The 115,343-nt window shown below is 40.8% G+C and carries 98 protein-coding genes; 20 read left to right on the top strand and 78 right to left on the bottom strand.

What is annotated here, in order from left to right; translation table 11 throughout:
• Positions 1 to 172: 172 nt before the first annotated feature.
• The 7 genes from V7266_RS13185 to V7266_RS13155 form a co-directional block, all read right to left on the bottom strand.
• A complete protein-coding gene (locus tag V7266_RS13185; RefSeq protein ID WP_335468344.1) occupies positions 173 to 1,153 on the bottom strand; it encodes a 2-hydroxyacid dehydrogenase in 981 nt (326 codons plus the stop codon).
• A gap of 146 nt (positions 1,154 to 1,299) precedes the next feature.
• A complete protein-coding gene (locus V7266_RS13180; RefSeq protein ID WP_335468343.1) occupies positions 1,300 to 2,631 on the bottom strand; it encodes an MFS transporter in 1,332 nt (443 codons plus the stop codon).
• Positions 2,632 to 2,717: 86 nt separating this feature from the next.
• Positions 2,718 to 4,253, bottom strand: coding sequence for a xylulokinase (locus V7266_RS13175; RefSeq protein WP_335468342.1), 1,536 nt, complete (start codon positions 4,251 to 4,253; stop codon positions 2,718 to 2,720).
• Positions 4,254 to 4,266: 13 nt separating this feature from the next.
• A complete protein-coding gene (locus V7266_RS13170; protein WP_335468341.1) occupies positions 4,267 to 5,091 on the bottom strand; it encodes a class I fructose-bisphosphate aldolase in 825 nt (274 codons plus the stop codon).
• Between the two features lie 35 nt (positions 5,092 to 5,126).
• The gene (locus V7266_RS13165) at positions 5,127 to 6,164 is read right to left on the bottom strand and encodes a zinc-dependent dehydrogenase (protein ID WP_335468340.1); all 1,038 of its coding nucleotides are present in this window, start codon (positions 6,162 to 6,164) and stop codon (positions 5,127 to 5,129) included.
• Between the two features lie 312 nt (positions 6,165 to 6,476).
• Positions 6,477 to 7,343, bottom strand: coding sequence for a MurR/RpiR family transcriptional regulator (locus V7266_RS13160; RefSeq protein WP_335468339.1), 867 nt, complete (start codon positions 7,341 to 7,343; stop codon positions 6,477 to 6,479).
• 213 nt (positions 7,344 to 7,556) lie between these two features.
• On the bottom strand, positions 7,557 to 8,321 hold the full coding sequence (locus V7266_RS13155; protein WP_335468338.1) for an NRDE family protein: 765 nt from the start codon (positions 8,319 to 8,321) through the stop codon (positions 7,557 to 7,559).
• Between the two features lie 231 nt (positions 8,322 to 8,552).
• Here V7266_RS13155 and V7266_RS13150 point away from each other — a divergent pair, with 231 nt between their 5' ends.
• Positions 8,553 to 8,783: a hypothetical protein gene (locus V7266_RS13150; protein WP_335468337.1), complete on the top strand. Its 231-nt coding sequence runs from the start codon at positions 8,553 to 8,555 to the stop codon at positions 8,781 to 8,783.
• Between the two features lie 66 nt (positions 8,784 to 8,849).
• Here V7266_RS13150 and V7266_RS13145 read toward each other — a convergent pair whose 3' ends face one another.
• Positions 8,850 to 9,695 (bottom strand): VOC family protein, encoded by an 846-nt coding sequence (locus V7266_RS13145; protein WP_335468336.1) that lies wholly within the window; start codon positions 9,693 to 9,695, stop codon positions 8,850 to 8,852.
• A 257-nt stretch (positions 9,696 to 9,952) separates the two neighbouring features.
• Here V7266_RS13145 and V7266_RS13140 point away from each other — a divergent pair, with 257 nt between their 5' ends.
• Genes V7266_RS13140 through V7266_RS13130 form a run of 3 tightly spaced genes read left to right on the top strand, consistent with a single transcriptional unit; the run spans position 9,953 to position 12,978 of the window.
• Entirely contained in the window at positions 9,953 to 11,260 is a 1,308-nt protein-coding gene (locus tag V7266_RS13140; RefSeq protein WP_335468335.1) for a UDP-glucose dehydrogenase family protein, read from the top strand.
• 20 nt (positions 11,261 to 11,280) lie between these two features.
• Entirely contained in the window at positions 11,281 to 11,811 is a 531-nt protein-coding gene (locus V7266_RS13135) for a phosphatase PAP2 family protein (protein ID WP_420491395.1), read from the top strand.
• A 24-nt stretch (positions 11,812 to 11,835) separates the two neighbouring features.
• Positions 11,836 to 12,978 (top strand): glycosyltransferase family 4 protein, encoded by a 1,143-nt coding sequence (locus V7266_RS13130; RefSeq protein WP_335468334.1) that lies wholly within the window; start codon positions 11,836 to 11,838, stop codon positions 12,976 to 12,978.
• Positions 12,979 to 13,030: 52 nt separating this feature from the next.
• Here the strand turns inward: V7266_RS13130 and V7266_RS13125 are convergent, their stop codons facing one another.
• From V7266_RS13125 to V7266_RS13010, 24 genes are all read right to left on the bottom strand, one after another.
• Positions 13,031 to 14,656, bottom strand: a complete 1,626-nt coding sequence (locus V7266_RS13125; protein ID WP_335468333.1) for an ATP-binding protein — start codon at positions 14,654 to 14,656, stop codon at positions 13,031 to 13,033.
• Between the two features lie 137 nt (positions 14,657 to 14,793).
• Positions 14,794 to 16,215: a sigma-54 interaction domain-containing protein gene (locus V7266_RS13120; protein ID WP_335468332.1), complete on the bottom strand. Its 1,422-nt coding sequence runs from the start codon at positions 16,213 to 16,215 to the stop codon at positions 14,794 to 14,796.
• Between the two features lie 125 nt (positions 16,216 to 16,340).
• Positions 16,341 to 17,126, bottom strand: a complete 786-nt coding sequence (locus V7266_RS13115; RefSeq protein ID WP_335468331.1) for a 3-hydroxybutyrate dehydrogenase — start codon at positions 17,124 to 17,126, stop codon at positions 16,341 to 16,343.
• A gap of 37 nt (positions 17,127 to 17,163) precedes the next feature.
• Positions 17,164 to 18,597, bottom strand: a complete 1,434-nt coding sequence (locus V7266_RS13110) for a GntP family permease (RefSeq protein WP_335468330.1) — start codon at positions 18,595 to 18,597, stop codon at positions 17,164 to 17,166.
• 259 nt (positions 18,598 to 18,856) lie between these two features.
• On the bottom strand, positions 18,857 to 19,507 hold the full coding sequence (locus V7266_RS13105; protein WP_335468329.1) for a 3-oxoacid CoA-transferase subunit B: 651 nt from the start codon (positions 19,505 to 19,507) through the stop codon (positions 18,857 to 18,859).
• 2 nt (positions 19,508 to 19,509) lie between these two features.
• Positions 19,510 to 20,157 (bottom strand): acetate CoA-transferase subunit alpha, encoded by a 648-nt coding sequence (gene atoD, locus V7266_RS13100; RefSeq protein WP_335468348.1) that lies wholly within the window; start codon positions 20,155 to 20,157, stop codon positions 19,510 to 19,512.
• A gap of 153 nt (positions 20,158 to 20,310) precedes the next feature.
• Complete coding sequence (locus tag V7266_RS13095; RefSeq protein WP_335468328.1) at positions 20,311 to 21,489, bottom strand: ABC transporter substrate-binding protein; 1,179 nt, start codon at positions 21,487 to 21,489, stop codon at positions 20,311 to 20,313.
• A gap of 373 nt (positions 21,490 to 21,862) precedes the next feature.
• Positions 21,863 to 22,915, bottom strand: coding sequence for a galactose/methyl galactoside ABC transporter permease MglC (mglC, locus tag V7266_RS13090; protein WP_335468327.1), 1,053 nt, complete (start codon positions 22,913 to 22,915; stop codon positions 21,863 to 21,865).
• An 11-nt stretch (positions 22,916 to 22,926) separates the two neighbouring features.
• Positions 22,927 to 24,432: a galactose/methyl galactoside ABC transporter ATP-binding protein MglA gene (mglA, locus tag V7266_RS13085; RefSeq protein ID WP_335468326.1), complete on the bottom strand. Its 1,506-nt coding sequence runs from the start codon at positions 24,430 to 24,432 to the stop codon at positions 22,927 to 22,929.
• 221 nt (positions 24,433 to 24,653) lie between these two features.
• Positions 24,654 to 25,712, bottom strand: coding sequence for a galactose/glucose ABC transporter substrate-binding protein MglB (mglB, locus tag V7266_RS13080; RefSeq protein ID WP_335468325.1), 1,059 nt, complete (start codon positions 25,710 to 25,712; stop codon positions 24,654 to 24,656).
• A gap of 327 nt (positions 25,713 to 26,039) precedes the next feature.
• A complete protein-coding gene (locus V7266_RS13075; protein ID WP_335468324.1) occupies positions 26,040 to 27,626 on the bottom strand; it encodes a response regulator transcription factor in 1,587 nt (528 codons plus the stop codon).
• Complete coding sequence (locus V7266_RS13070; RefSeq protein WP_335468323.1) at positions 27,601 to 29,082, bottom strand: sensor histidine kinase; 1,482 nt, start codon at positions 29,080 to 29,082, stop codon at positions 27,601 to 27,603. Before V7266_RS13070 ends, V7266_RS13075 begins: the two co-directional genes overlap by 26 nt.
• Before the next feature lie 2 nt (positions 29,083 to 29,084).
• Positions 29,085 to 30,083, bottom strand: a complete 999-nt coding sequence (locus V7266_RS13065; protein WP_335468322.1) for a sugar-binding protein — start codon at positions 30,081 to 30,083, stop codon at positions 29,085 to 29,087.
• Between the two features lie 168 nt (positions 30,084 to 30,251).
• Positions 30,252 to 32,558 carry a beta-glucosidase gene (locus V7266_RS13060; protein ID WP_335468321.1) on the bottom strand — a complete coding sequence of 769 codons (2,307 nt, stop codon included), beginning with the start codon at positions 32,556 to 32,558 and terminating at the stop codon, positions 30,252 to 30,254.
• A gap of 177 nt (positions 32,559 to 32,735) precedes the next feature.
• On the bottom strand, positions 32,736 to 33,728 hold the full coding sequence (locus V7266_RS13055; RefSeq protein WP_335468320.1) for a LacI family DNA-binding transcriptional regulator: 993 nt from the start codon (positions 33,726 to 33,728) through the stop codon (positions 32,736 to 32,738).
• 3 nt (positions 33,729 to 33,731) lie between these two features.
• On the bottom strand, positions 33,732 to 34,790 hold the full coding sequence (locus V7266_RS13050) for an aldose epimerase family protein (RefSeq protein WP_335468319.1): 1,059 nt from the start codon (positions 34,788 to 34,790) through the stop codon (positions 33,732 to 33,734).
• Positions 34,791 to 34,824: 34 nt separating this feature from the next.
• Positions 34,825 to 36,306, bottom strand: coding sequence for a UDP-glucose--hexose-1-phosphate uridylyltransferase (galT, locus tag V7266_RS13045; protein WP_335468318.1), 1,482 nt, complete (start codon positions 36,304 to 36,306; stop codon positions 34,825 to 34,827).
• A 64-nt stretch (positions 36,307 to 36,370) separates the two neighbouring features.
• Entirely contained in the window at positions 36,371 to 37,534 is a 1,164-nt protein-coding gene (locus V7266_RS13040; RefSeq protein ID WP_335468317.1) for a galactokinase, read from the bottom strand.
• A 161-nt stretch (positions 37,535 to 37,695) separates the two neighbouring features.
• A complete protein-coding gene (locus V7266_RS13035; protein ID WP_335468316.1) occupies positions 37,696 to 39,756 on the bottom strand; it encodes a beta-galactosidase in 2,061 nt (686 codons plus the stop codon).
• A 52-nt stretch (positions 39,757 to 39,808) separates the two neighbouring features.
• The gene (locus tag V7266_RS13030; RefSeq protein WP_335468315.1) at positions 39,809 to 41,683 is read right to left on the bottom strand and encodes a DUF2264 domain-containing protein; all 1,875 of its coding nucleotides are present in this window, start codon (positions 41,681 to 41,683) and stop codon (positions 39,809 to 39,811) included.
• A 48-nt stretch (positions 41,684 to 41,731) separates the two neighbouring features.
• Positions 41,732 to 42,856 (bottom strand): glycoside hydrolase family 88 protein, encoded by a 1,125-nt coding sequence (locus V7266_RS13025; protein ID WP_335468314.1) that lies wholly within the window; start codon positions 42,854 to 42,856, stop codon positions 41,732 to 41,734.
• 14 nt (positions 42,857 to 42,870) lie between these two features.
• Positions 42,871 to 44,697: a heparinase II/III family protein gene (locus V7266_RS13020; protein WP_335468313.1), complete on the bottom strand. Its 1,827-nt coding sequence runs from the start codon at positions 44,695 to 44,697 to the stop codon at positions 42,871 to 42,873.
• Between the two features lie 98 nt (positions 44,698 to 44,795).
• Entirely contained in the window at positions 44,796 to 46,577 is a 1,782-nt protein-coding gene (locus V7266_RS13015) for an ABC transporter ATP-binding protein (protein WP_335468312.1), read from the bottom strand.
• On the bottom strand, positions 46,564 to 48,333 hold the full coding sequence (locus V7266_RS13010) for an ABC transporter ATP-binding protein (RefSeq protein ID WP_335468311.1): 1,770 nt from the start codon (positions 48,331 to 48,333) through the stop codon (positions 46,564 to 46,566). Before V7266_RS13010 ends, V7266_RS13015 begins: the two co-directional genes overlap by 14 nt.
• 146 nt (positions 48,334 to 48,479) lie before the next feature.
• On the opposite strand from V7266_RS13010, the gene V7266_RS13005 reads away from it, so the two are divergent.
• Positions 48,480 to 49,367 carry a helix-turn-helix domain-containing protein gene (locus V7266_RS13005; RefSeq protein WP_335468310.1) on the top strand — a complete coding sequence of 296 codons (888 nt, stop codon included), beginning with the start codon at positions 48,480 to 48,482 and terminating at the stop codon, positions 49,365 to 49,367.
• A gap of 93 nt (positions 49,368 to 49,460) precedes the next feature.
• Here V7266_RS13005 and V7266_RS13000 read toward each other — a convergent pair whose 3' ends face one another.
• Together V7266_RS13000 and V7266_RS12995 are read right to left on the bottom strand one after the other, a co-directional pair.
• On the bottom strand, positions 49,461 to 52,619 hold the full coding sequence (locus V7266_RS13000; protein WP_335468347.1) for a family 43 glycosylhydrolase: 3,159 nt from the start codon (positions 52,617 to 52,619) through the stop codon (positions 49,461 to 49,463).
• Positions 52,620 to 52,715: 96 nt separating this feature from the next.
• On the bottom strand, positions 52,716 to 54,761 hold the full coding sequence (locus V7266_RS12995; protein ID WP_335468309.1) for a glycoside hydrolase family 2 protein: 2,046 nt from the start codon (positions 54,759 to 54,761) through the stop codon (positions 52,716 to 52,718).
• A 498-nt stretch (positions 54,762 to 55,259) separates the two neighbouring features.
• On the opposite strand from V7266_RS12995, the gene V7266_RS12990 reads away from it, so the two are divergent.
• On the top strand, positions 55,260 to 56,117 hold the full coding sequence (locus tag V7266_RS12990; RefSeq protein ID WP_335468308.1) for a hypothetical protein: 858 nt from the start codon (positions 55,260 to 55,262) through the stop codon (positions 56,115 to 56,117).
• Between the two features lie 64 nt (positions 56,118 to 56,181).
• Here the strand turns inward: V7266_RS12990 and V7266_RS12985 are convergent, their stop codons facing one another.
• Positions 56,182 to 56,775: a biotin transporter BioY gene (locus V7266_RS12985; RefSeq protein ID WP_335468307.1), complete on the bottom strand. Its 594-nt coding sequence runs from the start codon at positions 56,773 to 56,775 to the stop codon at positions 56,182 to 56,184.
• 583 nt (positions 56,776 to 57,358) lie between these two features.
• Here V7266_RS12985 and V7266_RS12980 point away from each other — a divergent pair.
• On the top strand, positions 57,359 to 57,895 hold the full coding sequence (locus tag V7266_RS12980) for a ribonuclease H-like YkuK family protein (RefSeq protein ID WP_335468306.1): 537 nt from the start codon (positions 57,359 to 57,361) through the stop codon (positions 57,893 to 57,895).
• A 57-nt stretch (positions 57,896 to 57,952) separates the two neighbouring features.
• Here V7266_RS12980 and V7266_RS12975 read toward each other — a convergent pair whose 3' ends face one another.
• The 4 genes from V7266_RS12975 to V7266_RS12960 form a co-directional block, all read right to left on the bottom strand.
• Entirely contained in the window at positions 57,953 to 58,900 is a 948-nt protein-coding gene (locus V7266_RS12975) for a siderophore ABC transporter substrate-binding protein (RefSeq protein WP_335468305.1), read from the bottom strand.
• A 212-nt stretch (positions 58,901 to 59,112) separates the two neighbouring features.
• Positions 59,113 to 59,874, bottom strand: coding sequence for an iron ABC transporter ATP-binding protein (locus V7266_RS12970; protein WP_335468304.1), 762 nt, complete (start codon positions 59,872 to 59,874; stop codon positions 59,113 to 59,115).
• Complete coding sequence (locus tag V7266_RS12965) at positions 59,871 to 60,824, bottom strand: iron chelate uptake ABC transporter family permease subunit (protein ID WP_335468303.1); 954 nt, start codon at positions 60,822 to 60,824, stop codon at positions 59,871 to 59,873. Before V7266_RS12965 ends, V7266_RS12970 begins: the two co-directional genes overlap by 4 nt.
• On the bottom strand, positions 60,817 to 61,767 hold the full coding sequence (locus V7266_RS12960; protein WP_335468302.1) for an ABC transporter permease: 951 nt from the start codon (positions 61,765 to 61,767) through the stop codon (positions 60,817 to 60,819). Before V7266_RS12960 ends, V7266_RS12965 begins: the two co-directional genes overlap by 8 nt.
• 238 nt (positions 61,768 to 62,005) lie before the next feature.
• Between V7266_RS12960 and V7266_RS12955 the strand changes: the two genes are divergently transcribed.
• Positions 62,006 to 62,491, top strand: a complete 486-nt coding sequence (locus tag V7266_RS12955) for a hypothetical protein (protein WP_335468301.1) — start codon at positions 62,006 to 62,008, stop codon at positions 62,489 to 62,491.
• A gap of 122 nt (positions 62,492 to 62,613) precedes the next feature.
• On the opposite strand, the gene V7266_RS12950 is transcribed toward V7266_RS12955, so the two are convergent.
• The 6 genes from V7266_RS12950 to V7266_RS12925 form a co-directional block, all read right to left on the bottom strand.
• On the bottom strand, positions 62,614 to 63,630 hold the full coding sequence (locus tag V7266_RS12950; protein ID WP_335468300.1) for a DUF418 domain-containing protein: 1,017 nt from the start codon (positions 63,628 to 63,630) through the stop codon (positions 62,614 to 62,616).
• Between the two features lie 356 nt (positions 63,631 to 63,986).
• Complete coding sequence (locus V7266_RS12945) at positions 63,987 to 65,348, bottom strand: arsenic transporter (protein ID WP_335468299.1); 1,362 nt, start codon at positions 65,346 to 65,348, stop codon at positions 63,987 to 63,989.
• Between the two features lie 272 nt (positions 65,349 to 65,620).
• Positions 65,621 to 67,135 carry an acetyl-CoA hydrolase/transferase family protein gene (locus V7266_RS12940; protein WP_335468298.1) on the bottom strand — a complete coding sequence of 505 codons (1,515 nt, stop codon included), beginning with the start codon at positions 67,133 to 67,135 and terminating at the stop codon, positions 65,621 to 65,623.
• A 131-nt stretch (positions 67,136 to 67,266) separates the two neighbouring features.
• Complete coding sequence (locus V7266_RS12935; protein ID WP_335468297.1) at positions 67,267 to 67,911, bottom strand: LytTR family DNA-binding domain-containing protein; 645 nt, start codon at positions 67,909 to 67,911, stop codon at positions 67,267 to 67,269.
• Between the two features lie 97 nt (positions 67,912 to 68,008).
• The gene (locus V7266_RS12930) at positions 68,009 to 68,668 is read right to left on the bottom strand and encodes a response regulator transcription factor (protein WP_335468296.1); all 660 of its coding nucleotides are present in this window, start codon (positions 68,666 to 68,668) and stop codon (positions 68,009 to 68,011) included.
• Positions 68,646 to 70,832 carry a histidine kinase gene (locus V7266_RS12925; protein ID WP_335468295.1) on the bottom strand — a complete coding sequence of 729 codons (2,187 nt, stop codon included), beginning with the start codon at positions 70,830 to 70,832 and terminating at the stop codon, positions 68,646 to 68,648. The genes V7266_RS12930 and V7266_RS12925 overlap by 23 nt, the downstream gene beginning before the upstream one ends.
• Positions 70,833 to 71,031: 199 nt before the next feature.
• On the opposite strand from V7266_RS12925, the gene V7266_RS12920 reads away from it, so the two are divergent.
• Entirely contained in the window at positions 71,032 to 71,610 is a 579-nt protein-coding gene (locus tag V7266_RS12920) for a hypothetical protein (protein ID WP_335468294.1), read from the top strand.
• 146 nt (positions 71,611 to 71,756) lie between these two features.
• On the opposite strand, the gene V7266_RS12915 is transcribed toward V7266_RS12920, so the two are convergent.
• Both V7266_RS12915 and nagE read right to left on the bottom strand, forming a co-directional pair.
• Positions 71,757 to 72,359, bottom strand: a complete 603-nt coding sequence (locus V7266_RS12915) for an SAM-dependent methyltransferase (RefSeq protein WP_335468293.1) — start codon at positions 72,357 to 72,359, stop codon at positions 71,757 to 71,759.
• A 93-nt stretch (positions 72,360 to 72,452) separates the two neighbouring features.
• The gene (gene nagE / locus V7266_RS12910; RefSeq protein ID WP_335468292.1) at positions 72,453 to 73,898 is read right to left on the bottom strand and encodes an N-acetylglucosamine-specific PTS transporter subunit IIBC; all 1,446 of its coding nucleotides are present in this window, start codon (positions 73,896 to 73,898) and stop codon (positions 72,453 to 72,455) included.
• Positions 73,899 to 74,210: 312 nt separating this feature from the next.
• On the opposite strand from nagE, the gene V7266_RS12905 reads away from it, so the two are divergent.
• Positions 74,211 to 76,394 (top strand): glycosyltransferase family 39 protein, encoded by a 2,184-nt coding sequence (locus V7266_RS12905; protein WP_335468291.1) that lies wholly within the window; start codon positions 74,211 to 74,213, stop codon positions 76,392 to 76,394.
• 58 nt (positions 76,395 to 76,452) lie between these two features.
• Here V7266_RS12905 and V7266_RS12900 read toward each other — a convergent pair whose 3' ends face one another.
• The 4 genes from V7266_RS12900 to V7266_RS12885 all read right to left on the bottom strand — a co-directional run bounded on the left by V7266_RS12900 (position 76,453) and on the right by V7266_RS12885 (position 80,753).
• Positions 76,453 to 77,202, bottom strand: a complete 750-nt coding sequence (locus V7266_RS12900) for a sulfite exporter TauE/SafE family protein (protein ID WP_335468290.1) — start codon at positions 77,200 to 77,202, stop codon at positions 76,453 to 76,455.
• A 138-nt stretch (positions 77,203 to 77,340) separates the two neighbouring features.
• Positions 77,341 to 78,102 carry a TerC family protein gene (locus V7266_RS12895; protein ID WP_335468289.1) on the bottom strand — a complete coding sequence of 254 codons (762 nt, stop codon included), beginning with the start codon at positions 78,100 to 78,102 and terminating at the stop codon, positions 77,341 to 77,343.
• Positions 78,103 to 78,300: 198 nt separating this feature from the next.
• Positions 78,301 to 79,413 carry a cell division protein FtsZ gene (locus tag V7266_RS12890; RefSeq protein ID WP_335468288.1) on the bottom strand — a complete coding sequence of 371 codons (1,113 nt, stop codon included), beginning with the start codon at positions 79,411 to 79,413 and terminating at the stop codon, positions 78,301 to 78,303.
• Between the two features lie 137 nt (positions 79,414 to 79,550).
• The gene (locus V7266_RS12885; protein WP_335468346.1) at positions 79,551 to 80,753 is read right to left on the bottom strand and encodes an MFS transporter; all 1,203 of its coding nucleotides are present in this window, start codon (positions 80,751 to 80,753) and stop codon (positions 79,551 to 79,553) included.
• 316 nt (positions 80,754 to 81,069) lie between these two features.
• Here V7266_RS12885 and dltX point away from each other — a divergent pair, with 316 nt between their 5' ends.
• Genes dltX through dltD form a run of 5 tightly spaced genes read left to right on the top strand, consistent with a single transcriptional unit; the run spans position 81,070 to position 85,317 of the window.
• Positions 81,070 to 81,195, top strand: coding sequence for a teichoic acid D-Ala incorporation-associated protein DltX (dltX, locus tag V7266_RS12880; RefSeq protein ID WP_420491396.1), 126 nt, complete (start codon positions 81,070 to 81,072; stop codon positions 81,193 to 81,195).
• 18 nt (positions 81,196 to 81,213) lie between these two features.
• Complete coding sequence (gene dltA / locus V7266_RS12875; RefSeq protein WP_335468286.1) at positions 81,214 to 82,716, top strand: D-alanine--poly(phosphoribitol) ligase subunit DltA; 1,503 nt, start codon at positions 81,214 to 81,216, stop codon at positions 82,714 to 82,716.
• Positions 82,713 to 83,879: a D-alanyl-lipoteichoic acid biosynthesis protein DltB gene (dltB, locus tag V7266_RS12870; RefSeq protein WP_335468285.1), complete on the top strand. Its 1,167-nt coding sequence runs from the start codon at positions 82,713 to 82,715 to the stop codon at positions 83,877 to 83,879. The genes dltA and dltB overlap by 4 nt, the downstream gene beginning before the upstream one ends.
• A 5-nt stretch (positions 83,880 to 83,884) precedes the next feature.
• Positions 83,885 to 84,121, top strand: a complete 237-nt coding sequence (gene dltC, locus V7266_RS12865) for a D-alanine--poly(phosphoribitol) ligase subunit 2 (protein ID WP_144567131.1) — start codon at positions 83,885 to 83,887, stop codon at positions 84,119 to 84,121.
• Entirely contained in the window at positions 84,118 to 85,317 is a 1,200-nt protein-coding gene (dltD, locus tag V7266_RS12860; protein ID WP_335468284.1) for a D-alanyl-lipoteichoic acid biosynthesis protein DltD, read from the top strand. The genes dltC and dltD overlap by 4 nt, the downstream gene beginning before the upstream one ends.
• Positions 85,318 to 85,557: 240 nt before the next feature.
• Here dltD and V7266_RS12855 read toward each other — a convergent pair whose 3' ends face one another.
• The 4 genes from V7266_RS12855 to garR all read right to left on the bottom strand — a co-directional run bounded on the left by V7266_RS12855 (position 85,558) and on the right by garR (position 90,027).
• Positions 85,558 to 86,001: a zinc-ribbon domain-containing protein gene (locus tag V7266_RS12855; protein WP_335468283.1), complete on the bottom strand. Its 444-nt coding sequence runs from the start codon at positions 85,999 to 86,001 to the stop codon at positions 85,558 to 85,560.
• A 307-nt stretch (positions 86,002 to 86,308) separates the two neighbouring features.
• A complete protein-coding gene (locus V7266_RS12850) occupies positions 86,309 to 87,628 on the bottom strand; it encodes a gluconate:H+ symporter (RefSeq protein WP_335468282.1) in 1,320 nt (439 codons plus the stop codon).
• A gap of 65 nt (positions 87,629 to 87,693) precedes the next feature.
• Positions 87,694 to 89,130 (bottom strand): four-carbon acid sugar kinase family protein, encoded by a 1,437-nt coding sequence (locus V7266_RS12845; RefSeq protein WP_335468281.1) that lies wholly within the window; start codon positions 89,128 to 89,130, stop codon positions 87,694 to 87,696.
• Between the two features lie 3 nt (positions 89,131 to 89,133).
• A complete protein-coding gene (garR, locus tag V7266_RS12840; RefSeq protein WP_335468280.1) occupies positions 89,134 to 90,027 on the bottom strand; it encodes a 2-hydroxy-3-oxopropionate reductase in 894 nt (297 codons plus the stop codon).
• A 262-nt stretch (positions 90,028 to 90,289) separates the two neighbouring features.
• Here garR and V7266_RS12835 point away from each other — a divergent pair, with 262 nt between their 5' ends.
• On the top strand, positions 90,290 to 90,910 hold the full coding sequence (locus V7266_RS12835) for a GntR family transcriptional regulator (protein WP_335468279.1): 621 nt from the start codon (positions 90,290 to 90,292) through the stop codon (positions 90,908 to 90,910).
• Positions 90,911 to 91,035: 125 nt separating this feature from the next.
• On the opposite strand, the gene V7266_RS12830 is transcribed toward V7266_RS12835, so the two are convergent.
• The 13 genes from V7266_RS12830 to V7266_RS12770 form a co-directional block, all read right to left on the bottom strand.
• Entirely contained in the window at positions 91,036 to 91,743 is a 708-nt protein-coding gene (locus V7266_RS12830; RefSeq protein WP_335468278.1) for a M48 family metallopeptidase, read from the bottom strand.
• 18 nt (positions 91,744 to 91,761) lie between these two features.
• Entirely contained in the window at positions 91,762 to 92,268 is a 507-nt protein-coding gene (locus V7266_RS12825; RefSeq protein ID WP_335468277.1) for a DUF1456 family protein, read from the bottom strand.
• 105 nt (positions 92,269 to 92,373) lie between these two features.
• Positions 92,374 to 93,582: a macrolide family glycosyltransferase gene (locus tag V7266_RS12820; protein WP_335468276.1), complete on the bottom strand. Its 1,209-nt coding sequence runs from the start codon at positions 93,580 to 93,582 to the stop codon at positions 92,374 to 92,376.
• 180 nt (positions 93,583 to 93,762) lie between these two features.
• On the bottom strand, positions 93,763 to 94,329 hold the full coding sequence (locus V7266_RS12815; protein WP_335468275.1) for a DUF4256 domain-containing protein: 567 nt from the start codon (positions 94,327 to 94,329) through the stop codon (positions 93,763 to 93,765).
• 116 nt (positions 94,330 to 94,445) lie between these two features.
• Positions 94,446 to 95,816 carry a 23S rRNA (uracil(1939)-C(5))-methyltransferase RlmD gene (rlmD, locus tag V7266_RS12810; RefSeq protein WP_335468274.1) on the bottom strand — a complete coding sequence of 457 codons (1,371 nt, stop codon included), beginning with the start codon at positions 95,814 to 95,816 and terminating at the stop codon, positions 94,446 to 94,448.
• 256 nt (positions 95,817 to 96,072) lie between these two features.
• Positions 96,073 to 97,542, bottom strand: coding sequence for a nicotinate phosphoribosyltransferase (locus V7266_RS12805; protein ID WP_335468273.1), 1,470 nt, complete (start codon positions 97,540 to 97,542; stop codon positions 96,073 to 96,075).
• Between the two features lie 63 nt (positions 97,543 to 97,605).
• Positions 97,606 to 98,151, bottom strand: a complete 546-nt coding sequence (locus tag V7266_RS12800) for a cysteine hydrolase family protein (RefSeq protein ID WP_335468272.1) — start codon at positions 98,149 to 98,151, stop codon at positions 97,606 to 97,608.
• Positions 98,152 to 98,424: 273 nt separating this feature from the next.
• Positions 98,425 to 99,366: a diacylglycerol kinase gene (locus tag V7266_RS12795; RefSeq protein ID WP_335468271.1), complete on the bottom strand. Its 942-nt coding sequence runs from the start codon at positions 99,364 to 99,366 to the stop codon at positions 98,425 to 98,427.
• 94 nt (positions 99,367 to 99,460) lie between these two features.
• Positions 99,461 to 100,378 carry a hypothetical protein gene (locus V7266_RS12790; protein WP_335468270.1) on the bottom strand — a complete coding sequence of 306 codons (918 nt, stop codon included), beginning with the start codon at positions 100,376 to 100,378 and terminating at the stop codon, positions 99,461 to 99,463.
• An 84-nt stretch (positions 100,379 to 100,462) separates the two neighbouring features.
• Positions 100,463 to 101,548 carry a DUF6677 family protein gene (locus V7266_RS12785; protein WP_335468269.1) on the bottom strand — a complete coding sequence of 362 codons (1,086 nt, stop codon included), beginning with the start codon at positions 101,546 to 101,548 and terminating at the stop codon, positions 100,463 to 100,465.
• Positions 101,545 to 102,093: an anti-sigma factor family protein gene (locus tag V7266_RS12780; protein WP_335468268.1), complete on the bottom strand. Its 549-nt coding sequence runs from the start codon at positions 102,091 to 102,093 to the stop codon at positions 101,545 to 101,547. The genes V7266_RS12785 and V7266_RS12780 overlap by 4 nt, the downstream gene beginning before the upstream one ends.
• Positions 102,090 to 102,665 (bottom strand): RNA polymerase sigma factor, encoded by a 576-nt coding sequence (locus V7266_RS12775; protein WP_335468267.1) that lies wholly within the window; start codon positions 102,663 to 102,665, stop codon positions 102,090 to 102,092. Before V7266_RS12775 ends, V7266_RS12780 begins: the two co-directional genes overlap by 4 nt.
• 160 nt (positions 102,666 to 102,825) lie before the next feature.
• Complete coding sequence (locus tag V7266_RS12770) at positions 102,826 to 103,608, bottom strand: class I SAM-dependent methyltransferase (protein ID WP_335468266.1); 783 nt, start codon at positions 103,606 to 103,608, stop codon at positions 102,826 to 102,828.
• 103 nt (positions 103,609 to 103,711) lie between these two features.
• Here V7266_RS12770 and plsY point away from each other — a divergent pair, with 103 nt between their 5' ends.
• Positions 103,712 to 104,341, top strand: coding sequence for a glycerol-3-phosphate 1-O-acyltransferase PlsY (gene plsY, locus V7266_RS12765; RefSeq protein WP_335468265.1), 630 nt, complete (start codon positions 103,712 to 103,714; stop codon positions 104,339 to 104,341).
• A 39-nt stretch (positions 104,342 to 104,380) separates the two neighbouring features.
• On the opposite strand, the gene V7266_RS12760 is transcribed toward plsY, so the two are convergent.
• Together V7266_RS12760 and V7266_RS12755 are read right to left on the bottom strand one after the other, a co-directional pair.
• The gene (locus V7266_RS12760; RefSeq protein ID WP_335468264.1) at positions 104,381 to 104,932 is read right to left on the bottom strand and encodes a thioredoxin family protein; all 552 of its coding nucleotides are present in this window, start codon (positions 104,930 to 104,932) and stop codon (positions 104,381 to 104,383) included.
• Positions 104,933 to 104,950: 18 nt separating this feature from the next.
• A complete protein-coding gene (locus tag V7266_RS12755; protein WP_335468263.1) occupies positions 104,951 to 105,487 on the bottom strand; it encodes a DUF1697 domain-containing protein in 537 nt (178 codons plus the stop codon).
• 210 nt (positions 105,488 to 105,697) lie between these two features.
• Between V7266_RS12755 and V7266_RS12750 the strand changes: the two genes are divergently transcribed.
• Complete coding sequence (locus tag V7266_RS12750; RefSeq protein ID WP_335468262.1) at positions 105,698 to 106,129, top strand: VOC family protein; 432 nt, start codon at positions 105,698 to 105,700, stop codon at positions 106,127 to 106,129.
• A gap of 415 nt (positions 106,130 to 106,544) precedes the next feature.
• Here V7266_RS12750 and V7266_RS12745 read toward each other — a convergent pair whose 3' ends face one another.
• From V7266_RS12745 to gatC, 4 genes are all read right to left on the bottom strand, one after another.
• Positions 106,545 to 107,243 carry a VIT1/CCC1 transporter family protein gene (locus V7266_RS12745; protein ID WP_335468261.1) on the bottom strand — a complete coding sequence of 233 codons (699 nt, stop codon included), beginning with the start codon at positions 107,241 to 107,243 and terminating at the stop codon, positions 106,545 to 106,547.
• Positions 107,244 to 107,536: 293 nt separating this feature from the next.
• The gene (gatB, locus tag V7266_RS12740; protein ID WP_335468260.1) at positions 107,537 to 108,964 is read right to left on the bottom strand and encodes an Asp-tRNA(Asn)/Glu-tRNA(Gln) amidotransferase subunit GatB; all 1,428 of its coding nucleotides are present in this window, start codon (positions 108,962 to 108,964) and stop codon (positions 107,537 to 107,539) included.
• Positions 108,965 to 108,976: 12 nt separating this feature from the next.
• Complete coding sequence (gene gatA, locus V7266_RS12735) at positions 108,977 to 110,434, bottom strand: Asp-tRNA(Asn)/Glu-tRNA(Gln) amidotransferase subunit GatA (RefSeq protein ID WP_335468345.1); 1,458 nt, start codon at positions 110,432 to 110,434, stop codon at positions 108,977 to 108,979.
• A 12-nt stretch (positions 110,435 to 110,446) separates the two neighbouring features.
• The gene (gene gatC / locus V7266_RS12730) at positions 110,447 to 110,740 is read right to left on the bottom strand and encodes an Asp-tRNA(Asn)/Glu-tRNA(Gln) amidotransferase subunit GatC (protein WP_335468259.1); all 294 of its coding nucleotides are present in this window, start codon (positions 110,738 to 110,740) and stop codon (positions 110,447 to 110,449) included.
• A 206-nt stretch (positions 110,741 to 110,946) separates the two neighbouring features.
• On the opposite strand from gatC, the gene V7266_RS12725 reads away from it, so the two are divergent.
• On the top strand, positions 110,947 to 111,606 hold the full coding sequence (locus V7266_RS12725; RefSeq protein ID WP_335468258.1) for a lysozyme family protein: 660 nt from the start codon (positions 110,947 to 110,949) through the stop codon (positions 111,604 to 111,606).
• Between the two features lie 7 nt (positions 111,607 to 111,613).
• On the opposite strand, the gene V7266_RS12720 is transcribed toward V7266_RS12725, so the two are convergent.
• Entirely contained in the window at positions 111,614 to 112,099 is a 486-nt protein-coding gene (locus tag V7266_RS12720; RefSeq protein WP_335468257.1) for a VanZ family protein, read from the bottom strand.
• A 90-nt stretch (positions 112,100 to 112,189) separates the two neighbouring features.
• On the opposite strand from V7266_RS12720, the gene V7266_RS12715 reads away from it, so the two are divergent.
• A complete protein-coding gene (locus tag V7266_RS12715; protein ID WP_335468256.1) occupies positions 112,190 to 112,642 on the top strand; it encodes an OsmC family protein in 453 nt (150 codons plus the stop codon).
• Positions 112,643 to 112,669: 27 nt separating this feature from the next.
• Here the strand turns inward: V7266_RS12715 and fosM are convergent, their stop codons facing one another.
• From fosM to aceA, 3 genes are all read right to left on the bottom strand, one after another.
• On the bottom strand, positions 112,670 to 113,089 hold the full coding sequence (gene fosM, locus V7266_RS12710; protein WP_335468255.1) for a FosM family fosfomycin resistance protein: 420 nt from the start codon (positions 113,087 to 113,089) through the stop codon (positions 112,670 to 112,672).
• An 84-nt stretch (positions 113,090 to 113,173) separates the two neighbouring features.
• The gene (locus tag V7266_RS12705; protein WP_335468254.1) at positions 113,174 to 113,605 is read right to left on the bottom strand and encodes a YueI family protein; all 432 of its coding nucleotides are present in this window, start codon (positions 113,603 to 113,605) and stop codon (positions 113,174 to 113,176) included.
• Positions 113,606 to 113,915: 310 nt separating this feature from the next.
• Positions 113,916 to 115,199, bottom strand: a complete 1,284-nt coding sequence (aceA, locus tag V7266_RS12700; RefSeq protein WP_335468253.1) for an isocitrate lyase — start codon at positions 115,197 to 115,199, stop codon at positions 113,916 to 113,918.
• Between the last annotated feature and the right edge of the window lie 144 nt (positions 115,200 to 115,343).

The following is a 115,343-nucleotide window of genomic DNA, read 5'->3' as shown; positions in this document are numbered from 1 at the left end:
GCTTTTTCAATAAAATGATTAAAATTTACTATTTTTCGTGTTTTACGCACCATATGATTTCATTATTTTTCATTTACTTTTATTTGTACCCATTTAACCATTAGCACTCTGTTTAAAGCACCTTAAAAAAGGGATACCGTCTTCGGCATCCCTTTATTTATTAATTTTCTACTTACACTTTAACACACTGATAGACTGGGGTAATTGGGGCATCACCACCATAAAGTACCTTCACCACATTATCTGCTGCAAGATGGGCCATCCTCATTCTTGTTTTGACACTTGCACTACCAATGTGAGGCAAGGTAACAACATTGGATAACGATAACAATGGATGATCCATCGGGATCGGTTCTTGTTCAAAGACATCTAACCCCGCAGCCCAAATATCACCATTCCTTAACGCTTCATATAATGCTTCCTCATCTACAATCCCACCTCTTGCAGTGTTGATAAGGATGGCACTCTGTTTCATCAGAGATAATTCCTCTTTACCAATAAGATGATGTACATCAGGACTATAAGGAAGCATGAGGCAAACGTAATCAGATTGCTGTAATAAATCCTTTAACTCACTATAGTGGATACCCAGTTCTTGTTCTTTTTCCAGCTTCCTTGTGCGATTATAATAAAGAACATTCATATCAAAGCCATTTGCCCGCTTCACGAGGGCCTCCCCTATTCTCCCCAACCCGATAATTCCTAGTGTGGCACCAAATATATCCTGTCCAGTATGCTGCATCAATGACCATGCTCCCCACTCGCCATTACGTACGGAGTCGGAAGCATTTACTAATCTTCGGGCAGCTGCCATTAAAAGCGCAAACGTTAAATCGGCCGTGGTTTCGGTTAGGACACCAGGAGTGTTGGTTACAATAATCTCCTTTTTTGCAGCTGCCTGCACATCGATATTGTTATAGCCCACTGCTAGGTTACTAATGATTTTTAATTGCTTTGCCTTCCTTATAACCTCTTCATCTATCTTATCCGTTAATAAGCAGATAAGACCTTCAATATTTTCAATTTCTTTAAGTAAAATTTCCCTTGGAACAGGGATATTTTCTTCTTTCCACATTCTCACATGAAAATACTGTGAAAGTTTATTAATTATTTCATCGGGCAGCTTCCTTGTAATATACACGGTACTTTTCAACTAAATCTCCACCTTTTTATCAAAAATATGTTTTAACACACTAATAAAATCAAAAAAAAAGGGGCACTGGAAAACTCCCATGCCCTATGTGATTGCTGTTTAATTTTTAAACCTATTAGTTAAACTATTAATAAAATACGTTGCTATTAATCTTGAGCGGGTTCTTTTAAAGTCGTTATAATTATGAAACCAAGTACTAGTAATACGGCAAAGAATCCAAAGGCAAGATTATAATTACCAGTTGCATCAAGAATCGCTCCAACAATCATTGGAGAAAAGAATCCACCCAGGTTTCCACCGCTGTTGACAGTTGCAATGGCAATAGGGAAAGTATTTCTATTCGTTAATCCCATAGGATATGCAGAAAATGCAGGCCAGCCAATATTGAGGCAGAAACCTGCCAGCCCTAAACTGAGGGAGACAAGTGTGGCATTGTCTGGGATATTAACAACAACAAGCATCATGATCGCAGTTGAGATGGCTGTAATTAACATTGTTGGCTTACGTCTTTTTAAGAACACTTTATCCGAGATCACTCCGCCTAAAAGTGCACCAATCAATCCTCCAATAGCAGGTGTTGATGCAACAAACCCCATCTTCATAAATGAATATCCTTTTGCATTAACAAGATACATCGGAACCCATGTCAACATACCATATAAAACGCTATTCATTAAGAAATAAGTTAGCGTGTTACCCCAAATATTCCAAGAAGTAAAAACACCTTTAGAAGTACTTATTTTCTCAATTTTCTGATAACGAATTGCCTTATCAAGCCATCCAAGAGATTTTTGTTCCACTGCTACTTCAGTAGTAACCTCTTCTTGACGAATGTATTCCAGCTCAAGAGGTGATACCTTCGAGCTGTCTTCTGGCTTTGTTCGAACTACTAAATACCAGACTAGCGCAACAATAAATCCTGGAATAGCAAACCAATAAAATACATACCGCCAGCCAAATGACATGGCAATCGCAGCCGCGATAATCGGGACAAAGATTGGAGCAAGCTGTGTGGAAGCAATATAAATTCCGGTTGCAGTTGCCTTTTCTTTCGCCGGGAACCAGTGGTTAATCGTTGTTGTCATACTAACAGGAACAGGACCTTCAGCTAAACCTAGTAATAAACGAAGTAAAATTAAAAGAGCAGCACCTGAAACTGTTCCGAGAAAGAAAGTGACGATGGAAAAAGCGATAACAGCTAGAGCAACAACTCCACGAGTTCCTTTTTTACCAAGTAAAAAACCTGCTGGAATCTGAGAACAGGCATATCCTAAGAAGAAGAAACTTGAAATTGCCCCTGCCTGGAAATTGTTAAGAGCAAAATCCTCTTTAATAAACGGGAGAACTACACCAATATTTGTACGGTCTGCGTAACAAACAATGTATACCAAAAAAACAAGTGAAAGAACTAACCAACGATATCCTGTCTTCTTCTTTAGTGCCAGACCTGCACTGATCTTAGATTCTGGTAAAGACATCCCATTTCCCCCGTTCGATTTAAAATATTTTTTTAAAATCACTCAGAAAAAGTTTAATCTTTCATTGTAAGGGTTTTCATTTTTTGTTAAGAAATAACCGCATGATCCTCTTCCGTTCTTTTACTGGTTTCAGAGCTTTGCCTAGCACTCAAGGCAAAGAATGATTTTAAAGATGGATATAAATCATTAAATACTTTATATAATTCATCATATATTCTTAGTTGACTCCGATCTGGCTCTAGTGTGTAAATTGTGTTATTACGAATTTCTTTTGCAGCATTATCCAAAGAAGAAAAATAACCCATCACCGTACCAGCAAGTAAACAAGTCCCTAATACACCGGTCTCAGAAACATCTTTAATATGAACGCTTTTGTTCAATACATTGGCTTTGATTTGGGCCCACTCACGATTTTTTGCCCCTCCGCCAATAGATTGATAGCTTTCCACTCGAAGCTGATACTTTGTTTCAATAATTTCGTTCATTTGTTTTAGTCCAAAAGAGCATCCTTCTAAAACAGCTCGAAACATGTCTGCTTTCGTTGTGTTTAAATGAATTCCAGCAAATACGCCTCTTGCATTCGAATCCCAAATTGGCGCACGTTCCCCTTGCATATACGGCAGAAAAAATACACCGCCCGCACCTGGAAGCGACTGTTTGCACAAAACCTCCAATATAGTTTTCGAATGTCCTTCCGGCTTCAAAAATTGCTCATAGAACCATTGAATAGCTGCACCAGGGAACGACATTGCTCCATGTGATAACCAGCGATTTTTTATAACATGGCATCTATTTAAGAAACGCTTATCCAAAAGCTCAGTTTGGTCTGTACAAACAGTAAATACATTTGAGGTTCCTACTGATTCAAACATTTCATTGATACCAATACCGAGCGCTGCAGCAGAGCATGCTGTGTCTGCTGCACCGGCAATGACTGGAATCCGATTAGATGAAATAAACGGATGCATATATTCTCCAACAATGGAACAAGGCTCAACAACATCAGGAAGCTTATCAAAATCGATGCCTACCCGTTTATAAATTTCTGCAGACCATTGATAGTTTTCTACATCATAAATGCCCGTGAAGGAGCTTTGCGTCCAATCCATCACAAAGTTTCCTGTTAATTTGTGTAATATGAAAGTAGAAAGGTTCCCCCATTTATATGTTTGGGCATAGAGCTCTGGGTGATGATTTTTGAACCACAAATGAGTCGTTACCGTATACATTCCAGGCTCTAAACGGTTTTTCGTCACTTTGAACAATAGTTCTTCGCTGACTTGATTTTTGATCCAGTCCGCTTCCTCTTTACTTCTTTGGTCTAAATACAAAATTCCAGGATAAAGAGGCTCGCCCTTTTCATCTAAAAAGACCGAACTATTACAAAAAGTAGAAAGAGATATCGCATCTACCTTCCCCTCAGCCTCTACCTGCTGCCATACATTTAAAAGTAATGTTTTAATTTTATTCCAAATGTCCTCTAGATCAATTTCTACCCATCCCATTTTAGGGTAGAGAAGAGAATAGGGCTGATATTCAAGAAACCCTAATTCTCCTACTCTATTCATTGCTCCAACTTTAATTCCGCTTGTCCCAATATCTATTCCAATAATGTGAGACATGGCTCATCACCCTCTATACAGTTACTGGTGAATTCATTAATTCGTTATAAAGCTCCAATGTTTCTTTTACTGTTCCTTTATTATGAATAATGTTTTTAAATGCTGTAACGACAGCTGTTGGATTGGGATTATTCCATACAATTCTTCCAAAGGTGATTCCCACACCCCCAGCATCAATAACATCGTATACCATTTGGAAATAGTCTTCAATATTATTTCCGTTATCACCACCTGCCACAACGACCTTTCCTGGTGTAGAAGCGACGACCTTAGCGAAGGTTTCTGGATTACCAGTATACTTTGTTTTGACGATATCTACTCCAAGCTCTGCGCCTGCACGAACGGCGTAAGCTATATGCTTCCAATTATTCTTGTCATCCTCTGGGATTTGATTCCCTCTTGGATAAATGTGGGCAATCATCGGCAAACCATGAGCTGCAGCTTGGCCGGCAATTATTCCAAGATTTCTTAGCTGTTCCGGCTGGTCCTCTCCACCAACAATACAGCCCATTGAAACAGCATCAGCTCCCAAACGAACTGCCTCATCTACTTCAGTAACCCATGCATCATAATTTGGCTGCCAAGGAGAGAACGTAGAGCATTTCAAAATAAAGCCTGTTTTTCCTGCATGTGGACGGTAACACATATCGGCAATTCCTTTATGCATGGTAATTGCATCAGGCCCACCTGCAACGATTTCATCCAACTTACGCTGGATTGGCATAAGTTCTTCAAAAATCCCTCGTGCCATCGCTTGGTCAACTGCAACTGCTAATAGTTTCCCAGACTTTTGGTTTAATAGACGATTCATACGAATTTCTTTACCTAAAAATGCCATAATAAAACACTCCTATTCTCATATTCATAGTTTTTTTATTGAGTAATAACAGTCTTCATACCATTTCCATTTTTAACATCCATAATCGCTCTCTCAATATCATCAAGAGTGTAACCAGTTGTGGTAATTACCTCAGTATTAATCTGACCGGAAGAAATCAGAGATAGTGACTTATGATAGTCAGCCCTTGTTAGAGCAGATGTTCCGTTGATCGTAATTTCATTGTAATGAATGACGTTTGGATCGATTTCTGACATAACATTTTTCGTAAATCCAGCGAAAAGATTTAATGTACCGCCTTTTTTCAATAGATTCGCACTAGAGTTAACTAAGAACGAAACGCCTATTGCCATGATGACAACATCGGCACCCAGCCCTTCTGTTTCACTTAACACGATATCTTCTAATGATTCACTATCAGGGTTTACAGCAAAGTCGGCTCCAGCTAGGAGAGCTTTTTCACGGCGATGACCTATTGGCTCACTCAAAATAACGGTACTTGCTCCTGCTATTTTCGCTAATTGAACATGCATCAGTCCGATGGGTCCGCCGCCAATAACCACTACAACGTCGCCCATTTTGACATTTGCCTTTCTTTGACCATTGATGCAGCAAGCAAGCGGCTCGGTAATAACGGCTTGTTCGAAGGTTAGATGATCCGGGATTTTCACTAAATTCCCTGCTTCAAGAGCTGAGCTGGGAATCCTTACATATTCCGCAAAACCACCATCATACTCATATCCAATTGCTGTACGGTTTGCGCAGACATTTTCCCTTCCATTTAAACAGTAGTAACACTTCCTGCAGGGAATAACAGGCATTACTCCCACTCGGTCTCCTGCAAAAAAACCTTTCACTTTACTGCCAGCTTCTTCAATTGTGCCAACAAGTTCGTGACCAATGACGGAAGGGGTTCTGACACCCTTTGTCTTTTTCCCTTCAAAAATACGGACATCTGTACCGCATACAGCGCTTGCATTAACCCTTACAAGAACTTCATCTTCATTAATTTCCGGCTTTTTAACCTCTTCAAGCTTCAGTTCATTTGGTCCATGAAATACAGCTGCTCTCATAACTCCTTTGCTCCTTTTAAGGTTAGTGTGGTTTTGTGAAGGAAATTTCCTTCATTATTTTCTTAAAAAAATAGAAGATAAATTCCTCTATTCTTTTATATAAACCAGTTTATTCATGCTTGATGACACCCTTAGTGAATTTTTGAACCAAATTCACCTTTTTTTGGGCACTTGACTATGCCTGCATAATAAATTGTAAAGATTGGATATTGAATTTTCTAAAAACTTTATTTACAAACTCATCATAGCACGTGATGGTAATTTCCTTCAATATTTATTTTTGAAAAAGTGAAACTTTTTTTCTGAAATCCCTTACAGTTTTTTGTCTATGGTGGATTTCCGTGTTTTCTGGAGGTTGCTGTAATACAGTTCATACTGCTGGTTGGCTACCGCAGCAACTAAAATATCTATGATTGTTAATTGAGCTATTCTTGAAGAAATCGCATCAGTTCGAAACAACGTCTCATTTGAAGCTGTTTGTAACACAATATCCGATATTTTTGTTATCGGTGATTTCGATGAATTTGTAATACAAATGATCGTTGCCCCCGCTTCTTTCGCTAACTTCAGAGCTGCTAAAACATCTGTATTGGAGCCTGTATGTGAAATTCCAATCACAACATCTTGATTTGTGAGCACACTCGCTGACATTGCTTGCAAAATAGTATCGTTATAAGCAAATGATTTAATCCCTAATTTTAATAGCTTGTGGTGAGCATCTAATGCTACCGTTCCTGAACCGCCTGTTCCATAAAACTCAATGAAACGTGCATTTGAAACAGCATTCACAGCCTTCCTTAGTTCTTCATCATTACAAACCTCAATTGAATCGTATAGTGCTTGTATGTTTGATTGAAATACCTTCTTTTTGATCATGACGACGTCGTCACCTTTTTCAATAGCTTCATGAATCTGCTTTTCAGGGGCGATAACTTCCTTTGCCAAATTGATCTTCAAATCTTGGAAACCTTTATAACCAAGCCTTTTACATAATCGGACAACAGAAGATTCACTTGTTTCACTTCTTTCGGCTACTTCCGTAATGGAGAGATGGATAATTTCGTCCTGATTTTGCTCGATAAATTCAATAATTTTTTTCTCTGAATCCCGAAGCTTTGACATGGCGGCATTTATTCTAGTAAAAAAGCCTGGATTTGTATTTACGTTCAATTCGCTCATTGACGTTCCTCTACTTTCCCTTTCATTATTGTCTAGTTTCTATTCTATAATAATTATTTAATAATTTTCTACTTGATTTTATATTTTTAGAAAGTAAGGAAGCGCCTGTATCCAACATTCCATGGGATTTTTTTCTTCTTTTATATAAATAGGCATTTAAATTCCAAACCTTTAAAATAAACTTTAGTCTTTACTAATTAATCGTTTAATTAGTTATCCGTTATAGTTCAATGTATATTGTTGGTTATTTACGCCCTTCTTCGTAAAAACTCTTTCTAGATAGTGAAGTTTTGTCCCTGACATCAGCATCACCGTCGAACTCCTCGTTCCATAATGCTCACTTTCAATAAACAATGGCGAGAGCAGCCGCTCCCATTCTAATGAAACCCCTGTACGTGGAAGATTCTTATCCGGGGCAGGTTCTGCATTTTGCAGCAGGGCAAATAGTTTTTCAGTCATCCCGTTCCTTTCACTTATAATTCGTGCCAGACCCTCCTTCCCTTTTTCCACCTTTGGCCAGCTGCTATTTAATAAGTGATTACTCACCCCATAGATACCGGGTTTTAATTTCTCCAATTTTTGGCCGACATTAGAGTAATAATATAAATCGTCCCCATCCCCTGCCAATAAGTTATAGCCGGGATACAAGTGATTATGAGCTGCAAGATGCTGCATATATTCTTCCATTTTTCCTTTATATTTCAAAGCATCAGCCACTAATTCTCCACGTGAATGCTTTCCCTCTGTTATTTCCTTTGGATCGCGGTAATTAGTTAATGCCGAAAAGCGCCCGCTGCTGGTCACTCCCATCCACGTTCCCATTTTTTCCAGGTCCCGTCCGGCCAGGATTTCCGGATGATCCTCCCAAAAGTGTGCCGGGGCAGTCGGCCGTTGATAAAATTCATCACGATTCGCCGCGACAATTAGTGGATATTCCTCATGAACACGATAGGCAAACAGAATTAAACAAATGACCATCACAACCTTTACATAAATACTCTAATAAATAGCCTTCCCATTTCATAATTCGACAAATTCTCAACAAAAACCTTTAACAAGTCCTATGGCGTAATAATAGTGCCTGTCACCGTTATTAAGCTTGATGACGTAGTAATGTGACATTCACTGATTGAATGGTGAAAGCACCGAATTTTTTTTGTGGTTTTGAGGAAAATAATCTTGTTTGAAGGATGAATAGGAGGTTTTTTTATGTCTGAGCTAGAACCAATTAAGTATGAGACGGGCACTGCGATTCGTGATTATGACATTATCCAAATTACTCAAACCGAGAATGGCTACGAGGTCCTATTAGATGTTAATCTTGACAGCGGCTACTCTTTAGCGAGAACAAAATTGGATATCACTCATGAAGATTTACAAGGCTATGAAACCAATGAAATAGAAGAAGGCATTAAATATGCGTTGGGATTTTTCTCATAGGGAAAATTCTAAGCTCAAACGGAAAATCCCCGGCCTTTTTTATAAGAGCGGGGATTATGCTGTTCATTATATTACCAAAAGAATTTGGTTTCCTGCAGGATCACTTGTGACGTAAGTGTTCCCTTCATTCCTAAGAGGAGCACCAATCTGCTCTAGCTGTTTCACCACTTTCTCTCTTGCCTCTTTAGTAGGGAAGACAAGGGAATACCAATTTAAACCTACACTATTTTGAGGTGGTGTTGGGGCTCCTGCTCCCTGCCAAGTATTGATGGCCACATGATGGTGATACCTGCCTGACGAAAGAAATACTGCTTGCGGATAGTAACTCACAACCTCAAAGCCAATACCTTTTGTATAAAATTCTTTTGCTTTTTCTAAATCGCCTACATGGAGATGAATATGCCCCATAATCGTTCCGGATGGAAGACCTCTCCACTCACCTTCACTCTCCGCTAAGATCCCTTGTGCATCCAACTGTTCAGTGGCCATTTCGACTAAACCGTCTTTCCAGACCCATTCAGAAGAAGGGCGGTCTCGATAAACTTCGATTCCATTCCCATCAGGATCATTTAGATACAAGGCTTCACTTACATAGTGATCGGCTGCTCCCAGCGGGTATCCTGTCAGAATTAAGTGGCGTAAAAAGTCTCCTAAGTCAGCACGCTTTGGCAGTAATATCGCAAAATGGTACAAACCTGACATGTGCTCTTGTTTCGGAATAACCGCCACTGGTTCTTCCAGCGTTAACAGCGGAGTTTGTCCGTCAGCGGTTAGAACCGCTTTCCGCTCACTTTGCTCCAAGAGTTGAAGACCGATGATATTTTGATAAAACGTAACAGAATAATCTAGATTTTTTACTTTTATATTAACTTCACCAACATAGATATTTGGCTCTTGATGAAACTGCTCCATGTTCATCCCATCCTTTTTCTTTTAATAACAAAACAATGAATATAATAATAGGGTTTAATTCGATCTCATTAATTATTCAATTTGAATCATCTTAAGTTTAGTTTACCCTGCGTTTATCTCGAATTCAAGTATTATAATTTAAATGTATTTTCCCATTAACTAAAACTAACACAGTCTTAACATTCTCTTTACACTAGGTTTAGAAAAAATCCATCATCCGCTAATACAATAGAGTAAACAAGTATTGGAGGGATTGGATGAAGGTTACGGTTGCTGGAGCAGGGTATGTAGGATTGGTTACTAGTGCTTGTTTAGCCGAGATGGGCCACGAGGTGACATGTATTGATATTCAAAAAGAGAAAATCGATATGCTGCAGAGCGGGCGTTCCCCCATCTATGAACCAGGGTTAGAGTCCCTTTTAGAAAAAAATTTACATAACAAACAGCTGAATTTCACCATCAATCCAAATGAAGCTTACTCAAATGCTGAACTTATTTTCATTGCAGTCGGTACACCAGAACAACACGATGGTTCAGCAGACCTAAAATACATTCATGTGGCCGCCCATACAATTGCTCACTATATGGAGCAAGATGTGATTGTTTGCACGAAAAGCACGGTTCCAGTCGGTACAAACGAGCTCATTCAGCAAATCATTGACAGCAGAAAACCTCCTAACCTTCGAGCAGAAGTAGTTGCTAATCCCGAATTTCTTCGCGAGGGTACAGCGATTATTGACTTTTTTCATGGAGACCGTATCGTGGTTGGCACCAGTGACCCTAAAGTGGCAGCGATAATGGAACAGTTTTACCAGCCCTTGCAAATTCCAATTTACAAAACGGATATCCGAAGTGCCGAAATCATTAAATATGCTTCAAATGCTTTTTTAGCAATGAAAATAAGCTTTATTAATGAAATGGCAGGCATTTGTGATAATGTCGGGGCTAATATAGAGGAAGTAGCATTTGGAATCGGCCTGGACAAACGGATTGGCCCTCATTTCCTTAAAGCTGGAATTGGCTATGGAGGCTCCTGTTTTCCTAAGGATACAAAAGCGCTCGCACAGTTTGGCGGGCATTTGAACCAGCCACTCCCCCTGCTTGATGCGGTCATTCAAGTAAATAAACGGCAGCATTCACTTCCAATTGTAAAAGCAAAAGAGCTGGTTGGATCATTAAAAGGAAAAAAAGTCGCTATCCTTGGATTAGCGTTTAAAGCAGATACAGATGATGTCCGTGAATCAGCAGCATTAACCCTGATAAACGAATTGTCTGTGGAGGGTGCCGACATTTGTGCCTATGACCCTATTGCTATTCCTAATGCAAAGAGAATTTTAGGTGATTCCATTACTTATAGAGAAGATATTCGAGAAGCACTCACAGACGCTGAACTTGCCATTATTGCAACAGAATGGGAGCAAATAAGACATCTTCCCTTGGATGTCTATTTAACACATATGAAAAAACCAATAGTTATTGATGGTCGTAATTGTTATCCACTTCAGGCTATTCAACAGTATCCGATTACGTATCGATCTGTGGGGAGACCTGACAAAACTATGTAAGCCAATGGAGGGAATGGGACATGATGAAAATAATCCATGCAGTGTATGGATTTGAATGCCGCTTATTACAACGTGTGAATAGACATTACGATAAAAAGCTGTTAAATCTATTCTTTCGAATCATTACCCAGTTTGGAGGGGCAGACATCACCATCGCCACTGCCTTCCTCCTTATCATAATTTCTTCAGGTGAACCCAGGTTAACGGCTATTAGCAGCGCACTGGCATTATCGGCAAGTCATATCCCAGTCCATATCATAAAACAGCTGTTTCCACGAAAAAGGCCTTACTTGATGATAGAAAGTACGAAGTTTCCAGCTAATCCTTTACAAGATCATTCCTTCCCATCGGGGCATACAACGGCCATTTTTTCCGTTGTAACCCCCTATATCTTAGCTATTCCACAACTTGCATTTGTGCTAATTCCTCTAGGAATGTTTGTGGGAATATCTAGAATTTATTTAGGGCTTCATTATCCTTCTGATATTCTTGCTGGCGGCATGCTTGGCACTATAACCGGAATCATTTGTTTTTGTTTGTTATGTTTGTAAGATATGGTTGTTAGGAGGGATGATATGAGAATCGCCATTTTCACTGATACTTTTTATCCTGACATAAACGGTGTTGCCCGAACACTAAAAAGGTTGACTAACTTCTTAGAGAATCAAAGCATTACATTTAAACTATTTGCACCCGCTTCTCCTATAGAGGAATTTGCCTCTAGTCATATTCACCGCTCTAAGAGCCTTTCCTTTTTCATGTATCCTGAATGCCGGTTAGCTTTTCCTAACCTTTCTCAAATGAAAACGGAACTGCAAAACTTCTCACCGGATTTAATCCATGTAGCTACCCCGTTTAACATCGGCCTTTGTGGAGTTTATTTTTCAAAAAAGCTAAATATTCCACTTGTGGGGTCGTATCATACCAATTTTGATCATTATTTGCAGTGTTATAGCCTTCCATTTCTATCGAAACTACATTGGAACTATATGGAGTGGTTCTATCAAACATGTAAAAAAATCTTCGTCCCCTCTCCAGCTACACTCCTGCAATTAAAACAGCAAGGTTTTACCAATCTAGAGATTTGGCCGAGAGGTGTGGATTGCCAGTTGTTTCATCCTTATTATGATAAGAAATCCGTTAAACATCGTTACTGCCGGCAAGATTCCTATTTACTGACGTATGTTGGCCGATTAGCGCCCGAGAAGGATTTATACACTCTTTTGGCTGCAGCAAGGTCTCTTCCATCAGACATTAATCAAAACATCCACTGGCTAATCATTGGCGATGGTCCGTTGAGAGAAGAGCTAGAGTCCCAAGCACCCGAGAATATGACGTTTACTGGATATTTAGAAGGGGAGCCACTGGCAGAGGTCTATGCGGCATCTGACTTGTTTGTTTTCCCTTCAGCCTCTGAGACCTTTGGAAACGTAGTGCTGGAATCACTTGCTTGTGGAACACCAGTGATAGGCGCAAAGGCGGGTGGTGTGCAGAATATCGTTAAGCCGGGTTTAACCGGACTCTTATGTGAACCCGGTAATGTGCAAGAGTTTTCCGAAGCCATTCTGCAACTATTAACAAATGAATCCTTACGGCAAAAAATGGGGACATCAGGAAGACACTATGCATTGACCCAGAGCTGGGATCGTATATTGCATAACCTCATCTCCCAATATACGGATGTTATACAAGAACGCGAACACCAAAAATACGCTTAAATAAGTGCAAACATTAAAAATGGTGACAGGCACCGCGTGCCTGTCACCATTTTTAACTTACTAGTGGGAGTTTGATTTCTACTCTGGTGCCTTGGTTTAGTTTGCTTTTGTAGGTGATACTACCGTGGTGTTGTTTCAGGATTTTGTGGCAGATCATGACGCCAAGACCTGTACCTTTTTCTTTTAAGCTGTAGAACGGCTCTCCTAAACGAGGGAGCAGCTCTTCCGGGATGCCTAGCCCGTGGTCTTGAATTGTAATCATGCAATCCTTTGATGCGTTTTTGCCCATTCGAATTTGAATATCACCGCCAGCGGGCATCGCTTCAATCGCATTCTTAATAACGTTTAGAAAAACCTGTTTTAGTTGATTCTTTTCCCCTTTAATGATAAAAGGTCCCTCATCAAAATTTACGTCAAACTGAATATTGTTCATATTCGCCTGAGGAGAAAGTAACTCAACTGTATTTACAAGTAACTCCCCTAAATTCACTTGGTCCAACCGCACGGCTTGCGGTTTTCCCAGAGAGAGGAGCTCACTTGTAATGGATTCAATTCGCTCCAGTTCACTTAGAAGTAAGTCATTATATACGACCGAACTATTTTCAGCTTTATATAACTGGACAAAGCCTTTAATGGTTGTCAATGGATTCCGGATCTCATGAGCTACGCCTGCAGCCAGCTCTCCGACAATCGACAGCTTTTCCGACTGCAGCAGAATTTCCTCAGATTTTTTCCGTTCTGATATATCCCGGCTGATGATGACTATATTTTGAACTGTATCTTTTTCTCCCTTAACAGGCATACACTTAGACTCAAATTCAATCCAATTTCCATCTTTATGTCTTATTCGAATTTCCATTGATTGGGACTCATTAAATTCAAACATTCTTTTAATCGAATCTAGAAACATTGGTTTATCATCAGGATGAAGTAGCATGAAACATTTATGTTTCTCTAATTCAGAACATGGAAAGCCTAATACATGCTCATGAGAAGGAGAAAGGTAACTAATAGCGTGTTCTTTATCCATCAACATAATTAAGTCCGACGTGTTTTCGGCAATCAATCGGTATTTTGACTCACTTGCTTCAACCAGCTTGTACATGTCTGACAAGCCGCGATTTAACCGAAGCAGCTTCTCATGGGATTCTATCAGTAATACGCCAATAATCACACCCAGCAGCACAAACAATAAATACTGAAAATGAAATAACGGTTTATCTCTAAAGACGTGAAATATGAACGGTACGATAATAAGATAGATGGCGACATAAGCGGCGTATAATAAAACGCTTCTTTTCACACTGGAAAGTCGTTTCGTTACGAAGTGAATAATAGAGAAGGCAATAATAATGGCCGTCCAGCCCATAATGGCCGGTGTCCATTGGCCGCTTTCTACTAATCTCGTCACTAATCCGAATATACCTGTAATGATTCCTGGCAAAGGGCCGAAATAGACAAATGTCAAGATGACCGGTGCATAGCGTATATCATAAGAATAACCCTGCTGCTGAAAGGATAGCTTGATCAAGACAACAGATACGATTCCGGCATAAATCCCAACCCAATAGCGCCAATTTTTAATCGGCTTGTGATTAATAAATGGACCAATGACTAGTGGTGTACTGACCAATAGAGAAAAAATGGAGAGATTAATAATGTAGTCTAAAAGAACCAACGGACTCCCACCCAAACTTTGTCAAATTTACACTATCTCTCTTATCATAAACCAGAGTTCCTACTATTTCTATATAGAAAATTAACTTATGGCAGTACGATCACCTACTGTGTATCTGCCGTATAGGATAGAGAAATTTATTTTATATCATATAACTTACATTTCTCGTAAAATCTTGTTTTGCCAATCTCCAACAATCTTGCTGCTTCCTGCTTATTCCCATTTGCTGCCGTCAGTGCATTTAAAATTGCTTCCTTTTCCACTTGAGCCAGCGTTTCCTTTAACGGGGTAATTGACGGAGACAAATTTCCAACAGGTTTTGTTTTAGTAACAGGACTATCAAATTGGCTAGAATTCTGCAATTCTAGCTCGCGTAAATATAATGGAAGATGGAACACTTCAATCGTTTGTCCATCAAGGACATTTATGGCCCTCTCCAACACATTTTCAAGTTCACGAACGTTTCCAGGCCAAGAATGCTCCATTAATCTTTGTTCAACTTCTTTTGAAATTTCAATTCCTGTTCGAAAAAATTTTCGTTCCAGCTTTTTTAACAGACCCATGGATATTAACTTAATATCCTCTTTCCTTTTATTCAAAGGGGGGATTTCAATTTTTATCACATTTAACCGATAATATAAATCCTGACGGAACTTTCCTTCGTCCACCATTTTCTCTAGGTCTCGATGTGTAGCGGCAATGATACGGACATCAACAGGAATTGATTTTTGTCCGCCGACTCGCTGGATTTCTTTTTCTTGTAAAACTCTGAGCAGTTTAGATTGCATCGAAAGCGGCATATCGCCAATTTCATCTAGGAAAAGGGTACCATTATGAGCCATTTCAAACTGCCCTCTTTTCCCTCCCTTTTTCGCACCTGTAAAAGCACCATCATCATAACCGAATAGTTCTGATTCTAGAAGATGTTCAGGTATGGAAGCACAGTTAATCGCCACAAATGGCAAGGAGGAACGGAGGCTGTGGTTGTGGATAGCATGGGCAAACAATTCCTTGCCTGTACCCGATTCCCCTATTAAAAGAACAGAGGAGTTGCTGGCAGAAATTCGCTCCGCCAATTTTTTCGCGGCGAGAAAAGGGGGGCTGCTGCCAATTAAATCCTCAAAATAATATTTACTCTTTAACTCTTTTTCTAGTTTTGTTTTATAATATTTTAATTCTTCGACTAAATGTTGAATCTTTGTTTTATACATCCGCCATTCTTCTGGACTTCGAAACATAACGGTCCCAAGGGCTCCTACAATTTTCCCATCGACGATCAGAGGGTACCTGTTTGCAATCATTTCACTTCCATTAATGGGATGCAGAGCTGCAAGCTCTTTTTTGCCAGTTTTAGCGACAATATGCATCCTTGAATTTTCAATCACATCCTGAACAGGCCGGTTGATAGCCTCCTCCACAGTTGTCCCCAAAAACTCACAATAAGCTTCATTAATATAGATAATAATTCCTTCACGGTCGATTACAACAATTCTTTCCGCTAATAGGTTAATAATCTGTTCATGCCAGTTAGCTGGAATCGCTTCCATTCCTCTGTTCATAGATTCACACCCTTGCTGTATGGATACATTTATTATAACAAAGGTTGATTGGTAATAAATAGATTGGAAGATTTTTTATCAAAACAGAAAATCCTATCCGATAACGAATAGGATTTTGAAAGATATTATTGTGCTGTGTAACCGCCATCCAAAATAACGGCCTGACCGGTAATTCCTCTTCCTTTATCACTTGCTAAAAATACAGCATAATCGGCAATTTCTGATACAGATAATAGTCTTTTTTGTGGAACAAGCGGTAAAAGCACTTCATCAATGACACTTTCCAAACTGACATTTCTTGTTGTGGCGAGGTCTGCTAACTGATTTCTAACGAGCGGTGTATCGACATATCCCGGGCAGAGCGCATTAACAGTAATCCCGTTGGTCGCCCCTTCTAATGCCGCAACTTTTGTTAATCCGATGACGCCATGCTTGGCGCTGTTATAGGCAGCCTTGCCGGCAAAACCAATCACCCCATTGATTGACGCCATATTAATCACCCGGCCAAAGCCCTGTTCCTTCATAATTGGGAAGACGTTTTTAATACCGATGAATGGAGCTGTTAACATAATTTTTACTAACAGTTCAAATTTTTCAGTTGGAAACTCTTCAATGGGTGAAACATATTGCATCCCGGCATTGTTGACTAAAATATCAAGCCGGCCAAAATTTTTATAGGCTTTAAGAATACTATTTTTAAAGGCTTCCTCGTTTGTTACATCACATGGAGCTGAAAAAGTTTCAAAGCCCTGGTCCCTTAATTCTGCTGCCACCTGTTCACTCTTTTCAGCATTTAAATCGGAAATGACCACCTTTGCTCCCTCTTGTGCGAAGGTTTTGGCTATTTCTAACCCAATTCCGCTCGCCGACCCAGTAATGAATGCTGTCTTTCCTTCTAGTAACGTGCTCATTTATATGTGCCTCCTAATTGCTAGTAATCTCTTTTTCTTAAATGATTCCAAAGACTGTATAAAGTGCGATAACAAAGAATACAGCTGCCGTTTTAATCAATGTTACAGCAAAAATATCTTTATAGGATTGTTTGTGCGTTAATCCCGTAACGGCAAGCAAGGTAATAACGGCTCCGTTGTGCGGAAGTGTATCCATACCGCCTGATGCCATGGCAACCACACGGTGCATGACTTCTGGCGGAATATTGGCCGCGGTAATTGCCTGGTTATACTTTTCAGCCATAGCTCCTAACGCAATCCCCATACCACCTGAGGCTGAACCAGTCATACCCGCAAGTGTACTTGTTGTAACTGCCCCGTTTACAAGCGGATTCGTGAATGTACCAGAAATACCGTCACTAATTTTTGCAAAGCCAGGAAGTGCGGCGATGATGCCGCCGAATCCATATTCGGCACCTGTATTCATCGTTGCCAGCAAGGATCCGCCAATTGCGGTGTTTAAACCTTCTTTAAAGTTTTTCGTAACCCGTTTCCAATCATAGAGAAGCGATGAAACAATCCCGACCACTAATGCCATAATAATGGCCCAAATCGCAGCCATTGCTGTTACGTCGACTGTATATGCCTTCAAGCCAATTGCTGAAAAATCAAACCCATTTGGATACCATTTTGGAATATATGTTATAAATAATTTATTTGTCACTCCCACAAGAATGAGGGGAACAAACGCTAAAATTTGTTTTAGAACGGATTGTTGTGAGGTCAAATCTGGAGCCGCCGCTTCCTTTTCTTCCAGTTTTTCAGCTGCAGCCGCGTTTTCCGTTCCAAAGCCGTAATAGCCCTCACCAGCTTTTTCTGCCTTTCTTCTTCTTGATTCAAGATATAAGAGTCCTAAGACTAGAACAAAAATAGCTCCGATAATTCCAAGTGTTGGTGCCGCATAAATATCTGTTTTAAAGAAGTTAATTGGGATTACGTTTTGAATTTGCGGTGTTCCTGGTAAAGCGTCCATTGTAAAAGTAAAGGCACCAAGTGCAATGGTTCCTGGAATAAGCCTTTTAGGAATATTCGCTTGTCTAAACATTTGTGCTGCAAATGGATAAATCGCAAAAACGGCTACGAATAAACTTACGCCGCTATAGGTTAAAATGGCTCCTAATAAAACAATCGTCAGCATCGCACGTTTAGCTCCAAGTAAACGAACGATCGTTTTAGCGATGGATTCTGCAATCCCTGACATTTCAACCACTTTTCCAAAAATCGCTCCTAGTAAGAAAACAGCAAAATAGGATTTAATGAATCCAACCATTTTTTCCATAAATACACCTGAAAAGAATGGCAAGACATGGCTTGGGTCAATCAGTAATACGGCAAGGAGTGCACATAACGGCGCGAATAAAATAACTGAAAATCCACGATAGGCTACAAACATCAGCAGCCCAAGCGCCAATAAAATAACAAATAATTCCATGTAAATCCCCCTAAATTGTTTTTGTAAGCTACCTCGTCCCCTTTTGGTAGGTAAGCGTTTCCATTAATAAGCTTACGTCTTTTTATTTGCAAGAAATATGCCAAAGTCATTTTATTAATATAAACTCAAATCTAGCTGAAACAATTCCGTTATTCCGGAAAAAAGCAATGTAAATGTTTCCTGAAAGACGGAATTTTCCGTTTTTTCGGAATTACCGCTATTTATCTGCTTTTTTAAGGATTTGCCTTCATACCTTCTATCACCTTAATGCCGGGCATACAGTAAAAGAAGCCTCCGTCCTTTCCGTTACCATTTCTAAATCAACGCCCTCTTGAAGTTCCTCCAGAATCAATCCATCATCTGTTACCCGGAAAACAGCTAATTCCGTTACAATTAGGTCAACTACACCCTTACCGGTCAAGGGCAAGCGGCACTGCTCAAGAATTTTAGACGAACCATTCTTAGCTGTATGCTCCATCGCAACAATCACCCTTTTTGCACCTGTAACAAGGTCCATTGCTCCTCCCATGCCAGGGACCATTTTTCCTGGAACCATCCAGTTGGCGAGATTTCCCTTCGCATCTACTTCAAGTCCGCCAAGAACGGTAACATCGACATGCCCGCCGCGGATTAATTCAAAAGAAAACAGACTGTCAAAAAAAGCACCGCCGCGGATAATACCAGCAGGCTGTCCGCCGGCATTAACTAAATCCGGATCAATATCACCTTCTAAAGGACCAAGACCGACATAGCCATTCTCCGATTGAAGAATCACATTAACACCCTCAGGCAGGTAGTTTGGCACCATGGTTGGGAGCCCAATACCAAGATTTACAACATCTCCATCTTTCATTTCTTTTGCCACGCGCGCTGCAATGATTTGTTTTGGACTTACGAGTGTAGTAGTCATTACTAACAGTCTCCTTGAACATAAATTTTATCGACGAGGATTCCAGGTGTCATAACTTCATCTGGATCAATTTCTCCCACCTCTACAAGCTGCTCAACTTGGACAATAACAGTGTCAGCGGCCAATGCCATCAAAGGGTTAAAGTTCCTGGCAGAACGGTGATAAATTAAATTCCCAGCTTTATCGGCCTTATAAGCCTTCAGCAATGCCACCTCGGCACGAAGAGGTTTTTCGAGCAAATATTCACGACCATCGACGGTAATTTTTTCTTTTCCTTCTTCGACAATAGTTCCCACCCCAGTAGGTGTTAACACTCCGCCTAGACCTGCTCCCCCGGCACGTACTCGCTCAGCCAAAGTTCCTTGTGGGACTAGTTCAACTTCCATTTCACCTGCAATCATTTGCCGGCCGGTTTCTGGATTTGTTCCAATATGTGAAGCGATTACCTTTTTTACACGTTTATTTACAATTAAAGGTCCAATCCCCGTCTCTACGAAAGCGGTGTCATTTGCGATCAGGGTAATATCCTTTACATTAGCTTCAAGCATGGCCGTAACAAGCTCCTGGGGTGTACCGACCCCCATAAAACCTCCAGCCATAATCGTCATGCCATCTGTAAAGATGGATGAAACTTCTTCCATTGAAATCATCTTATTCACTTCAAAGCACCTCCTGAAAATTAAAACCGAAGTAAATATCGTTACGCCAGTTAATATGCAAGAACCGTGCCAAAAAAAAAAGACATTTTCGCCATATCAGCGAAAATGTCTTTTTCAAAATCATAGTTTGAGAGAAACCTCGATTTATTTAGGATCTACTTTTGTATTAAATACTTGCTTACCGTCTTTATATTCTAAAACAGTTGCGGATTTAATTGGGTTGTGGTTTTTATCGATTGTCACAACACCTGTAACAAGAGAAAGATCTTTAGTCTTTTCTAAAGCTGCTTTAATCTTTGTTGAATCTGTGCTGCCTGCACTCTTGATCGCATCTGCTAATAGATAGACAGAATCATAGCCAAGGGCGTTGAAAGCATTCGGTGATTCTCCATTGTTCTTCTCTTTATACGCAGTTACAAATGTTTGAATCTTTTTGTCTGGGTCTTCAGAAGAATAGTGGTTCGTGATATATGTGTTGTTTAACGCATCAGCACCAGCTAATTCTACTAATTTTGGTGAATCCCAGCCATCTGCACCCATTAGCGGAGCAGTGATTCCTAATTCACGGGCTTGTTTTACAATTAAACCGACTTCTTCGTAGTATCCAGGAATAAAGATGAATTCAGGATTTTCCGCCTTAATACGTGTTAACGTTGCACGGAAGTCTGTATCCTTCCCAACATATGCCTCTTCAGAAACTACCTTACCGCCTGCTTTTTCAAACGTTTCTTTAAATGAAGCTGCTAAACCTTTTGCATAGTCACTCGCACTGTCAGCAAAAATAGCTACTTTCTTAACCTTTAATTCGTTAGCTGCAAAGTTGGCTGCAACTGTTCCTTGGAATGGGTCAATAAAAGAAGTACGGAATACGTATTCGTTTAATTTTCCTTTATCTGTAACCGTTACGTTTGGAGCTGTTCCTGATGGAGTTAATAAAATGGTTTTATTGCTATCTGCGATTTCAGCTTGGGCAACAGTATCACCACTCGTAGCAGCACCGATAATAGCTGTTACTTGATCTTGGCTGGTTAACTTGATAGCACCGTTTGTAGCTTCAGCGGCATCTGATTTATTATCCACTTTAACAAGCTCAATCTTCTTGCCATCAACTCCGCCTTTTTTGTTTATTTCATCAACAGCAAGATTGATTCCTGAAGCCAGCGACTCCCCGTAAGAAGCAACTCCTCCTGAAAGCTCTAAGTTCACGCCGATCTTAATGGTATCTCCTCCGCCGTTAGAACTATCTTTTGCTCCAGAACATCCAGCTAATACGCCAGCCAATAATGTTGAAGCCATAAACATCTTTGCAAAATTCTTCTTCATTATGATGATCCCCCTTATATATATATTTTCTGATTTTTCTGACATAAACATCCGTTAATTAGTAGTTTCGTAGTAAAGGTATGTTTAGTCGTTGAATTAATTGATATTTAGTATTGTAATACAATTAATTTCATTCGTCTAGTATATTATTTATTAATTTTAATATTTCTGAAATATACCATTTTTCAAACTCATTTAAGCTGCATAACTCTAGTTATCTTGCATTTATCATCATCCTTCACTTTTTTTTCAATTTTCAAAGATATTCTATAATATCGAACGATCTATTTTATACATAACAACTATAGCTGTGTTTCCATCGATCATATAGTAAAAGACAGCTCTCCAAGTTGGAGGCTGCCTTTGGTTTTGTTTATTTTTTCTTTGCGTGTTTGCGCATATCGAAGGCTACTGCGACGATGATAATTAACCCTTTTACGATAAATTGGATGTATGGGCTTACCCCTAGGAAAGCTAATCCATAGTTAATAACTTGGAAAATAAGAACGCCTGTTACGATTCCCGGTACTGTTCCAATGCCACCTGTTAAGGACACCCCGCCCACTACACAGGCTGCAATTGCGTCCATCTCATACATGTTACCCGTATTGTTGGTAGCACTGCCAACACGACCTGCTTCAAGAACACCAGTGAAGCCGTAAAGTAGACCCGCGATCATATAGATGATGATGATATTTTTTGCTACATTAACCCCTGAAACCTTTGCCGCTTCAGGATTTCCGCCGATTGCGTACATATTTTTACCAAGCTGTGTTTTATTCCAAATGACCCAAATAATCAGTGAAACAATAATGGCATAGAAGATCAGATATGGAAATTCATATTGACCAAGTTTGATCCCGCGTTGAGCAAATGTGGTAAACTTCTCACTCAAACCGCCAATTGGCTGTGCTCCATATGGAGGACGGTCAAAGTAGATAGAAGAAGTACCGTACACGACAATCATCATTCCTAGAGTGGCAATGAATGGCGGTACATGGAACTTAGCGACAATCACACCACTAATAGCAGAAATTAAACCAGTTGCTAACATTGCAATGATAATAGGAACAAATAACGGTAATTCTTGTAAGTGTGGATACATTTTATAAGCATAATCACTTGCCTGAAGCATGGAAGCTGAAACTACCGCTGCTAATCCGACCATCCGGCCTGCTGAAAGGTCAGTACCGGCTAGAATCAGGATACCGGCTACCCCTAGAGCGATAATAACACGTGATGACGCCTGACTTAGAATATTAATTAAGTTTGTCATCGATAAGAAATCTGGGGATGCTACCACAATCCCTACAACTAGCAGTATTAAAACTAAATATATCACATTATCAACAATCCATTTGGAGAAACCTGATTTTGAATTCTTTACATCCTTAGATGCTGATTTTTTTAAAGCTTCTGTACTCATTTTGTCGCCTCCTAATACAATGCGGCTAATCGCATGATTTCTTCTTGAGAAGTGGTCTTCGTATCAACGATCCCGGCTGCTTTTCCATTACTCATCACCAGAATTCGGTCTGTTGTTCCCAGCAGCTCCGGCATTTCAGAAGAGATCATAATAATTCCCTTTCCTTCTGCTGCTAATTGGTTGATTAATTGGTAAATCTCGAATTTTGCCCCTACATCAATACCCCGAGTCGGTTCATCCAGCAATAATATATCAGGCTTCGTTAAGAGCCAGCGCCCGATAATAACCTTTTGCTGGTTACCTCCGGATAGGCTGCCAATTGCTGTTTTTTGTGATGGAGTTTTTACCTTCATCGAATCAATAACCCACTGAGTATCATCCGCTACCTTCCTATTCGATAAAAATCCGCTCTTTGTTTTATATTGCTTCATGTTTGAGATAATCGAGTTAAAGCTGATGCTTAAATCTGAGAAGATTCCCGTAGATCGTCTTTCCTCGGTTACAAGTGCAAACCCATTTTTGATGGCATGCTGTGGAGAATGGTTTTTAACCTCCTTGCCGTTCAGCTCCATTTTTCCGGATTTTAATGCCCTGATTCCAAAGATTGCTTCGACTACTTCTGTTCGCTTAGAACCAACCAGACCTGCAATACCAAGTATCTCCCCCTTTTTCAGCTCAAAGCTTACATTTGAAAAAGATGGCTGTGTTTCTGCGGTTAAATCAGTAACCTTCAAGATCACATCACCTGGCTTGTTTTCCTTGGCCGGGAAGCGCTGTGACAAGTCGCGTCCTACCATTAACTTAATAATCTCATCTGTGGTTAAGTCGTGTGCACTCCTGGTCGCAATGTACTGACCATCACGCATGATCGTTACTTCATCTGAAATCTTTAAGATTTCTTCCATTTTGTGCGAGATATAAATGATCGCCACATTTTCACTTTGTAGTCTTTTTATGATTCTAAATAAATGATTGACTTCCGTCTCAGTAAGGGATGATGTTGGCTCATCCATTACGATAATCTTAGAATGATAGGAAACCGCTTTGGCGATTTCGACCATTTGCATCTCTGAAACAGATAAAGAACTAACCTTACTGCGAGGATCGATATGAATGTCTAAACTTTTAAAAATGGCTGCAGTATCTTCGTACATTTTCTTTTCATCTACGAATATACCTTTTTTCGGATAACGGCCCAGCCAAATATTATCCATAACGTTTTGCTGGCGGACCTGGTTCAATTCCTGGTGCACCATAGAAACGCCGTTTTCTAGTGCCTGCTTAGAGTTGGCAAATGCAACCTCACTTCCATTAAAGGTGATTTTGCCTTCGTCCATTGAGTAAATTCCAAATAAGCATTTCATTAAGGTCGATTTTCCCGCGCCGTTTTCACCCATTAGGGCATGGACCGAACCCGGCTTTACTTTCAAGGTAACATTGTCTAAAGCAAGTACCCCTGGAAATCGTTTTGTAATATTTTGCATTTCAAGTAGATTGGCAGTACTAGATCCTGTCATAAATGAACCTCCTAACTTAACCATTTAAAAATATGAGCGGCTCTTCCTGGTCTGGCTCCTATTTAGTTAATAAAAAATATTGAATATAATAGTTTCACGGTGTCCAGCTTTCCTAATCTGTTAGCTTGGTTCCCCGAACGAAGGAAAAGCATGATCTTTTCCTTCGTTCGAAGAGCGCCAAGGGGTTATTCCCCCGTACAGGCGCTTTCGAACATTACCCCTTACTTGTATGCATCCTTACCAACTTGGATGTTGTCTTTTGTGATTTCAACGTACGGTACACGAACCGCTTTCTTGTCATCTAGCTTCCACTCAGTTCCGTCTAATACGTCTTTACCTTTTGCTGCATTTGCTGCAAGTTCAATCGTTGCTTTACCTTGGTTTTTCGCGTCATTCAAGACTGTACCAACCATTTTTCCTTTTTCAATCATTTCAAGTGCTTCTGGAATCGCGTCAACACCTACAACTGGAATAAACTTGTCACCAGTGAAGTAGCCTGCTTTTTCTAGTGATGAAATAGCACCTAAAGCCATTCCATCGTTGTTAGCGATTACAAATTCAATCTTATCGTTATATTTAGAAACCCAAGCATCCATTTTTTCAGTTGCTTTGGTTGCATCCCACATCGCTGTATCCATTGCTAATTGTTCCACCTGAATACCTTTAGACTTTACAGTGTCAACCACATATTTTGTACGAGCTTCCGCATCAGGGTGCCCTGGCTCACCTTTTAATAATACATATTGAATCTTGCCATCATGGTTTTTGTCCCATTTATCTTTATTCGCTTCCCAAGCCTTAGCAATTAATTCACCTTGGAGAACGCCTGATTCTGATGAAGTGGTTCCAACATAATATGCTTTATCGTAGCCTTGTAATACACTTTCATCCGGCTCTTTATTAAAGAAGATGACAGGAATATCTTTAGCTTTTGCTTTGTCTACAATGGTTTGTGCCGCTTTTGGATCTACTAAGTTGATTGCCAGCGATTTTGCGCCTTTTGCAATTAACGTATCCACCTGTTCGATTTGTTTGGCTTGGTCATTTTGTGAGTCGTTCAGCATTAGGTTAACTTTTCCTTTTGCTGAAGTTTCCATCGCACGGCGCACATATGACATAAAGTTATCATCAAACTTGTAGATTGTAGCCCCTACAGCTGGCAGTTTGCTATCCTTTCCGGAATCTCCAGAACCGCTCGTTGAACTGCTGCAGCCTGTTGCTAATAGAATACTAGATGCAACTGCTAATGATAGAACCAATCCTTTTTTCTTCACACTCATCATTCTCCCTTTTCTATTTTATTAAGACTCTGCTAAGCTTTTTTAGGAAGCTTAATTAAGTACTTGTAAGCCCTTACACATATGGTAGCATGTTGATAACGGTTCCAATAGGGGCGACCTATAGCACTTATTTGCGATTGTCTAGATTATTTTGCAATCTTTGAAACACTAATGTAATAAAACTGTATTTTTATATAAAGGCTCTCTTAAATTGGCTGTTGATTTCCGCTCCAATCAACAGAGTATAAAATACAACAATGTCTTTTAATCGAACCTATATAAAAAAGGATCAATCTCATACGAAATTGATCCTTCCACGATTTCATCCTATTTGACTGATGTCTTACGAAATTCACTTGGTGACAGTCCTGTTAACTTTTTAAACACTCTGCTAAAATAATTCGGGTCCTTGTAGCCAACAGAATAACAGATTTCCTTCATGCTCTTTCCGTGATCGATCATTTCAGCCTTTGCCTGCTTAATTCGTATCTCCGTCAAATAATCAATAAAAGTCATTCCAAACCGGTCCTTAAATAATTTGCTGAAATAAAAAGGACTTAGCTCCACATATTCGGCAGCGGATTCCAATGTAATCGCATCAGCATAATGCTTTTCAATGTAATCTTTTGCTTTTTGCAGCATTCCCTTCGCATGGTTATTCCTCCATACCTGTACATGTTGAACAACGGCTAGTATATGTGACTTTCCTGTTTCAAGAAGCATTTGAATATGATCCGACTCATCCATTTTTGGTGACCGCTCATAATTGATTCCCAGATCGTGCAGCATGCGGGAAATTAGGATAAACAGTTCATCAAAAGATTTTTTTACCATAGATGGTGCGATTTGATTAGTACCCAGCTTGGTTACAAAGGAATCAAAGATCAACATCACCTGATTAACATCGCCCTGTCTGATACTATCGAGGAGCTTTTTCTCCACCTCCATAATCTCAGAGTCAGTTGGTAATTCAAACGCAGTTCCCTGTTTGTTACAAAATAAAAACTTGCGATTAGGAGTTTTCACTAGCTCTTCGAGTGCCCATATTGCTTCATGATAGGACCGGTTCAACTCATGTGCATGGTTATAGGGACTCCCAACTCCAATCCTTAACTCACCCTTACCATATTCCTGTTTAAAAAGCCGAAAAATGTTCTCGATTATGGATTCAGCGGTTGTTCTAAATTGACTTTTCTCCGCTGAACTTTTACACAGAAATAGGACTGGAACTTGACTCTCCACCATCGCTCCCACCATAATTTCATGCTTAACCACAATGGATTTTAATGAGGCTTTAAGCCATCTATACCATTTTTCTTTTTCTAGCGGATTTAGTTCTGTCTTAGAGACTGTCTTTAATGTAAATAACATCGCATAGCCGGATATAATCTCCACACCCAGAAGCTGACTCCACTCATCAAAGGTCATATCTTGCACTTGGTTCATTACTAGAGAAGACACCCACTCTTTTTGCGCAATCGAAACGGCCCGGTTAAGATTTTCTCTTAAGTTCTCCTGTTCTTCCTTTGCCTTTCGTTCTGCAAGAATCTCGTCTGCAACCCGCTCCAAACTATCAAGTAGATCCTTCTTACTGCTGGGCTTAAGAATGTATTCCTTGACCCCTTGCCGCATCACTTCTTTAGCGTACTCAAACGTATTAAAAGCAGAAACCATGATAAATCGAATGCCTGGTTCTAACTTTTTAATCTCTTTTACAGCTTGGACACCGTCAATACCCGGCATTTTGATATCCATAAAAATGATATCCGGCCGGTGTTCCTGGGCCATCTCAATAGCAATTCTTCCGTTTTGAGCTTCCCCAATAACAACCGCGTCCACTTTTGAACTCTTTAAGATTTTAGCTACAGCTTTTCGTTCAAGAATCTCATCATCTGCTATAAGAATTTTCAACAAGTTTGTTACCCCCTCTAAATGTGACTGGTATCTTGAGGCGGAAAATAGTTCCTTGGTTTAATTCCGATTCAATTTCCACCACATTCTTTTGCTGGTAAAAAAGCTGCAGCCTTTTAATCACATTTTTCACTGCAATTCCATTGGATTGTTCTTTCGTTCTCTCAAGTTCAACATGTTCTTCATTGTCCAACCCGTTTACATAATGACGCAGCTTTCTCTTCGTAAGTTCGTCCATTCCCGCTCCGTTATCGATAACTTCAACGTTGATATAGTCATTCAGCCGATAAACATGAAGCTCAATAACGCCATTTTCTTCATATTCTTCAACCCCATGGATGAATGCGTTTTCAATTAACGGTTGTAAAATAAGACTAGGAATCTCAATATCTAGGTACTCTTCCTGGATCTCCGTGTTAAATTGAATCCGGTCTCCGAACCTGGTTTGTTGAATATAGAAGTACTCTTTCACAATACTGACTTCGTCTCTTAAGGTTGAAACCTTATCAAAATCGCTGAGATTGTAGCGTAATAATGCCGCAACGGCTTCAATTAATCTCGACGTCTCCTCCGCTTCTTCAAGATAAGCCATCTTAGAAACAGTGTTAAGCGTATTAAATAAAAAGTGAGGATTCATTTGATTTTGCAGGCTTCTTAACTCTAATTCTTTTAACAGTTTATCGAGTTCTCCCTGTTGTTTGATTTCGGTCACAAGTACCTTTAGATTCGTCCGCATTTGATTAAAAGTTTCTGTTAAAAGTTTAAGCTCATCTTTTGTGGTTATTTTAATATCATCACCAGATAAGTTGCCTTTTGAAATCTCTTTGGCCGCACTCGATAGCATACTAATCGGTTTAGTAATCCCGCCGGATATCCATAATGCCAATAAAGTGCTAAGGAAAAAGGCCGCCGCGAATAATGACATCGACAGGAGCTTATAAAAATGGTTTTGCTGCTCCATTTGATCATAGAATTTTTGATAGTCTGTTAATTTATTATTTAACAAGGCAAGTGTACTTTCCTGGATAAAGGAGTTCACTTTCAAAACTTCGTTAAAGTGATTGGAGTATTGGTTAATCTGATCCTGCTGGAATGCCCCAATCGTAGCATCTCCCTCATCTAGAAAGCTATCAATCATATTTTTGTAATTCGTGAGCGTCACATCATTCGTATTCATCACTTTAACTAGTCTTTTTTGATCCTTAATCAGCTTCAACTTTTCATTGCGATAGTCATAAAGATACGACTTTTCCTTATCTAGAATGTACCCATGAAGCCTTTCTGTGAGGAAATTACTTCTTTGAGAGATATCATTAAGCAAAAGAAATCGTTCAAAGCTTTCATCATATTCTGAAACCAGCTTTTCACTCCGGTCATAAAAAAACATTCCGACTGAGGTGAGTAAGACAACAAGGACAATAAAATATAGTAACAGTTTGGATCTTATCCGAAATAGCATGACTAATCGACCGCCTTTTGGTACTGGTTACTCAAAGGTAAGTCCGTTTTTCTTAATATTCGGGTATCAGTATGGACAACGGGCGAGACTTTGTTTCCTTGGATAAGGTCAATCATCATTTTAACGGCTCCATACCCCATTTGATAAGGTTCCTGAACCACCGTGGCATTAATCGTGCCCTCTCGAATAAAGTCTAGTGTTTCTGGGAGTGTATCAAAGCCAATAATATAAATCTGATGTTGTTTATGATATTTTTTAACCACATGGGCAATTTCAATTCCGTCTAAAGCGCTTGTCCCAAAAAACGCAGTAACCTCCGGGTGCTCCTGTAATATTTGATTGGCTCTTTCGGCCGCTTTTACTCTGCTAATCTCGGATTCTTCTACTGTAATAATGTTGATTCTTGCTTCACGTTTAACGGCATCCTCAAATCCCTTGACACGCTGCTGCATATGATTCGCATAAAAACTGCCCGTAATGATGGCGACATTCACTCTCCCAAATGTATCCGCTATCAATGCTTTGCCTGCTAAATAACCCGCATAATAATTGTCGGTTCCGATATAGGCGAGTCTTCTGCTATTTGCGGCATCTGTATCAACTGTAACAACAGGAATCCCGCTGGCAACCACCCGGTCAATGAGTGGAGTAAATTGTTCGTCACTCAACCCTTGAGTCATGATCCCATCTACTTTAGAGGCAGCCGCCATTTCGATTGTCTTTACATGGTCATCAATGTTCGCCTGCTTTGGTCCAGCATATTCTAGGAGCACACCATATTTTTTGGCGGCATCCTTTGCCCCTTTTTCTACGAGTTTCCAATATTCGTTGTCTAACTCTTCTGGAACAAGTACAAAATGGTAGTTATACTTTTCCACTGTTTTTTGCTCTTTGGGTAAATCATGGGTAATCACCTTGTAACCATAAAATATAGAAAATGAGCAACTGATTAAAAAAAACAAGCCTCCAACTGTATACGCTATGATGGAAAATCTGCTCATATAACAACTCCAATCCCAAAGCATAAGATAAATCCATTATACGTAACATCCCAAAAATCGACAATCTGAATTATGTGAGCTTATCTCTTGATATTAATCGAGTTTCTCGTTTGAAACCTACAAAAAACCAGCCTGCATTTTCTTTTAATGCAAGCTGGTTTTTTCGATTTATTGTTTAGTAAGCCGCTTAAAGTCAACTTTAGGTTTTAGGACATCACTGACTTTTTGTACAATCATTTCATGGTCGACTGTAAAAGTTGCAGACCCTTTTATATTTTCGGAGGAAGCGCCTACCTTTACTGTATAGGTGCCTTTTTCAAGAATCCAAGCGGATTTCTCTTCGTCAAATGAAGCCAGGTCTTTAGCATTAAGATTGAAATGAAGCAGTTGACGCTGATAAGGTTTTAACTCCTTTGTTTTACTAAAGGCCTTTAATTCGACCGCAGGTTTTTCAAGATTTCCATCAGGCGCAGAAACATAGACCTGGACAACTTCTCTTCCTGGAACACTTCCAGTATTTTCAACCATAGCGCTCAAAGACAGATTGTCCTTGAATTTTTTTCCTTCGCTGATCTTCACATCGCTAATGTTAAAGTTAGTGTAGGATAAACCATAGCCAAATTCATAGGCAGTCTTCACTCTAAAGGTTGTATAATATCGGTACCCGACATAAATATCTTCCTGATAAATTACTTTAACTGGGTTTGAAGCAGGTGTACCTGGGAAGTTAACTGCTGATGGAACATCACTGTACTTTAATGGGAAAGTAGTTGTTAATTTTCCAGCCGGATTCACTTTACCAGAAACTATATCGGCAACCGCATTCCCTGCTTCTTGACCTGGCTGCCACGCTAAGAGAATGGAATCCACCTTATCCCTCCAGCTTGCTACTTCAATCGGCCCTCCAATATTCAAAATTACGGCCACTTTTTTCCCTTGCTTTCGGAACTCTGATGATACTCTTGAGATCATATCCTTTTCAGCATCACTTAAGAGGTAATCCCCTTTTACCACTTTTCGGTCCTCAGCTTCTCCAGAATTTCGCCCGATAACGATCATCCCAAAATCATTTCCTTTTGCAGCAGAAGCAATTTCATTCTCCTCTAAAGGTCTCTCCGGGATTACTGGGACCACTTTCCCAAAATCTTCACCCCATGGATTTGGTTTAATTTTATATGGTTCTTGCTGGCGCAATGAATTTATATAGACTTTATACTTACTTAATAACTCTTGATTTAATTCATAGCCTGCATCCGTTAACCCATCTGCAATAGAAACCGTATAAGCAGCATTTACGTCCCCGCTGCCAGTCCCTCCCTTAATGGTTTCGATCTGTGTATTTCCAAATAGGGCTATCTTTTTATTTTTACTGATAGGTAAGGCATGATCTTTATTCCTTAATAGGACCATTCCTTCTGCAGCGGCTGTTCTGGCAACCATTGCATGGGCCTTTAAATCAGGCCGGTCAGAATTTTGATATTTCTTAAATTCTGGCGTTTGAATAATGATTTGCAGGATGTTCTTAATATTACGATCAAGGACTTTTTCGTCTAATCTTCCGCTTATTACAGCTAACTTAATAAGATTAGATTTTTTTGATGCCCCTGGCATAATGAGATCATTACCAGCCTTCATTTGTTCCACTGGGTCTTTACCAGCAAACCAGTCAGTCATAACAAAACCTTTAAAACCCCAATCTTTTCTTAATACTGCTGTTAGTAAATCCGTGTTTTCGGACGCATATGTTCCATTGATTTTATTATAGGAGCTCATAACTGCCCATGGGCGGGACTCTTTGACGGCGATTTCAAATCCTTTTAAATAAATTTCCCTTAACGCACGCTGGGATACAATCGTATCAATAATCATTCGGTTCGTTTCCTGGTTGTTTGCTGCAAAATGTTTAATGGTTGCCCCAACACCATTGGATTGAATCCCATTCACAACGGAAGCGGCTATTTTCCCAGAGATTAAGGGATCCTCTGAATAATACTCAAAGTTCCTGCCGTTTAACGGATTCCTATGAATATTTAAAGCTGGTGCCAAAAACATATCAATTCCATATTCTTTTACTTCATTTCCCTGAGCTTCGCCAACCACCTTTGCCACAGCTGTATCCCAAGTAGAGGCCAATGATGTAGCGATTGGGAAAGCGGTTGCGTAATAGGTTTGAGTCTGCCCAGGCCTTGTAGGACGGATCCTCAGTCCTGCTGGCCCATCTGCCATCCGCAGTTCAGGAATACCAAGTCGTGGAATTCCATATGTACCACCCACAGCACCTGTTATTTCAAATGGTCCTCTTGTGAAACCAGGCATTCCTACCCCTACAACAAATTTTGCTTTTTCCTCTAAGGTCATAGCTCGAATGACTCTGTCGATGGAGGCTGCATCAGTCAGATAAGGAGCATTGGTCTGTACGGTAGAAGTTTGACTTTTTTGTGCGCTGGGTAAATATTGGAGCTCGGCGGATGCCATGTTAAAGGTGCATCCTGAAAAAAGTAATGAAAATGAAAATGCTATAGCATATAATTTTGATTTTCCCTTTAGCCTTTTTAGCATTTTTTACTGTCCCCTTTAGGTTAGGATTTCCGGAACAAAACAAAAAGCCGCTTTATCCACCAATAGTGTGGACAAAGCGGCTTTTTTTATGTTCTAAAAGCTGCTATTTCGAATAATGAGTTTCGTAGCGATGAGAATCTTTTTGGCTGTCTTTCTGCCTTCAATACGCTCTAGCAGTGTATCTACTGCAGTCTCGCCCATCAACTCCGTGTAAACTTTGACGGTACTTAAAGTTGGAAAAACATATTTTGAAATGCTAATATCATTTACCCCAATAAGGTTAACCCGCTCAGGCACAGCGATGCCTTCCTCCAGCAATGCCCTTAAGGCACCCACTGCAATGGAGTCATTACCCGCAAAGAAGGCAGTCGGTAAGTTGTCACCATGCTCTTGAATCGCCTGTTTCATCAAGGCATGGCCATCATCCGCTGAAAATTTGCCATTATACATGAAACTCTTATTAAAAATTCCCTTTTCCGTTAGATATCGTTTAAAGGTTTCTTCTCTTGCATCTTCAATGGCAGAAGTCTTATCTTTAAATTCCTCTTGGCCTCCAATATAGCCAATTTGCTTATGACCCTTCTCGATAAAATGATCAAGCACCTTTTTTGCCGCCTTCTCAAAATCGATTACAATCGAATCAAAAGTCTCTTCATCTGGAGAGGTATCAACAAACACAATGTTCTCGGTAACCGACCGGAGCTCACCCACTTGCTTGCGGCTAAACTTACCAATTGCAATTAACCCTTGGAGCTCAGTATCTTCTCTTAATTCTTCATAGTTATCCTGAAAATACTTAACAAGTTGAAGCCCCTGATGACGACAGCGGTTTTCAACACCAAGCCGGATCGACATATAGTATAGATCTTCAAGTTCTTCCTTTTCAGTATACCATTGGAGGACGGCAATCCTGCCGGAATCCTGTTTTTTGGCTGGTTTCTTTTTATAAGAAAGCTCCTCTGCCGCCTCAAAAATCTTCTTCTTTGTTTCATCGCTGACAGAAAGCGTTGTATCATAATTCAGTACGCGCGAAACCGTTGCAATCGATACACCTGCTAACTGAGCAATATCTTTTATTGTTGCCATAAATTAATCACCTAGTGTATTGGTTAAGAAACGATACGTAGTATTAGCACGATATACATCCCCTGGATTTAATGTGACGGATGGAAAGTTTGGATGATGGATGGCATCCGGCAGCCCTTGCGTCTCTAAGCAGACACCTAGATAATTTCTAGCTTTTACACCCGAAATTTCAAACTCTCCAGCTAACATATTGGAAGTATAGAGAACAACGCAAGGCTGGTCGGTCGTCATCTCAAGGACCCGTCCACTCTCTTCCTCACTTAGCACAATCCGGTTATTCCCCTCTTTTGAAAAAATAAGCGGGTGGTCGTAACCTTTTCCAACCAAAACATTTTGGGGATAGGAAGACTCCATGCCATCTTTCAATTTTCCTCCCGCAGTAAAATCAAATGGAGTATTGGCCGTCTTCAGCATTTCCCCAGTTGGCATAAGATCAGGAGCCAATTCTAAAAAGCGGTCACTATCCAATTGAAGGCGGTGTTCCGAACAATCGCGTTTGATATTTCCGCTTAAATTAAAGTAGGAGTGATTGGTTAAATTCACTAATGTTTTTTTGTCTGTTCTAGCTTCATAAGTTATTTTCAACTCATTATCATTTGTTAATAGATATGTTACTGTGATATCCAGATTTCCAGGGTAGCCTTCCTCACCATCTGGACTACGATAATGGAACTTCAATCCAACAGCATTATCTTCCACGACCTTTTCTGTTACCCAAATCACGGAATCAAACCCTTTTACACCGCCATGAAGATGGTTCGGTGCCTCATTTTGAGCAAGTACATGTTCTTTTCCATCCAGCTCAAAACTCGCGCCCTTAATTCTTCCCGCTACTCGGCCGCAAACTGCTCCAAAATACGGCGAATATTTCGGATAGTCTTCAAAGTTGTCAAAGCCAAGGACCACATTTTCTAGCGTTCCGTTACGGTCAGGGACAATGATTTTCGTAATTACACAGCCGAAATTCAAACAAGATATAGACATACCTGAATCATTGCTGAATGTATATTCGATCACATCTGCTCCATTATAATGGCCAAAAAGCTTATTTTTCAATTTCATTGCTATTCCACTTCCTTTTTTCAATTAGGGACGTTTATAATGTGTCGATAAAGCGGCGGAATCCTGCTTCGCCCTCTTCATTTCGTTTAAAGACACCAGCATCTTCTAACACTCTTAAAAACTTCTTGCCTACTTCTTCTCTTACCATCGCTTGCACATTAGATTCATTTGCAATCATCCCATAGCGGGCTTTTAATTCATTTGCCCAGTCTTCATGATAGTCTGCGACCGTATCTATTTTACCTAGCAGGAAGTTCTCTACCTCTTCCAGCTCTCCTTTAAGGCGGGCAGGCAGCACGGCCAATCCCATTACCTCAATCAGGCCGATATTTTCTTTCTTTATATGATGGACATCGGCGTGTGGATGAAAAATTCCTAGTGGATGCTCGTCACTTGTCAAGTTATTACGTAGAACCAGATCTAGTTCGTACAGGTCACCATTTTTACGGGCGATCGGAGTAACCGTGTTGTGAAGTGACTCACCTGTCCGAGCCATAATACCAAGAGATTCATCACTGTAAGCTTTCCACTTTTCAAAGATGTGGGCTCCTGCATTCACCAGCTCCTCTGTTTCAGATGAGCGTAGACGAATCACCGACATCGGCCATTTAACGACAGAGCATTCTACATTTGAAAATCCATTAATGGTAAAGCTCCAATCATCCCCGGCCTTTGCCATAGCAAATTGATAGTTTCCGCCTTGATAATGCTCATGCGATAAAATCGAGCCGCCGACTATCGGAATATCGGCATTGGACCCTAAAAAGTAATGGGGGAATTGCTCCACAAATGCCAACAGTCTTTCAAACGTCACTGGACTGATTTTCATATCGGAATGCGATTCCGACAACACTATGCAATGCTCGTTATAGTAAACATAAGGAGAATATTGTAAATACCAATTCTCATCTGTTAAATCCACTCTAACCATTCGGTGATTTGAACGCGCCGGGTGGCCGATTCGACCGGCATATCCCTCATTTTCGATGCAAAGTAAACATTTCGGATAACTGGATTTATTTGCCAGCTTCTCTAGTTCGATACTCTTTGGATCTTTTTCCGGTTTCGATAGATTAATCGTAATATCTAACTCCCCGTACTCGGTCGCGGACTTGTACTCGATATTTTGGCGGATCCGTTTCATCTGGATATAATTACTGTTTTCGCTTAGCTGATAAAAGTATTCCGTCGCCAGCTCTGGACTTTGTTGATATTTTTCATAAAACTGCTGATTCACAGTCGAAGGACGTGCGATAAAGCAATTCATGATTTTACTAGAAAATATATCCTTTATATCAAAAATATCCTCGATGATGCCTTGCTCGACTGCATACTCAGCGATTTGTTCAAGGAGATCAGGAATTTCTGGAATACTTTCCCCCATTTTAACTTCCTTATACTCCTCCAATTGCAGCAATGCAAGCACTTGATTCCTTGCGTATACTTCGTCTTCCCGCTCTATTAACTGAGTAGCAAGAGCTTGTTGAACTAATTGTTGGACTAGTTGAAAATTCATTTTGATCGCCACCTAAATTTGATAACTTTTCAATGATGCTAATGTTAATTTCAAGCTTCAAATCTTATAATGCTTTTGCGCCGTCACCGATGCTGGCTACGTAAAAATCAGCTTCATATCCAATCTTGTCTGCATATGCCGCTCCTACATTTTCGATAAAGCTTTCTACCAGGTCATTTTCAACAATCGCAATGGCACAGCCGCCAAAACCTGCTCCTGTCATACGAGCTCCAAGTACGCCCGGCTGGTTCCATGCAGCTTCTACTAAACTGTCAAGCTCCATTCCGGTGACTTCATAATCGTCTCTTAAGGAAATGTGTGATTGGTTGATTAACTGCCCGAATGCCTCTAGATTACCCGCTTTAAGCTCTTCAAGCGCACGCAATGTTCTACTATTTTCATACACCGCATGCTTTGCCCGTTTACAAACTGTTTCGTTAGTAATCAAGTACTGATTCTCATCAAACTCCCTGTCTGAAAGCTGACCCAGCGCTTCGATTGGAAGCTTCTGCTGCAGCTGCGATAGTGCCTCTTCACATTCGCCTCTGCGCTCATTGTATTTGGAGTCTGCTAACTCACGGCGCTTGTTCGTATTCATAATGATAATTTTGTGATTCTCCAATTGAATCGGTGCGTACTTGTATTTCAAAGACTGGCAATCTAGTAAAATGCCTGCATCCTTTTTGCCCATTCCAATCGCAAATTGATCCATAATTCCACTGTTAACGCCAATAAACCGATTTTCGACCTGCTTACCGATTTTTATCAAATCAATACGTGGAATTTCTAAGCCAAACAACCCCTCGACCAAAACGCCTGTTAATAGCTCTATTGATGCTGAAGAAGACAGACCTGCACCGTTCGGGATATTCCCTTCGATTACACAATCAAAACCGGTTGGAATCTGGTGCCCTGCCTCTGAAATATAGCGAATCATCCCTTTTGGATAGTTAGCCCAATTGTGGTCTTTATTATAGTCAAGCTGGTCTAATGTAAACTCAATAATTCCTTTGTCCGGGAAGTTAGTTGAATACAAACGGACTTTTCTGTCTTCACGGCTTTTGGCAGCTGCATAAGTCCCATAAGTAATGGCACATGGAAAAACATGACCGCCATTATAGTCTGTATGTTCACCAATTAAATTAATTCTCCCTGGAGCAAAGAAGGACTTCTCAGGAACCGCTTCAAAAATTTCATTAAATATCGAGTTAAGTGCTGGACTGTTCATTTTATCGTCCTCCTATAATGTAATCCTTTTCATTTTCCTTATCATCATTTTACTTCCTTAAGTAAAATTTATCAATGTTTTTACTAAAATATTACTAAATACACAAACCTAAAAAAGGCTCATGAACTAAATGTTCAAGAGCCTCTTCCCTTCATCTATTCTTATCTATTTTTTACGAGAATACGAACCTCATATTTTTCCAATATCAGCTCACCTGAGACATCTTCCCCAGTAACTAAATCTTTAACCTGTTCCTCCATCACAATCGGCTGCTTTTCTTCCGTAAAATTCATCGCAAAAATGTAGACATGTTCAGGAGCTTGTCTAACCTGCACTGATACGCCCTTTTCATGTTTTACAGAAACTACTGGCTGCAGTGCTAACTCATTAATTAGTTCCTGATAAAATTCACGATGAAACTCATCTTCTAAGCGGCCGCCAAGATAATAGGTTTTACCATGGTCATACTGATGGCTCGTAACCGCTGGGGTATTGGCATAAAAGTCTGCCTTATATTGACCTTCAGACTTGGCGGTATCAAGCTCAATGACAGTTGCATACTCCTTCAATTCGTATTCCTGGCCACGAAAACTTACATAGTTTTTATCACTTGGATATAAACTATCCGTTTCCAGCGGCTTCATCCCAAACATCTCTTGCAAGTCCTTATGCCAGCCGCCAAGATAAGTTAAATCATGCTCATTGACAAGTCCGCTGAGATAAGTCATGACCAATCTGCCGCCGTTTGCAACGAAGGTCTTTAAACGGGCAATGGTTTGTTCACTTACTAAATAAAGCATTGGAACAATCAATAGTTTATATGAAGAAAAATCTTGTTCTTTTGTAATCACATCAACAGGAATATCCTGTTCCCAGAAGGTACGGTAATGGCCGACTAATGTTTGTGGATAGCGCTTGGTATCCACTCCAAACCCTTGAGCGTCATTTAGTGCCCAATTGCTCTCCCAATCATACAAGATCGCCACATCCGCTGGACGAGTTGTCCCAACAACATCAGAGAGCTTTTCTAATGTTTGACCCACTTTAGCAACGTCTTTGAAAACACGATTTTCTGGACTATTATCATGATCCACAACGGCGCCATGGAATTTTTCCGATGATCCACGTGATTTCCGCCATTGGAAATACATGACACTGTCAGATCCATGAGCAACCATTTGCATCGATGAAAGCAGGTGCATACCTGGACGTTTTGCTTTATTAACCTTATGCCAATTTACTCCGCTTGGGGTAGATTCCATTAATAAAAATGGCTTTTGCTTTAGACTGCGGTATAAGTCATCGATAAAGCCAACTCGCATCGCTAAATCCGCCGTGCTTTCCCAATCATTATGCCACGCCGGGTACGCATCCCAGCTGATGACATCAAGGTGTTTAGCAAACTTGCTATAGTCCAGTGCTTGGAATGGAATGAGTTCATGCGTGTCTGCCATAAAGTTGGTTGTAACCGGAATATTCGGTGTCAACTCTCTTATTGGAACCATTTCGCTTTTAAAGAATGAAATGGTTTGGTCAGTGACAAACCGGCGCCATTCTAAGTTTAATGCGTGAACCATGCTCTCTCCGATTGGAGAGGGAGACTCAATCTGATGCCAGTCACTGTAGGTATGACTCCAGAACGGGCCCCACCAGGCATCATTCAAGGCTTTTAGATCGTTCTTATATTTTTCTTTAAGCCAATCCCTAAAAGCTGCCTGACATTTGTCACAATGGCATTCACCGCCATACTCATTTGAGATATGCCACATTAATAACGCTGGATGGCTGCCATATCGTTCTGCCAGCAAACGATTCATCTTTTGTGTCTTTTCACGGTATACTTCTGAAGTAAAACAGTGATTATGTCTTCCACCATGCAATTGTTTTACTCTAGCCGCATTCACACGTAACACTTCTGGATATTTCTGTGACATCCAAGCAGGACGTGCCCCGCTTGGTGTTGCTAAAATAACGCGTCCGCCAATATCATGGATGTTGTTAAAAATTTCATCAAGCCATTCAAACTTGTAAACTCCCTCTTCCGGCTCCAATGCAGCCCAAGCAAAGATCCCGATAGAAAACGTATTCGTATGAGCCAGCTTCATCAATTTGAGATCATCTGCTAGTATATCTGGCCGGTCTAACCATTGGTCTGGGTTATAATCTCCCCCGTGCAGCATGAAGTTTGCCTTCGATGTATAGGTCTTTTCATTTTTTGACATAAGAGTCTCCTTCCAGCATAGTTAATAATCTATTAGTCAGCTAAATTTATTTTTATCGATCCTTGTTATAAAGAACGCTCTTTGATATGGCTGTCCTCTCTAGACCTTGGCAAATAATAATCTCATCATCGCCGATCTCAATATCAGGAACTTCTTCCCAATGATTTATTTTATTTTTAATACTCGGTTCCCCATAAACTGCATTCACCAGCCAATGTGTTCCTGGTCTAAAGCTTGCTTTGACTGTAGGAATAACAGTGCGGACATTTATCAAATTCGTGTTTGCATTCGGATAGACCAAATCCGCCTGACCATTTCCATATATATTTTTGATGCCGCTTGCTCCCCAAGGGAATACGGCCAAGCTTTCTTGCTTATTCGCCAACACTTCCATTTTCCCTTCAATAAATGCGTTGTTTTCTAGTCCTAGGGCGAATCCGCCATCCGCAACATCTAGGATTCTACCTGTCTCAATACAATGGATTCGGATATGCCATGGTGTCCCCGCCACAATCCAGGTTCGAATCACGACATCCGACCAAGGACTCCATTTTGTATAAATCACGTTATCATCAATGGTATATTCCTCGCTTTTTCTTTTCCCCCTAAAAATATTGTCACCCTCGCTCACAGCCAGCATGGAATCAAATGCACTCTGCCCAAGCCCCCACTCTGCTTTTGATACACTAAAACCAAATACATTGGAGTAAACAAACTTTTCGTATTTGGCCGCTGTATGAGAATGGTCATTCGTGTGCTGATATCCCGCGTTAAACGCAACAATATGATCTTTGTCATCCTGCCTGCACAATATAAAGCGTGGTGCCGGCTGAACTACCTTCGTTTTTAAAACTGGAAGCGGCATTTCTTCTGCCTGCCAGAAGGGATGATTCTCCGGCAGTGCTATAGGTAAAAAGGTCTTCAGGGCCCAATAGGGTGAACCGGGTGAATTATAATTTTCTGCCATAATCAAATTGGGATACCGATAGCCGATTGTCAGTAGACCATTCGAATCAAAAATTGGCTGGCTAAACCACCAGCGAAGGTTCCTTAAGACAAGTCCTTTCATTACCCCCAAGGGAAACGGCTCCGCCCCAGCATAGACGAGCGCACTCCAAAAAGCGGATTGGGCAAATCGATAGGTTAAGCTTCTTCCATATGGAAGGGCAGAACCATCACCTGCAAACCAATAGATAAAATCTTTTGCAAAGGCCTCTGCTCTGCTTTTATAGTGCTGTGCCCTTATTGGATCCTCGTCACGCATCAGTGCCGCATATAGAAGACTGTAAAAATGGATAGCAAATGGCCCATAATAGTCACAATGAGCATCTTTTCCATCCGCATACCATCCTTCTCCTATATGAAATTGATCAATGCGGTCAAGGTTTTCTTTCACTTTTTCCTGGTCATAAGGTAATCCCACTCTCTTAAAACCAAGATTCACAAGCACAGGAAAAAACAGCCAATTACAATCATATACTTTGATTTGATTAATTTGATGGAGCCAATTAGATAAATTCTCTTTTTCCTGATTATTTAGTGGCTCCCAGACCTTTTCGGGTGCTAAGGCTAAGCAATAGCCAAATGCCGCCATCTCAACAGCATTTTGATGGAAGTCGGTAATTTCTCCCCAGTATTCCTCATGGGAAGGGTTTGTACCATTCTTGATTCCTTGCAGACAATCATCCCAAATTTCCGATTCTTCTCCTCCAGCCAATAGTGGAACAAGACCCCAAAGCACCCTTGAGAACCCCTCCATTCCAGCAATAGAATCAGAGTAACCAGCACCTGTACTTCCGATTTCCAAAAGTGCTCCTCCCTTGCTGTAATAGGGTTTCAATGGATTTATCATTTGATTGACGGCATTAATAAAATCTCGTCGTGTTCGAAGAGGGTTCTTTTGAATAGGTAAATCGAGTTTTAACATATACCAAAGCTCCTTTAAACATCGAGTCGTCCCAGCCGGTCTACGATTCTACCAAAATAATTCCTTAAAACCTTTTAATCTAGCAAGGCCTTCAACAAAATAGTAATCCCCGTAAATCAGTGGGTTATCTGTATATTTCCCCTCAGGAAAATGGCTTGTACCATGAAGGATCAACCCTTCCTCCGAGCCATCCCAATCTCCATAATTTTTGTAAAGTGATTCCAGGATCATCTCACCAGCTCGTTGATATGCAGGCGATTCCACTGAGTTCACTTTATCTGCCAATAACAGGATGCCGCATGCTGCAATGGCACCAGCAGAAGAATCTTTTGGAGACTCGATGTTAACAGGAAGGCGGAAATCCCAGGCTGGAACGAAATCCTCCGGAAGATGGGAAATAAAGAAATGAGCAACCCTTTTTGCTGCTTCTAAGTATTTTGCTTCCCCTGTATAGTGATAGCTTAACGTCGAACCATATATCGCCCAAGCGGTACCTCTTGACCATGCTGAATCCGGTCCGTGTCCTTGTCCTCCGATTGCTTCAATCCTCTGCCCACTTTCAGGATCAAAGCGGACGATATGGTGAACACTGCCATCATTCCGGATGAAATGCTCAAGCACCGTGTCAGCATGCCTTTTCGCAACACTTTTAAACCTTGGATCACCTGTTTCTTCACTTGCCCAATACAACAGCGGCAAATTCATCATGCAATCAATAATCGCTATCCCGCTATTGTCTTCTCCCTCTGTCCATGGATTCCAAGCTCTGATAAAATTTCCATTTACATTAAATCTTCCCATGAGGAGATTGGCAGCGAGGAGTGCACGACGTTTGGAATCCTCATTTCCTAAGAGTTTATAGTGGGCAACACTGGTTAGGGTCCACATAAACCCCATATCATGATCGAGCCGGTAATATTCATTTTGGACAGCGTCCAACTTGGCCTCACATTCCTCTGCCAGCTGCTTTAAGGCATCATCTTTCATATCCTGATACACCAGCCACAGCAATCCAGGCCAAAAACCTGCTGTCCACCAGTGCGGTTCCGCAAGAATATAGGTCCCGTTTTCACTTGCATGCGGAAAATTGGCCCCGATTGTTTTGCTGGTTCTGTTTATTTTTTGCGTAACTTGCTGCCATGCTTCATTAACCCAGTTTAATTGGTCTGGCATTTTCTTCACCCTTTCTATTCAAATTGGAAAACCAGTTTAACACTACAATTCATTTCTGGATCATTTACAATAAAATCGAGCGCCATATTATTTTCTGTTTTTCCAAAATGGTTCTCAAATTCTAGTATTCTTACAGCCAGCATTAATTTTGATTTATCATATAAGATTCTGAGCCTATGCTGTCCCTCAAGGATCACTCCTTTACCATCCTTCGTTATGGAAAGTGATGGTATGATAAACCGTTCAATAATAGAATCTGGTTGTTCTGTAAAAGTGTAGATGTCTTCCAAAATGAGCTGAGGCTGGTTACGTTTTACCCAAGTAAACTTTCGGGATAATTTTTGAAGACTGTCTACTTCATACGCATTTGCAATATCCAATTCAAAAGTATCAACCTCTTCTTCAAGTGAAGCATTATAAATCCTAGAAAAATGATTTGGACCTTCTTTTTGAAATTGATTATTAATAATCGGAACAGAATGCCCCTGCGAACCGTTACCTAAATACGTATAGCGTTTATCATTAAAGTAATCTTTCGTGTATAAACCAGCGCCCAAATCTTTTAAGAACACTTCTTTATGTCCTTGCAGGATAAAATGACCGAGATCATTATGATTATGAGGCTCGTCGTTATGACCGCCTTTTGCTGAGAAGGAAAAATAGCCGGATTCTGATTGATGCCTTGAAATAAACCATGCAGATTCTTCCGAGTAAAAGGTTTCGCTCTTCCATGGCGTCGGTAATTCCGTTTCATCAAACCATAGTAAATTACGGATTGCCGGAGCCCATCTGCTGCAATGATCCTCCGTATACTTCGCGCGAAGATCCTGTTCCGGGACCTCAAAATCCTTGTAAATTTTACTTAAATAATGACTCAAGCCTAAAAAAACGCTGGCTGTCGGCTGAGCATCGGAAAAGTTTACAACCAAGTTCCGATTCAGAAAAGATCTTTGTTGAAAGAGGGCAATCTGATGCACCTTTTCAGAATCAAATAGATTCACCCTGCCTTCTGTCCGCTTTTTTAATAAATCAGCAAAGTAGACATAATAGCCGAAGCCATATTGCCAATACCCATACCCCTCAAGGCAAACGCCATCCTCATTGAAACCTTTTAGATAAGAATCCATGGATGGAAGTACCCGCTCTAATATTATGGCGAGTTCCCCGGCATCCTCTATTAAATACATGGCTGCTGAACCAATCGATCCGGCACAAACTGCCGCCCAGTTATGGGTTTGTTTCTCCCATCCAAATTGATTTTCCTTGAATGGATAAAGAATCCGTTTAAATACTTCCTCACGGATGCGCTTACAAATGAGTGGATTCAAGTAATCCTCTGTCAGTTTTAAAATTTCTGCCAACGAAAATGCGGTTTCAGCTGCAAACAAGTCAATCGAATATTCTGGAAAAAATGCTTCCTTTAAAGAGTAACTTGCCTGGGTCGATGTTTCGGGACTATTTTGCAAATGAGCAGGCAGGCACCAGCTATATTCATTGCAAATGGACCAAATAGAATTTTCCAACGCCGTTAAGTAATCAAGGTTTTTGGAGTCTGCCAATACCATGATCGCAAAGGTATTCAACCGTCTCCTCTTTTCAAAATAAACCCTTTCGTATTCAAGCCTGAAACCCGTTTCAGAAAAAATTTTAAAAAGTGAGTAGGGCAGCTCTGGGTCTTGTTCTGTCAAAAGCCTCACCCCTTCGTTCCTAATTTCATTGAGGAGCGGCTGAAAAGCGGCCTTGCGGCTGATAGATCTCCACCATTTGTTCTTTTCTTCCTTGCTAGAAAATAACAAAGAAGTATTAGCGTCTAGCAATCTTTTAAAATCAACACTGATCAAGCTATTCACCTCCTAATTACCTTACTTATTAAAAAGGCCCTGTAAAAAGAGGAATCTGGCTTTTACCAGATTCCCTATACCCTTCCCTTTGTTCCTTATCATCCCACTTCTAAGGATTGATGCTGTGATTGATGCAGGTTCCAATAGTAACTCTTTCGGCTTAATAACTCGTTATGTGATCCTTCTTCGATGATTCTGCCTTTATCAATGACAAGGATACGGTTTGCATTTTGAATGGTAGAAAGGCGGTGAGCGATAATAAAGGATGTTCTTCCCGCAAGCAGGGTCTCAAGGCCTTTTTGCAGCGCCTGTTCGGTCTCCGTATCAATCGAAGAGGTAGCCTCATCCAGAATTAAGATTTTAGGATCGGCCAAAAGTGCACGGGCAAAGGAAATCAACTGTCTTTGTCCGGTAGAAAGCCTTGTGCCACGTTCGTTAACCTCTGTTTGATAACCATCGGCTAGACCGCTGATAAACTGATGGGCCTGGACCGCCTTCGCCGCGGCGATTACTTCCTCGTCTGTGGCATCCAGCCGGCCATATCGAATATTATCCATAATCGTTCCCGAAAAAATAAATGGATCCTGAAGCATAACGCCCATTTGCTTCCTTAAAGAAGGAATTGTTACTGTACTGATATCAACACCATCCATTTCTATTTTTCCAGTACTTACATCATAAAAACGGCTGAGTAAGCTGACAATTGTGGTCTTCCCCGATCCAGTAGCTCCGACAAGTGCAATGGTTTCACCAGGATTGACAGAGAAACTTACATTTTTAAGGATTCTTTCGCCTTCTTCATATTCAAAGACCACATCCTTGAATTCCACTTTTCCTCTGATAAGAGGAAGCTCCGCAGCATTGGGGCGATCTTCTACCGTCGGCCGTTCATCGATCATTTCAAAAATCCGTTCCAAATAGGCCGTTGCATTAATAATGGCATTGTAGAAGTTTCCGATATTAGCGATTGGAGCCCAAAACATACTTATATACCCAACAAAGGCAACCAAAGCACCGACGGTTACTCCTTCTCCAATCTGGGATATACCGAAAACATAAATGACTGAAGTAGTGAGAATCGAAATGTTTTCAATCGAAGGCCATAGCAGGAACTGAATTCTAACCGCTTTCATCCATGAGCTTCGATAACTTTCCGATACGTCTCTAAAGATGCGTTTATTTTCTTCTTCCCTTGTAAAGGCCTGAGTTACTTTGATTCCATTGATACTTTCATGTATATATGCATTCATGTTGGACTGTTTATTACTTAATGTTTGCCATGCTTTCCGCTGTGCATTTTTAATAAGAAGAATGACAGCAGCAAGTACAGGAAATCCAAGCATAGCCATTAGCGTTAACTTTACATCAATCGCTAACATAAAACCGACAATTACGAAAAGACTAAACAGGTCCGTTATCAAATTAATTAATCCATTTGATAATAAATCACTTAAGGAGTTAACATAGTTAACCACCCTCACTAAAATCTTTCCGTGCGGCCTGCTGTCATAAAAGGAAAAAGACAATTTTTGCAAATGGGTAAACAAGTCTTTTCGAATGTTGAGGATGACGCTCTGCCCTATCTCTGACATCATTCTAATTCTGAATTTCATACATATCCCAGTAATCACAAGGGCACCAAGGTAAATGCAGGAAAGGATCACTAAACTTCCTGCATCCTTGTTCGGTATACTTTCATCGATTGCTCTTTTAATTAAATAGGGTCCAATTAAATTGGCTCCGCTGGCAATTAGCATAATTAAAACGGTAATAAGTATCTTTTTTTTGTACGGTTTTAAATAAGTAAACAATCGTTTCAGATGAACAAAGCTGAAGGGTGCTTCCAACTCTTCATCCACATCAAATTTATTGCGCGCCATTGAGATAGATCACATCCTCACCATTTTGCTGGCCATCAAAATTGCCATTTTGATTCATAAACACTTTGTAGTAATACCCTTTTTTCGCAAGCAGCTCTTTATGTTTCCCTCTTTCGATGATTTCACCATTTTCCATGACTAAAATTAAATCGGCCTCTTTCACAGAAGAAATCCGATGTGCAATGATAAAACAGGTCTTGCCTTTTAGTAATGACTTTAATGTCCGCTGGATACGCAGCTCTGTTTCCATATCGACAGCTGATGTTGTGTCATCAAGGACTAGGACGGATGGGTTCTTTAAAATGGCCCGTGCCAAGGCAATCCGTTGCCTTTGGCCACCTGAAAGACCTACTCCCCGTTCCCCAATAATGGTATCGTAGCCTTCTGGAAGATCGATAATAAAATCATGTGCCTCCGCCATTTTTGCAGCAGATTGAACCAATTCTAAGTCAGCATCTGGATTCCCATACGCAATATTGCCCTCAATCGTATCGGAAAAAAGGAATATATCCTGCATGACCATGGCCATACTATCTCTCAATTTAGAAATATCCCAATCTCTAACTTTAAGCCCATCCACGATTACTTCCCCGCCGGTTGTGTCATAAAAACGGCTTAACAGGTTTACCAATGTAGATTTACCAGATCCGGTTGGACCAATGATTCCGACTGTTTGACCAGGGAGCACTTTAAAGCTGATCTCTTTTAAAACCTGTTCATCCCCATAACTAAAGGACACATGGTTGAACTCAACCCCCCCGCTAATCTGTCTAACAGCTGCTCGTTTTGCTACATTGGTGATTTCTGGCTCGGTCTTTAACAAGTCCTCCACTTTTTCTGCTGAAGCAATAAACCGCTGCACATCATTGATTAACCATCCAGCCATTCGCATTGGATTATTTAACGCCCAAATCAAAGAATTAAAAGTTACTAATTCTCCAAATGTAAGCGACCCATTAATGACCATAATTCCTCCAACCAGGATCATCACAACCGTTAAAACTCCTGCAAGTGAATCAAGCACTGGCAAATACTTTTCCCAAACTTTTGCAGAATCAAGACTTTTCTTCTTAAAAGCCTCATTTTCAACTGAAAACTTTTCAATTTCGTAGTCTTCCTTCGCGAATGCCTTTACAACTCGATTTCCGCTAATGTTTTCCTGTACCACTGAGTTTAACCGTGCAAACTGTCCCCTGATCTCTGTAAAGGTCGGTTTAACCGTAAAGGATAGGCGAGTTGCAAAGAAACCAATAATCGGCGTTACCGCTATCATTGCCAAGGCCAACATTGGGTTAATATAGAACATAAACCCAATCGCAATAAGTAAGATGGTTAGATTTTCAAAAATCATATAAATAGCCCAAGCTGTAAAATGCCTTACTGCTTCTAAATCCCCGGTCATACGGGCCATTATATCTCCCGTTTTGGTTCGATCAAAAAAACTAAAATCTAATTTTTGAAGCCGGTCATACAATTGTTCTCTAATTTTAAAGATGACGTTTTGTGAGACAGCCTCAAACATTAATTGGTAATTATATCGAATGACCGTTTTGATAACGGTAACCCCTATCATAGTCCCTAAAAAGGGCCATAATAAAGTTTGTTGGTGGCCATATATCACTTTATCAACAATTTTTCCTGCAAAATATGGATTCAGCATATTTAGTATGGAAACAGCTAATGCCAGAAAAAGTCCACTGAATAATCGAATGCGAAAGTTCTTAATATACCCCCAGACCCAACGTATGCTTTGCATAATTCAACTCCCCCTCCCTACAGCTCCTTACTATAAATACATTAAAATAAAAACATTTATGAACCTATTATAGTGTTATTATTAAAGAATAAAATATCAAATCATAACATAAAATTGCACAATCCTAACATTAGAGGAGGGATGAAATGCTTCAATTGTTTGCCCCGCCCTTACCTACTCTTCTTGCGGCAGGCAGGAATACTTTTGATATCGGTCAATCACATTTAAATCGAAACAATATTGGTGTTTTTGATTTATTGGTTGTCACAAAAGGACAATTGTTCATGGGTGAAGATTATCGTAAATATAAGGTTGGCAGAGGAAATGCCTTGATACTCTATCCAGATCGGCACCATTATTCTATTTCACCCTGTGATGAAGTTACCGACTTTTTTTGGTTTCATTTTGTTTCCTCGAAGGGCTGGCAGGATCTTACCATTTCTAAACCTTTTCCTAACGAAGAAAGAGCTGCTGAAGATTGTGGAAACTTTTTATCAGAGAGTCCGTTCGGAATCACACTACCCAAATATTGCAAAGTATCAAATCCTGAAGCGGCTGAGCTCCTTTGTTCAAAAATAATTTCATCGGAAAATGAATCTATCTACTCTAGAGAATGGCAGCGGCAGATTCTTTTCCAACAATTACTCCAGGAACTTTCAAATCATATGCACCTAGCCAATTCTCTGCCTGCATTCGCGGTTGCAGAAAAGGCAGCCGTTTATTTGCGAAAAAATTATGCCAAAAAAGTGACCTATGAAAGTCTTGGACGGGCTCTCAAATTCCATCCCAATCATATCGCAAGATGTATGATCCAATCCTTTGGCTGTACACCGATTGAATATGTAAATAAAATTCGTATTGATCAAGCAAAAATATTATTAGTTTCAACGGATTGGAACATTGATAGGATTTCAGAAAGCAGCGGTTTCACACAATCCGCTTATTTCAGTAGAATCTTTAAAAGACTGGAGCACTTAACTCCCAATCAGTTTCGAAAACAATATGTTGGGAAAGTGCCAATGAACAAATCATAACGTCAAAAAAGGAGGACACACCCTAGTATTTGTTCTGTTACACAACTAGGATGTGTCCGTTTTACTATTCCTTACTTTTTAGAACGGGTGTCATTATTTTAGTAAGAGATTATTTGACAACGATATTAATAGATTTGCTTGTTTTTCCGTAATAGATTTACCGCTTTGAGCCGAGAGCTCATTCACATATGCTTTAAGTTTGCCGGACACTGCCTCTTTATTTCCTCCAGCAGATGCCTCTTTTGCGGATGCAAGTTTGGCTGTAAGTGAATTCGCTATTCCATCGTCTGTAATAAACGACTCAGTCAAACGGATTAGACTGTCGAAGTCAACAGTCACTGTAAATTGGATGTCAGCTTCCGATGTATTACCGGCATGATCTGAAGCTTTTGCTGTAAATTTATTTACACCAATACTATATTCATATGCAGGACCTTCAATGACAGGGCAATCAACAGATGCAATTCCAGATAAATCATCGCTCGCGCTGCAGGAAATGGAGATATTTTCATCAACAGAATAGCTTTCCTCATTACCTTTAACCGTAATGACGGGAGCTGTTGTATCTTCCTCCACAATCATAATCCAGCTGATTTGCGGATCTGGTGAGCCAGGTACCCTGCGAACCGTCACATCCAGTTTTCCATCCGTTACGTTTACATGTTGATAGCTTAGGGCATCATATGCACTTGTGAATACATACCCCTTGGTTTTTGTTTCACCGTTAATGAGAATATCTGCTTTTCTGCTTCCCTTAGTCGATGAGTACCAGCGATCATATAGACCGGTATATACCGTGTACTTACCATTCTTCAGATCAAACTTATATGACAGGTCATCACCAGAATTGGCTAATAGGTAGCGTAATGAAGAAAATAGATCATCACCTTCTCCGCCGGCAGGTCTTGTTTGATCCCCCACATAGCCCCATGTTTGGCCATTAGCTGGGTCATATTTTTGATCAATTACATCTTTGTTTAATAGTGTATTCTCCATATAAGAAGACCATGTCACGTAATCACTTGTTTTCACTGCGCTTGCATGGACGAAATATCTTACATGATCCGGAATAACTAAAATTTTTGTTCTAATCACTTTATTGGCTAACTCTGAAAGCGTGCCTTCAACGACAGCGGTACCCGGCTTAGAGAAATCAGCAGGATTAACCTCCCATTTTACCGTCGTATCAAGCTTTTCCCCCTCTGAATTAGTCACGTTGATTTTGTTAGGTAAAGATGGCACTTGACCAACAGACACCTTCGCAGGCAGTTCTGTATTGATGGTGACTTTCCCCATTCTGTCTAATGCATCAAGTTTCCACTCGTCATACCATTGCAAACTCATTTCATCACCCTGACCAAACTCTATCGGCAGCCATATATATCTTGAATCCTTTAAATCACTAGCCTTCCATCGGTCAGCCATAAAAATAAACTTACCCTTTTTAGCATCGACTGGAATGACATTGGTACTTTGTGAATCAAATGTTGTTGAAGCTTTGTCGCCTATCGATGGGTCGCGCAAAGGCTTCCAATCTCCAAAAATATTATCCGCCACTGTATACCTTGCTGGATTAGGGTCCCAGCCGGTAGCGCCTGATGTAATTAAATAGTATTTTCCTTGATACTTAAACATAGCCGGTGCTTCACGCTGCGCCCCTGGAAAGACCCTCACATAATCCTCACCATACACCGCTTTATACTCAGTATCGCGCTCGACATTTCCATCCTTATGCCAGCCAGCCACATCCGTATAGGAATCATTTAGCTTTGAAATATAAATGGTCCTATTCTCTTCGCTGGAATAAATCAAGTATGCGGTACCGTCGTCATCCTTGAACAGGTTCATATCACGTGCCATCCCTGGCTGGTCTGGCTGTCCATTATATGTCGCATCTTTTGGTGCTCTGTCCATCCGATTACTTTCTTGGTAAACGAACGGTCCTGTAGGGGAGTCACTTAATGCATAGCCTGCTTCCGCTTTTGCATACATCGCAGTCGATGTAGTCGAAGGGCCATCGGTATGCATCCACATGACATATTTTTTGGTCTTTTCATTGTAAATGACTTTAGGTCTTTCGATTACCCGGTCGGTACCAATATCATTTAAAATATCGGCTTTGTCCTTTCTGCCCTCATAAAGCTTAGAGATTAACGGGTCGGTCTCAAACTGATCCATTGATCCAATGGCAGTAAGGGCTAAGCCTTCATCTTTCCAGTTATATAGATCAGTAGAGGAATAAACTCTTACCCCTCTGGCAGGAAGATATCCATTTGTTTTATCTTCACCGTACCAATAATATTTCTTTGTTTGCTCATCATACATGATCCCGCCGCCATGCGCCTGAATAGGGGCACCATTTGTATCTGTCCATACTTGCCCCGGTTTATAGGAAGTATTCGGCGCGTATACAGTGAGGCCTGCCAGTGCAGAATCCAGATTTTTTATGGCTGTTCGAATTTTCTCCTGATTGGTTTTATTCTGAGCATCTAACCCGTTTTCTTTGATATTCTTAACCAGGGCATCTGCTTGTGTGATGGCTTGATTTAGTGAATCCAAGCTAAATTGGGTATAGGTATTTGTTTTTTCCGCCTCTTTCTTTGCTGATTCAATTTTGGCTTCTAAATCTGATAGCGGTATCGCTGTATAATTTTTGATAATGATATAGTTTACTAATGGGTCATTATAGTTTGTTAGGGAAGCAGTGGCAGGTCCCTGAATCCTGACATCTAATTCTCCATCCGTTACCGAAACCTGTTGATAAGTGGCCTCTTTTTCAGCGTTATAGCTTCCAATATCAAAATCTCCATTAGATAGATTCTCTCCCTCACCGATAATATTCACACTTCGGCCGCTCCACGGATTTTTGAATCCTAATGTAAGATCATATTGACCATTTGGCAATTCGAACTTATACTCTAATGCCTTATCTCTAACTTGCGGGCCGTTATAATATCGAAGTGAGCCTAATTTATCAGCGCCATTAGAGACATTAGTATTGCTGGCGGTGGTGATTAATCCCCATTTTTTTCCTGTAATACTGTCAACACCGTATTTTTGCTCAGTTTTACTAGAATAAAGACCAAATTGATCGGTTCCCTCAACGGTATCAGGGGTGGGGTCACCTGCATTCACAAAATAGAGCACGTCTGTGTCCATGGTTGTTCCCTCTGCAGAAACGTGTCCGGTTGAGGAAAAGGTTGGGATTGTCATAAGTGATGCTGTTAAAATGGTCGATAAAACCTTTTTCATTTTAAGCAACAAGATTCCTCCTTACTTTATTCATGTTTCTTGTCTTCTGTAGTCAAAGAGGTAAGTTCATGTAGAGGATCCCTACTGTCTTCGCCTTTAGCGAATAGGGTTCATTGCGTTTTTAAAGGTGTTATAGACCAAGCGCGGTTTTTCTTTATCGAAAGACATTAATCCCATTGTGGAAATTCCATTAATCTGTTGGTTGTAATTATTTCTTTCTTTATAATCTTTTAACACCCAGAACGTATAGCCAGCCATATAAGATAGCCGACTAGGATCGGTTACCTGATTCCAATGGTTAAGAAACTTATACGATTGCCATTCCTCTGTTCCAGACTGTGTTTCTGGACCATGATTATTGACTTCATCTGCATAGGCCCATGTTCCATTTTCCGTAATCAGAATCGGTTTATTTGAATAGGTATTATGAACAATATCCAATGTCCTCCCTAAGTCTGAGTCCTGCATATAAAAGTATCCAAAGTATTCATTTAAGCCGATGACATCTGCTAAGTCATAGGCCGGGTCCCAGCTGCTGCCAGATGCCCATGTGACGGGACGTTTTTGGATATCAACGCTTTTGACCGCTTCTTTCATATCTGCCAGCCAATTACGATAAACGGTTTGATCATCCCAAATTCCTGACTCATTCTGTAATGACCACATGATAGTGGAAGGGTGATTGATTTGATTCCAAGCCATACTTAACGCTAATGCTCTAGAAAGACCATAAGAGTTGGTTTGCAGCGCTTCCTGCTTTGTATCAAGCCACATATTCTCTACTTCATCCAGCACCATTAATCCATGTTGATCCGCAAAATCATACACATATGGATGACGGTTGTAGTGGCTATTACGCAAGAAGTTTGCATTTACATCCAGAACATGATTTAACTCCGTATCGTACTCTTCAATTGTCATAGAGCGGCCGCTTGCTGCCGTTTCCTCATGCCAGTTAAGACCTTTCAAAAAGACCTGTTTCCCATTTAGTGTTAATTTGCCATTCTCTACTGCAATGGTTCTCATTCCATAATTTGTGGAAAGACTGTCATCGAGAGACCCATTTCCTTTTTGAGTAACCTGACCTTCTCCTTTTCCTTTATAAAGATCTGCGGTTACTTGATAAAGCGTCGGGGATTCCGGAGTCCAATAAGCTGCTTTTGGAATCTGGAAATCCATTGAAACGACTTTTACTTCACCAGGTTTTAAATCCACTTCCTGTGATTTGGGGTCTCCACCTGTTTTTCCGCCTGGATCGACAACTAATTGGCGATGCACTTCTTTGTCGCCATGGTTGTACACAACCACTTTTGTTGTTAAGGTATGATCGCCTGTTGCAGTTAGTATTTTACTAACATTTACATCGGATGTTGCCTCCAAATAGACACTTCGTGTAATTCCTGCATACGGCCAAAAATCTACCGGTTTATACGGCAGTTCTGTGTCAGCTGTTACAGGTTTCGGATTTGAGCTTGTATAGGAATCAAAGGTCGGTTTACGGTATACTCGGACCGCAATGACATTATCCTTTCCTGGTTGTAAATATTCACCTACATCCAAGGCAAAAGGTGTATAGCCCCCCTCATGTTCCCCAACAAAATGACCATTTACATAGACAGCTGCACGATAGTTAACGCCAAGAAAATTAAGCTTAACGAATTGATTTTTCCAATTGGCATCAGGCGAAAAATGTGTCCGGAACCAAGCGTAACCATCGTAAAAAGCACTTCCTTTTCCGAAGTTTGAACCATCGTATGTACCAAATTCAGGGGTATCATACAAATCCCAGCTGCCCGGCACCTTTTCTTGCTGCCAATTTTTATCATCGTAACCTTGTTCAAACCACTTTTCATTTACCCCCTGATTATTTGGATCCATGGCGAACTTCCACTTACCATCAAGGTTTAAATAACTTCTACTTTGCTCTTTTAACGTCCAGGTATCAAACGAAGGAACTGGTTCTCCATATTGAAACAACACATTGGTTCCATCAATTGATTTCACTTTCGTATTCATCGGTTCATGCTCAGCCGTATTCACAGTATTTCCGTTTGTATCTGCCTTGCCATTAGGCACCCCAGCAAAAAATGTGGAACCAAGAAGAAGAACGCCAATGCCAAAACTAGTGAATTTTCGATTCATTTGCCAACCTCCCGTTTAAAATAGTTCATAATCCTGATAAGTAGGTGTTATCGAAGTTGAAAAGCTTTGATGGTTGATTCCAAAAAAATGAAACCGATTTCATAATTTCGCTAAAATGAAACGCTTACATTAATTTGGTAACACAGATCCTTTTCATCACCTCCTTAATAGCCTCTAATATGTGTTTTCTAAACGAACATTGAGCAGCCTTTTAAATGCTGCTTAATTTTTCGGCCGTATTAACTTTTTCTGAACATATAAGTTGTATAATATATGGCAACTCTAATATTACTTGATACTTTAATGAAACTTGTTTTTTTGAAACCCATTTCAAAAACAAGTTAACTAGATACTTAAGTTATAAGAATTTTTTAACAATTGCACCTAAATTTTACATGATAATCTTCTACTGTGTCATGGGTCTATTTTCTCAAGTTAACTACTGCTTGCATAAAATTCAAGTGGAGATGGATACTACCATTTTAAGGGGGTATGATAGTGGATTTAAATTCATTATGCTATCTCGGACTTGGATTGATTAGTATGATTCTTCTTATTTATATATGTATAAAATCAGATGTCAGACTAGCCTTATTAACTTTTATTGGAATGGTCGGGTTTGGGTATATTGTTGAGGCTGTCATTTACAACTTTTTAAGCAGCTATCAATATTTTCCTCATATCATCAAACATGAGCCTGTTTATGATAGTGCTTTGGGGGCCATCGCATCTAATGCCTTAACATTACCTGTGACTGCCACCTTTCTCGCAGTTTTTCGCAAAAATTTGCTTTGGGTGGCATTTATGATTGCTCTTTATGCGGGGATCGAATGGCTATTTTTAGAACTTCACATCTATAAGCATTACTGGTGGAAGATCTACTTTACTTCGATTGGCCTTTGCTTCTATTTTATGTTTGCTAAATTCCTTTATCATAAATTGAATGGCCCTTTAAAAGGTTTTCTTCATACCTTTTGTTTATATCTCATTATAAGTCCCTTTTCAGGTTCACTACATTTTATCCCGATTATGTTTTTTTCTAATCGCTATTATGAGTTTGGTTTATTTACGAACCAGGCTAAAGATACGACCGCTTTTGCATCAATATTCTATTTAAGTGCCAGCCTTGTTTACGTGTTAATCGCCAAAATTCATCCTTTTCCACTATGGGTTAAATACTCTGTTACAGGACTTTGTATGTATAGCGCCACTCTCATACTAAGTCACGTTGGAATTCTCCACAGTTTAGTTTGGTGGGACATATGGTACTATATTGCGCTGTCTCTTCTCTGTCTTCTCTTTACGATGTACATTAGTAAAAGTCTCTATAAAGGACCCTTGACCACCAGAATCTAACCCAAAAGCGGTTCAACCTATCGGTTGAACCGCTTTTGACATTGTGGCAAAGTGAGTAATGGTGTCAGGCACCACGTTTGAGTTGTTTGAATTGGCCCTTTGAAAGAACGGTTTTTTCGAGGCGATGGGCCATTATTGCAGCTAGGACGGATAAGATGATATCCTTTGGCAGCGGGGCAACCATCCATAGCCATGCCATTTTGTAAGTAAAGCCTTCTGGTGCCGCTGCCCAGAGTTTGTAAGCAAAGTACATCCAGTTGGTTCCGAACAGATAGTTGACCGCCATTCCGATTAATGAAGCAGTGATAAATACAGGAAGGCTTTTATTCCTTTCAACCATTTTACCAATCAAAAATGCTGCCAATATATAAGAAAGAATAAAGCCAAATGTTGGTCTTATAATGATGGAAAGCCCGCCGGTAAAGTCAGCAAAAACAGGAACTCCGACTAAGCCTACTAACATATATACGATCATAGCAATTGAACCTAAACGGCTTCCTAAGATCGCTCCTGCTAAAATAGCAAAAAATGTTTGTAGTGTAATCGGAACTCCGCCCACATGTAAAAATGGAGCAATCGTCGAAATATTGGCCCCAATCGCCATTAGTGCCACAAACATAGCTGCAAGTGTTAAATCTAGTGCTCTTAAATTTCTCATTTAATCCCCCACCCATATTTTTTATCTTATCTTTAAGATAATTGGTAAGGGTGACAATTGTCAACTAAAAATAAATATTAGTTAACAATATGAATATCGAAAACAAGCAATAGTCAATTTCCTTATTTATTACGGCAGTTTTTACAAACTTGAATGGTTTCGCCTGTTTCTGTTTTATGTGAATAGAGCAATTTTATCCCGGTTCTTGCGCATAATGGGCATGTCCCCCGTCCATTTGAAGGAAGGTTGCTGATTGTTTTTCCTCTGTTTCTCTTTGCCATTCTGATCATCCTTTTTCTATTAATCTTGTTTCTTTATCTAATGATGGACTGGCACAAATATTGTTAGGCAAATAACGGTTTTAAGATAAATTTTTTGTCCCGATTATATAGCCGTTAAGCACATGGACTAGCCGTTATCGCACCAGACCTCCCTCTCGTTTTACTATTTTTTCACAACACAACATACATATTAATTAGATTGAATTTGCCGTTATTGTCCGCACGACAGTTGTCCCCCCGCATAAGATAGAAATAAGAGGTGTTTAAGTTTTTTATCGAAGGGAAAGATGTGGTGTTTCAATATGAAAAATAACTCAGCGTACCATCATACATTTCAAAATCTTCAAGAGAATGGACTTTCATTCGAGCAGGTGTTTGAGCGGATTGTTACCTTTATGTCATTAAATCCAAAGGGGAACTACCGCTTAATGGTAGGTACAGATTCACAAGTCCATAAATCTCACACGGTCTTTATCACCGGAATTGTTATTCAAAATAAAGGGAATGGGGTATGGGCCTGTATAAGAAAAGTCGTTGTTCCAAGGAAGATGATCCAGCTTCACGAGCGAATTTCACTTGAATTATCGTTAACGGAGGAAATTGTAGCCATGTTCACCGAAGAACGAAAAACTAAGCTTATCACGATCGTCCTCCCGTATGTTTATGAAGGAGCAACCTTCACCATGGAAGGGCATATCGATATTGGGGCTGGCAAACGCAATAAGACAAGAGAATTTGTCAAGGAAATGGTGACAAGAATGGAATCCATGGGGGTAGAACCAAAAATTAAACCAGATGCTTTTGTAGCTTCAAGCTATGCCAATCGCTATACGAAATAAAGCGTCAGACACCGGATTTCACTTGGTGCCTGACGCTTTTTTATACAAAAATCTTTTTTATAGGGCAGCTTCTACCTCTTTTGTCATACTTTTCAGCGATTTTAACCCGCCGCCGCTTAGATACCAGGAGTCAGCATCTAAGTAGATAATTTTATTATTTTTATAGGCTGATGTGTTTTTAACAAGTTCATTTTCTACAATTTCTTTGGCGCCAATTTCGCCGCCAACAGCCGTTGCCCGGTCAATCACAAACAAAACATCAGGATTTTTTTCCTTAATATATTCAAACGTAATACTTTGTCCATGAGTAGAAACCTCAATTTTTTCATCGGCCGCACCGAAGCCAAAAACATCATGGATAATACCAAAACGAGAGCTTGGGCCGTAGGCACTTACTTTTCCTTCGTTCGCTAGGACAACGAGGCCTTTTTGGTCAAGAGCAGATGCTTTTTTATTTAACGTCTGCACACTTTCTTCAACATCCTTTATTTCACTAGCTACCTGATCTTCTTTTCCAAAAATCTCACCGATTAAATTCATATTTTTTGTAAAGGAATCCATGTAATTTGTATAATCTATCCCTACATAAACGGTTGGAGCAATCTCCGCAAACTGATCGTATAACTCCGCTTGACGGCCTGAGATAAAAATAACATCCGGCTTCAACGCGTGAATCGCCTCAAAATCTGGTTCTTTCAAGCTGCCTACATTCGTATATTTCTTATCAGCATATTTTTTTAAATAAGAAGGAATCGTTGCTTGGGGAACTCCTGTTACTTCAATACCTAACTCATCTAGGGTGTCTAAGACACCAAAATCAAACACAACAACCTTCTTCGGATTCTTCTCTACTTCTGCTTCACCATATTCATGCTTAATTGTTATCTTCTCCTCAGATTGTTCACCAGAGGCTGTTTGTGAAGCCTCCTCCTCTTTTGTCCCGCCGCAAGCAGCTAACACCAAAATCACTGTAAAAATAAACCCAAGTAAACCCCACTTTTTCATCTAACCCACTCTCCCTTTTTTTATGAATTGGTTCTGTTAAACGATATTGTTGTTTTTTATTCTCTGTTGATTGGATCGGATAAGCTCGACTCCTGCGGGAGTACGGGTCAGGGGAGACCCCACAGGCGCAGCTGCGCCGAGGAGGCTCCCCGGCACGCCCGCGGGTTTGCTGAGCGCCTGGAACGGAAATCAACAGCCAAATTTTACAGAGCCTAAGAATTAAAATAAACGCAGATTCGGCAATTGTTCATTTCTTGAATTGGAATATCCATATCATAAATCTCACTTAAGGCCTCCGATTGAATAATCTCCTCCGTTGGCCCATTTTTGACCACTCTACCTCCCTTCATTGCAACAATCCAGTCTGAATAAACAGAAGCGAAATTAATATCATGGAGGACAATAACAACCGTTTTACCCAATTCATCTACCAGGCTTCGCAGAATTTTCATTATCTGAACAGAATGCTTCATATCTAAATTATTAAGCGGTTCATCTAGCAGGATGTACTGCGTATCTTGAGCAATCACCATCGCAATAAACGCGCGCTGGCGCTGTCCTCCTGATAATTCGTCCAAAAAGCAATCCTGCAGTTCTGTAAGATGCATGTATTCTAACGATTGATCCACCATCCGCTCATCCTCCTCCGTAAGCCGCCCCTTGGAGTAGGGAAACCGCCCGAATGAGACCAGTTCGCGAACCGTGAGCCGGACATTCATATAATTGGACTGCTTTAGGATGGAAACCGATTTGGCAAAATCGTTCGACTTCATCTTGCGGACATTGGATGTATTAAGAAGCACCTCACCTGTATCTGCATCGAGAAGCCTGCTGACCATCGACAGGAGCGTCGATTTCCCAGCGCCATTAGGCCCTATGAAGGAAGTAATTTTTCCAGGCTGAATATTAACGGTCACATCTTCGACAACCGCCTTCTTCCCGTAAAACTTCGATAATGACTTTACTTGGATCATGCAGCTTTCCTCTCCTTTAGTAATAAATAGATAAAGTAGATCCCGCCGAAAAAGTTAATAATCACGCTGAGTGTGGTTGAGAAAGTAAAGATTCTTTCAACCACCCATTGCCCGCCGACAAGGGCGATGACACTCATGACAATCGCGCCGCTGATGAGAACCTTATGTTTATACGTTTTAAAAAACTGATAAGAAAGGTTCGCCACAATTAAGCCAAAAAAGGTAATCGGCCCTACAAGTGCGGTTGAAATGGAAATAAAGATGGCCACAATCATCAGCATTTTTTTCACAATTGAATCGTAGGGGACACCAAGATTAATGGCCCACTCCCTTCCAAGTGATAAGACATCGAGATATCTCATATAGCGCCATGCGTAAATGATTATGGCACAAACCAGCACCAGTGCCAGCCATACCAAATCCGAATTGATATTGTTAAAACTAGCAAACATTCGGTCTTGGACAATCTGAAACTCATTTGGATCAATTAGCACCTGAAAGAAAGTAGATATACTTGAGAAAAAGGTGCCGACAATAATTCCAACGAGTAGTAAAAAGTAAATGGACTGACTGCCCTTTTTAAAGAGAAGCCGGTATAGAACAAGGGCAAATACAATCATAACGACAATAGAAATAACGAAGTTAACCTGTTTATTAACCGCCACTATGTGCTCCGAACCAAGAAAGAAAATGATTACGGTTTGCAAGAGTAAATAGAGGGCATCAAGACCCATTATGCTCGGTGTTAAGATGCGATTATGGGTAATCGTTTGAAAAACGACTGTCGCATAGGCAATCGTAAATCCAGTGATGATCATGGCGATGACCTTAACCGCCCTTTTGGGAAGAGCATAATCAAAGCTGCCATTAAGGTCATGAAATAAGTAAATCCCGCAGCACAACAGTGCGACTAAGACTAAGCTCCCCATTTTTATCCACAGGTTACGCATAAGCTCTCCTCCTAAACAGAAGATAGAGGAAGATGCCGCTGCCTATGACCCCAACCATCAAGCTAATTGAAATCTCATAGGGATAAATGATAATTCTCCCTAGAATATCGCAAACTAGCAAAAAGCTCGCTCCCAGCAAGGCCGTATGCGGCAGCGTTTTTTGCAGGTGGTCACCTTTAAAAATGGAGATGATATTCGGGATAATTAGACCGAGAAACGGAATCATTCCGACTGTTAGTACAACAGTGACTGTAATTAGGGCAACGAGCACCAGTCCAATATTGACGATTCTCCGATAGGCAAGGCCTAAATTTTTTGAAAAATCTTCACCCATTCCGGCCACTGTAAAACGATTGGCATAGAAATAGGCGATAATTAGAATCGGAATACTTATGTATAAGAGTTCATAGCGCCCTTTCATAATCATGGAAAAATCCCCTTGGAGCCAGGCGGACATATTTTGAATCACATCTGCCCTGTAGGCAAAAAACGTTGTGACCGATGATAATATGTTGCCGAACATTAAGCCGACTAGTGGAATGAAAATCGCATCCTTCAACTTAATTCGGTCAAGGATTTGCATGAATAAAAATGTTCCCGCAAGCGCAAAAGCAAAAGCAACCAGCATTTTTTGCATCATCGTGGCATTTGCAAACAGCAGCATCGAAACCAATATTCCTAAGCGGGTAGCATCTAGTGTTCCGGCAGTTGTCGGTGAGACAAATTTGTTACGGCTGAGCTGCTGCATGATGAGTCCGGCAATGCTCATGCCCGCCCCAGCAAGAATGATGGCCGCCAGCCTTGGTACCCTGCTGATCAGAAATATTTGTGTTTCTTCAGATTGGAAGTTTATGAGATCGATAGGCGAAATGCTGCTAACCCCTGTAAATAATGAGATCCCTGACAATATAGCTAAACCCAACAATAGATATCGTTTCTTCATCGCAGTCTCCAAAGATTATTTTTATTTAAATGATATTGAAAATCATTATCATTTAAATAAAGTATAAACAATTGAGGAAAATAGTGTCAATACCTAATTGAGAATTTTTATCAACTATATAATAACCTGTTCGAAAAAAATCACCCCTATGTTTGTAATCAAAATTACTGTCCTTTTTTTTCCCCCTAACATATTGGACTTCCAGCACCTCATAAATTGAGGATTAGGGGGTGATTGAGTGAAGAGGAGACTATTCGCCATTGTTTTACCTTTCATTTTGCTGTTGTCAGGATGCTTTAATGACCCAGTACAAGACGATTTGCTAAATTATGTGAATAAAGAAATGAAACAAGCAGGGAAGTTAGAAGCAGCAGCGGTTTCTGCTTACGAAGGTGTGTCCGGAGCGAATTATACGGATGATCAAACGATGTACGATGCGTTAACCAAGAAGGTCATTCCAAACTATAATGAATTTATTAAAGAATTGGACTCAGTCAATATAGAAACTGATGAGTTAAAGAAAATACATGAGATTTATATTGAGGGGGCTGATATTCAATTTAAAGCATTTATTACCATAAAACAGGCCCTCGAGGAGCAGGATCCCGCGCTGGTTCAAGAGGCAAATGATATGCTTGCCGATGCAAGAGAGCATATCCGGGATTATAACAGTAAGTTGAACAACCTAGCAAAGGAACATGATGTAAAATTAAAGAATAACTAATACTTATGTGGTTTACAAAACTCATGCAGTGCCCGCTCTCCTTCTATGTAATAATGACGGGCACTGCGCTTTTGTATTTGTAGTATAATGACCTCCTCCGAAATGGAACACCTGTGGCACGGCTAGGATCTCTTTCGCATGGGGGGTAACTCAAGATAGGTAAAGGCTCTCCAAACCCACTCCAATGGACCGAACTTGAAATAACGAAGCCATATAGTACTATAGATTAATTGGAAGATATAAATAGCCAAGCATATATAGAGGGTTTGAAGATAGTTAATATGATTTTGCAGATGCAGGATTTTTCCTGCCAGTAAGATTAATGTTGTTTGCATTAAATAATTAGTAAACGCCATTCGGCCATAGCTTTTTAAAGGAGATAATAATTTACGAATAAAGGGTAATTGTATCAGCATCACCATGCATCCCGCATAAAAGGCGGAAATCACAGGACCAATTGTAATGCCAATGCTCATAAATTTCTCCGTTTGGAAGGAAATGGATTCATCCGCAGTCCTTTCGATCAAGGACGGTTCAGATTGATATTGAAAAATCAGCCCCATCGTAGCTAGAGCGAGCATGATTTCTGTGAAAACTGCAGTTGTTTTCATGTGTGCCGTGATTCTCTCAAACAGATGATATTGGCCTGCAGCGATTCCCAACAGCATTAACGGTATAACCATAAAGATTTTTGAACCAAACAAGCCTATTACCGCTAGCATGATAATGCCAAAGATGAGATTTACCCTTTTGTCCACTTTGTAAAAGGGCAGGAGAATTAGGCCTGAGACGGCATAGATTGTCAAGGCTTCTCCTGGATGAAATTGCACATGTACCCATCCAAACAGAAATAACACAATCATCCTCCGTAGAAATAAAATATACCCTTTTTTCCCTTTTGTATTGGCACGGTTGATAAAAAGATATAAGCCGACACCAAACAAGAAGGTGAAAATCGTATAAAAACGGCCTTCGATAAATAAATACAAAAACCGCCAATAAAGAGCATCCGCTGAATTTGCTGCCGGGGGATTGGCGGCCAACAATGTCCCAATATTAACCAAAATAATTCCCAGCAAAGCAAACCCCCGCAAATAATCCAACACATCAATCCGCTCATTTTCCCCTATTGCACTCATAGTAATCTCCTAATCAGTTTCTTTTACCATGTCACTAGTTTAACATGTATTCTTAATGTTAATGGTGCCTGTCACCAATAGTGAGCTTTATATTTTTTTTATGTTAATGAACATAGTTATACTCGGATTCATAATTTATTTATATACGGAACTTATACTGAGATGAAAAAAAACCGTGGCTCCCTATTACCACGGCTTAATAAGTGTGCAAATATGAAGAGTGTTAATCCATCCTTTGTCGGCCAAACAAGTTTGGATTTTTTTTTGGGCTTCTTTTTTTAACCAAGTGGATCACCTATCCTTTTCCTTTCCATTTTTATAGACTGATAACCTCATCGAGGTATTTCTTCTCTAATTCACTGAAGTGCTCCCCCGAACAAACTGGAGACCCAATAATATAAGATTACTAACGTAAACAAGGTGGCGGGTGGTATAACAACTACTGTCACTTTTACATACTCCCACCAAGAAAACTTGATCTTTCCTTTTCGAATAATATGCATCCACATCAGGGTCGCGAGAGTACCCATTGGCAGCAGTAATGAACCCATATCACTTCCAATAACGTTAGCCAAATAAGCAACTTTCAAGGTAAGCATGTCTAGCCCCATATGTGTTAACGTAAGCGTCCCAACCATTAGGGCTGGATGATTGTTAAAGATATTAGATAGAACGGATAGCAGTGTCCCCATCATCACACTAGCATGCAGTAAACTTCCGGAAACCATCGGCCGCATAAATCCGATTAACCAGTCCGTTAAACCAATATTGTTAAGGCCATAGATGATGACGTACATACTAAACGCGAAAACGAGGATATACCAAGGTGTCTTTTTGATCATATCCACCGGTGGAATTTTTAGGTAAGCCCATCTCCAGCCCAGCAGGACAAGCGAACCAATTACAGCCATGACGGACACAGGAATACCAATGTAAGAGGCGACAAACAGGCTTATCCTCACCGCGAATACAAACAGAAGAACATTCCGCATAAACTTGGACCGCTCTTTTCCGGAAGAATATTTGGGTCCCGGCTTAAGTGGATGGTAAGATGTGAGTGTTAATCCACTTACCTTGACAGGAACTGTTTTCGGTAAGACTTTTTTAAATCGAAGGTACAGCAGAAAAACTAAGAACAGAAGCCCGAGCGTTGCTGGTACAAACATCATCGCTGTGTGCAAATACAAACTCATATGCACGATTTTAAGTGCGATCAGGTTCACAATATTACTTACACCAATTGGCGCACTCGATGCTGTCGCTACAAGCCCGCCTGATAATAAATACGGAATTTTTTGATGGTTCTTCAACCCCATATTATTTAACAGCATGACCAAAATTGGTGTAGTGATTAAGATACTTCCATCATTGTTAAAAAATAGGGTCATTAGGAAGCATAAGAGATTCACATACCAAAATAACCGAATCCCGGACCCACGAGCCTTTTCAGCCAGCTTCTCGGCAACCCAGTTAAAGAATCCAAAACTTTCTAACACGATCGCCATGACTATTGTCGCGATAATGGTTATGGCCGCACCGCTTATCGTTTCGGTAATCAATCCAAGGTCAGACAGCGACACACTGCCGCTTAATAATACAAATACCGCCCCAATTGTTGCCGGAATCGCTTCATTAACCCCTTTTGGTCTCCAAAGAATAAATATTAACGTAACCACAAAAGATAGGATCGTCATCCATACCATTGGTTGAAATAACATGTCTATCCCCTTTCATTCTAGTTAGTAATTCATGATGTTTCATGAGACGGACCTGCCTCCTCCCTCAGGTTTGTCAACACTTGTCCCTCCCTTCCATTTATCTCTCTGTATGACTGTACTTCATGATATGTAACCCAAATGAGACAGGCTCTAGGTTTGTACCCTTTTCCAGGATAAATCCACGTAAATCTAGATAATAAAAAGGTGACAGGCACCACGGATGGACATTTGTCCAACTGTGGTGCCTGTCACCCTCACTGTTTGTACTTATATTATACGGTTTGGCCAATCGGTAATTTCATCGTTCCATTTGCGGCAAAGTTTGTGTGCCACGATAATGCTTTTTCTAAAACATGAGGAGTTTGTCCTCCTCTGATTCGTGCTTCTTGATAATACTCGCACAGCTGTTCGCGATACAACGGATGGGCACAGCTCTCAATTATTAACTCCGCCCGCTCCCTTGGTGCCAATCCACGCAGATCTGCATATCCCTGCTCTGTCACAATAACGTCCACGTCATGCTCTGTATGATCGACATGGGACACAAACGGGACAATACTTGAAATCTTTCCCCCTTTTGCTATCGACTTTGTTACAAAAATAGCTAAGCGGGCATTACGTGCGAAATCCCCTGAGCCGCCAATCCCATTCATCATCTTAGTGCCTAGTACATGGGTAGAGTTGACATTCCCATAGATGTCCAATTCCAAAGCCGTGTTAATCGAAATTAACCCCAGACGGCGAATGATTTCTGGATGATTTGATATCTCCTGCGGCCTCATGATTAACCGGTCACGATACTTTTCGAAGTTCCCGTAAACCTCCTTCATTTTTCCGTCAGAAAGGGTAATGGAACAGCATGAAGCAAAATTCACCTTACCGGCATCAAGTAAGTCAAATACAGCATCCTGCAATACCTCTGAATAGACTTCTAAGTCAGTAAACTCCGAATCCAGCATGCCGTGCAGGACAGCATTAGCCACTGAACCAATCCCTGATTGAAGCGGGGCAAGCCGTTCCGTCAATCTTCCTGTCCTCACTTCCGTCCGCAAAAACTCTATCAAATGGTTCGCCATAACAACTGTCTCATCATCAGGCTGAACAATCGTCGATGGAGAATCTAGCTGATTTGTAAAAACAATCCCTTTCACCTTTTCGATATCCACCGGAATACCGATGGTACCGATTCGATCGTCGACCTTTGTTAAAGGGACCGGACCTCGCTCCCCCTGCTTTCCGGGGTCGTATAAATCATGGAGGCCTTCAAGATTGACTTGGTGCGCCAAATTGATTTCTATAATGATAGATTTAGCATTTAAAGCAAATGTGAGGGAGTTCCCAACTGAAGTGGTTGGAATTACTAATCCCTCCTCCGTCACAGAGAACGCTTCCAAAATTGCAAAATCGACAGGCTCCATTACACCCGCTCTTACTAATTCCGCCGTATGTGATAGGTGCTGGTCTACAAACAGCATTTCCCCATTATTAATTTTACTCCGCATGGTCGGATCAGCCTGGAAGGGAAGTCTTTTTCCAAGAATCCCAGCCTCTGCAAATAACTTATCAACATCAGATCCCAAGGACGCACCCGTATACACATTTACCTTAAATGTTTCCTTTTCAGCACGCTTGACTAAAGCGAATGGAACCGCTTTCACGTCGCCTGCACGTGTAAACCCGCTTAAACCTAAAGTCATCCCGTCTTGTATCCATGAAGCCGCCTCTTCTGGTGTTACGATACGATCTAACAAGCGATGATCACGAATCCGTTCTACGTTATTCTCCATTCTATCTCCCACTCCCCCAAGTGAAATTTGAGATAATTGTAACCGATAAAGGGTATCATATTGAGGTTTTAAGGATATATTATGGAAAATTCAGATAAAACAGCATTATTACACTCTCAAACAGAATTTACTTAAAAACCTAGCAATCTTCGAAAATAACTTGCATACGATTGACTCACAGGGACTTTGTCGCCGTTATCCATCGACAAGATGAAGGTGGAGTGAGTGTCAGGAAAAATCGCTTTAATATGATTTACATTTACGATAAACGAGCGATGACAACGGATAAAATAATCCTTTGGCAAATGAAACTCAAATTCCTGTAAAGAGTATTTATGTGTACCGTTAAGTTCCATAGTGGTAACATACGTTTTTTTATCCTTGGCTTCGATATAGATCACTTGAGCAAAAGGGACCGGTATCCATCCATCCTCTGTTTTGATCGTCACAACCAGCTTTCCGCTCGTTAAAGCAGGATAAATAGCGGTCACACAACCTTCAAGCCTGCCTTCATGAAAGAAAGGAACCGCCATGCCGTGATAAGGGACGCCAAATAGGTCCCGATTTATAAACTCCGAAATCTTTTGTTTTGAATGGATCGCTTTATAGGCTATCGTCCCCTCCTTCAGAGGATCCCCTGCCCTGATCTTCAAATCAACCCGCTTACTCGGCCGGAAATAAATATATTCCCGGGTATTAGAAACGGCAATCGAAATCTCCTCCGAAAATAACTCACTAATTACATCTAAAAGAGAAACAACTGTAATACCTTCCATACACTATAACTCCCTTGGAGAGATTGTTAATGGTGACAGGCACCATTTCTACTATTTTACCACTCTTCTGATTGTTTTCCTTTATCCCGGTGCGGCCTTATTCTTCGTCTTCTTCGATTAGAGGGTTTTGGGATTCTTTGTAGATTTTTTTGGCTTGGTGTCTGTCTGTGACTTGCAGTTTGTTGAGGATATTGGAAATATGATTAGCGACGGTTTTGGAACTTAGCTGCAGCCGGGCACCAATTTGTGTATTTGTATATCCTTCTGAGATCAGCTCTAACACCTCCAGCTCCCGGCTCGTAAGCTCGCTAAGCGCAGGACTCACGAGGTCCTTTTTCTGCGGCATTGTAAAATAGTTCATCATCCGGGCCGCAATATCAGAGCTAAATACCGCTCCACCATTTCCAACCATTCGAATCGAATGGAGCAGCTCCATTTCCCCCGCATCCTTTAACACATAGCCCCTTGCTCCCACCTGCATGGCCGTAAATACCGATTTATCATTCTTTAACATCGTAACTATTAATATTTTCATTTCAGGCTGCTTCTCGCGTATAACCCGGGTCGCCTCAATTCCGTTTAGCCCCGGCATACGAATATCCATCACCATTACATCAGGCTGAAGTTCTAACGCGAGCTTTACCGCCTCCTCACCTGAAGCCCCTTCACCAATCACTTCTAGGTCATCCGTCGTCTGAATAAGATTGCGAACTCCACTCCGAAATAATGGGTGATCATCTATTAATACTACTTTCATAGGCTTTCTCCTTTCCCTGCGAAAACGGTAAAACGGCCCTTACCCTTGTTCCACCCAGCTCTGATTTTTCAAAAAGGCATTGCCCCCCTAACTCAGCCGTACGTTCCCTAATCGACTTCATTCCAATGCCGCCATTAATCGATGGCTTCAAAGATACTGGTAAGCCAATCCCGTCATCACATACTTCAATCTCAAGCTCGGAGCCAAAATAAACAGAAATCCTAACTACACACTCAGTTGCCTCCGCATGTTTGACGACATTCACAAGAGCCTCTGTTATAATCCGGTAGGCCGCCACCTCCACGGCAGCAGGCAAAATCGGAAGCTGCGAAGGTGATTCTAAAGACACCTTTAACACTCCTGACGCCTCTTCCCCATCCGACTTATTTGTACTTGTTGATTTTCGTATCTCATTCATCCTCGCTTCAATCGATCCAATCAGCCCAAATTCATCTAATGTCGGCGGCCGTAAATCATGAACCATCGTACGAATTTCATTTACTGTCGTTCGAATCACTCCACGCAGTTCCCCCAGCAGCTCGACTGCCTTATCCGGCTGTTTATTCACATATTGCTCGGCCGCTGCTACGTTAAAAGATAAAGATAGAAGTCGCGGCGCAAGGTCGTCGTGTAAATTCCTTCGAATCTGCAGCCTCTCCTCTTCACGGGCAAGGACCAGCTTCTCCCTTGACTCCTGCAAATCTCTTGCTAATAACTGTATCCCCCAAGTCATTTTTATATTTTGTAAAATGACTCCTGTCTGCCTTAGTAACACATCGATCAAGCGTAAATCTTCCTGGGAAAAAGCCTCACCAAGTGAACGGCTCGAAACCATAATCGTCCCAAGCTCCTCCCCGCTGTGAACAATGGAAAAGGAATGAACATCAAAAGCAGCCTCTCTTTTTCCTGCAGCAGCTGCCATTTTTTCTTCATCATTTACTTTAATAAAAATCCCAACATACGGAAGCCGCAATGCGCTTTTTATCGTACCTGCCACCTCCTGTATGGCCTCTTCCGGTGGCAATGGCTGGACCATATGGTCGCCCATTTCCTTTAAGACCGCATAAGGATCATCATGCCGTCCCTTCATTACACGGTTCAAAATCCGCTGAAGTCTTTCTTTTATAGGTGAAAAAAGAACCGCCACAACTCCCGTTGACACCAATGAAACAATAAAATTGTCCTTTGTCTTGAATAAACTGCCAAGATATATCACAATACCTGCGTAAAGTAAAATAATCGTTAGCGTTAAAGTCCCATAAAGAATCGTCCGATTCACGAGCGGGTCGATATCCCATAACCGATGCCTTAAAATCGCCAACGCCAATGTTAACGGTATAATAGCCACGACTACATACAGCAAGGCACTCAAATAAATATAAGAAACAGGGCTATCCGCAAACACTGGATATACAAAAAAGCCGCTTATGATAACTGAACCGAGGAGCGAGATGACGGCCCCATAGACCACCCATTTTGTTTGCTGCTTTTCAATAGAACTGGACACCTTAAGGTAACGATAGACCTGCGAAAAAATGGTTACGCCCATCATCGTTAAATAGTAGAGAAGCCTGCCTGTACTTGACCAATTTAGTAAATCGAATGACGTCCCCGGAAAAAGAAAACTTACGAGTTGAACGATACAAAAAGGGACAAATACAAGCACCGTCCAGCGAGGTACAAACCTTCCTTTCGGAAAAAGCATCAAGAATAGAAAAAATGTCATCCTCCCTACGCCAGCAATCCCTTCTGGAACTCTTGCCAAAAACGGACTGTCTTCTGATCCGATATAGACCAGCGAAGTAAACGTCGTTCCATATGCCACGAGAGCCACCATCGCTAGCAGCCCCAGCAAATCCCGCTTACTTTTTAAAAAAACAAGAAAGGCGGCAAGATAAAAAAGAAAAGAAAAGGTACATTCAATGATCACAAACCATAACGAATAGGTGTCCGGGGTTAGATGATAAGCACTTAAAGCCTCTAATGTTGTGGGCGGGGCAGGGGCCAGTGTGCTGCAAGGCTGGAGCGTACAGTCCGTGCGCAGGGTTTCATAATAACTTGGAATACTATTAATATAAAAAACTACCATCAGTACACAGAGTGCCGCCGCCAATACTTGTATCATCAAACTTCCGCGTTGTGTCATCCTATTCACTGACCTCATCCTTTCCACCCCCTGCTTATAGGAAAATTATAACAATGGCCATCTCCCTATGTATACACTGTTTGTTCAACAAATTTATCCCGAATATTCCCATAAAAGTTCCCGACTTCTTTAGGTATGGGATGCTCTCGTAAATAGGAATATTCGTTTGTTACGATTAATTTGTAAATAACAACAAAACTTAAGGGAGATGGAAAGAATGACAGTAGAAAGAACAGTTAAATGGCTTGGGTTGATTTGTATATTGGCAGGGATCGCTAGGATGGGGATGACGCCTTCCGGACTCATTTTTGGATCGGACAGCAAACAGGAACTTGCCTGTGCCTTGATCGCCAGTATCTTAATGGGAATTAGTTCAATCAACCTCTTTTTAGCGCAAGCAAAGAAAGCTGGCATTTTGGGATTTATCGCAACTTTACTTCTTTCAGTTGGTAATATTATTTTAGCCGGCGGCTTTTATGGGTTTTTCGCCTTTGGGGAATTACCGAAGCCAGGGACTTTCGTAAATATTGTTGAATCTCTAGCCTACCCAGGTTTACTATTAGGGACTTTAATCCTTATGATCGTCACCTTCCGTGCTAACCATTTTCCGCGCTGGTATATCGCCATTTTTGCACTCATGCTGCTATCTTTAGGAGTCCCTTTCCTCGGTGACTATTTCGCCTTCTTTTGGGGCTTAACCTATGTGGCAATGGGGTATACGATCTTTACTGAAAAATATGTCAGCACTTCAGTGAATATAAAGACCAAAAAGTCTAAAGCGGTCATAAATGAATAGTCTAAACGCCCCTTCCTTATAGATGGGGCGTTTCATCTAGTAAAAAGTGATTAAGAACGGCGGTTATCGGCGGTTTTTCTGATGATATCGGCGAAAATCATCCTTATATCGGCGCTTTTTCCCAAGAACTCATCAGTGGGCCCATGTTACATCACTAACCGATAAATTAAGAACCGTTCATTTTGATTATGCTCGTAAACATACGGCAAGATGACTTCCTTCTGCAGCTCGAAAGCAGTTTCCTGCTCTAAAAAATAAATATACTCCTCAGAAGGATAGTATAGAACCAGCTCGACTGCCCTTGGAGTATCCTCCAAAGAACGTAATATATTGTTAACCACTCTTCGAAACACTTGAATCGAAAAGGGATTAAAAAAATAAAAACGATTATCAAAGCTGCTGATTTCATACTCTTCTGCCAGGCAGCAAACAAATTGAATTTTGTCCTTCCCAGTCTTTTTCACATAACGCTTTTGATTTTGCAGTGCCTCATCGTAAAGATCTTCATTCATTTCAACCCCAGCAACTTTAACATCATAGAAATAATGAAGATAAAAATTGAGACGCCCCTTTCCAGATCCAAAGTCCACAATATGGTCGTCCTTACGCATCTCATAATGGCGGAACAGTTCTTCCAGTGCACTATACGGGGTGGGCTCATAACGATGATAGTGCATGGACTTATTAAATCCCTGCTGGTCGCCGCGGGTTTTAATATTAAGTAATTTATCAAAGTAATATTCTTTCATAAGTGACTCCTATAATTTCTATTTCCACTTATTTTAACAAAGGGCAACAAAAAAAACCGCTTAGATACAAATCAGTCTAAGCGGCACTCCTTATTAGTTCTCTTTCCTTAGCTTATGAACCTCATCGGCGACAAATTGAACATTCGTACCGATGATGACCTGGATACTTTGCGGGCCCACGATGTTAATTCCCGGTACACCCGCCGATTTAATTTTCTTCTGATCTACCTTATTCATATCCTTCACTTCTAACCTTAAGCGGGTAACACAGTTATCCACTGAAACTACATTCTCATCTCCGCCCAATCCTTCATAAATGATCGCTGCCATCGAAGCAAACTTTCTTTCGCCTGCAGCTGTCTCTGCCACAGCCTCCTCTTCATCCTCTTCGCGGCCAGGAGTCATTAAGTTAAATTTAACGATAATGTAACGGAATAAGAAATAGTAAATAACGGCAAAAACCAAACCTTGAACGATTAACATATAGGGCTTATTAGCAATTGGAATTTTAAAACTTAGCACAAAGTCGATAAGTCCAGCACTGAACCCAAACCCAGCTGTCCAATGGAAAGCAGCCGCAATGGCCAAGGAAAGTCCTGTTAAGACAGCATGCACCAGATAAAGCATTGGAGCTAAGAACATGAAGGCAAACTCAATCGGCTCCGTAACACCTGTAAAAAAGGCGGCAAAGCCGGCTGCTAACATTAATGACGCGACTTGCTTTCTCTTCTTCGTTTTAGCCGTATGAACCATAGCTAAGGCGGCTGCAGGCAGTCCGAACATCATGATTGGGAAGAATCCGGCCTGGTACATACCAGTTACGCCCTTTTCCCCCTTGCTCGCCCAGAAGTTTCCGATATCATTAATGTTGGCCACATCAAACCAGAATACGGAGTTTAAGGCGTGGTGTAATCCGGTAGGTATTAAAAGTCGGTTAAAGAAGCCATAAAGACCAGCTCCAACAGCACCTAAATCACTAATTGCCTTACCAAAGGTAATTAATGCAGTATAAATGGGCGGCCATACAAAAAATAAAACGGCGGAAACAAACAGCATTGAAATAGCTGTCATAATCGGGACCAGCCGTTTACCGCTGAAAAATGCGAATGCATCCGGTAATTTCACATGACTATAACGATTGTACATCATGGAAGCAACAATACCGGAGATGATCCCAACAAAAGCATTTTTGATTTTTTCAAATGAAGGATCCACTTTCGTTAGGTCAACTCCTTCTAGAAGTGCCACCGTGCCTGTTGAAAGCAAAGTAGTCACAACCAAGAAGGCAACCAAACCGCTCAGTGCGGCAGATCCATCTTTTTCTTTTGACATCCCTAGGGCAACGCCGACGGCAAAAAGAATCGGAATATTATCAATAATCGAACTGCCAGCTTTAATTAAGAAAGCGGCAAGCGGACTGTCTGCCCCCCATCCCGTTGGGTCGATCCAATATCCGATACCCATTAGAATCGCAGCTGCCGGCAAAACAGCTACCGGTAACATCAACGAACTTCCTAATCTTTGCAGGTATTTCTTCATTCTTCGAACCCCCTATTGATGTTTTTCTTTCCTGCTGCAGCTATCTCGAAAAAATCAAACAACGAATAAATAATGACTATCAAACTAGTAAGATAGCTGCTTTTTTCAATCATCACCTCCTTCAAGACCGTGTCCATTAATAGTTTACTGCCTGGTCCTAACTCCTATTACTGTTATTAGGGCGAAACAGAAAATAAAGACGCCTTGAGGTATAAGGAATCCTTTTTTCCCAGCTTTAAGAAATAATTAAGTTTGAACCAGTAAAGTAAAGGCAGAATTCCTTTTAAAAAATAACAATTGGAAGGTAACTATATGAAAACAATGAAGAAAAGAGTTGATTATCTCCTCGTCGGGATTCTCCTATTATCGGCAGGTTTAAATTTTTATAATCTGAATAATGCCGGGTCAAACACCTATTATACGGCGGCAGTCAAAAGTATGATGCAGAATTTCCATGCTTTTTTCTATGCTTCGTTTGATCCTGAAGGTTTCATCACCGTTGATAAGCCGCCAGTGGCACTGTGGGTTCAAACCTTAAGTGCTAAAATCTTTGGACTTAGTGATTTTAGCGTATTACTGCCAGAAGCTATTGCAGGGGTATTCTCGGTTTACCTTATGTATATCCTTGTAAAACCTAAATTTGGGCGCACAGCGGCCTTACTATCGAGTTTGGTTCTTGCGTGTTCGCCGATTTTTGTAGCGGTTGTAAGAACTAACAACGTGGATAGTATCTTAATTGTGACCCTTTTAATGGCCACATGGGCATTAATGAAAGCTGTAGACAAGAAAAAGCTAGGCTGGTTGATTCTTAGCGTTTTCTTAATCGGCGTCGGCTTTAATATTAAAATGCTGCAAGCCTATATGGTTGTCCCAGCCATTTACTTGTTTTATTGGATCGCCGTTAAATTAAACTGGAAGAAGAGATTGCTGCATTTAGCAGCGGCAACGGTAGTGTTGGCGGGCGTTTCTTTATCTTGGGCTATAGTGGTTGATTCTGTTCCGGCCAGTGAGAGACCCTATATCGGAAGCAGTCAGACTAATTCCGTCTTAGAATTAGCGTTTGGCTATAACGGGATCCAGCGTTTGTTGGGGCAGAATAGCGGTTCCTCTACTGGGGCCGAGAAGCAGGCTATTAACTCATTTACCCATACTAGTAATGAACAGACAGTTCAAAATCAAGCAGGAACAGCGACTAGCCAAGCCCAGGGAACAACAGGAACTGACAGTTCGTCAACCAGCCAAGCAGCAACAGGGGCTTTCGCTCCGCCAAACTTCCAAAATGGCGGCATGGATGGAAAAGGCGGCGGAACAAGTGGAATGTTCGGCACGGGCAGTACCGGTCCATTACGTCTATTCTCAACGGAGCTTTCCGGGCAAATAAGCTGGTTGTTACCGTTTATCCTCTTTGCTGTAATTGGTTTAGTTGCAGAATACCTGAAGTCTAAGCAATTTGATATGCGCCTTAAATTTGCGGCCTTTTGGCTGGCGTGGTTGATTCCTATGATGGTTTTCTTCAGCATTGCCGAGTTCTTCCATCAATATTATTTAAGTATGATGGGACCTGCCATTGCTGCATTAGTTGGAATTGGCTGGACGATACTCTGGAGCTTCTTTACCAACCAAGAGGGATGGAAGTCTCGGCTTCTGCCTTCAGGGATCCTGGTTACCTTCCTATTTGAATCATTAATTCTTCACCAAAACGCTCAATCAAAATCTTTGGTAATCGGAACGGTTCTTGTTGGGGCTGTCCTCTTTATTCTCATGGTTCCTCAGATAAAAAAAGAAGCCCTTTCCCCTGCACTGCCAATGGCGGCCCTGCTCGCTTTATTGATTCTGCCGCTATACTGGACGGGGATTACGATTAATAAAACAAATAATGCAAGTACTCCGATTGCAGGACCAGGTTCTGGCATGGGTGGCATGGGTGGCGGCCGAATGGCAGGTAATATGAGCTTGCCTGGAGGCATGCCAGGTACAAGTGGTAACATTGCACCTGGAGCATCACAAAATCAAGATGCTGCGAATATGACACCAGCTGCTAATCAAGAGGGTGTAAGTATCCCAGCAAGTGCCCCGGCGAATATGGGTGGTAAAGGAATGGACACTAAAAACCAATTAAACACCGGCTTGCTTGCTTATTTAGAAAAAAATTATGATGGGGAAAAATATTTCTTAGCTACCGACAGCACGCAATCAGCAGCGCCATATATTCTCAATACCGATTATTCAGTTATGGCGATGGGAGGTTTTTCAGGCAATGACCCCGCACTAACGCCTTCGAAATTGGAACAAATGGCGAAAGCAGGTTATGTTAAGTATTTCTTAATATCAGGACGCGGCGGAAGAGGACTAGATCAAAGTCAATCGGTTACACAGTGGATCAAGGATAACTGTGAAGAGGTTCCAAGCAGTGAGTGGCAATCAGATTCTAGCTCCCAAAACCAAACATCGTTTGGACCTGGCGGCGGAGATACGCTCTATGTTTATAAAGGATAACCGTTTTGTTTAACAAAAAGGACTAAGGTTTTTGACGCCTTAGTCCTCTTACTTTTTTTTAGATTAATAATCTTATCGCAGATAAAGCAGTAACCACTAAAATAAGAATCCGAAAAGGCTTTTCATTTATTTTCTTAATCAAGAAAGCTCCTAAAAGAGCACCCACAGCAATCGCTGGAATCATGATCAGGGCGAACAACAGCGTTTTTAAATGAATATTATGCCAGACCAAAGCCTGCATAGGTACCTTCGAAATATTGACAATGAAGAAAAACCAAGCGGTTGTTCCTAGAAATTTATCTTTCTTGAAGCCTTTTGCTAATAAAAAAACACTGAAGATTGGTCCTGCAGCATTGCCGATCATCGAGGCAAACCCACTAAGAATTCCCGTTAAGGCATAAAACCATTTACCCTTGGGAACTTTAGCACCCTCTCCTTTTTTCTCCATGTAAACTAAAATAATTAAACATAAAATAACACAAATAGAGATGATCATTTTAAATTGTGCGTCGTTGGTATACTCACCCACGACAAGTCCTAATAATAGGCCAGCAGCCTCCCATGGCAATAATGCTTTAATGTCTTTCCAGTCGGCGTGGCGATTATAATAATAAATCGCAAAGATATCCCCAATAATTAATAATGGCAAGATCATTCCCGTTGACTCTTTGCCTCCGAAGATTAAGGCAATGATTGGAATTACAGGCATTGAAAAAGCACTTATTCCCGTTTTTGAAAAACCAATCAAAATAGCCGCCACGATTACCCAAAGCCACTGTGATATGTTTAGATCAAATAAACTTAACATTTTAATATCCCCTATTTATCTAGCAAGTCCTGAAATATCTGTGCATTAAAAAAGCAGAAGAACCTATACTTTATTCTCCTGCTCCTAATTCCCATATTGAGTTTTGTTTTCTATTATGTCAATAGCAGCCAAGTTCTTTTAATGTGAATATTTTTCAGCCCTGTTCTTGCGGATACCATGGACGATAAAAGTGATAACAAAGGCTACCACCAAAACAACGATAAAGAGCTCATTTGGAATTTCAATATCAACGAGGGTAAGTCCCATTTTAACCGCAATAAACAAAATTAAGAAATACGCAGTCGTCTCAAGCTCTGGGACCCTGTTCATTAAACTGATAAAAAAGGTTGCCACACCCCGCATCAAAAGAATCCCGATCATACCGCCAAGCAAGACAACCCAAACCTCATCAGATACCGCTAGTGCAGTAAGGATACTATCAACTGAAAAGGCCAAATCCATTAGTTCGACGCTAATAACCGTTGCCCAGAAAACACCAAAGGTTTGGGTCAACCACCCCTTCGGTTTACGCTCCTCTTCCTCGTCTCCCTCTTCTTTCGTTTTTAGCTTGTCCATAAAGAATTTGACAGCTAACCAGAGTAAATAGAGCGCACCAATTAATTTAATAAACCATAGCTTAATTAAAAATGTTCCGAGTCCAATAAAAATAAACCGGAATACATAGGCACCCCAAAGTCCATAAATCAGGGCCTTCTTTTGCTGCTGCTTTGGCAATGGTTTTACAAACGCAGATAAAACCAAAGCATTATCAGCGGACAAGATACATTCCAGTACCGCTAAAGATAAAATTAATCCCCACGCCTTCGGTGAGGACAACACATCTGCCCACATCTGCCAATCCAGCATGGAGGCAAAGTTAGAGACCACTTCTTCCCACATCGTTCATTTCTCTCCTTTATTAAAAAAAGACATTTTGTCTATTATTTAATTTTAACGTAAAAACAGCAGCAGCTACTAGTTTTCCGCTTGATACCTCCGTCCTATCATTTAAATAAAGTCTTCCCAAATGGAGGAACAATTACCCAATTAAAGCAGCAAAAAAAAGCCAGCCTCCTAAAGGAAGACTGACAATATCGATTATCTTTCATATTTAGATAATTTGGATGTAACATTATCTGCTTTTCTTTCCTGCGGCCGCGCTTTTAAGTTAGAGGCCCAGGAAACCTGCGACTCATAATGCTGGGAACGCTCCTTATTAACCAGTTGCTGCAGACGGTCTTTATTTTTCTCAAGAAGATCTTCAAGCGACTTCAACCGCCGGGCCGGAAAAGCAAGTCCTGCCAGTACAGACGTAATCGTCGGGTCTGATTCAGAAATATACGTTCCTTCGAATAATTCAAGTGGTTCTCCGACCCTTTCAAAGATGGATGGCACATTAATCAGTTTCGCCATGCTTTCCGGTCCTTCATAGATTAAACCGGCTCTTATAACGCCTGTTGATTCAACCGGGCAGAAAATAGAATTTACCCATGATTGCTGAATTTTACTGGAGACATCAGCGGTTGTTCTTGCATCCGTGATGGTGGTTGATGAGATAATCGTCACTCCTCTTGTACTAAGTATATTCATTAAATCGGTTTTATCAAAGTTTCCAAAAAAAGAACTCTTCTTGGTTATTTGCAGCACATTATTAATGGCATCTATGACCTGATGATTGGAAGAAAGGTAAATCTGATGCTTACTTGATTGGGGATTAGCCTTCCGTAATTGATCATTATCAACAAGGAATACGGAAGACAGAGCCTCAATCCTCGAAATCTCCTCGATACAGGCTACGGCATTAATTCGGTTTCCCGCCAGCGCGTTACGGTCCGGGACCACCGCAATCGCACCAATGTTAATGCCCGGCAGCTGGTCCAATAATAAATCCATTAGGAGCGGACTCATCCCTGACCCTGTTCCGCCATCTGTAGAAAACGCCACTAATAATAGTTTAATATTTTTAAAAGACCGTTTGACAAAGTCAATTAACTCTCGATAATTTTCATTTACCGCTTTTAACCCAATCGACCGATCTTGACCGGCTCCGCTGTAGCCTGGGACAAAGTACTTCTTTTCAACCCGCGTATTGACTGTTCCATCGCGTTGATTTGTATTTATTAGTGCGGCTTGAAAGCCCAAAGAGGCTGCAATTTCGGCAATATTCCCTCCGGCCTGACCGACACCTAATATCCCAATTGATTTCGCCATTTTCCCTATCCCCTCCCTTTCTTCTAAAATAATACTCATCTTTTAGAAATTTAGACTTTACCAATCTAAAAACAAGTGAAATAGTTGGAAGACGAAAAAGAACCTTTCTTGGTCCGAAAGGTTCCTTCCATAATAAATCAGTTCGCAGCTTGTACTGGGTTCCCCGTAACAGAAGACAGCTTAAGCGATAATGGGAAAGCCAGCAAAAGCAAACATAGGATAAAACCAATAACCCCTTTCCATCCAAAGTTGGAAAAGAAAAAGCCTCCCGCTGTACCGGCAATACTTGAACCGGAGTAATAAAAGAACAAATACAGCGACGAGGCTTGCGCCTTGGCTGTGCGTGCCCTTCTGCCAACCCAGCTGGATGCAATCGAATGTGCTCCAAAAAAGCCAAACGTAAAGACAGCAATACCCATGATTTTTAACACTAATGGTACCGCTAATGTTACTACGGCCCCCGCTGCCATAATAATAAGACAGATCCATAAAACCTTTTTACGACCTAGGGAATCTGAAAGACGCCCCATCCACGTCGAGCTAAATGTTCCAGTCAGATAGACAATAAAAATCCAGCCCACAATGGTTTGGCTTAAGTGATAGGGAGGTGCCAGCAGTTCAAAGCCGATATAGTTATAAAGGGTAACAAAGCTTCCCATTAAAATAAAAGCGATACAAAACAAACACAAAAGAGCTGGATCCTTTAAATGTCCAATCAGCGATTTGCTTAGAGTCTTTAGCTTTAATGGCTTAGGTGAAAAATAACGAGAGTTTGGCAGGTGAAAGCAAAACCATAGGCTTAGGATTAAGCTGATGATCCCAATACTCCCCATGGCAACGCGCCAGGAGAACAGGTCTGTAATCGAGCCGGTAATAATTCTTCCAGCCATTCCGCCAATGGAATTTCCACTGATATAGATGCCCATCGCAATTCCAAGACTCTTAGGGTCAACCTCCTCACCGAGATAGGCCATCGCAATCGCTGGAAGTCCTGCGAGCACTATACCTTGCAGGATACGAAAACCCAGCAGCGAGCTAAAGGTCGGACTAAAGGCTGTGATAATGACAATTAGTGAAGAAAGGAGTAACGAGACCGACATAATCGGCTTTCTCCCCCAAGCTTCGGATATGGAACTTATAAATAACATGGAAATAGCAAGTGTAAACGTGGTTACCGATAAGGTCAGACTCCCAGTCGCCGCCGTGACATCAAATTCTTTTGTAAAGATTGGCAGTAAAGGCTGAACATCATAAAGAATCGAAAAGGTAATAAACCCTCCAGCAAAGAGCGCAAAATTAGCCCTTCGAAAGGCAGTCGTCCCTTGTTGCAGCTTCTCCAACATTAAAACCTTCTTCCTTTGGTTTTTCCCCTATCCACTTTACTCCTTTTTGGTGTCAGGCACCATAAAAATACATAAATCCACGACTGAAGGACACTTGTTGTTTTTTTATATTTCCTTTTCCACTCATTGTAAGTTTCCTTTTCTTGGGTCTTTGAAGTTAAAAATTAAAAAATAATAATGTCCTTTTCATTAAATCTTAATGCAAGGAGTTTCAATCCGAATTATGATAGTTACGTTAAAAATATAGGATTATAGTCACATTTGACAATCCTTATAGCGGGGTATCATTATGCTCGAAAAAATAAAGAGTTTTATTTACCAGGAAAGGGTTAGATGGGCCAGTAAATTTTTGTATTACTTGCTTATTCTTCTTTTACTGTTTTTTATGTATGGCTTCAATGACGCAAGTGCAGGTTCGTATATTTACAATGATTTTTAATTACGGGGGGATCCCAAAATGAAATTGTTACAAGCCATTCAAAACAATGCTAGGTTACAGCCAGAAAGATTGGTTTTTATCTCTCCTGCGAAACAGATTACCTACGGTGAGCTTTGGCAGAAATCTGATCACTTAGCGGGCTTCATTATAGCGCATAACCTTAAAGAGCACTCACCTATTTTGGTTTATGGACATATGGAACCGGAAATGGTGATTTCCTTCCTTGGAAGTGTAAAAGCTGGTCATCCCTATATTCCTGTTGATATCTCTATTCCATTAGAAAGAATGGAAAAAATAATCAGGAATTCTAAAGCGGAATTATTAATTAATGTGTCCGGACTCGAGCTTCCGATGGAAGAGTCATTGATAAGGGTTGTAACCCCTGAGGACATGGATAAACACGATTCAATAGGCTCATCCAATTGGGTTAAGGAACATGATGTTTTTTATATTATCTATACATCAGGAAGTACGGGAAACCCAAAAGGTGTCCAGATTACTGCCAACAATTTGCAAAGCTTCGTGGACTGGATGGTGGAAGACTTCCCAATTAAGGGCGGACTTCGCTTTTTAAACCAAGCTCCCTTCTCCTTTGATCTTTCGGTAATGGACCTCTACCCGGCTTTGGCAAGTGGCGGCACATTATTTGCAATTACAAAAGAAATGATCGCTAGGCCAAAGATCTTATTTGAAGAGTTAAAAAGGTCCGAAACAGAAGTATGGACCTCTACGCCTTCGTTTGTCCAAATGTGTTTGATGGACCCATCGTTTAATGATCACCTGCTTCCGGAACTTTCAGTATTTCTTTTCTGCGGCGAAATTTTGCCGGTTTTAGTTTGCAAGCAGCTGCGGGAACGATTCCCAAAAGCAAGGATCTTTAATACCTATGGTCCAACCGAGACAACGGTTGCTGTAACCTTTTTAGAAATAAATGATGAAGTGATAGAGGAATATCAAACTCTTCCTGTAGGAGCCGCAAAATCGGATACACAAATCATCCTATTAAATGAAGAGAATATGCCTGTACCCGAGGAAGAAAAAGGAGAAATCATCATTGTTGGACCAAGCGTAAGTAAAGGCTATTTGGGGCAGCCAGAACTAAATGATAAAGCCTTTTTCCTCTATAATGGACAGCAGGCTTACAGAACCGGTGATGCTGGTTTCATTAAGCAAGGCCTACTTTTTTATAAAGGAAGATTAGATTTCCAAATTAAGTTACATGGCTATCGGATGGAGCTTGAGGAAGTTGAATACCATATTGCCAAATGCAAATATGTGAAATCAGCAGTTGTTGTTCCCATTTATCAAGATGATAAGATTGAATACCTATCCGTATTGATTATTCCAGCGGAACATCCTTTTGAAAAAGAATATCAGCTTACTGGTGCGATAAAAAAAGAACTAGGATTAGTACTGCCGGCCTATATGATTCCACGGAAGTTTTCTTATCATAAAGAACTGCCAATCACACCGAATGGTAAAGTGGATAGAAAAACGATCCGTGATAAGGTATTGCTATGATTCCATATAGTTCTTTTACCTTCTTTTTCATCCTAGTGATTCTTTTAGCACCAACCATAATCCTTGGTTTACAAGGGAAGAGATTTCAATCATATAACATGGTTATAACGGTTATCGTATTAGCCATTATTTTTTCAACTAAGCCAGCTAGTGCGCTTGCCCTGGTCCTTTTTACAACCTGGCAGGTTCTATTAATTGAAGGGTATATAGCCTATCGAAAAAAAGCAAACAGCGGCTGGATTTTTTCCTTTGCCGTCATTGCTTCCATTCTTCCATTAACGATTTATAAATTGCTTCCTTACTTTTCAGATACTAACTGGATGTCCTTTTTAGGGATTTCCTACTTAACTTTTAAAGGAACACAATTGATTATGGAAACAAGGGACGGGTTAATAAAACAAAGACTCCCCCTTGCTAATTTGCTATATTTCATTTTATTCTTCCCGACTATTTCATCCGGTCCAATTGACCGGTACCGTCGGTTTGACAAAGATTTAAAAGCAGAGGTAACAGCTGAGCAGTATAAGCAGCTGTTATATGATGGCATTAACAAAATATTCTTGGGCTTTTTATATAAATATATCATTGGCTATTCTATTAATCATTTTTTCCTTCCAAACTTAAGATTTATTGCGACAAGTCATTTTCAAAGCCAGCTCTTTTATATGTATGGGTATAGTTTTTATTTATTTTTCGATTTTGCAGGTTACAGTGCATTTGCCATTGGCGTCAGCTATATTATGGGGATCAAATCGCCGGAAAACTTCAATCTGCCATTTATCAGCAGGAATATAAAAGACTTTTGGAATCGCTGGCATATGAGCCTTTCCTTCTGGTTTCGAGATTATGTTTACATGCGGTTTGTTTTTTGGATGACGAAAAAGAAGTGGATTAAAAACCGTAACATTACCTCTAACCTCGGATATATTTTGTTATTTCTGTTAATGGGTTTCTGGCATGGGCTTGAGATTCAATATATTCTCTATGGAATCTATCATGCCTTACTGATGGTCGGCTACAATACGTTCGAGCAGTTTAATAAAAAGCATAAATGGTGGCCGCAGACTAGATTCACTCGGGTCGTTAGTATTGTGATTACCTTCCACTTTATTTGCTTTGGATTTTATATATTTTCGGGACATTTTATTCAAAAAGGAGCATGATTTCGATGGAATTTAAAGAACAAGTAATTGAGTTAATAGCTGAAATTTGTCAAGACGAGGTAGTAAAGGAAAATCCGGATATTAATTTATTTGATTCCTCATTATTAGACTCTTTCGGCACAGTGGAATTACTAGTTTTAGTAGAAGAGCGCTTTGGAATCACTGTACCGATTACTGAATTTGACCGGGATACTTGGAACACTCCGAATAATATCGCCATTCAGTTGGCTGATTTTAAATGAGAAAGCCTGTATTTATACCGCTTTTTCTAGCTTTCTTTGTTTTATTTATCCTTGTGATCATTCCAGATCGTTGGATTGAGAGCCTGATTCCGAAAAACCGAATCAGCCAAGCAGCAACTGAATTAAGTCCTTTCATGTTTCAAGGGAAGTATATACAGGAAAAAATGCTTGGGGATAGCCGATATTTGCCTATCTACGGTTCATCAGAACTGGCTAGGCTGGATCGTTTTCATCCTTCTAACTATTTTCAAGAGGTCCATGAAGACTTCACACCTTTTCTGATTGGCCGTGGTGGAACTGAATCACTGATTCATTTTTTAAATTTTTCCGAACATATTAACCAGCTAAAGGATAAGAAAATCGTGTTTGTGCTGTCTCCGCAATGGTTTAATCCACTAGGAGCAGATGAATCGCATTTTGTACCTAATTATTCTTCCCTGCAAGGATATGATTTTGCTTTTAACAACCAAATTGATTCAGAGGTGAAGAAAAAGGCCATTAAGCGCCTCTTAACCTATTCATCCGTTAAAAACGATCCTATTCTCTCTACTCTCTACAAAGCTGAGATCACGAATGATCCATGGATAAAGCGGGAAGCCAGTGTTCTTCACCCTGTTGCTGTTGTCTATCGGAATTTGCTAGAGAAAAAAGATTTATATTACTCATTGGCAGGCGGTTTTTCTCGTCATCGGGACCTTACTCCGAAAGTAAGGAATAAATCGTGGAACGAGTTAGCGCAAGAAGCGGATCAACTTGGTTCCAAACGGGCAACAAACAATCATTTTTATATCGTAAACTCGCAATATAATAAAATTAAAGGTTTCTTACCGTCTTTTAAAAATAAAGACATTAATCGTTCCTATGGAACATCGAAAGAATACGGAGACTTCCAGCTTGTCCTAGATGTATTAAAACAATCCGGAGCAAAGCCTCTGTTTATCTCGGTCCCTGTTAATGGGCATTATTATGATTATACTGGGTTTCCTAAACAAGGACGTACTGCTTATTATAAACGGATTAAACAGCAAATAGAGGCTGAAGGCTTCCAAGTTGCCGATTTCTCAGGCCACGAATATGATCCATATTTCATGAAGGATACTATTCACATTGGCTGGAAGGGCTGGGTTTACACGGATCAGGCTATTAAGCAATTTTATGAGGGAAACGAAAAAAAGGTTGTTATGGTGAATCATTAAGGCATATCTGATATTTTAAAAGAAGGCTGTGTTAAAGGTTACTGATGATTTTGACACAATGTTGATTGGAGCGGAAGGCGCTCGAATCCTGCGGGAGTACGGGGCAGGGGAGACCCCGCAGGCGCTTTAGCGCCGAGGAGGNNTGGAGCGGAAATCAACATTCAAGATTAACACAGCCTAAAAGAAAGAAGGCAGCTAGTAGATAAGCTGCCTTCTTTCTTTTTTACGGATACTGCTAATTCATTTTAGTATTTTCATATTTCCGATTATAGGAAGCGGCTTTTTTTCACCCTTACTCGCATTTACCATCCCAATAATCATAAAGACTACTAAGGCAATACCAAATGCAGTATTAATTAATGACATTAACCACCATAATCTCCACAAAATTGCTGATAATATAGACAGGACAATTTCCCCGCCTATTCCTGCTAATAATAAGACGAGCCCTTGATTGGCATGGAAACGGCCGGTTTTCGAGTTAGGACAGACTAAAAGAGGCAAGAAACATAATATACCTAAATAGGAGAGAACAAAAATGATCTTATTGTCTTGGTCCTCTTTAACGATTCCAGCATCATCTACTGAAGAACGTTCTAAACCCTCTGAGGATACTTCGCTTCCACAACTGCCACAATATTTAGCGTTAACCGCCACCTGATTTCCACATTGTTTACAGATCATAAAAAGCACCTCTCTTATTATTTTTAGGCTGTGTTAAACTTGGACATTGATTGGAGCGGAAGGAGCTCGCTTTCCGCAGGCATGCCCGTTGTTCTCTCCTTTACTGATTTTTAAATCCTTCCATTATATAGTTCAAAATATTTATTTATGCCAGTCCGCATTCAAACAGAAAATCTTTTTTTAGACCATTAGTCTTATTAAAAGATGGGGCAGGCAAATAAAAAAGAGTAACCATTGCCTTCCTTCAAAGGAGAAAGGTAATAGGTTACTCTTCAAGTTTTTTCTTATATAAAATCTAATTAATTCCTTAAATAAACAGATTGATGATTAACACTCCTGCCAGCCCAACAAGAGAAGCAATCGTAACCATAACTGACCATGTTTTAATGGTTTTACCAATGGATAGGTTAAAGAATTCCTTGTAAATCCAAAAACCTGCATCATTTACATGGGAGAACGTCATACTTCCAGCACCAGTAGCTAAAACCATAAGCTCTGGACTTACATGTGTTGCTGCAACCAGTGGTGCCGCAATCCCAGCAGCAGTCATACCTGCGACAGTAGCAGAGCCTAAAACGACACGTAATATTGCGGCAATTAACCATGCTAGGATTAATGGAGAAATCGATGATCCTTCCATTAGGTGGGCAACGTATTTATCGACATGGCTATCAATCAATACTTGTTTGAATGCACCGCCGCCGCCGATAATCAATAAAATTACTGCAATACTACTAATGGATTCTGTAAGTGAATTCATCAGTTCCGGCATTTTTCTACCGCGATTAAGACCAAACGTGAAAATGGCAACGATTACAGAAATTAACAACGCAACACCAGGATTACCTAAAAATTGAGCAGCAGGTAAAAGACCTGATTTTGGTGCTACAATTTCTACAATAGCCTGGAAGGCAATAAGAATAACTGGAATAAGAGCAGTAAACATACTAATACCAAATCCAGGCATTTCCTCTTCTTTAAAGTGTTTTGGTGTAAAAAGACCTTTTGGAATCTCTACTTCTAAATCTTCCTTTTTAAATAACTTCGTATATAATGGTCCACTAATAATAACAGCAGGAATAGCGATGATAATCCCATATAATAATGTCTTACCAAGGTTTGCTTGATAGATGCCCGCAACCGCTGTTGGCCCTGGATGCGGCGGCACAAAGCCATGCATAGTAATTAACGCTGCGATAACCGGCATTCCAATGTATAGAATGGGAACACCCGCTTCTGCGGCAATCGTGAATACTAATGGGATTAAAACAACAACGCCTGTTTCAAAAAATAGAGCGATTCCAACAACAAATGCAGTAAGAACAGCTGCTAACTGCACACGCTTCTTGCCAAATGCACGGATTAGGGTAACAGAGATTCGCTGAGCACCCCCGGAATCAGCCATCAATTTCCCAATCATACCCCCAAATACAATCACTAAAGCTAGACTTCCCAAGGTGCCGCCCAAACCGGTTGTAATGGATGTCATCGCCTCGACTGGTGACATACCTTCCATTATACCTACGAGCAATCCGACTACAATCAACGAGATGAATGCGTTTAACTTAAAGACCACCATCAATAATAGTAATAATGCTACCCCTATGCAGATAAATACTATTGGCATTTTCCCCATCTTCTCCTTTGTTTAAGGGGATGCCAATACTATGTTTATTGGCATCCTTTTAAAATCTATCTACCGCTTAATATTTCAGCAACCTCTTTTAAATCGGTTTTGGATCCTACGTTCCCTGGGAAAATGACATAAGCCATACCAGGATACTTGCTTTCTTCCCCTGTTCTCCACACTGGAATTCCAGGACGAATTTGACCAGCGACTGTTGCTCTCTTCACCTTCAAGCCTTTTGTCCCAACATCACTTGAGGTAATCCCGCCTTTTGCAATGAGAAAGTTCGGTCTAACTTGTAATCTAGTGACGATACTTGTGACCGCATCTGAAATCGAAACGGAGAGTTTTAATTCTTCTTCCTTTTTACCCTCTCCAAGGTCAAGACGCTCTCTGCTGGTATAAACCGCAACGGTTTTACCGGAGCTAATAAGAGCCTCAGTTGTTTCAATTACCCGGTCACATTCTTTCTGAAATGCTTCAGGCTGTAAAACTAAATGGCTATTAAACTCAATAAATTCAATGGCACTTACCTTTTTAAGCTCTTCCAGTTGTTCGGTAGTTTTTTTTACATGGGAACCAATAATAATTAATCCGCCATTCCCTGTTTCTTCTCCCACTAATTCTGCTCTAGTAAGCAGCGGTTTATTACTCACTCCTCCGATTACTTTTGGAAGAGCGGCTGCACTCCTGAACAAGAAGTTCTTGCCGCCGTTAATAGCCTGTACTAAAGCAATGGTAAAGATTTTTACATCCGCCTCATCAACAGCATTGACTACTACCTTATTAAAATTGTCCACTTGAAGAAGCTGTTCGGTTATTTTTCCAATCTGCATAGAACGCAGCTGTTCAAGTGAAATATATAATGTATTTTCAGCAGTAAATTCTCCATTAGACTTCTCTTCAATCCATTCACCTAAATCAGATTTTGTGTAACCAAAGGTACGATCCTTGGCAAACTCTGTTTCTCCGGCAGGTATCAGTTCCTCACCGTACTGAACATAGTGAATGTTATTGATGGTAAGGCGCCCTCCCTCTTTGAAGAAAGGCAGGATTACTTCTCCATCCATTTTCAAATCAGAAGCAGTCTCAATCGTTTCCTTTAAAACGTTTGTTTCTAAAGGATAGTGGCCTCTTAACGTGGAATCTCCACGGCTGATAATCATGAACTCCCGGTTTAATTTCGAAGCCACTGTTAGAATATTTTCCGCCATTTCACGGTGCGCCTTCTCAGTTTCTTCTGCTGTAAACCCTCTTGAATTGGTTAAGATAAAGAACATGGACTGTTCTTCATTAAATCCCTGTTCAATGCTTTCTAGCGACCAATCTGTAAAAACCGAAATGTCATGGACTGTTTGTACACCTGTTGGATCATCATCCAGGACAATAATTTTTTTATTCAGTGTCTTTAGTGCTTCCGCAAGCAAATCATCAACTTGTGCACGGTTTACTTCAGGAAGAGTTTCAAGAACTTCTACGGATACACTCTTTGTCTCATTCATGTTTTAAACCCTCTTTACTTCAACATTTGCAAGTTTTTCATAATATCTAACTATGCTGCCATGATCGTCTTTAATTTTCCCATCCACCTTTAACGCATGGAAAATCTCTAATAATTGGCTTGATAGTGGTAACGGAACACCGATTTCATGGGCTGTATCCATTACATTGGTTATGTCTTTCATATTGATAGCAATGCTGCCGCCTGCAACAAAGTTTCGGTCTAAAATCATTGGTACTTTTGCATCGAGCACTGCACTTCCAGCAAGCCCGCTTCTGATGGCCTGGTACATTTTTTCAACATTAATACCAGCTTTTGCTGCTAATACAAGTGCCTCAGACATTGCGGCAATGTTAAGGTTTACAATAATCTGATTAGCCAGTTTTGCCGTTACACCACAGCCATTATCACCTACTAAGGTTACATCCTTTCCCATGCCGTAAAGAACAGACTGAACGCTTTCAAAAACATCTTCCTTACCGCCAACCATGATGGCTAACGTACCGTCAATGGCTTTTGGTTCTCCGCCGCTAACAGGTGCATCAAGCATTCCTACACCTTTTTTTGCCGCTTCATCTGCAAGTTCTCTTGATACTTCAGGAGTAATAGAACTCATATCAATGATGACAGAACCTTCATTTGCTCCTTCTAAAATGCCATTCTCACCTGTAACAACTTGTTTCACGTGCTGAGAAGCTGGCAGCATGGTAATAATGACATCACTTTTTTCTGCTACTTCTTTAGGTGATGCTGCTGCAGTCGCTCCAGCCTCTACTAAACTATTTACCGCCTCTTGATTAAGATCAAATACAGTCAGTGTGTGCCCTGCCTTCATAAGGTTTAATGACATAGGTTTTCCCATTATTCCAAGTCCAATAAAGCCAACTTTTCGTTCCATCTTTATTCCTCCTTGATTTCTATCATTTAATATACAATAAGCTAATTGCGTCTCTCAGAACCATCGCAACCGCTTTCAATTAGTGTTTACATTTGCTATTGTATACTAGCTTTACTATTTTGTATACATTTTTATTTTTTTTGTATACAAAATTTTATTTAGTGTATACTGGATTATAGATAAAAGATGACTTTGGTATTTTTTTGTCTTTAAATTTGGTAAGATAATTTTAATTAGTGAAATCATATTTGAGGTGAAATCTTTGTTAGGAAGTGATCGTTCTCGTCCTGCTTTCCATCAATCCTATGAAATTATTCGTGATAAAATTTTAAATGGAGAGCTTCCCGGAGGGACCAAGATCGTGGAAGAAAAGGTTGCTGCTGAATTAGGTGTGAGCAGAACCCCTATCCGTGAGTCCATTCGTAAATTGGAACAAGAAGGGCTTATTGTGAATAAGAGGGTAGTTAAGCCGACCGAAAAGGATTTGAGAAATATGTTTCAAGTCCGTATTCTATTAGAAGGCTTTTCAGCAAAATGTGCAGCATCCTATCTGAAGGAAGACGAACTGGAATCTCTATGTAACTGTGTTGAGATTGGAAGGAAAGGTACTGTCGAAGAGATCATGCGTGCTAATGAACGCTTTCATGAAATTATTGTTCACGCCAGCAATAATCCAGTTATGATTGATATTATTGACCGGATGCAATCTACGATTTATCTTTTCCGTAAAACCGTTGTATTTTACAACCGTCCTCATCTAATTGATGAACATGAAGAAATCTACAAGGCCATTAAAGCAAGGGACGGCGAAAGGGCAGAAATGCTGATGAAAAGCCATTTACAAGCCGATTTAGACTTTTGTCTGCATCTAATTGGAAATTAGGGTTAAACAATTGACACATCTTTCTGCCATTTGGGGAGATGTGTTTTTTATGTTAAAAAGCACCTGCATAATGCAGATGCTTTATTTATTGGAGTCCTGGTGAAAACTTAACAAGAAATTTACTCCTATACAGTCATTTTCCAATTTGATACTGCCAGCCAGTTTTCTTTTTCCTGATAATTGGGCATTATTTTTCCAACAAGCCGCCAGAAAGAGCGGTCATGGTTCAGATGGACCATATGGCACATTTCATGAATGACTACATACTCAACGACTTCTCGTGGTGCCATCGCCAGCCTCCAATTAAATGTTAACTGCTGTCTTGAATCACAGGTTCCCCAGGTCGTTTTACTATCTGTAATCCGTATAGAACGTGGTTTTGTTTTAAAGTAGCTTTGATAGGAGCTGATACTCTTCTCAACTATTGCTTTACACTGCTGATAATAAAAGCGTTTTAAAGCTTGTTTTATGCTTGCATCGTCTAGCTGCTTCACATAGATTTGTAACGATTCTCCGTCAAACTCAACATAGTCCTGCTCGATATTTTTGTTTTCATAGATTTGTATCGGGTAAGTGTTTCCTAAATAAAGAAAGCTCTCGCCATGTTCATAGACCTTTTTCTGCGGACCTTGCTGTCTATCCTTCATTTCGTTTAATTTTTGCTGAATAAGGTCCCAGTTTTGCTCTATTGTTTGAAGCACTCTATCATCAGGTGTCCCTTTCGGAGCCTGGACTTCCACATTTCCATAACTATCGATCGTCATTCCTATGGAGGTGCGGTTCTTGTACCTTATTTCAAAACGTATCGTCTTACCTCTGTACGTATGTATCATCTTATCACCTTTGGTGCATTATCCTCTGTATTTAATCGCTAGTCCTTTTAAGAAATTACGAGCGAATTTATCTCCGCATTCTTTATAATTCTTATGCCCTTCTTTTCTTAACAAAGCACTAAGTTCTCCTTTTGATACCCTGATTCCAGCCATTTCAAATATTTCCAGCATATCCTCAGTGGTTAATGATAGGGCTATTTTTACCTTCTTTAACAGGAGATTATTAACGTTAGCACTTTTGGGTGAAACCGGTTCTGGTGTAGACAGTCCTGGTTTAGGCTCTTGTTTGCCTCTTTTAAAAATAATTAAGCCATTTAAGAATGAATCGAACATGCTGTTATTACACTTTATTTGATGTTCACTCTCATAATCGTCATCCTCATAATCGTCGTCTGATTTTGTCAGGATCTGTATCACTTCTGGAACAGTTACTTCTACACCGCCCAGTTTAAAGATTTCTGCCATTTCTTTATTTTTTATTTCTAGCGCATATCTTAAACGAATTAGTATATCATTATTGTCCATCATGGACCTCCTTTATCTTACTCATTATTTTATTTTAGACTTTGTAACAGCCTCGGCTTTATGGAGGAAATGGGGCTGGTAAGTTTACACTCAGCAGAGAATCTTTTATATTTTAATATCATATTTACGTTTAAATTCAAAAATCTCATCGCCAGCTTTGTGATAACCACCCGATTTTTGAAAGGACTCTCTTATATCTGAGACAGCCTTATGGATAGATGGGCTGGTTAGCACATGCTCTGCAGCTTCACTTAGTTGATTCGCAGTCAAGCCATCCATTTGTAATTGAATACCGGCACCGATATTGGCAACTTGCCCAGCAATGATGGGCTGATCCGCACTTTGTGGGATTGCAATGAGCGGAACCCCATAATAGAGACCTTCATGGGTACTGTTCATTCCACCATGTGTAATAAATAATTTAGTATACCTTAGTATCTCTGTTTGTGGAACATAATTTTTTACCATGAAGTTCTTCGGGATCTCCCCTAAATCAGATAGTTGAGTTTTTTCCCCAATCGACATGACAACGGTATAATCAGTGTTCCCAAATGCTCTAAAACAAAGCTTATAAAAATCAATGGCTTGGTTAAAAACAGTACCCAGTGAAATATAAATTGGTCTTTTTTCCTGGATTGCTGTAAGGTCAAAGTTTTCTTGAAGTAATCGTGTAGAGATGGATGGACCGATAAATTTGTAAGTTTGGTCGAATGCTTCTCCAAAAGGTTGAAACTCCCTAGTTGTGTAAACGATTGTAAGCGGCGCAGGATTGCAATAAACCTCATAAGGAGAACCGATTTCGACATTATATTTTTCCTTCACCCTTATCGTCAGTCTTTGATATTCATCGTTTATTTCTTTAACCACATCTGAAGGAATGTTTTTAGAAAGCTGTTCCAACATTTTATCGAATGATTCCTTTGTCTCTGCAAAGGAAGTGCAAGAATTGACTGCCGGAAGCTTAAGGATTTGGGCAAGTAAACGTCCACAACCAAACATGGAATCATGGATGATGTAATCAAAATGTTCTCCTTCTATCTGTTCAAGCACGCTAGGTATGATAATCTCTGCCGTAAGTAATAAACCGTTAATTCTTTCAAGTAAATAATTTCTTCCACCCGAGATAAAGGCAGTTATAATTTTTTGACCGTCCAATGTTCGTACAGTAGCTCCCGTCTTCTCAATACGCTCTCGAAAGGCTTCTATCGTAAAGTACACTACCTCTTCGTCGCGGGAAATAAGCTCTTGCACAACTCCAATAGTTGGATTGATATGTCCTTCTGAACCGGCATTAATAAATAAAACACGTGCCATTTTTATCACTCCTTAGCTATCATATTTTCTAGTTTGGGTATGAATAAAGAGTCACTGCTCCATGTCACGGCCATGATTTTCCGTTTCAGGAAACGAAGAAAGGCAACACCCCAATCGGTCAGTTGCCTTTCTTTAAAATGAGCTGTGATACAAATTCGACGTGCGATATCACACCCAAAATTAGACCCTTAGCGATCCGCGGAAACCTCTTGCAGCATAGTACGATTCTGCTCCATTGTGGTACACAAAGATAGTGTCGTAGCGACGATCACAAAAGATGGCCCCACCTAGTTTTCTAATAGTAGCAGGTGTTTTCACCCAGCTCGATGTTTTAGTATCGAAATTCCCATGTTTCTGCAATTCCCGGTATTGCTCTTCCGTTAAAATCTCAATGCCCATGTCAGCCGCCATATCTATAGCGTTGTTTTGTGGTTTGTGTTGTTTCCTTGACTCCAGCGCTTCCAGGTCGTAACAAAAACTTCTCCGCCCTTTAGGACTTTCCGCTGAACAATCATAAAAAATGTATTCGCCCGCCTCTTGGTCATGAACAATAACATCCGGTTCACCGCCGGTTCTTTCCATTTCGTTAAGCGACCACAGTTTTTCAGTATTAGTTTCTAGCTTTGCCTGTACTTCAGCCCATTCAATTCCTTCATGGCGATTCATGTTTTTTTCAAAACGAGCCTTCAATATTCCGAGTATTTCTTCACGTTGTTCTGGTGACAACTGCTTTTTTTCATTTGTCATACTTAACCCTCATCATCTATTATGTTTAGAACTAGTTTTTTAAGATTTCTGTTTATCTGACTTAAAACACACAAAACTATATGGGTATTTATCGCTGTAATCCTTGATTTTACTACTTAGTTTTGTTCGAGCAGAGCAACTGTTTCCACATGGGTAGTCATCGGGAACATATCAACCGGCTGCACTTCAACCGTTTTATAGCCGCCATCCTCAAGGATTCGTAAATCCCTGGCAAGAGTCGCAGGGTTACAGGATACATAGACCACTTTCTTAGGCTTCATATCAATAATCGTCTGCAGCAGCGCCTCGTCACAGCCTTTACGGGGCGGGTCAACCACGAGCACATCCGCAGTATTGCCTTCCTTGTACCACTTCGGAATGACAATTTCTGATTCTCCGGCAGCAAACTCGGCATTGGTAAGTCCATTCAACTCCGCATTTCGCTTAGCATCTTCAATCGCTTCCGGAACCACTTCTACACCGAAAACCTTCTTAGCCTTTTGTGCTAAAAATAAAGATATCGTCCCGATTCCGCAATAAGCATCAATTACAGTTTCTTCCCCGCTCAAATCAGCATACTCCAGAGCCTTGTCATAAAGCACCTTTGTTTGGACCGGATTCACTTGGTAAAACGACAAAGCAGAGATGGCAAATTTCACATCGCCAATATAGTCATAAATGACCTCGCTTCCCCATAAAACCTTCGTTTTTTCTCCGAGGATTACATTCGTCCGTTTCGAATTCACATTGTGAACGACCGATTTCACCTTCGGCAGCCGGGCTGCAATTTCTTCAACCAGCTTATCCCTTTGTGGTAATTCTGCCGTTCTCGTAATCAGCACAACCATAAGCTCGCCCGTCTGCTTCCCGAAGCGCGCCATAATATGACGAAGAACTCCTTTATGGGTCTCCTCCTGGTAGGCGGGGATACCAAGTTTGCTGCAAATCTCTTTGATTGTCTGAACGGCCTCATTAATTTCCGGCAGTTGGATGAGACTCTCATCCGTATCGACTATTTCATGGCTTCTCGGTTTAAAAAAGCCGGCAATCAACTTACCGTCTTTTTCACCAACAGGCACCTGGGCTTTATTTCGATAATGCCAAGGATTTTCCATGCCAAGAATCGGATGAACGACGACATTTTCTAGTTTGCCGATTCGAGTCAGCACTTCACGGACCTGATTTTCCTTATATTTTAGCTGGCCCTCATAGCTGATATGCTCGAGCTGGCAGCCGCCGTATTTAGGGCGGTCACCGCTTGAAATTTCAACCCGGTATGGGCTTTTTTCATAAAGCTCGATTAATCTTCCGAAGCCATAGCTTTTACCGGTCTTAATTACTTTCACTTTGGCTTTTTCCCCCGGCAGTCCGTTTGGAACAAATAGTGGATACCCATCTACCTTAGCGACCCCTGATCCGTCATGAGTTAAATCGTTGAACACTACATCTATATATTCATTTTTTGTTACTGGAATGGTTTTGTTCATTTATTTCTTCCTTTTCTCCGGAATTGACTAGAAAGATTGTAACATACAATGGGTTGGAACACGAAATGGGGCTTATGAGGTGCCGCGATTCCTCGGGTTTTTGTGATCATTCAGCATCAATCCTTATTCATTCCGCCGTTTTTTCCTTTAATTCCGTCTAAAGTTTAAATTTTTCCGCCGAATCTCTCTGTAATTCCGCGAAAATGCGTATTTCAGCCATTAAGAAGGACGCCCCAATTTCAGGACGCCCTAAAAATTATTCTTCTGCTTTCATCGCAGCCACTTTATCTTTTACCTCTTCAATATTTCTCATCTTGTTATCCCAGCACTTTTGACTCAAGTCAACAGGGTACTCTTCCGGATTCATCGTACGCTTATACTCATCCCAAAGACTATCCAGGTTTTGCTTTAAATAGGCTCGAGACTCTTCTAAACAAGGGACTTCATATACTAGCTCACCGTTAGAAATTATATCCAAATGGAGTTCTTTTGCCGTAAAATTCGTTACTACTTTATTGATAAATGTATGGGTTGGGTGGAACATGCGCAGCCGTTTTTCCGGCAGCACTTCATCTTCCATCGCAATATAATCCCCTTCGGCATGGTGATTGATATTATTAATAATCCGGTAAATTTTTTTCATTCCCGGAGTCGTTACCTTCACCGGATTAGAGGAAATTTTAATGGTATCCTCTAAATCACCATTTTCATCTTCAATCGCAACAATTTTATAAACTGCACCAAGGGCAGCCTGGTCATAAGCCGTAATCAGCTTCGTCCCAATTCCCCAGCTGTCAATCCTTGCCCCTTGCCCTTTCAAACTCATAATTGTATATTCATCAAGGTCACTTGAGGCCACGATCTTCGCGTCTGGAAAACCGGCATCATCCAGCATTTTACGAGCTTCCTTAGAAAGATAAGCAAGGTCACCGCTATCAAGGCGGATGCCGATGAAATTAATCTTATCGCCCAGCTCCTTCGCCACCTTGATGGCATTAGGCACTCCAAGACGAAGAGTATCATATGTATCCACTAAAAAGACACAATCTTTATGTGTTTCCGCATATTTGTGAAAAGCTGTATATTCATCCTTATAGGCTTGGACCATCGCATGCGCATGTGTCCCAGAAACCGGAACGCCGAATAGTTTTCCGGCCCGCACGTTGCTGGTCGAGTCAAAGCCTGCCAGATAGGCCGCTCTCGTTCCCCAAATGGCCGCGTCCATCTCCTGAGCCCGTCTTGTTCCAAATTCCATCGCCACCGCATCACCAACAACCTGCTTCATTCTAGATGCTTTGGTCGCAATTAATGTTTGATAGTTCACAATGTTGAGTAACGCTGTTTCAATGATTTGTGCCTCGCCTAGCGGTGCATCCACCCGTAAGATAGGTTCATTGCCAAAAACGAGCTCTCCCTCTTGCATGGAACGAATCTCCCCAGTGAATCGCATATTTCTTAAATAGTCGAGAAAATCATCCTTGTAACCCACTTCATTTTTCAAATATTCAAGGTCATCTTCACTGAAACGAAACCCTTGAATAAATTGAATCACCTTTTCTAAACCGGCGAAAACAGCATAGCCATTTCCAAATGGCAGCTTGCGGAAAAACAGCTCAAATACCGCACGTTTATTATGTATGCCATCTCTCCAATACGTCTCTGCCATATTAATCTGATACAAATCGGTATGCAGAGATAAACTATCATCATGATAAATGTGTTTCATCATAAAACCTCCGGAATACTATTACAGCATATTGCATTATTACACATCATAACATTTTAAAACCTATTTCACCATAGCAGCGAGGGTTAGTTCAAAGTGATCGAGTGCCCATTCATGACCAGCTTGATTAAAGGAAGCGACTGCGTCCTTATAGACAACAATTTTAAATCCCCTGTTGTAAGCATCCACCGCCGTATGAAGCACACAGATATCGGTACAAACACCAACAAGATGCACCTCAAGTATCCCACGCTCGCGCAGTTTAATTTCAAGATCTGTTCCTGCAAAGGCAGAATAACGAGTTTTATCCATATAGGCCACATTCTCAAGCTGTTTATTATCATCGTATACCCCCTGAAGATCGCCGAACAAATCACGGCCAGCCGTTCCTCTCAGATTATGGGGCGGGAATAATTTCGTTTCCGGATGATATTGATCACCTTTGTCATGAACATCAATCGCAAAAACAACATAGTCGCCATTTTCAATAAATCCCCTTGTGAGCTCAACAATTTTAGCTTCAATTTGCTGCCCTGGCACCCCACAGGTTAACGCCCCGGCATCCGCGACAAAATCATAGGTATAATCAATATTAATTAAGGCTTTCATTCTGGATTCCTCCTAAAAAAAGTCTTTCACTCATTATACACAGATTATGGAAAAAAGTCCGCCCCAAGAGGAACGGACTTTTCTTTTGAAATAAGAAAGTATAAAAGTTTTTGAACTTGAGAATTGTCTAGCTACAGCGCCTAGCCCCTCGAGGTCATAAGACGAGCCGTCCAAAAGGTTAAAAAACAACCTTTCGGCCGGCTCGTCTTATGCTTGTCGGGGCTAGGAAAAAATGAACTACTTTTTTCCCTGATCAAGGCGCTTGCGCTTTTCTTAGCTATATCTTTGACCTGAAACCCAATCTGTAGGACGGTCATTTGGACGGATATCATCAAGAGGCACATACACTTCTAAATGACGGTATAGGTTTTCAAACTCTGCTGGAAGCAGACCGCCAAATTCACCATCTAAATTTAATTGGACCTTTTCATTGGAATAAACCTTAATGCGATTAGCTTGGGTATAAATCACATTCGGATCATTAACATGCTCACCGCGAACTGCTAGTGTAGATATCCGAATAAATTCAGCCAGATTTACTTTTTTCAAAATTAATAGAGAAAATAAGCCATCATTAATGGATGCGTCTGGTGCCAGCTTTTCAAATCCACCGATGGAGTTGGTCAGCCCGACAAGGAACATCATGGCTTCCCCTTCAAACAGCTTTCCATCATATTCAATCCTCAGATCTGAAGCTTTAATAGATGGGAGCATTTCCATTCCTTTTAAATAGTAGGCAAGCTGCCCAAGCATGGTTTTTAGTTTGCTTGGCACTTCATATGTAATCTCGGTGATCCGGCCGCCGCCCGCAATATTAATAAAATAACGATCATTGATCCGGCCAATGTCTACAGGAATTAGTTCGCCTCTGGTGATGATGTCCACTGCCGATCCGATATCTCTTGGAATTTGGAGGGCTCGGGCAAAGTCATTGGTTGTTCCTGCTGGAATAATTCCTAATTTCGGCCGATATTCTTGTTCAGCGAGGCCGTTTACTACTTCATGTATGGTTCCATCGCCGCCTGCAGCAATAACCACATCGTACTGCCGTTCTACTGCCAGCCGTGCCGCCTGCGTTGCATCTCCTGCACCTGTTGTAGCATGACAGGATGCCTCATAACCGGCAATTTCTAGTTTTTCAAGGATTTCCGGTAAATTCCGCTTCAAAATTTCTCTTCCTGAAGTAGGATTATATATCAGTCTTGCTCTTTTCATTAATCATCATCCTATTTTTTAAATAACAATTGGCGTTGTCAGTTCTATATTCTACCAATTATTATTCAAGCTTACAAATATATTGGTAAACTGATTATTGATTTGTATTCAGCATAACCTCATAAGCATGGCTAATATGAATCAGGTATTTTCCGTCACCCGACTGAAATACAGCATTTTTCGGTCGCGTTGCATCAAGTTCTTCGCCCTTCGGTTCCTCTGCGATTTTCCATTCTTTCCCACTCAATTGGTCAACACCAACAGTCTCTACCGTCATATTACTATTTTTCATTACATTCACCGTTACAGCTGATGAACTTTCAATATCCCAGTCATTCACAAGTGTGCGGGGTTTAAGACTAAGTGAATCATTATTTCCTGCCACTTCTAGTTTTACATCGTTGGGAATCAGGATAGTGGCTGCCACGATTCCCTGTGAATTAAATGGTCCAATTTCGTCAGGAAGCATTTTAAAATTCAGATAGAGCGTGTCCCCCTTCTGATTGGCCGTAATAATATCGTCCGCACTCTTAAGCAGCGCTGTTTTTTTCGCTGTTTCTACCCTGTATGTACCAAACATCGAGACCTCTTTGGCTTCTGTTGCCTCAACCGTCATATCATACCCAACAGTTTTGACGACTACACGTTTTATAGTGTCATCCGTTTTATACGAAAAAGCAGGGAGATCATAGGAACGGACTTCTTTTGCCATAACCTCTTCTACCTTGCCCATCACACCTGCTGAGCTAAGAACCGCAAAGACAATACCTGCTGTACCAATTAATCCGACAAAGAAAATACTGAGAAAGTCATATTTTAATACCGGTTCTTCCTGTCTTGATAGAAACAAATAGACTAAAATTTCAATCCCCAAAACCACTAGTAATACCGGCCACCAAGCCATCAGCACCTCCGCTAAGTGTAAGCCGAGAAACTTTGAGAAGAATAAGAAGAGGCCTAGGACGATAAGCGAGGCCCCCATTGAAAACGTTCCAACACGCCAAGTCCTCATTCTTTAGGCTCCCCCTTTCTTTTTCTAAAAAGAAACCCGATTCCGGCTCCAATCAGCACAACACTAGCCATCCTGCTTCCCCACTTACTCATGGCTTTTTACCTCCCTCTTTTGTTTACTACCAGATAAAAGCTTGATTCCGCCGCCAATTAACAACACACAGACAAGCGCGGTTTGGAAATAGCCTTGAATCCAATACATGATATCTACATTGATTAATCGATTGATAATCGGTGAGAGGACCGGCAGCAGGATGTTCATCAATAAGTAATAAACCCCTAACAAGACAAGCCCGATTCCAACCCACTTTTGATGGTTAAGGAAGTAAGCGATAATTGGTTCATCTTCGACCTTTTCTACTCCATACCTTGAAACCTTCTGCATGGCATCAAAGAAGCTGTAGAACCAGATGATTGGAATTAAAAACAAGAAGATTCCAAGCCTTAAAACATCTAGGATATAGATAGAGAACAAGAATGCTGCCATTAACTGAATACCACGGCGCTGCAGGCCTAAGTAAAGGTGGCCGGCCCCAGGAAAAATGGAAAGAAAGGTCGCTATCGATTTGCTCTTTTTACCGTCCTCCCGTCGCAATTCAAAGTCCTCAAAGATGGTTCGGTCAATCAGCTCTTCCCCACGCTGCTTTTTATTTACCTGCTGAACGGCATCAAAAAATCCATAGACCCAGATAATCGGAAGTCCTGCCAAGAAAACCATAAACTCGCTTCGGTTGGACATGGCTGTTACAAAGATAACCATGACGGCCAGGCCCAGAAACGCCCCTAGCAGCGTTAATCCTCTGTTCATAAGGCCAATTTGGAAGTGTCCAAGTCCTGGAATAAAGGAAAGAACAATGGTATAAAAGCGCTCTGAATCTTGGGCAGCCTTGTTAGGATTCTGAGGGTCAGGGTTACCTTCCATGTGCAGGGCCTTCTTTTGTTTTGAAATTTGTACACCCATATCGATGAAACTGACCAAATAAATAAAGATTCCAGCCATAAACGCTAAGATGGCCACCTCTTCGTTGTTGGATACTAAGCCAATAACTGTCACAAATGCCAGGCCGGCAATTGACAGTAAATACAAAACCCCGCGCACCATGTTACCGAAATAAATATGTCCGAGGCCGGGAAAAAGGGATAGTGTTAATGCCTTGGTTGAACTTTTCATTTCTTAATTGCCTCCTTTTTTTCTAGTGAATCCATCCACGCAAATGTTTTATTAATAACTCCTTCCGTCACAGAAGGCCTAGGCTTCTTTTCTTGAATCATCGGTTTTTCTAAAGAACCGGCATATGTTGCCAGCGATTGAAACGCCCCCGAAAACATTAAAAGCAGAGTCGCAGCTGCTGCCAGCAAATAATGAAAACCAGCCTGCTGATACAACGGCTTCCTTGCGGTGTCACTTTGGGTGCCAGGCACCGAATTCACCATTTCCACATCCTTAAAAGTGCTATCGGTGACAGGCACCGGGGAAACTATTTCTACATTGTTAACGTTCTTATTAGTGAAAGGTACCATTTCCATTACGCGGTTAGTAAAATCGTCGTCCTCTAGAAAGGCTGGCAGGGAGGTTTCATTTGCTGTTACAGCTCGTATATATACTTCTAGACACTGATTACATGTATAGAGATGACTTTCTAACTCATCGCGTCGGTCTTCACTAAGTTCGTCCTTCACATATAGCTGCCATTCTTCGTAACTGTAATGCTTCATGAAAATTCGTCCTCCTTCCAATTCTTTTTCATCCAGTTTCTTGCCCGATACAACTTCGTCTCAATCGTTTTCACTTGAACATTTTGTTCCTCAGCCATTTGCTGATAGCTTTTCTCAGCTATGTAGAAGCCGTAAATCACTTCCCGGTAATTCTCCGGCACTTCATTTAATTTCCTTTGAACCAGCCGGCGCTGATCCTCAGCGATAACTTCCTTTTCCACGCTATCCTTTGGAGTCCCAAGAACCTGCTGTTCTAGTGCAGCCACAACATCCTCTCTTCGCCTTGCCTGTTTTCGTCTAACATCTATCGCATGGTTGACAGCAATCCGTGTCATCCACGTTTTAAACCCTTGATTTTCATACTGGGAGAGAGAGGAGTAAATTTTCATAAATACTTCTTGGGCAGCATCTTCCGCTTCCTTTTGATCGCGCAGTACCGCAAAGACAGTCCGGAACACATCATTGCGATACTTCTCAACCAATAGACGAAAGGCATGATCATTGCCCTCGAGCACTTTTTCAATTAAAACTGTGTCACTAATCGATCTCTCCCCCTTTCTTTTTTCTTTCACAACAATAGACGAAACATCTCTGAATTACCCCTACACACCTTCTAAAAAATTTTTAAATTTTTTTTCATCATAACACGACTACTGTAAAAGTCCGGGTCCCCTCATTGAGTCACCAAAATAAAAAAACGTGAAAGGATCTCCTCACACGCTTCAAACTTTCCTATTCTGATAATCGTAAAATACAAACATTACATTCATGTGTTATCTTGAATGGCTCCTGTTCAGAAAGAGAATTAAGCAGCTCCTTGAGAGCTTCTTTTCGTACTGACTCATCGAGATCCGCTAACCAAGAAACCGATTCGATCCTGTCTACCCATTCTTGTATCAATAAATCAACTGTATAATTCAACTTATAAAAATCCCTTAGTTCAAAACCGCTCTCCTGCCATTCCTCGAACCATTCCACAGGAAAGCCATTAATACACTGCTTAGTGCCTGCCTTTGAACCCGCAGGAATTAAGCCGCCTTCCACATATTTAGATAACACCTCAAGCGTCTTCTCTATCACATTCGTACCTGTTAGAAAACCGGAATCAATCACAATCAACGTACCATTTGCCTTTAAAATGCGCTTCATTTCCGCATTTGCCTTAGGACGATCAAACCAATGCCAGGCACGCATCACCGTCACTATATCAAACTTAGAATCTTCTAATCCAGTTATCTCGGCAGTTCCAAGAAGGTAGGGGATCTGAAAATTTCTTATGACATTCAATGCCAAAGCCTGTGCGGTCATTTCCTTTGATGGCTCTATTCCAACCACATCAGCTTTTCTCATCGCTATCTTCCTTGTTAACGCCCCAGTCCCAGCCCCAATATCGGCAACCTTTTTCCCTTCCCAAAAAATGTTCCTCAGCTGAAGACTATCCATTAATACCACAGGTATATCTTCTCTTGAACGCGCATAGCTATTAGCAACTTGGCCAAAATCTGTCTGTTTCATGTCGAGCGCCCCTTTGCTTCCTGATTGTGATAATTTAACAAAATAATACCATTTAAGTATGTTAGAATGCTATTAGAAAATACTCTATAAGGGAATGATGCAAATGCTCTGGCTCCTACTCTTGGCTTCCTACTTAATTGGAAGCATTCCCACCGCATTAATTGTGGGAAAGCTATTTTTCGATGTCGATATCCGCGAGCTGGGAAGTAAAAATCCCGGCGCCACCAACACCCTGAGAGTACTCGGTAAGAAATGGGCTGTGTTCGTGCTCCTCATCGATCTGGCAAAAGGCTCCCTCGCTGCATACCTGCCGATTTATTTTCAGCTTGAAATAGAACCGCTATACTTCGGCCTATTGGCAGTGGTTGGTCATTGTTTTCCGATATTTGCAGGTTTTCGAGGCGGCAAAGCGATTGCAACTACCGCTGGTGCTCTGTTGATTGCGAACATCCCTTTACTGATCATTGCCTATGTATGCTTTTTCCTAGTGATTTTCCTAACAAAGTATGTATTCTTTGGCTCCATCTCAGTTGGCCTCAGCATGTTAGCCTATTCCCTAATTTCCCCTAGACTGGAATTAGAACTTATCTTCTTAGTGTTTTCACTGTTTTTACTGTATCTTCACCGCTCCAACATACGTAATTTCATCCTTGGCATTGAACCGAAGATTAATGATAAAAAACTGATAAACGACCGCATTCCTCCAAAGAACGGCGGCGGCTATAAGATGTAACTAAAGAGGGGGGCTTCTCATTTGAAGCGCCCCCTTGCTTTATCCAATCTTCGATATTATGCTATCAGCGACCGTTTGCCAAATTTTGGCGTCAGTTAGATACGTGTTCCTAAGCTCCTTATACATTGCCATTTGCTTTTCTTGGAAATCCGGTGCGTCCTTGTCAGGAAGTCCTGCACGCCTTTCCATCACAAGCGACTGCATCTCTGCTGCCCTCGGCCCCCAAACTGCCACTTCTTCACCTTCCTTATTTATAAAAATATAAATAGGAATCGCTCGGGATGTGCCGTTGGTTAAGTATTGGTCCATTAATTCTAGGTTTTGATCACGGAGGACAAAACGAAGTTCCATCCCCGCTGCTTCGGCTATCTTCATCAAAACAGGGTTATTGAGGAGCGCATCACCGCACCAATCCTCTGACAATGCAATAACCCTTAATTGTTGCTCCTTTAAAGCCCCCAGCTTGCTTTGGTCCTCGGCCGTTAAGTTAAACCTCTCATAAATAGTCAGCATTTCTTCTTTATTTTGCTTCATTGAGTGGATATACTCGTCAGCACTCAACCCTTTTTGATACCATTCATTTAAATTCATGTTAGTTTGCACCTCTTTTTAAAATGATTTTGACAGATCCTCCAGCTTCACAACCGTCTTCCAATTACGAACGGTTGCCGGTACGCGAAGTTTTGGAAGCTGCGCTGCCAGCTTAGAATCCCTAATACTCTTGCGGAAATAGAAGTAAACTTCTTTCCCCTTAATTTTACACTCTTCTAAATCATTGTTATAGCTGTACATGTAGTCGATGCCCTCTCTAGAAGGTTCTCCTCCCAAAAAGGCAATTTGGACACTTTCTCCTTCACTTAATGAATCCGTTGAATATGGGCAATCCTGAATAATCTTTTGTAGTTCCTCCGCGGTTCTTATAACGACCGGTACCGGAAAACCAAAGGTATTGTTTAGTTCGTCCTCAATTCTCTTACTAAGTTGTTCTGCTTCCTCAGCTGATTCAAATAAAACATTACCACTTTGAATATATGTCTTCACCTTTTGCAAGCCCAGCGATTCTAATAGGTTTTTTAAGTCTGCCATCTTAATTTTGTGATGTCCGCCAACATTAATACCCCGTAACAGCCCAATATAAGTAGTCATTCCTCAGCCTCGCATCCATATGATATCCCTTACCTAAATCTTACCATTTAAAATCAAGAATAAACTATCGAAAAGACTTTATATTTTAAAACTTATCGCTTTCTCAACGGGGAGGTTTCCCTATTTAATAAATCATTAGGCCAAATAGGAGGAGACAAGCAGCAAATGAAGAACAATAATAATAACACTGAAAAATTGGAGGAATAAACGATGGTCCCAAAAAGAGTTAGTTTACTAACGATTGGTGCATATGACTTACCAGCTCTTCGTGCTTTTTACAAATCTTTGGGCTGGGAGGAAACGGAGAACAGCACTGATACTTATGCTGTCTTTAAAACAGCGGGCGTCCTGCTTACACTTTTTCCAATAGCAGAGCTGGCAAAGGATGCTGGTGTTGAACTGCCTAAATCACCTGGAACTTTTCACCCCGTGACATTTGCTATAAATGTAGAGCAGCCAGAAAAAGTAGATTCTACTATCGAGCTAATCCGTAAAGCTGGCGGAATCATTCTAAGAGAACCAAGTGAAGCCTTCTGGGGTGGACGCACAGCCTACTTTGCTGACCCTGAAAAAAACCTTTGGGAAATAGCATGGAATCCGAGTGCTGTTTTTGATGAACGGGGAGCCATGCTTTCCTTTTAAAACGAGGATGCATAGCTATCCTCGTTTTCTTTGTTTTAAACCACTGACACTAAACAAACGTTTAATTAAATTCCGTTATATCCTTGATACATATGGATTTCTCGTACCAAAACCAGAAAAATTTTGTAGAAATATAGAAACTAAACAAGCGTTTAATTAAATTGATTTCAAGCCTTACGATCCTTGAATTCGAGTGCCTTTTAGGAAAATGATGCCCGCATTAACTAACAAGAATACTGTCGAGATTATTCATCAACGACACCCATCGACACACTCCCCAAATATCCCCTGCCAACTAAACGTTTGATTAGAAATCCATTAATTCCATACAATCAAAGGATTCCACCTCCATTTCCCGGGAAAATAATGTCGAGACATGTTTCGACAATTCCCCGTAATAATGCAATTCCAACCGTCAGGTGAGAATTCTCGCTAGACCAAACGCGACTGCTGCTGCAAGTCCTCCAGTGATCATCGTTTGAAAAGCACTCTTAATTGGTGATGTTCCCGTGAACCTTCCTTTTATATATCCAAAAATCAACAAGGCAATCAGCGTGACAATGACAGAAACCATTAATGCGGTTGCAGGATGCTTGAAGATAAAATAAGGAAACAAAGGGATTATCCCGCCGATAATATAAGAAAACGCTATGGTAATTGCGCTGTTTCTCGCCCTTGTCGGTTCAGGCTTCTCCAGCCCCAATTCGAATTTCATCATAAAATCCACCCATTTTTCAGGGTTCTTTTTCATGGTTTCGGTAATCGATTTTATTTGAGCTTCTTCAAGTCCATATTCCCGAAAAATTTCAGCTACTTCCTCTTCTTCGCGCTCTGGAAATTCGATAACCTCGCGTTTTTCACGGGCAAGTTCAGAATCGTAATGTTCCGCATCCGTCTTCCCAGCTAAGTATCCGCCGAGTCCCATCGCAATAGACCCTGCTGCAATTTCAGCGCTTCCGGCAGTAAGGATCAAAGTTGTTGTATCAACTGCACCGGACAATCCAGCAGCTAATGCAAACGGTACGGTTAATCCGTCTGACATACCAATGACAACATCTCGAATAAAGTCAGATCCAGTAAAGTGTTCTTCTACGTGATGTAGGTGTTGATCCATTTTTCCACCTCCTAATTAAATGATGTGACATTAATAGATAAAATATCAATTTTTCACCACAATGAATTTTGTAATTTGCGAATAATAAAACGGTTTCCTTTTAGAACCAAAGTTACGAAACAAATTTCTTATGCTTGATTGAAAGGAATAATAAAGAAAACTCGCCAATACTGTAGCGAGTTTTGCTTTGTTTATATGCCAATTACACTGTCAAAACGACTGTCAATTCGGTACATTTTTGCAGAAAAGCACCTCAAAGCGGAACCCTTTAGAATAAATCTGCCAGCTTCCAATTATCGTTTTTGCAATTCCTGCTGCAACAATTTATTAACCAGTTGCGGATTAGCCTGTCCCTTAGTTGCTTTCATCAGCTGACCAACAAGGAATCCAACGGCCTTATTTTTTCCATCCTTGAAATCTTCTACTGATTTCGGATTGGCATCAAGTACCTCCGCAATAATCTTAAGCAGTGTGCCTTCATCAGAAATTTGTACAAGTCCCTTTTCCTTAACGATTTTTTCCGCATCGCCGCCCTGCTCAATTAACTCTTTAAAAACAGTTTTAGCAATCTTAGAAGAAATCGTTCCATTTTCAATCAACTTAATCATACTAGCTAATCCTTCTGGAGTTAACGCCACTTGATCAAGTTCCTTGCCCTCCGCATTTAGGTATGCAGACACATCACCCATAACCCAGTTCGAAGCCAGCTTCGCATCAGCGCCGCCGCTAACAGTTGCCTCAAAGAAATCAGCCATTTCTTTCGTTACCGTCAATACTTTGGCATCATATACAGGTAAGCCTAATTCTTCAATATAACGCTTTTGGCGCTGGTCTGGAAGCTCAGGGATTTCAGCACGAATCCGTGCTTTCCAATCCTCATCAATATATAAATCAAGTAAATCTGGTTCCGGGAAGTAACGATAGTCGTCTGACCCTTCTTTTACCCTCATTAAAATGGTGGACCCTGTAGCTTCATCAAAACGGCGAGTTTCCTGATCAATCGTCCCGCCTGAAGAAACCACTTCCCGCTGGCGTTTTTCTTCATATTCAAGACCCTTACGGACAAAGTTGAAAGAGTTCAAATTCTTTAATTCCGTTTTCGTTCCGAACTCTTCTTGTCCGAACGGACGAATCGAAATATTGGCGTCACAGCGAAGCGAGCCCTCTTCCATTTTACAATCGGAAACACCCGTATATTGAATGATTGATTTTAATTTTTCAAGATAAGCATAGGCTTCATCCGGAGTGCGGATATCCGGCTCGGAAACGATTTCGACTAGCGGCGTTCCTTGACGGTTGTAATCACACAAAGAATATCCTTTTTCGTGGTTCAGCTTCCCGGCATCTTCTTCTAGATGAATTCTGGTAATCCCGATTTTTTTTGTATAACCGTTCACTTCAATCTCAATCCAGCCATGCTCCCCAATTGGCTGGTCAAATTGCGAGATTTGATAGGCTTTCGGGTTGTCTGGATAAAAATAGTTCTTCCGGTCAAATTTTGTATGTGTGGCAACTTGACAATTTAAAGCCATCGCTGCCTTCATCCCGAACTCAACTGCCTTTTTGTTTAGGACAGGCAGTACACCCGGATATCCAAGGTCAATTACACTTGTATTGGTATTCGGCTCAGCCCCAAAGTGGTTCGGGCTTGCTGAGAAGATTTTCGATTCCGTTTTTAACTCAACATGGACCTCAAGTCCAATTACTGTTTCAAATTCCATTGTTTCCACCCCCTACAATTCCGGCTTCTGTTTATGAAAGTCTGTTGCCTGCTCAAACGCATGGGCAACACGATAAATCGTTGCTTCATCAAAATGCTTGCCAATGATCTGTAATCCCAGCGGAAGTCCAGCATCAAAGCCGCATGGAATGGAGATTCCAGGTACGCCGGCAAGGTTAACTGGGATTGTTAAAATATCATTGATATACATGGTTAACGGATCATCGATATTTTCGCCAATTTTAAACGCAGGTGTTGGCGTCGTTGGTCCCACAATGACATCATATTTTTCAAAAACGTCTTCAAAATCCTTTTTAATTAACGTCCTGGCCTGCTGAGCTTTTTTATAATATGCATCATAGTAACCGGAACTAAGTGCGAATGTACCAAGCATAATCCGGCGTTTTACTTCGTCACCGAAGCCCTCTGCACGTGTCTTTTTATATAATTCAATTAAGCTTTCTGCATCCTGAGTACGATAGCCATAACGCACCCCGTCAAAACGAGCAAGGTTTGCTGATGCTTCTGATGATGACAGCAAATAATAAGTTGCAAGGGCATACTTAGAATGCGGTAGAGAAACTTCTTCCCATTCAGCGCCAAGACTCTCCAGAACCTTTAAAGAATCCAGTACAGATTGGCGGACGGCATCCGTTACACCTTCACCTAGATATTCTTTTGGTACGGCAATTTTTAGACCCTTAATGTCGCCTGTTAGAGCCGAAGCAAAACTTGGAACATCCACATTCGCAGAAGTTGAGTCCATCGGATCTAATCCAGATATAGCTTGCAATAGAAAAGCATTGTCTTCAACCGTTCTTGTAATCGGACCGATTTGATCTAACGACGAAGCAAAAGCCACTAGACCAAAACGAGACACGCGTCCATAAGTGGGTTTCATTCCTACAACGCCGCAAAAAGACGCCGGCTGCCGGATGGAACCGCCGGTATCAGATCCTAAGGAGAAAAGCACTTCTCCTGATGCGACAGATGCTGCGGAGCCGCCTGAAGAACCGCCCGGTACCCTTTCAAGATTCCACGGATTGCGTGTTTTTTGGTAATGGGAGTTTTCATTTGAGGATCCCATTGCAAACTCGTCCATATTTAGTTTACCGATTGTCACAGTTTCTGCTTGCTGCAGTTTTTGAACAACCGTTGCGTCATAAATCGGATCGAAATTTTCAAGTATTTTACTCGCACAAGTTGTCCGTAAACCCTTTGTGACAATGTTATCCTTTACCCCAATCGGCATGCCGAATAACAAGCCTCTTGAATCGCCAGAGTTTAACTTTTCATCCTGCAATTTTGCAGCTGCCCGGGCTCTTTCTTCATCTAGGGTTAAAAAGGCTTTGACCTTGTCTTCAACCTGGCTGATTCGTTTATATGATTCTTCTACGAGATCGGATACGGTTACTTCCTTCTTATGTATTAACTCATGAAGGTCCGAAACTTTATAATCAAATAGACTCAATTTTTCCACTCCTTACTCTCCCAAAATCGATGGTACTTTAATTTGACCGTCTTGATGTTCTGGTGCATTTTTTAGTACCTCTTCACGAGGCAAACCTTTTTGCGGAATATCCTCGCGTAATACATTTTTCATATCAAGGACATGGTATGTAGGCTTCACATTTTCCGTATCTAATTCATTTAACTGTTCTGCAAAAGTAATAATCTTATCCAGCTGTTTTGTAAATTTTTCGACTTCTTCTTCCGTAACGGCTAATCGCGCCAGGTTGGCAACGTGTTTTACTTCTTCCGTTGAAATTCGTGACATGAATCTTAACCCCCAATCTCCATATTATTTTATAATTGATAATACCAGACTTTTTTGCTTTACCGCAATGATTCCTTCTTCATTATTAACAAACAAAGAGAGTTTTAGATTATCATTTAACATTTTAATAAAAATGAAACCTGACAGAGCGAAGGGACGTCCATTATAATATTCAAATAAGCTAAGAATTTGGGAGAGTAATGGTCATGAAAAAGAAACGAAAACGGAAGAAATGGAAAACCTTTTTCGTGCTGTTTTTACTTTTTTGCTGTTTGGCATGGCTTCAAGGTCACCTTCAACACATAAGTTCCCCTCCGCCTGTAAAAATGGATCCCTTTGCAGAAGTGAAAAAATACCAGAACTATATACATGATGAATTAGCGAAATATCATCTTGAGGATCACACCCCTGTTCTTGTTGCCTTGATGCAGCAGGAGAGTCATGGCCTTGGCGGAGATCCGATGCAAGCCTCAGAATCGGCCGGATTGGCCAAAAATACGATTACTGACCCTAAACAAAGTATTCAGGTCGGTGTAAAACATTTTCAACGTGTCCTGGGTTATGGGAATCAAAAAAAGGTAGATTTTCCAACGATTATACAAGCATACAATATGGGGGCTGGTTACATTGACTTTGTCGCACAGCATGGCGGAAAACATAGTGAAGAACTGGCAAAAGAATTTTCCCTTTTGCAGGTAAAGCAAAAACCAGCCCTATATAATTGCGGAGGAGACAAGAATAATTTTCGTTACCCATACTGCTATGGTGATTTTTCTTACAGTACCAAGGTGAATAAGAACATTCAATTGTTAGTAGATAGTGTCCCTGTGACAAACAGCGAAAAAACACCTAGTGAATCTTTTTAAAGACACATTAGGTGTTTTTATTTTGTATACTTTTCACCGTTGTTAACTGAATGATCTTAATCGAAATATAGCCCAGTATGCCGCCTAGAGTATTTAAAATGAGGTCATCGACATCAAAGCTGCCAAATTCAAACACTAGTTGAATGAATTCAAACGTTAAGCTCAGGATAAAGGTGGTAATCGTAACCGTGCTAAGTTTTTGGTACCTTTTTGAAAGCAATGGTAAAATAAATCCAAATGGGGCAAATCCGATGATATTCCCTACTAAATTCTCAATTCGGATATTTAGATTAATATCAGCTAAATACATGTAGAAATAAATAGTTTTGAAGGGAACGAAGTTATTGTCACGCCAGTGGTAGCCATCGTATGTAAAGTTAAAATGCTCAATAATTTGAGATAATGGGATATATTTAAAAAGGATTAATTTTGAAAGAATAGCAATATAAACACAAAGGATAAGTGTCAGGATTAGTTTAAAAATCAGCTTCATTATCACTGCTCCATTTTTAAAGTGTCAAACTCTACCATACCATAGTTTTAAACTAATGTGGTGAAAAATTAATAATTGGAGGAATTTAGTATGGCCGAACATCACTTCCACTTAAAAGCAAACTGGCCTGGCTTGCGTAATGATATTGGCGAGATTGAGGCTGGAAATTTAAAAACAAAGATATCCATACCACCCGAAATGGACGGACCCGGTGTCGGTACAAATCCGGATGAAATGCTGCTTGGAGCAGCGGCAACCTGTTATATTATTACGCTTGCTGCGATGCTGGAGCGTTCTGGTCTGGAAAAAGAATCATTAACGATGGATTCAGAGGCAATTGTCGATGTGACCGGCGGCGTTTTTACCTATAAGAAAATTATTCATCGCCCGCGTGTAGTTTTGAAAAGCAGTGCTGGCGCAAAAGATTTGGCATTGGCTAAGAAGCTGGCGCAAAAAGCCGAAACCTCTTGTATGATTAGCCGCGCCATTAAAGGGAATGTGGAGTTGGAGCTGCACGCATTGGTTGAGGTTGCAGTTGGATAGGTGCTCCTGGACCGAGCACCCTTTTTTCTAGTAAAATTCCATATGTTCTTTATCCTGTTCGTAGTAATCCAATCTATCTTGAAGTGTTCCTGTATGGAACTCAAATTTATGGCCATCAGGGTCGGTAAAGTAGATTGATTTTTTATCCTTCTCGTCCCTTGGGCGGCTAGGTAATATATTGACATTTAACTCCTCAAGTTTAGCGCACATCTTTGAGAAATCTGCCTCATCTATCGAAAATGCAATATGGGTATAAGATTGGTTGATCTCATTACGGGGGATACCCTTTTCAACGTTAAGAGCAAGCCATAAACCATTTAAATCAAAATAAGCAGTTTTTCTGCCTTTAACTAATAGTTTGGCCTCAAGTACTTTTTGATAAAATTCAATTGATTTATCTAAATCAGACACCGAGAAAAGTAAGTGATTTATTCCTTTAATTGTCATACATTCACCTTTTTAAATTTAATTTTATTGCCTATCTTAAAAAAATAAAAGTGTGTGATCCAGATTTAAACCACACACTTGGTTTTACCGCTTGAACAATTTAGCAAATAGACTTTTTTTCTCTGGCCGCTTTTCAGGTATCTGGATTTTTTGGCTTATATAGATCTCTTCCTTGTCGATTGCATGGCTCATGGCCAAGACTAAACCAATGTCTGTCTCATGCTCTTTGTTGGTCACAATCTTATGTTCTATTTTATTTTTTGCGGCTAGCTTTACATATTTAGATAACTCTTCATAGGCCATGTTTCCATTTAGTAAGAGCTTTGCCTCCGGATATTCCTTCATGAATTGCTCTACTTGTGGAAATATGTTTGTTTCTGCTACCTGGCTTTGAGTTAGCGCGACGATGATTCGTTCACGTAAGGATCCTAGGTATTTCCGCCGCTCTTCTGGTTTTGTTTCTAATGGCCCATAGATGCCTTGCTGCAGGACATCTTCAACGGTTTTCCTTTCCAAGTGTATCAACTCCATGTAAAAGGCTATTTATTATGTATGATGATACCTTAAAAAACGTGCTGAACAAAATAGGTTATGGAACCAAATTTCCGAATCGCCAGTAAATCCTGCTTATACGACAGTAAGTTTGATTCATCCGCCAGTAAATTGGGCTTTCGCCAGTAACTTCCTCCTATCCGCTAGTTATCTCCTCTCATCCGCCAGTTATCTCCACCCATACGCCTGTATTCACCTTCATCCGCCATTAACATCTTAAAACTAAAAAAAGATCCTCCCCTCCAAACGGAGAGCAGGATCCACTCACGCAACTTTATTTATTACTACTAAACTGCTCTACTTCCGTTGACCCCTTTAAGGCTGTTGTTGAAGACGTTCCACCTGTAATAACCATCGATACCTGATCAAAGTAACCCGTACCAACTTCACGCTGATGCCGTGTTGCCGTGTAGCCGTATTGTTCGCTGCCAAACTCAGCTTCCTGCAATTCTGAGTAAGCGGCCATACCGCGCTCCTTGTAGCCGCGGGCAAGCTCGAACATGCTGTGATTCAGGGCATGGAAGCCGGCAAGCGTTACGAACTGGAACTTGTAGCCCATTTTACCAAGCTCCTCTTGGAATTTCGCAATCGTCTCCTGATCCAGTTTCTTTTTCCAGTTAAAGGATGGTGAACAGTTATAAGCTAATAGTTTACCAGGGAACTTCTCATGAATCGCTTCTGCAAACCTCCTAGCTTCCTCAATATTCGGCTCCGAAGTTTCACACCAAATTAAGTCGGCATATGGAGCATACGCTAAACCGCGGGCAATCGCCTGATCAATTCCTGCCCTAGTACGGAAAAAGCCCTCCGGTGTCCGTTCACCTGTAATAAACGGAGCATCATTCTGATCGATATCACTCGTAATCAAATCCGCTGCATTTGCATCTGTCCGGGCAACCAATACGGTTGGGACCCCCATCACGTCTGCAGCCAAACGCGCCGCAATCAAGTTGCGCACCGCCGTTTGTGTTGGCAGCAGCACCTTTCCGCCCAAGTGTCCGCATTTTTTCTCAGAAGACAACTGGTCTTCAAAGTGAACACCTGAAGCACCTGCTTCAATCATCCCTTTCATCAATTCGAAACAGTTTAGCTGTCCGCCAAACCCCGCTTCAGCATCAGCCACAATCGGGGCAAACCAGTCAATCGAACTGCCGCCTTCCGAATGATGGATTTGGTCCGCACGCTGCAAGGCTTGATTAATCCGTTTTACCACACTCGGTACACTGTTTGCGGGATACAAGCTTTGGTCCGGATACATATGCCCTGAGAGATTCGCATCGGCTGCTACCTGCCAGCCGCTTAAGTATATGGCTTTAAGCCCGGCTTTTACTTGCTGAACAGCCTGATTACCGGTTAACGCTCCAAGGGCATTAACATAATCTTCTTCCTTTAATAGCTTCCAAAGCTTTTCAGCTCCCCTGCGTGCTAAAGTATGCTCAATATCAATGGAACCGCGGAGTTTGATTACATCTTCAGCAGTGTATGGTCTTGTAATTCCCTTCCAACGGCTATCCATTTCCCAGCTTTCTTGTAATTGCGCAGCTCTAGAATCTGTCATTTTAATATTCCTCCTATTAATCTATTAAAATAGTTTTATCAAAGGCTCTGTTTTATTGGGCTGTTGATCTCCGCTCCAGGCGTTCGCTTTCCGCGGGCGTGCCGGCGGGGAGCCTCCTCGGCGCATTAGCGCCTGTGGGGTCTC

It is taken from the genome of Neobacillus drentensis, assembly GCF_036965645.1.
Taxonomy (GTDB): domain Bacteria; phylum Bacillota; class Bacilli; order Bacillales; family Cytobacillaceae; genus Neobacillus; species Neobacillus drentensis_D.
This window is presented reverse-complemented; position numbering and strand designations above follow the sequence as displayed.

Bases quoted from the DNA above. Each gene is read 5' to 3' on its own strand.
- V7266_RS13180 (WP_335468343.1), bottom strand. From the start codon at position 2,631: ATGTCTTTACCAGAATCTAAGATCAGTGCAGGTCTGGCACTAAAGAAG.
- V7266_RS13175 (WP_335468342.1), bottom strand. From the start codon at position 4,253: ATGTCTCACATTATTGGAATAGATATTGGGACAAGCGGAATTAAAGTT.
- V7266_RS13170 (WP_335468341.1), bottom strand. From the start codon at position 5,091: ATGGCATTTTTAGGTAAAGAAATTCGTATGAATCGTCTATTAAACCAA.
- V7266_RS13165 (WP_335468340.1), bottom strand. From the start codon at position 6,164: ATGAGAGCAGCTGTATTTCATGGACCAAATGAACTGAAGCTTGAAGAG.
- V7266_RS13160 (WP_335468339.1), bottom strand. From the start codon at position 7,343: ATGAGCGAATTGAACGTAAATACAAATCCAGGCTTTTTTACTAGAATA.
- V7266_RS13155 (WP_335468338.1), bottom strand. From the start codon at position 8,321: ATGGTCATTTGTTTAATTCTGTTTGCCTATCGTGTTCATGAGGAATAT.
- V7266_RS13150 (WP_335468337.1), top strand. From the start codon at position 8,553: ATGTCTGAGCTAGAACCAATTAAGTATGAGACGGGCACTGCGATTCGT.
- V7266_RS13145 (WP_335468336.1), bottom strand. From the start codon at position 9,695: ATGGAGCAGTTTCATCAAGAGCCAAATATCTATGTTGGTGAAGTTAAT.
- V7266_RS13140 (WP_335468335.1), top strand. From the start codon at position 9,953: ATGAAGGTTACGGTTGCTGGAGCAGGGTATGTAGGATTGGTTACTAGT.
- V7266_RS13135 (WP_420491395.1), top strand. From the start codon at position 11,281: ATGATGAAAATAATCCATGCAGTGTATGGATTTGAATGCCGCTTATTA.
- V7266_RS13130 (WP_335468334.1), top strand. From the start codon at position 11,836: ATGAGAATCGCCATTTTCACTGATACTTTTTATCCTGACATAAACGGT.
- V7266_RS13120 (WP_335468332.1), bottom strand. From the start codon at position 16,215: ATGAACAGAGGAATGGAAGCGATTCCAGCTAACTGGCATGAACAGATT.
- V7266_RS13115 (WP_335468331.1), bottom strand. From the start codon at position 17,126: ATGAGCACGTTACTAGAAGGAAAGACAGCATTCATTACTGGGTCGGCG.
- V7266_RS13110 (WP_335468330.1), bottom strand. From the start codon at position 18,597: ATGGAATTATTTGTTATTTTATTGGCGCTTGGGCTGCTGATGTTTGTA.
- V7266_RS13105 (WP_335468329.1), bottom strand. From the start codon at position 19,507: ATGACTACTACACTCGTAAGTCCAAAACAAATCATTGCAGCGCGCGTG.
- atoD (WP_335468348.1), bottom strand. From the start codon at position 20,157: ATGATTTCAATGGAAGAAGTTTCATCCATCTTTACAGATGGCATGACG.
- V7266_RS13095 (WP_335468328.1), bottom strand. From the start codon at position 21,489: ATGAAGAAGAATTTTGCAAAGATGTTTATGGCTTCAACATTATTGGCT.
- mglC (WP_335468327.1), bottom strand. From the start codon at position 22,915: ATGAGTACAGAAGCTTTAAAAAAATCAGCATCTAAGGATGTAAAGAAT.
- mglA (WP_335468326.1), bottom strand. From the start codon at position 24,432: ATGACAGGATCTAGTACTGCCAATCTACTTGAAATGCAAAATATTACA.
- mglB (WP_335468325.1), bottom strand. From the start codon at position 25,712: ATGAGTGTGAAGAAAAAAGGATTGGTTCTATCATTAGCAGTTGCATCT.
- V7266_RS13070 (WP_335468323.1), bottom strand. From the start codon at position 29,082: ATGCTATTTCGGATAAGATCCAAACTGTTACTATATTTTATTGTCCTT.
- V7266_RS13065 (WP_335468322.1), bottom strand. From the start codon at position 30,083: ATGAGCAGATTTTCCATCATAGCGTATACAGTTGGAGGCTTGTTTTTT.
- V7266_RS13060 (WP_335468321.1), bottom strand. From the start codon at position 32,558: ATGGCATCCGCCGAGCTCCAATATTTACCCAGCGCACAAAAAAGTCAA.
- V7266_RS13055 (WP_335468320.1), bottom strand. From the start codon at position 33,728: ATGGCAACAATAAAAGATATTGCTCAGTTAGCAGGTGTATCGATTGCA.
- V7266_RS13050 (WP_335468319.1), bottom strand. From the start codon at position 34,790: ATGAAATTGAAAAATAAGCTTTTTGGCCATTATAATGGAGCAGATGTG.
- galT (WP_335468318.1), bottom strand. From the start codon at position 36,306: ATGAATTTTCAACTAGTCCAACAATTAGTTCAACAAGCTCTTGCTACT.
- V7266_RS13040 (WP_335468317.1), bottom strand. From the start codon at position 37,534: ATGAACAGTCCAGCACTTAACTCGATATTTAATGAAATTTTTGAAGCG.
- V7266_RS13035 (WP_335468316.1), bottom strand. From the start codon at position 39,756: ATGTCAAAAAATGAAAAGACCTATACATCGAAGGCAAACTTCATGCTG.
- V7266_RS13030 (WP_335468315.1), bottom strand. From the start codon at position 41,683: ATGTTAAAACTCGATTTACCTATTCAAAAGAACCCTCTTCGAACACGA.
- V7266_RS13025 (WP_335468314.1), bottom strand. From the start codon at position 42,856: ATGCCAGACCAATTAAACTGGGTTAATGAAGCATGGCAGCAAGTTACG.
- V7266_RS13015 (WP_335468312.1), bottom strand. From the start codon at position 46,577: ATGGCGCGCAATAAATTTGATGTGGATGAAGAGTTGGAAGCACCCTTC.
- V7266_RS13010 (WP_335468311.1), bottom strand. From the start codon at position 48,333: ATGCAAAGCATACGTTGGGTCTGGGGGTATATTAAGAACTTTCGCATT.
- V7266_RS13005 (WP_335468310.1), top strand. From the start codon at position 48,480: ATGCTTCAATTGTTTGCCCCGCCCTTACCTACTCTTCTTGCGGCAGGC.
- V7266_RS13000 (WP_335468347.1), bottom strand. From the start codon at position 52,619: ATGAAAAAGGTTTTATCGACCATTTTAACAGCATCACTTATGACAATC.
- V7266_RS12995 (WP_335468309.1), bottom strand. From the start codon at position 54,761: ATGAATCGAAAATTCACTAGTTTTGGCATTGGCGTTCTTCTTCTTGGT.
- V7266_RS12985 (WP_335468307.1), bottom strand. From the start codon at position 56,775: ATGAGAAATTTAAGAGCACTAGATTTAACACTTGCAGCTATGTTTGTG.
- V7266_RS12980 (WP_335468306.1), top strand. From the start codon at position 57,359: ATGAAAAATAACTCAGCGTACCATCATACATTTCAAAATCTTCAAGAG.
- V7266_RS12975 (WP_335468305.1), bottom strand. From the start codon at position 58,900: ATGAAAAAGTGGGGTTTACTTGGGTTTATTTTTACAGTGATTTTGGTG.
- V7266_RS12970 (WP_335468304.1), bottom strand. From the start codon at position 59,874: ATGATCCAAGTAAAGTCATTATCGAAGTTTTACGGGAAGAAGGCGGTT.
- V7266_RS12965 (WP_335468303.1), bottom strand. From the start codon at position 60,824: ATGCGTAACCTGTGGATAAAAATGGGGAGCTTAGTCTTAGTCGCACTG.
- V7266_RS12960 (WP_335468302.1), bottom strand. From the start codon at position 61,767: ATGAAGAAACGATATCTATTGTTGGGTTTAGCTATATTGTCAGGGATC.
- V7266_RS12950 (WP_335468300.1), bottom strand. From the start codon at position 63,630: ATGAGTGCAATAGGGGAAAATGAGCGGATTGATGTGTTGGATTATTTG.
- V7266_RS12945 (WP_335468299.1), bottom strand. From the start codon at position 65,348: ATGTTATTTCAACCAATGGTATGGATGACGATCCTATCTTTTGTGGTT.
- V7266_RS12940 (WP_335468298.1), bottom strand. From the start codon at position 67,135: ATGGAGAATAACGTAGAACGGATTCGTGATCATCGCTTGTTAGATCGT.
- V7266_RS12935 (WP_335468297.1), bottom strand. From the start codon at position 67,911: ATGGAAGGTATTACAGTTGTTTCTCTTTTAGATGTAATTAGTGAGTTA.
- V7266_RS12930 (WP_335468296.1), bottom strand. From the start codon at position 68,668: ATGAAAGTAGTATTAATAGATGATCACCCATTATTTCGGAGTGGAGTT.
- V7266_RS12925 (WP_335468295.1), bottom strand. From the start codon at position 70,832: ATGAGGTCAGTGAATAGGATGACACAACGCGGAAGTTTGATGATACAA.
- V7266_RS12920 (WP_335468294.1), top strand. From the start codon at position 71,032: ATGACAGTAGAAAGAACAGTTAAATGGCTTGGGTTGATTTGTATATTG.
- V7266_RS12915 (WP_335468293.1), bottom strand. From the start codon at position 72,359: ATGAAAGAATATTACTTTGATAAATTACTTAATATTAAAACCCGCGGC.
- nagE (WP_335468292.1), bottom strand. From the start codon at position 73,898: ATGAAGAAATACCTGCAAAGATTAGGAAGTTCGTTGATGTTACCGGTA.
- V7266_RS12905 (WP_335468291.1), top strand. From the start codon at position 74,211: ATGAAAACAATGAAGAAAAGAGTTGATTATCTCCTCGTCGGGATTCTC.
- V7266_RS12900 (WP_335468290.1), bottom strand. From the start codon at position 77,202: ATGTTAAGTTTATTTGATCTAAACATATCACAGTGGCTTTGGGTAATC.
- V7266_RS12895 (WP_335468289.1), bottom strand. From the start codon at position 78,102: ATGTGGGAAGAAGTGGTCTCTAACTTTGCCTCCATGCTGGATTGGCAG.
- V7266_RS12890 (WP_335468288.1), bottom strand. From the start codon at position 79,413: ATGGCGAAATCAATTGGGATATTAGGTGTCGGTCAGGCCGGAGGGAAT.
- dltA (WP_335468286.1), top strand. From the start codon at position 81,214: ATGAAATTGTTACAAGCCATTCAAAACAATGCTAGGTTACAGCCAGAA.
- dltB (WP_335468285.1), top strand. From the start codon at position 82,713: ATGATTCCATATAGTTCTTTTACCTTCTTTTTCATCCTAGTGATTCTT.
- dltC (WP_144567131.1), top strand. From the start codon at position 83,885: ATGGAATTTAAAGAACAAGTAATTGAGTTAATAGCTGAAATTTGTCAA.
- dltD (WP_335468284.1), top strand. From the start codon at position 84,118: ATGAGAAAGCCTGTATTTATACCGCTTTTTCTAGCTTTCTTTGTTTTA.
- V7266_RS12855 (WP_335468283.1), bottom strand. From the start codon at position 86,001: ATGATCTGTAAACAATGTGGAAATCAGGTGGCGGTTAACGCTAAATAT.
- V7266_RS12850 (WP_335468282.1), bottom strand. From the start codon at position 87,628: ATGCCAATAGTATTTATCTGCATAGGGGTAGCATTATTACTATTATTG.
- V7266_RS12845 (WP_335468281.1), bottom strand. From the start codon at position 89,130: ATGAATGAGACAAAGAGTGTATCCGTAGAAGTTCTTGAAACTCTTCCT.
- garR (WP_335468280.1), bottom strand. From the start codon at position 90,027: ATGGAACGAAAAGTTGGCTTTATTGGACTTGGAATAATGGGAAAACCT.
- V7266_RS12830 (WP_335468278.1), bottom strand. From the start codon at position 91,743: ATGATACATACGTACAGAGGTAAGACGATACGTTTTGAAATAAGGTAC.
- V7266_RS12825 (WP_335468277.1), bottom strand. From the start codon at position 92,268: ATGGACAATAATGATATACTAATTCGTTTAAGATATGCGCTAGAAATA.
- V7266_RS12820 (WP_335468276.1), bottom strand. From the start codon at position 93,582: ATGGCACGTGTTTTATTTATTAATGCCGGTTCAGAAGGACATATCAAT.
- V7266_RS12815 (WP_335468275.1), bottom strand. From the start codon at position 94,329: ATGACAAATGAAAAAAAGCAGTTGTCACCAGAACAACGTGAAGAAATA.
- rlmD (WP_335468274.1), bottom strand. From the start codon at position 95,816: ATGAACAAAACCATTCCAGTAACAAAAAATGAATATATAGATGTAGTG.
- V7266_RS12805 (WP_335468273.1), bottom strand. From the start codon at position 97,542: ATGAAACACATTTATCATGATGATAGTTTATCTCTGCATACCGATTTG.
- V7266_RS12800 (WP_335468272.1), bottom strand. From the start codon at position 98,151: ATGAAAGCCTTAATTAATATTGATTATACCTATGATTTTGTCGCGGAT.
- V7266_RS12795 (WP_335468271.1), bottom strand. From the start codon at position 99,366: ATGAAAAGAGCAAGACTGATATATAATCCTACTTCAGGAAGAGAAATT.
- V7266_RS12790 (WP_335468270.1), bottom strand. From the start codon at position 100,378: ATGAGGACTTGGCGTGTTGGAACGTTTTCAATGGGGGCCTCGCTTATC.
- V7266_RS12785 (WP_335468269.1), bottom strand. From the start codon at position 101,548: ATGAAAAGTTCAACCAAGGCATTAACACTATCCCTTTTTCCCGGCCTC.
- V7266_RS12780 (WP_335468268.1), bottom strand. From the start codon at position 102,093: ATGAAGCATTACAGTTACGAAGAATGGCAGCTATATGTGAAGGACGAA.
- V7266_RS12770 (WP_335468266.1), bottom strand. From the start codon at position 103,608: ATGAAACAGACAGATTTTGGCCAAGTTGCTAATAGCTATGCGCGTTCA.
- plsY (WP_335468265.1), top strand. From the start codon at position 103,712: ATGCTCTGGCTCCTACTCTTGGCTTCCTACTTAATTGGAAGCATTCCC.
- V7266_RS12760 (WP_335468264.1), bottom strand. From the start codon at position 104,932: ATGAATTTAAATGAATGGTATCAAAAAGGGTTGAGTGCTGACGAGTAT.
- V7266_RS12755 (WP_335468263.1), bottom strand. From the start codon at position 105,487: ATGACTACTTATATTGGGCTGTTACGGGGTATTAATGTTGGCGGACAT.
- V7266_RS12750 (WP_335468262.1), top strand. From the start codon at position 105,698: ATGGTCCCAAAAAGAGTTAGTTTACTAACGATTGGTGCATATGACTTA.
- V7266_RS12745 (WP_335468261.1), bottom strand. From the start codon at position 107,243: ATGGATCAACACCTACATCACGTAGAAGAACACTTTACTGGATCTGAC.
- gatB (WP_335468260.1), bottom strand. From the start codon at position 108,964: ATGGAATTTGAAACAGTAATTGGACTTGAGGTCCATGTTGAGTTAAAA.
- gatC (WP_335468259.1), bottom strand. From the start codon at position 110,740: ATGTCACGAATTTCAACGGAAGAAGTAAAACACGTTGCCAACCTGGCG.
- V7266_RS12725 (WP_335468258.1), top strand. From the start codon at position 110,947: ATGAAAAAGAAACGAAAACGGAAGAAATGGAAAACCTTTTTCGTGCTG.
- V7266_RS12720 (WP_335468257.1), bottom strand. From the start codon at position 112,099: ATGAAGCTGATTTTTAAACTAATCCTGACACTTATCCTTTGTGTTTAT.
- V7266_RS12715 (WP_335468256.1), top strand. From the start codon at position 112,190: ATGGCCGAACATCACTTCCACTTAAAAGCAAACTGGCCTGGCTTGCGT.
- fosM (WP_335468255.1), bottom strand. From the start codon at position 113,089: ATGACAATTAAAGGAATAAATCACTTACTTTTCTCGGTGTCTGATTTA.
- aceA (WP_335468253.1), bottom strand. From the start codon at position 115,199: ATGACAGATTCTAGAGCTGCGCAATTACAAGAAAGCTGGGAAATGGAT.